Here is a 115,343-nt window from a genome sequence, read left to right as displayed (position 1 = left end):
TTGTAAAATAATAGATAAAACTCTAGGGTTAATATTTTGTGGCTTTAGCGTAACTGCTTTAGCTTTAAAATTATTAGCTTTTATAGCTCTTAATAGATTAACTTCACTTATACTACCATCCGTATCACCATACTCATGCTGAATCTGTTTAGCATCTATAGCAACCCTATTAAATGCGGCAATCTGACAGAATGAAAACACTTTTGAATTCATATATACTACTTATTTATAAGAAATCACTAAACTTAATAATATAAAAAAACTCATGATTTTTAAAACAAAAAAAGTGTTTTGCTGTAAAAAATATTTACTTTTATTATTTTTTCTTATAACAGCTTGTATGTTTGCTACCCCAAGTATATATTATTGTCCTTCACCACAAGACTTTAAAAAGATCGACAAGGATCTAACTGCTAAAACAAGTTTTCATGATTTTAAATACCTCTGGACAGCTAAAGATCAAATACCAACACAATTCCCTGAGTACCCTCTTACATTTAAAGGGGCTGATCTTGTTAACTGCCAGGGTGAACTATGTGAAATAGAATGTTACTATTTTTCCAATATTGAAGCTCATCTAATAACAGCAACTATGAAATCCACCCAAAATTTACATATTTATCAGAAACAAAATGAGTATCTAAGAGACTTTAGTTGCCAATATACTGAACATGTAGACTGCCCTTTTGTGATAAATTATTTCTAACAATGTGAATGTCTGGCAAAAGACAAGAAATATATCCCCAAACTTTTTACTATAAAACATTTAAAGAACCATTCCTGTGATTTATAATAATCATGTAACTTAAAAGTTTAGTTGTCTGGATTATTAGTGGTTTAGCTACAATCTTGAGCCGATACTAATTAGAAAAGGGAAGTCTTGGTGTTTTGACTAGAGAGCAAGCTTTGGTGCTTTGCACTGACAAAGAAGCCCAACGTTGAAACTATGACGCCCACTTGATACCAAAAGGGATCAAGAACATTGAGCTAAAACGGTAGTCTGGACAACTATTTTATTAATATTTGAGAGTGTTGCTATGAATAAAACTCAAATTCGCAAACATCTACTTGATAGTAGAAATAATCTAAAAAATAAAAACTCTTTATCAACCAAGCTAAATCAAAAGGTTATTAATCATATACAAAACATCTCTGAAAATGCTAAGATAGCAAGCTTTTTATCACTTAAAAATGAAACAGATACCTCCTTAATAAACACTTATTTTGATAATATTTATCTACCAATAGTACACCCTTTTGTAAAACATGGACTATGGTTTGCTAAAGATTCTAAAAACTATTATTTAAATAAATATAAAATCAAAGAGCCAATTTATAAACCTCAAGATATAGTAGCTCCATGGGAATTAGATGTAATTATAGTTCCCGTCGTTGGATTCACCAAAGATAGGTATAGAATGGGTATGGGGGGTGGTTTCTATGACTTCTCGCTAAGCTTTAAAAACACCAATAATGTGCCTATAACTATAGGTATAGCCTTTGATGAACAGCAAAATGATGCTATTATCATTAATACGTATGATATTCAACTTGATACAATAATTACACCAACAAGGATTCTATGAGATGGATAGTATTACTGTAACAAACAAAATTAAAGAACTGATACTCTCTAAAATAGATCCTCAAGCAAATATCAAAATAATTAATGAAACCCATAAACATGTAAAGCATAAAGGTTATACTGAAGGTAAATATCATTTTGCAATAAACATCTCTTCTGACAAGCTAAATACTATGAGAAAAATCTCATCACATAAAGAAATCTATAAGGCTATTAACAACCTTATGCCATACATTCATGCTTTATCAATTAAAATCAGGCCGGAGTAACTAGATCATGTTTGATTTTATTATACACTTTAATGAATATATTAATTATTTTGTTAACACTCTTGGAATGTGGTTTTATATCCTTCTATTTTTTATAATCTTTTGTGAAACTGGGTCTGTATTAGGAATCTTTTTTCCTGGAGACTCTCTGCTATTTACAGTTGGTATAACAGCTGCAGCAACAGGCTTAAATATCCACTTGGCTGTACTATCAATATGTCTAGGAGCTGTGATTGGTGATAGCTGCAACTACATTACAGGTAGGTTTATCGGTGAAAAAATATTTAGTAGCCACGCCAAGATTTTTAAAAAAGCATACTTAATTAAAACAAAAGACTTTCTAAACAAACATGGTAACAAAGCAATTATCTTCTCACGCTTTATTGCTTTTGTTAGAACATTAACTCCTTTTGTAGCAGGTGTCAGTCGTATGAATTACTTCAAATTTGTTACTTTTGGTGCAATTTCAGCTATTATTTGGTCTTTTTCAATAACATATACTATTTATTTTTTTAGTGATAATCCTTTTATAAAAAGATATTTAAGCCTTATTATAATGCTTATAATTGCATTTATTCTTATACAAATTTCTTTTAAATCTCTCAAAAATAAAATAAAAGTAAAAAAACCTTAACCTTTTAAGATTATTTTTCTATAATCTAACGACAAATCATTGAAAGGTCATCCTAATGGATACTATCACTACACTATTACATATTGTATTACACTTAGATCAATTTATAAGTACTTATATTAATATTTTAGGAGATTGGACTTATTTATTACTTTTTTTAGTTATTTTTTGTGAAACTGGGCTAGTTATAACACCTTTTTTACCTGGAGACTCACTTTTATTTGCTCTTGGTCTTACAGGCGCTGCAACGACTTTAAACATACATTTAGTAGCTCCTATATTAGTTCTTGCTGCTATATGTGGCGATTCTTGCAATTATTTCTTAGGAAGAGTTGTTGGTAAGCGTATTTTTAAAGATGATGCCAAAATATTAAAAACTGCTCATCTAGAAAAAGCTCAAAAGTTCTTTAATAAATATGGGCCTATAGCTATAGTTCTTGCTAGATTCACACCAATAATTAGAACTTTTATGCCATTTACAGCTGGTATGGCACGCATGAAGTACTCTAAATTTGTAATTATGGGAATTGTCGGAGCATTTATTTGGGTCTATTTAATTGTTTATATTGCATTTTTCTTTAGCAATAACGCTTTTGTCAAAAAATACTTTGGCCTATTTATAATTTTGATTATTGTTATATCTTTGATACCACCAACAATATCTTTTATAAAAGCTCTCAAAAACAAGTTGTTAAATAAGAATTCATCTTCTTTTTAAATTTAAATAATCAATTAATAGCTCTCGAGATTTTAGTTTTTTGCCTGCTAAAACATTATCTATACATATTCGTGTTACTCTTGATATAGCTTTTAAATCATTCTCATCCCACATACTAATTGGCTGATTAATTTTTAAAAGCTTGCTCCCTCTAACAGTATTTGAAAAAGCTTTTATAGATCTTTTAAAATTATGAGGAAAAATATAATAATTACAATTACATTCTATCGGCACATTTTCAGTATCACAATCGACATATATTCCTTGACCAAGACTCTCTAAAAGCTCTAACTCAAACATTCTTAATAAATATCTATAATTATTATCATTAATACTTTTCAAGATAAAGGCATATTTATCAAATAAAAGCTCCTCCTCATGTGAGTGGCTCAATAATATATATATCAACTCATTAATATACTGTAGCGACAATAAGTTAATATATGAGCTCTGATAAGAAAACTCGACAGGCTCGGTATTATATATTTTATTAAGTCCCTCTTCTTTTTTTGCAAAACTAATTTGACCTCTAAGTTTAATTAAAGGTTGATATAAATTTGCCGTCTTTTTGCTAGTTCTAACTATAGCAGATAATTTACCAAATTCTTGCGTGAATATACTAACCAACAAAGTATTCTCTTTATACTTACGCTGATGTAATATATAAAAATTATATAGCTGATCTCTCATTTATTTTCTCTATTAGCTCAACTATTTGTAAAGCATTTCTATACTTGACTTCTGGTAAATCAAAATCTGTAACTAGCTTGTCTAAAGTTATATTTCTAAGCTTATGCTTATTCTGTAATTTAATTTGTAAAAACTTAACCATAGCCATAATATACGTATCACCGAAAACTCTATAAGATATAGCATTATCAGAGATATATAACTCTACTGATGAGAAACTATCTTTAACCTGATACTTTTGTTGTTCAGCTAAGATATTACTATCTTCAATTTTCATTTCAGATAAAAGATCTTTTACCAATTTATTATACATTCGCTTCTCCTTGTGGGGATAACGCTCTTAAAAGCTCTACTTTTTGTTTGATACTAGATGCTACATATTTGACTTGTCGCTGCGTAGTTTGCAAGCCAAATGAAACTCTAATAGTCGACTCAGCTTGATCTGAGGTTAACCCTATTGCTGTTAAAACATGGGATGGCTCAACTGCTTGAGAGTTACACGCAGATCCCATCGACAAACAAATACCATCTAACATAGCCAACAAAGCCTCTCCTTTAATACCTAAAAATGTAATACTTAAAATCCCTGGATAGCTATTCTCAATATTTGTATTTATTTTTATATACTCTGTTTGAGATATAATTTTCAAGAACTGATTTTGTATCTCTTTTACATGCTTCATATTTTGCTCTTTTTTAGCAAACATTTCTTTACATGCCACCCCTAAAGCAAATATTTGATAATTTGCTAATGTTCCAGCTCTTAAGCCAAACTCCTGAGCTCCTCCATGTATTTGTTTGACCAACTTTACTTTAGGTCGTTTTGATCTTACATACAAAAAACCCACTCCTTTGGGAGCATATAATTTATGCCCTGAAACAGATAATAGATCAATATTCATGTTTTTTATATCTATATCAACTTTGCCATACCCCTGAGCAGCATCAACATGAAAAACCACTCCTTTTTCTCTAGTGATTTTTCCAATTTCTAATAAATTATTTTTAGTCCCAAGCTCATTATTAACAGCCATTATACTTACAAGTATTGTTTGCTCTATTATTGACTTTTTTAGCTGATTAAGATTAATTTCACCAAACTCATTAACATCAAGGTATGTAACTTCAAACCCTTGTGTTTTAAGAAACCTACAAACATCTAGCACAGCCTTATGTTCTACTTTTGAAGTTATTATATGATTGCCTTTATTTTTATAAGAATATGCTATGCCTTTTATAGCAAGGTTATTAGATTCAGTAGCTCCAGAAGTAAATATTATCTCACGTGATAGAGCATTTAAAGTTATTGCAATACATTGCCTTACTGACTCAATTTTAGATTTAACAAGTTCCGCTTGATCATATGTGGATGAACCAGAATTAAAAAAATCATTATCACCACTAATAGAACTTAACATAGCTTGCTTAACTTTAGCACTAAGTGGTGTTGTAGCCGCATAATCTAAATAAATAAGACTCATTTAAAACTTAATTATTCTTTCATTTAATATTCAATGTTGCTATTATATCAAATAATTGCGTACATAGTACTTTAGCAAGATCGCAACTAACATTAAGCGTATTATTGGAGATGGTAAATCCAACTAACCTCTTATGAAGGTCTAGCTTAAAAATATATAGCGATTTTAAAAAAAAGAGGTCTATAAAATGACCAAAAGCGAGTTGACTCGTTAAACAGCCAACTATGAATTACACTTATTGAAGGAATTAAGAATGAAAAAAATATTAATAAATAGCAAAAGTAGTGAAGAAACTAGAATTGCTACCCTGGACAATGGGAAACTTATAGATTTAGATATTGAAAATGTTGATAGAGAACAGAAAAAAGCTAATATTTATAAAGGATACATATCTAGAATAGAGCCTAGTTTAAATGCTATTTTTGTAAACTATGGTGAAGAAAAAAATGGATTCCTACCATTTAAAGAAGTTTCAGAATACTATTTTAAAGATGTCCCTAATGGTGACAATATAGCCCCTTTACTATCTGAAGGTCAAGAATTAATAGTCCAAATGGATAAAGAAGAACGTGGTGACAAAGGTGCTGCACTAACTACATTTATTACTTTGGCAGGATCTTATATGGTCTTACTACCAAATAATCCTAATGGTGGTGGTATTTCTCGTCGTGTTGAAGGTGAAGATAGAGAAAAATTAAAAAAATACTTAAAAGATCTAAACATTCCTAAAAACATGAGTGTTATCGCAAGAACTGCTTGTGTTGAATGTTCTTTTGAAGAGCTAAAGCATGACTTTGACACTTTAGCTGAATTATGGACTTCTATTTCTCAAACTTATCATAAAATTAATAAACCTGCTCTTTTACACAAAGAGAGTGACATTATTGTAAGAACGGTAAGAGATCACTTAAAAGAAGATGTAAGAGAAATTATCGTTGACTCTAAAGAATGCTACCATGACGTTAAAAGACAACTTGGTCTACTAAGACAAAGTTTTGATATAAATAAAGTTAAATTCTATAACGAAGAGCTACCTTTGTTTGCTCAATTTGGCATAGATCAACAAATCGAGAACGCATATAAAAGAGAGATTCGTTTACCATCTGGCGGATCTATCGTAATCGATACTACAGAAGCATTAGTTGCAATAGATGTAAACTCATCTAGAGCTAACAAAGCTGAAGATGTCGAAACCACAGCATTTAAAACAAACTTAGAAGCTGCTGAAGAGGTAGCGAGACAACTTAGAATCAGAGATTTAGGTGGACTTGTTATTGTTGACTTCATTGATATGTCTTTTTATCCAAATAGAAAACAAGTAGAAGAAAAACTGATGGATGCACTACAGCAAGATAAAGCACGTATCCAAATGTCACGTATCTCTAAACTTGGGCTTGTGGAGATCTCAAGACAACGCCTAAGCTCTTCTATAAATGAAAGTGTCATGCAAAAGTGTCCTCGTTGTGAAGGTCACGGATTTATAAAAACAACTCAGGCAACGGCTCTTACTATCTTACGTAAAATTAGAGCAGAAGCTATAAAAGATGATACTAACGAAATCAGAGTTCAAGTTCCAGTAGATATAGCAGCTTATATCCTGAATGAAAAAAGAGACAGTATAGTTGACATTGAAAGAATCTCAGATGTAAGAATAATGATTATACCTAATTTCAATATGGAATCTCCTAAGTTCCAAATGCAAAGAATCTGGGGATCTAGCTATAAATCTAACCGTTCAAGCCCTGATCTGATTGAAGATGTTTATAGCGTTGAAATTCCGAAAGCTGGAAAGAAAAAGATTGCAGCTGTAGATCTAAGTAAAACTATAGATGAAGAAGTTTCTGCTAAAGTGGAAAGCAAGGCTGAAAATATTAAACAAAAAAATCAGCAACTTAGTGAAAAAAAGGAAAATACTGCTCCAAAAACAAAAGAACAATCTAAAAACAAAGGTTTCTTTGCTAAATTAGTGACTGTTTTCTCAAGTAACTCTGAAAAAGAAGTTGAAACTACTAAAGAAATACAAAAACCTAATAATAGAAATAATAAAAATAATAGCAAAGCTAGCAGTCCTCAAAGATCGCAAAACAGTAAACCTCAAAGAGAAAATAATCAACGTAATGATCGTAATAATAACAACTCAAACGATCAAATGAATAAAAATAGAAATAATAAAAACTATGATAATTCTCAAAAAACTCAAAGAGAGAATAATCAACGTAATGACCGAAACAATAATGATAACAGATCAAATGATCGTAATAAAAATAAGAAAAATAACGATAGATTTGATAAAAAATCAAATAATAAAAATGATAATAGAAGCAATAACATTAGCATTAATAGTGCTGAGGAAGTTGTTGATATTACAAAAGTAAAATATGGTAATCAAATATCCAATAACAATGTAGATAATATCAAAAAAGTTATTTCTAAAAATCCTGATGAGTTTGTCTCTGTAATGGTTAAAGATGTTTTAGAGAATTATGATAGCTTAAAAGATGATGGTGCTAAAAAAATCAATACTGAAGAAAAAGTAAAAACTCAAAAATACTTAAAGTTTAATACTATATCAGTTGATAATGAAATAGATGCTAAAGCACAAGTGGAGAAAACTCTTGAAGAAACTCAAGAGGTAAAAACTGTAGAAGAGAAGAAGCTCTTAGATGAAAAGCAAGAAAAAGTGGCTGAAAAAGTAAAACCTGCTAAAGAAAAACCTGCTAAAGAAAAAACTGCTGATAAAAATACCAAAAAAGAAAGTGTGAAAAAAGAGAAATCTACTGAAAAAAATACTCAGATAACACAGCAGTCTGAATATATTAACTATTCTCCAGCTGTAGACTTTGAATCTCAAACGCTTATATAAGGTTAAATAATGTTGCACTATCATCATTTTAATCCGATCGCATTAAAACTTGGACCTATTGAAATTCATTGGTATGGTTTAATGTATCTATTTGGAATTTTCGCTGGCTGGGCTTTACTTAAATATAGAGCTAATAAAAAACCTTGGGCTCCTGTAAAGCCAGATCAAGTTGGAGACTTGGTTTTCTATGTTGCCTTAGGAGTTATTCTTGGTGGTAGAATTGGTTATATAATTTTTTATAATTTACCATACTATTTCCATAACCCTACGCAGATGTTTTTCGTATGGGATGGCGGAATGTCGTTCCATGGAGGCTTTATCGGAGTACTTATAGCATTTGCCTTATATGCAAGAAAAGTAGGTGCTAATTTCTTTGATTTAGGAGAATTTGTAGCTCCTGTGGTGCCTATAGGACTTGGTGCAGGTAGAATTGGTAATTTTATAAATGGTGAACTTTGGGGACGGGTAACAGACTCCCCTATTGGTATGGTTTTTCCAACAGGGGGACCTTTACCAAGGTACCCTTCTCAGTTATTTGAGTTCTTCTTTGAAGGAGTTGTGCTATTTACTGTGCTCTGGCTTGTAACTATGAAAAAAAGACCTCGTTATTTAGTTTTAGGTCTATTTATGCTTTTATACGGTTATGCTAGATTTATCTGTGAATTCTTTAGACAACCAGACCCTCAATATGGTTATATATTCTTTAACTGGATGACTATGGGGCAAATCCTATCTCTACCTATGATTATATTAGGAGCAATAATTTTAATTGTTCTATTTATCAAGTTAAGAGGAAAAAATAAATGCGAGAATACCTAAATTTTTTAAAATATATAAAAGAAAACGGCACAGCTAAAGGAGATAGAACTGGAACAGGTACTAAAAGTGTTTTTGGCTACCAAATGCGTTTTGATCTTCAAGAAGGTTTTCCTCTAGTTACTACTAAAAAAATCCATCTACCTAGCGTTGTTCATGAACTTCTATGGTTTCTAAGTGGTAGTACTAATGTAAAATATCTCAATGAGAATAAAGTACGTATCTGGAATGAATGGGCTACAGAAGATGGTGAACTAGGTCCTATTTATGGTAAGCAATGGCGTGACTTTAATGGACAAGGTATTGATCAAATAACCGAAGTTGTAGATATGCTAAAAGCGAATCCAAATTCACGTAGAATTTTAGTATCAGCATGGAACCCTTGTGTTGTACCATCTGAAAAAATACTTCCTCAAGAGAATGTTAAGATAGGTAATTCTGCACTACCTCCATGTCATGCAATGTTTCAATTCTATGTTGCTAATAATAAGTTATCTTGTATGCTTACCCAACGAAGTGCTGATGCTTTTCTTGGTGTACCATTTAATATTGCAAGTTACTCATTACTAACATACATGATTGCTCAACAATGTAGCCTAGGTGTTGGTGAATTTATTTGGTCTGGTGGAGATTGCCATATTTATAACAATCATATTGAACAAGTTAATGAGCAACTTAGTCGTAAACCTTTAGAATTACCAATGTTAAAGATACTAAGAAAACCAGACTCTATCTTTGATTACAAATATGAAGATTTTGAGTTTGAGAACTACAAACATAATCCTGCTATTAAAGCAAAGATATCAATATAAAGGACTATAAATGACTCAATTATCTCTCAATAAAAAGAAAATTCCCATCTTACTTCTTGAAGGAGTTCATTTAAATGCTTTAGAAGGATTTAAAGCAGCTGGTTATGAGAATATAGAGCTACTTAACACTGCGCTAGAGTCCCAAGAGCTAATAGATAAGCTAAAAGATTTTAAAATAGTTGGTTTACGCTCACGCACACAACTGACAAAAGAAGTTCTTGAACAATCTAAACATCTTACTGCCATAGGATGCTTTTGCATTGGTACAAATCAAGTTGATCTTAAAACTGCTCATGATTTAGGTATACCTGTTTTTAATTCACCTTTTTCAAATACTCGGAGTGTTGCCGAACTTGTATTAGCTGAGGCTATTTTACTGATTCGAAATGTCATTGATAAAAATGCCAAAGCACATCGTGGACAATGGCTAAAGTCTGCTGAAAATGCCAATGAAATTAGAGGAAAAACTCTAGGAATTATTGGCTATGGCCACATAGGTATGCAACTTAGTGTCTTAGCAGAAAGTATTGGCTTAAATGTAATATTTCACGATGTTGAAGAAAAGCTACCACTAGGAAATGCAACGCAAGTAAGTAGTCTATATCAGCTTCTAAAACAATCTGACGTGGTTTCATTGCATGTACCACAACTATCTACTACTGCTAATATGATTTCAACTAAACAATTTGAAGCTATGAAAGAGAACTCTGTCTTAATAAATGCTTCTCGTGGAAACGTTGTTGATATTGACGCTTTAGTTAAAGTTCTGAAAAATGGTAAATTAAAAGGTGCTGCTATAGATGTTTTTCCTAAAGAGCCTTCTTCAAAGGGTGAGGTATTTGAAAATCCTTTAAAGGACTTTGATAATGTCTTTTTAACTCCACACATTGGTGGTAGTACACTAGAAGCTCAAGAAAACATTGCTAATGAAGTTAGTGCTAAACTTATCAAATATTCGGATAATGGTTCAACACTAAACGCTGTAAACTTTCCTGAAATATCCCTACCAACACATACTAACACTCATAGAATATTACATATCCATGAAAATATTCCAGGCATGATGAATGAGTTAAATAAAATACTTGCTGCTAAAAATATAAACGTTGAAGGTCAATATTTAAGAACTCTAGAAAATATTGGTTATGTAGTTATGGATATCCAATCAACATCAGATGAATCTAGAGATCTTGTTGATGAATTTAAGAAGATCTATGCTACTATAAAAACTCGTTATTTAGTATAAATGTCTATAAATAAAACTCTTGTCTCAAATGAAATAAAAAAACTATCTCCTTCTCACATAATCATTGGTTATAGTGGAGGAATTGATTCAAGTGTTTTGTTAAATATCACTAAAAATCTAGATATTCCAATAATTGCTATTTATATAAATCATAATATTCATCCAAACTCTCTAAAATGGCAAATGCATTGCCAAAGAACCTGTGAAAAATATCGCACGCAATTTATTAGTCATTCACTAGAACAAGCTCCCAAAGGTGAAAGTTTTGAAGCTTGGGCAAGTAAACAGCGAATGATTTTTTTTCAAAAAATAATGAAAAACTATTCTAATCCTCTTCTGCTACTTGGCCATCATCAAGATGATCAAGCAGAAACATTTCTTATCCAAGTTATGCGAGGTTCTGGACTAGCTGGACTAGCTGGAATACCCTATTATAGGAAACTAGACATTGGTGTAGTTTTACGCCCACTTCTTAGTTACAAGAAACTTGATATTGAAGTATTTGCTCAACAAAACAATATCGATTATATCTATGACGATAGCAACCTAGATATCAAATATCGTCGCAATCTAATTCGTAATAAAGTGATTCCTATTTTGCAACAAGTAAACCCTAACATTGCTGAAACGCTCTCTCGCAGTGCTAGTATTTGCGGACAAAGTAATAATATTTTAAATAAATTAATAGCTGAGGAACTAGATCAAATATCACAAAATAATAATATCATCATCTCTAAACTTATTAGTTTAGATGAAGCCATTCAAAAAAGCATTATACATTTTTGGTTTAAGCAAAACACTCTACAAAGCCTTAAAAATAAACAAATACAAGATATTTATCTCGGAACTAATAATGCATCTACTGGTTGGAAAATTAACATTAGTCAACTCTATGATATATCTATTGAATATGATCAGCTTTTGATAAAAGATGTGCCAACACTTACTTTTTCAGCAAACCATACTGAGATACTAGAGTGGTTAAAAACTGAAACTTATAAAAATTATGAATTAAATAAACTAACTATCCGAGATAGACAAGCTGATGATAAATGTAAATATCCCGGTAGAAACAAAGCTAATAAGTTAAAAATATTATTTCAAGAGCTAAAAATATCCTCATCAAAACGTTCAAAAGCTAAAGTTATTTTATACAATGGAGAAATAATAGCTATTTATCCTTTTTTTGTTTGTAATAACAATACATATAACTCAGAGTGCTAAACTTTTTTGTCAGGGATCAATATTGTAAATACCATAACAATAAAGCATCCCATCGATACATTAAAGAAGCGATCCATTAAAAAACTAGAGCTTGAAATATTAACAAATAAAGTAGGATCAAATGCTGAAAATATGTATAAATTACTTACAAGCATAGTTGTAATAAATGCTACAGCTATAAAATAATGACTTGTAAACATAAAAAAAATCCAACATTAGCTACAATAAAGAATATTAAAAGATATATAAATATATAGTTGATATTCATATAAATTATTAAGCCTCCTACTATTACGCCTACTATAGTACCTAAGATCCTATGAATTAATTTTTTGATAGAGATATTGGCTCCTGATATCGATAATAAAATAACTGTAGTAACCATAAATGAACTCATGGTTAAATTATAATACCCCATGAAATTTTAACAACAATTTTGAGAATTTAGTTCCCATCTAAGCTGCCCGTTTTTCCAATAAGTTATCGTAATAAAATTCCATAGGTTTTTTATAATTGATAGACTCATGAAATCTTCTATTATTATAAAAATCTATATAATCATCCACATCGTTTCTTAGTTCAACAATGCCAGGATATTGATTTAAATAAAATCTCTCACATTTAGCACTTCTCCAAAATCTTTCGATGCAAATGTTATCAGTTGCTCTACCTTTACCATCCATAGATATAGTAATTTTTTTATCCAATAATGTTTGGATATGAATGTTAGATGTGTACTGGCTACCTTGATCAGTGTTAAATATTTCTGGTACTCCATATTTATACAGAGCTTCATTTAAAACTTTCATAACTAAACTACTATCCATAGTGTTGGATATCTCCCAACTTAGTACAGCCTTAGAGTACCAATCAATAATAGCTGCCATATAAACTGTGCCAGCATCAGTCTTAATATATGTAATATCTGTAGACCAAACTTGATTAGGTCTCAATATGCTTAAACCTTTTAGTTTGTAACTATAAATAGCATGCTCTTTGTTAGGTTCAGATAAGTTTAAGTTTGGTTTTTTCACCGCCAATATAGCTTTGATGCCTAACTCTTTACGATACTTTTGTACTGTGTTCTCACAGATGCTAAACCCATCTTCTATTAATTGCTTATGAGCTTTTATATAGCCGTAGCAGGGAATCTCCTCATGTATCTGTATAAGCTTTGCTTTTACTTCTTCTTTATGTTCGTTAACCACAGGCTTGTAATATAAACCAGCTCTAGAAACTTCTAATAAGAAACTTTGTTTTACAACAGATAATTTATGCTTAGGATCAATCATCGCTTTTCTATCAGATAATCCCAAGCTTACGAGCTTTCCCTCAAGAAATTCCTTCTCAATTGTTAGTTGTCCAACCTTCTTAGAATACTGATCTATCTTGGTTTGAAGCTTTGCATTGTCTTTTTTATATTGTGATACTGATTTGGATGGATCCATTGCCAACTCAGCATTTTCTAAAAAGGCTGTTTTTCAATTATTTATGTTTTTGGGCGTAATATTATATTTTACTGATAACTGTGTGATTGTTTGATCTTTCCCCAATACTTCCAAGACAACTTTAGTCTTAAATTCAACGGTATATATTTTTCTCTTATTACTCATTTACATTTATCCTAAATTGCTCATTTATAGTTTAGCTACTTTAGGAACTAAATTCTCAAAATTGTTGTTAAAATTTCATGGGGTATTATAAAACTAATGTTATCTTTGTCTTTATACTGCTAAAAATGTATAAAGCTACTAGCATTTTTTTCTTTTCCAGTTGCCAATAATAATTGATCCAACAATTAAAAGCATCGCTAATGTTTGAGTAAGATTAATTGTTTCATTCAAAAATAGCCATGATAAAATTAAGGTAAAAATTGGCATCATTGCTGTAATCATACCAGTTGTTGAAGCCTCTAAATACTGACAACCTTTTGTCCAAAATAAATAAAATAATCCAGATATTATACCCAGTAGTAAGATAATCCAACATTGAAGACTATTAAGCTTTTGTAAAGTATCATAATGAGTAAAAAACATAAATGGTGCAACAAAAACTGCATTAATGACATTAACTAAAATGGCATTTGTTAATGGCTTAATATGTAGTGGCATAGCTTTCACAAGTACGTAATACATTGCTTCTGGTATCATTGCAAGAAATATAATAAAATCACCTAGTAGGTTTAACCTTGTAATTTTAGGTTGAATTATTCCATTGACATTAATAATAATTAGCCCCAATACAGCTAAGCTAACACAAGTGATTTTTAAAGGAGTTAAACGTATACCTAACAACAAAAACATTAATACTAATACCATCGCTGGCAACGTACTAGTTATCACACCTGCCATACTAGCAGAAGTAAATTGAACACCAGCTAACATGATTAGGTTAAATAATGCTCCTCCACCAAGTGCCTGACCTATCAATACTAACCATTGCTTTTTATTTAGAGTTTTTATTGCAGTAAATTCAGATTTTTTCTTTTGCTTACTTAAACAAAGAAATACGATAATAAGGAATAATGCCCCTATTACAAACCTTGATTCAACTAAAATCAAAATAGGAGTAGTCTCAATAATATATTTAGAGCCTGTAATATTTATTCCTGTAACTAGCTGTGCTAGTAAAACAAAAGTAACAGCTATTAGTATATTACTTATAGTGTGGTTTTGCTGAGTTTCCATTAATATTATTTATTCCAAATTTATGATTAATTTAATCAGATTAAAATATCTTTTCAATTTCATGCTAAGTATAAACTATTTACTTAAAAACCATATCTAAAACCTAGCATTTTACACTTATTAATCAATAGAACTAAATTTGATGATCATCTAAATCCAAATAATATATTATTTTAACTTCTTAATAAAAAATGCCACTACAAACCACAACAATATAGTTATAGATATTACAAATATAATATGAATAAACAATCCTTGGAACAATTTTGCTTGGCTAATTAACTCAAAAGTCTTTGAGTCAGTATTTCCAAATGAAGCAAGATCAGCAACTTTAGCACCAATAAATCCAGCTATACTTCCTGTAAAAAGCATATAGGCAGCTGCTAGAAAACCAGTATATTTTTTATCTTTAATTGATGTAATCTTAGATAATCCTATTGGATCAATAAATAGTTCTGATAATCCCAAACACGCTAATGCGATTATAACAAGCAATGCTGAAGTTGTACCATCTATGCTTGCATTTTTGCTGCTATAAAAAATAAAATAAAACATAACAATTGGAAAATAAAACCAAAAGAGAACTTAATCATTCTGCCAAAATCATTATCTAGCGATTTAACCCTCTTCCACATCCATGCAACAACTAAACCTCCAAATAAAATAGACAGTGTATTCATTGAAGTAAATATACTTGCTGGTATATCTATGCCAAGTAGATGTGTATTGACATTTCTATGAATGAATACTTCCACTGACGTATAAAGCTGCTCATCAAACATCCAAAATACTATACCGAAAATGAAAAAAGGTACTAAAATAAGCAATGATTTTCTTGTAGAAGAATCAATTTTGAATAAAATTATAATAAAATACACTATTGTAATAGCAGTAACAACTGCTAGCAAGTAGCCATCCCATAATAATTCCAATGCAAAATAGCCAACACATAGAACAACTAGAATACTTAAAATTACCACAAATGATTGTAATTTTTTTGATATCGGATTTTCAGGAATAACATCTGGAATATATTTAGATCCAAATATAAAAATAATCAAACCAAAAATCATTCCAATACCAGCAATACCAAAACCATAATGCCAGCCATAATAATGAGCAGCTAAACCGCAAAGTGCTGGAGCTACAATCCCACCAAGATTTCCACCTAAATATAATAGTGTAAATGCTGAATCTTTTTTGGGATCCTCTGCAGAGTATTGTTGTCCAAGTAAACAAGATACATTACTTTTAAAAAACCCATAACCACAAACAATAAATGCCATACCATAGAAAAGCATACTATCACCACCAAAACCTAAAATAAGGTGGCCTACAGACATAAAACCTGCACCATAAATTACTGCTTTTTTATAGCCTAAAATTTTATCTGCAACGATACCTCCAACTATTGGTGACAAATAAACAGCGTAACATATGCACCTGCAACAGCATAAGATGTAGTATCTCCTAACTTAAGATAATCTATTAAATATAAAATAAGTAACGCTCTCATTCCATAAAACTAAAATATTCCCACATATATATTGCAATAATATACCAGAGTGCTTTAGGATGTTTTTGCGTTGAAATACCTACCATTTACTACTTATAACATTTATTCTACTTATCAAATATAATATAGCAATATCAAAATATAACTAGTATTTGACAAGTGAATCTATGCTAATATTTAGATTAGGTAACTCAACTTTAAGAGGTCTTTGATGAAAAGTTTATCTAAAAAACTATTTGCATATACGTTAATCACCCTAATGCTTTTTTCTCAGTCTCTAGCTTGTACAGCTATAACCTTGGTAGATAAAAAAGGAGATGTAGTTTCAGGAAGAACTATGGAATGGGCTCTTAATTGGAATTGGCAGCTTATTTATATCCCTAAAAATACACAGCATTATCTCACAGCTCCTAGCAATTTGGATCTTTCTAAACATCAATATAAATCCAAATATTCTGTCTTAGCAACAGGCTTATCAAAAGATGGGCAAACTCTTGTAATAGATGGACAGAATAGTCAAGGTCTAAGCCTTAGTGCCAACTATTTACCAGGCTTTACAAAATACCAAACAGTAAACAAAAACGATACTCAATATGCTTCTATAATTGAATCTACAACATTCATATTAAGCCAGTTTGCTAATGTTAATCAAGCTAAGCAGGCATTAAAAAATTATAAAGTTTGGTCTGATAAAAGCATAATGATTGATGGCATATCTCCAGAGGTACACTTCTTAATTACTGATAAAAGTGGTGCTGGATTGGTTGTAGAATACATAGATGGAAAAGTTAAATTCTATGATGTTAATTCAAATGTCAAAGTAATGACTAATGCTCCTACTTACGATTGGCAATTACTTAACTTAAAAAACTATTTATCACTAAATAATAAAACTCCAACTAATCTTAAAATTAGTGATGTCATAAATACTGACAAACATGAAAAAACACTTCAAGATATAAGTGGCTTCGTAGGTGGTGGCTTGCTTGGAATTCCAGGTGATTACTCTCCTCCATCAAGATTTGTTAGAGCTGCGGCAATTGGCTATTATTCAAATAATAAAGCCCCTAATAATGATGCAGATCTAGTTTCAAAAGTCACTCATATCCTACATAATGTAGATATTGCTAAAGGTGTTGTAGCAGATCAATTACAAGGTAAAAAAATGTTTGATCATACTGCTTATGTTGTAATTAAAAACCTAAACAACAATAAGCTTTATATTTCTACATATTATCATCCTAATGACCCTGTAGTAGTTGATCTAAATACTTTGGATAAAGAGAATTCTAAAGGATTTGATATAGTTTTAGAAAAACTTGCTTTTCCAAATAATGATATTACAAATGCTCTAGTGAATATAAACAAAAAATAATCAAAAGAATATCTCAAATCACTTCTTCTTATCTAACAGTTTATTATAAACTTCTTGAATACCCTTAGCTTCATTTTGAATTTTATATTTAGAATTTACTAATTCATAACCATTCTGAGATATTTTTTCTCTCAAATCATTATTACTTATAAGTATTTCAAGTTTTTCCACAATTTGCTGACTTGATTGAGTATCTACCAAGTAACCATTTCTATCATCTGCAATTATCTCAGGCCAAGCCCCTGCCTTTGTAGCAATAACTGCACACTTAGATGCCATTGCTTCTAATGCAGGTAAGCCAAAGCCTTCTTTATGACTAGCACAAACAACTATATCTAATGCTCTATACCAACCAGGGATTTCGTTAGGATTATTTATGAACCCTGTAAAAACTATTCTATCACCCAAACCCGAATCTTTTACTTTTTTTTCTAAAGTTTCTTTAAATTCTTGATCTTTAGGTGTTGCCTCACCAATTACTACCGCACTCCAGTTTGGATATTTTTCTAGGACTTGTATTATCGCATCAATAAACTCTTTTGAACCTTTTGATTTTCTAATTCGACCAAATATACCTATACTATGCTGCCCAACTAACTTCTTACCCTCTCTGATTTTCATCTTATCCTTTGCTGGATAAAAAACTTGTGTATTAACACCATGAGGAACAATATAAGAAGTCCTTTCAATATATGATGCAGATATTTCAGATGGACAAATAACAGCACTCATTCTGTTTATATAAAATCGTGTAAGTTTCTTATGATGACGTTGTGCTACAGAAGTAAAAACTAAAATTATTTTATAACGAAAAATATATTTAAGTATTATTCCAACTAACATATCAATATTTCTACGTGCATGCCAAATACGCCACTTATCACGCCAGCATCCAAATAAAAAATCTCTAAACCTTATTGTTTTTATATCTTTAGCTTCAATATTAAAACCCATTGCAGCAATATTAATTATCTCATTTTGCTCTGGTATAACAGCTAACATACTAGCATTAATACCAGAAAAACGACGACCTAGTGATAATCCTATGACATTAATATTTTTAATACTTTTATTATTCACAATCTTTATTCTTAGTATCAAACTTAATTGAATATATTATAGAACATACAAACAGTAATATCATAGTTGGTCTAGTTGAACCGAATATGTAAGCGTCAGTAAATGATGATAATATAAACATCCCAAAGATAATAAACATAATATACCTAATATGTATATTATTTTTTTCACCCAAACAACTTATTCTAGGGTAAAATTTAAATAACATTACCCAAAAGACTATTATACCTATTCCCCCTAAGATTCCATAATGTCCTAACGAGTTTAATAAATCATTATGAAAATGAAAATACGTTTTAACAAAAGGTTCTATCTCACCTTTTTTTATCATCTTATTTTCTAATTTTGAAATATCCGCATAACTTAGACCAGTAATTGGACTTTCGATAAATGATCTTATACCAACTTTATATAATTGTAACCTAATACCAGTAGATGTATCGGCTTTACTCTTATATTGCTGTTCTATATTAACTACTTGATTAAATCTACTAAGATCAATCTTATTTGAAATAACATTCCCTAAACTAAAATAAATAACCACAAAAAAAGCTGATAATATAGCCAAAAATATAAATGACTTCTTAATACCTAGCTTAAATATGATTATAAATAGAAATATAAGTAAAAAAGCAAGTATTGGACCTTTGCTAGCTACCGCTAAGAGACTTATTAAAGAGACAATGAATAGTACTATAAACAATATGCTTTGCCCATATTTTTTCAGATTTAAAAACTCAATAAATAAATAAATACTCATTGCACAATACATAGCAACTAAAAGTCCAGAATGTATCGTATTATATGGCGTTACATTCTGGAATCTATCTTGATGACTATTAAATAACAAATATATTATTAACCTCATCATCAATATTAAACCAGATAAAACAAATGCATAAAGTAAATAATCTAATTTAATTTTATATAGCTGTCTTACACAAATAGTTACAAAAGGTAATATTAATAGAACTGCCCATATTTGAAATAAAAGTAGTTTATCATCTCCATGAACAATGTTCATTATATAAAGAAATACAGGATATATTAAAAAAAGGCTAATCCTTTTAAAATCTTTTAAAATTATTTCTTTTATATATCTATGATTAAATAATATAAAAATAAAAGTATTAACAATTACCCCAACTGTAAATATCCCTAGTACATTTACCTTTGTAAAAATAAAAGTTATCCCCAACAATATTAAAAAACTATTTATAAAATTGTAAAACTTACTTACCTTAATACTTTCTAAAACCATTCTTATATACCTAAAGATTTCATTATTCTTGTAAAAACTAATACATAAGCTCTGTAAAATTTAGATTTTATAAATCTTGATTTAAGTGTAGTTCTATTATCCGGAGAAACATAATCATACCATTTTTGCAGATAAAAACAATTATAAGGATTTATGAAATACCGAATAAACTCAACTTTTCTCCACGGCTTTTTTCTACCACTATAATGCATAACAATTGGATCAAACATAAATTCTATATGTCCTATATGTCTTGTTGATGATACAAAATAATTATATTTATCCTCTAAAATTTCAAAGCCAAACCCAAAGGTTTCTAAGGTTACTGCAACAGTTCCAAGCTCTGAAAAAACTGATTTATTAGTTTTATCTGGTGATTTTGTTATTATTCGTTTATATACATCACAAAATTTATTCCAGAACTCTTTTTCATAATATTCTTTTAAGTTTATAAACACACAACCAAAGGATATTGCTGGTTTACTCATAGATTCTTCTGTCAAATTAAATTCTTGTTTATAAAAATCTCTATAATCCAAGATAACATGGTCAAATTTTTGGAACCCTTTTGTGGCTTTAAATATTGATTTCGGAGTATTTTTCTTTACATCAATATCTCCTTGAATAAGGATATCATAATCCAGTTTAATTGCTACTTCATAGCCAAGTTCATATAATTTGTCAGGAATCGCAAAATTCAAAAAAACTTCTTTAGGCCACGCCTTAAAACCAGAAAAAAGATTATCATCCTCTAAATCTAATAACCTTACACCTATTGATTCTAATTTGCTAACTTCTTCTTTTGTATAAGAATCTTTTGGTAAACATATGTATGCATCAATACCATTATTGTATTCAAACAATGATTTAAAAACATAATATGAAGCACTTATTATATTCTTATCTCCAGCTATAAAAGCCGCCACTTTTTTCATACTACTAATAAAACTCCTCGCTTCTGCAATTTAAGCAACAATTATAATAAACCAAAGTCAGAATATTTTATAATTTACTCTAACTTTTTACTACAAAAAATATATTAAAGCTATTATATCTTTCTATATATAGAAGTACAATTATTAAAAAGATTTCATAAAAATGTTATAGTGACTAAAATATGAGACATATTATTATCTAAAAAATGAAAAAACTATGGTATTACACAAAAAATTTTAGCAATAACAACTTCTTCAAAAAAATTTATGAATATCAGTTAAATTCAAAACTTAACCAGATAAAACAATATGATATAAATTATATTAATCAAAGAGTTAACTATTACAATAAACTGCACCAACCATTTATATTAGAAAATCCGTTGACATGGAAAAACTATAAACGTAGTACACCTATAAGTATTAATGGTAAAATAGATCGACAAAAACAATTATCTGCTTATTATTTCGATTTTAAAGAATCTCTTATCTATTTTAATAAAAACAATTCTTTTGAAACCATATTTACCGATTTAACAGAAGTACCACAATTACCATCATTTGTAAAAAGTCGTCCAATTCACGGAAATAATCAAAACTCTGTACTGTTAAAGCTAGATAAACTTCGACACTTTCGTTTTGTTAATGACCACTTATCGTTTAAGGATAAGAAAAATGCGATAGTATTCCGAGGGCAATGCCATGTACCTCACCGTCAGGAATTCATAGAAAAATCATATAATTTACCGAACTCAAACTTTGGAGATACTATGAAATCAAATCAAATCAAACCTTACTATAAGGATTACTTATCTATACCTGAACAACTAAAATATAGATACGTACTAAGTATTGAGGGTGTGGATGTCGCTACCAATTTAAAGTGGATTATGAATTCAAACTCTCTTTGTTTTATGGTAAAGCCAAAATTTGAAACATGGTTTATGGAAGGTACCCTTATCCCAAACCACCATTATGTTCTTCTAAAAGATGATTACTCAGACATTCAAGAAAAGATGGACTATTATGACAAAAATCCTGAAGAAGCTCTAAAAATTATTAAAAATGCAAATAATTATGTTGAGCAATTCAAGAACAAAAACAGAGAGAAAATTATTTCTCTACTTGTTTTAGAAAAATACTTTAATTTGAATAAGACAATCTCTAAGTAGTAGAAACTACTCTCTCATACTGTTTTATATAATTTTTAGCGCAAACAGAGATATCAAAATTATTCAAAGTATATTCTCGACACTTGTATGGGTCAATACTATCAATCTGATCTATGGCATCTGACATTTGATCTAAATAATTAATAATAAACCCAGAATCTCTATTTACAATTTCTGATACCGAACCCCTATTATATAATACCCCATGAAATTTTAACAACAATTTTGAGAATTTAGTTCCTAAAGTAGCTAAACTATAAATGAGCAATTTAGGATAAATAAGAATATCTACTCCTATAGGATTTCATAATCTTATATTAGCTTCTATCATGAGTGATTTTTTGAAACTGTATCCAAACATTGAAATATACATATATAGTAGCGCCGTATATGATCAATTACCAGAGTTGGAAAAATATGACCTTGCTTTTAGAGCGGGTGATCCTAGTAGATATCCTTTGAAAAGAATAGAAAATGATCTTGTTTTTGTGGATTAAATATAAATTCTCGTGAGTCTATTCCATTATATACAAAATATTTCAAGTTATGTGCAGCAGCATGGTTTCTACTTATACCCACAATATTTTCTGGAAACTTGTTGTCAAATAAGCTTCTCTTATTATTTCCATGAATAGTTAGTAACCACTTATAATCTTTTACATCTTCAATCTCACCATAATGAATATGTACAATATCTGTGTCTTTAGGTATATACTTCTTAACGTTAGAAAAATCACTACACTCAATTATCTTTACTTTAGTATTTTCATGATAACTATCTTTGGGAGCTATGAGTGAAATATCATGTCCTAAATCTGCAAGAGCTCCAGATAGCCAATAGATGACTCTTTCAGTCCCTCCATAATTATTAACGAGAACTTGTTTTCGACATATCTGAGCAATTTTCATTCAAATCCTCCTTTAAAACTATTTTAACTATTAAAAAATAAACAATCTTTTTCTACCTATATTTCAAAGAACTTTCAAAAACTTAAAAATCTCTTTAAATGATTTTCTTGGCTTATTTTTCTCTACTTCTTTATGGTGATTTCTAATTAATTGTCTTAATTTTTGAATATCTAAATCAGGAAACTCTTGTATTAACCTATCAAAAGCTTCATTTGTTTTGTTAGGATCTAAAAGATTATCTCTAATATTCTCCAATCTTTGGAATAGCAAGTTTGCCTTTTTGTCTTTATTTACAATAATATCATAAGCTTTCTGTATTTCATCAAGGTTATCAGTTTTTCTTAAAAGCTTACCTATAAATTGAGTTTGTCTTTTAAGGGCTATTTTTTGCATATTTCTTGCAGAAACAATATTATTTTTTAGGCTATCAGATATTGGTAGTTTTTCTAATTGCTCATTGTTAAGCTCGATGAGAGATCGTCCAAAATCTGTTATATCTAATGCATCTTTTTTCACTGTTGATTTACTTTTCGTAGTTCTGTAATGCGCATTTTCTTCTTCTCTTTCCAAACGTTCTTTTTCATCAAGATCAATAACTTTATTCATAGCCTTTAATTTGTTTCTATATACATATATTATAAGTTATAATTTTAAACGTTTAATTTATTTTATCCACCTAAAAAATATCGGGAGATCACCAAATATGTTTAGCTTTGAAAAAAATAACTTAAAGAGTACTGATAAAGAAATTTTTGATGCTATAGAACTTGAGGTTAAAAGACAACATGAACATGTTGAGCTTATAGCATCAGAGAACTATGCAAGCCCTGCTGTTATGGAAGCTCAGGGGTCTCAACTTACAAATAAATATGCTGAAGGCTATCATGGCAAGAGATACTACGGTGGCTGTGAATTTGTTGATATCGCTGAAAGGTTGGCTATTGAAAGAGCACAGCAACTATTTGGTGTTGATTATGCAAATGTACAGCCTCATTCTGGATCTCAAGCAAATGCTGCTGTCTATAGCGCTGTTCTAAAACCAGGAGATACTGTACTTGGTATGGATCTAGGTGCTGGTGGACATTTAACTCATGGTAGTAAAGTTAATTTCTCTGGTAAAATCTATCATCCTATCCAATATGGCTTAGATGAAGATGGTGATATAGATTACAAACAGGTAGCTAAACTAGCGGAAGAACATAAACCAAAAATGATTATTGCAGGATTCTCCGCATTTTCAGGAATTATTGATTGGAAAAAATTTAGAGAAATTGCTAACTCAATTGATGCCATTTTAATGGCAGATATTGCCCATGTTGCTGGCTTAGTTGCTACTGGGTTATATCCAAATCCATTTCCATATGTAGATGTTGCTACAACTACTACACATAAAACCTTAAGAGGTCCTAGAGGAGGTCTGATACTTTGCAACAATAATCCTGCTTTAGCAAAAAAACTCCAATCTGCTATTTTCCCAGGCATCCAGGGTGGCCCTTTGATGCATGTAATTGCTGCTAAAGCAGTAGCGTTTAAGGAAGCTCTAGAACCTAGTTTTGTAGAATACCAAAAGCAAGTATTAAAAAATGCCAAAGCTCTTGAGAAAGTATTAAAAGAACGTGACATTAATATCATATCAGGTGGTACAAACAATCACTTATTACTTTTAGATATTACAAATACTGAGTTCTCCGGTAAAGAAGCGGAAGCGGCATTAGGTAGAGCAAACATAACTGTGAATAAAAACTCTATACCTAATGATCCTCGCTCTCCTTTTGTGACTAGCGGCTTAAGAATTGGAAGTCCTGCTATTACAACTAGAGGATTTCAAGAAAAAGAATGTGAACTTATTGCTAACCTGCTAGCAGATGTTATCTTTAACTGTGGAAATGAGCAAATAGAAAAAAACACAGCTACTAAAATTTTAGATCTTTGTAATAAATTTCCTGTTTATAAATAAATTTATTAAGCCTTAGACTTTTCATCTACAAGATAATTTTTTCTAGCTATATAGTTATAGACTTTAAAAAAAATTTCATCAAATATAGAAAATCATTAATATTAAAATATATTCTTATGTAACTAATACACTGTGCTTGCTATTACATATAAGCTCAATTAGTTTATATACAAACCCTAATCTATTTTTTAGTAGAAGCTACCCTTTTGCTTAGATATTTATAATAATATCTAATTTTATCTAGTTTAGATTCTTTTTAATCTATTAAATAATATTTCCTAGTGATAGAATTTCCTTGTAAGAATATGTTCTTTGTAATTTAAATAAAACTAGTATAGGAAGGAGATATATATGAAGAAAATAATTATAGTGCTTTCATTACTAATACTATCACTAATAGCATATTCTGCAAATGGAAGCGACTCTCTATGATCTACCCCGTCAATTTGTGACAGTTTACTACTTCATTTTCCATTATATATTCAAATTGATATGGAGTCATATAATTTATTGTAGAATGTCTCCTTTTTGTATTATAGTAAGCTTCAATATATTCAAATATTGATAGTTTAGCTTCTTCTCTAGTTTTATAGCTTTCATCATGTACTAACTCTACTTTTAAAGTTCCAAAGAAACTTTCACAAGCAGCATTATCGTAACAGCATCCTTTAGAGCTCATACTTGATAGTAGCCAGTATTCTTTAATAATGTCTTGATATTGTTTGCTACAGTACTGTGACCCTTTATCAGAGTGTATAATCACACAAAGATACAGCCACCCCTCTTGTGTAGGTACATAAGTTATATTTGTAACCCACCTATGATTTACAGATAAAGCAGTGAAGTTTTGTTCTAATAAATTATCATAAACATGTTTGTTGTGGTTAGAATCTGTAGTTTTCTTATGCTTACGAGCCGCTTTAGCATGTAAACCAAGTAATTTCATACGTTTAGATACTCTAGGTTGAGTAACTTTCCAACCCATATCTTTAAGCTCTTTGTATATCCTAACACTTCCATATCTAGATTTATGTTCATTAAAATAGCATCATCTAGTTCAGCATTGCCTTTTACCTATAGGTTTATGAATCCATCTGTAATATGAAGATGTGCTCACATTCAAAGATTTACATAGTGTTGTTACTGGCATAACTTTATAATGCTCCTTAATAAAGGCGTACCTTACAGATTTTGCTTTGCAAAGTACGCTGCTGCCTTTTTTAGTATTTCACGCTCTGTTTCTGCCTGTTTGAGTTTTTTCTTCAAATCAGTATTTTCAAAAGATAGTTGCTGGTACTGCGTTTTATAATCTATCTTTATTTCTTTCTGAGGGTTTGACATGGCTTTGGATATCCAACTGCAAATGGTTTTATATTTAACCCCTAAGTTATCTGCTATTTCTCGTCTATTTGCATCTGGTTGTAAACATAATTTAACAGCTTCATCTTTAAACTCTTTTGTATATCTCATCTTGTCTCCTTTTCTTAACACCTAAGTGTCCCAAATAGGAGGGTATGATCAGTCAAAAATATTATTCTACTATGATAAGTGATATCAATAAAAAATTTGGTATTAATGGATTAACAACTAACGATATAGAATCTGAGAAAGCTAATAAATACGTAAAAATAAATCTACAAAAAATTATGACTAAAAACTCATAAATTTGTAAACTACAACCATCCAAACCAACGATCGTACCAGCTAGGTTCTTCTGTACCGTCAGGTCTTAGATTCTTTAAGAATTTATTTTTAGGGTAATTCTTCTTAAGAACTTTAATATTTTCTTTAGCCTGATCATATAACCCGAGCTTATTATAAGATCTTATCGTCAATACAAATGCATCTTGAACTACTGTGCTTTGAGGATAGTTTCTTATTACCTCAGCAGCTCTATCGATCGCTGCATTATACGCACCTCTTTTATAATAAAAATGAGCAATATCATCATAATGCTGCGCAATAATATTATTAGTAAAAACCATTCTACGCTTTGCATCTGGAACAAAACCACCAGTAGGATCTAGTAATATAGCTTTTTGAAAATTAGTATATGCATCTTCATAGCCAGTGGGATCGTGATAATTCATGTCATATGGTGCATAAGTTTGTAACAGACCTCTACCATCCTCAAATCCTACCACTCCTATCATATAGTAAACATAACCTTTATACTTACTATACGGATACATTTTGATGAACTGCTTGCCTAATGCTAAAGCCATTGTTGATTCGCCATCCATATAGTATACATAAACTAAGTCAACCATACCTTTTTCAGCTAATGGTGTAAAAGGATACTGTGCAACAAGAGACTTGTACGATCGAATAGCATCAAAATATTTTTCATCCTGCATCTGCTGATGAGCTTTAGCATAAATAAAACTTGCAGTATAGCCTGTATAAACTTGGGGCAATTCAGGATCTTTTTTAGGTCCGCATGAGCTTAATGTCAAAATAACCAGAATAACTGTTATTAAATATAAAAATCTAGTCATTAAATTAACTATCCTTAGAATTTTCTTATATAATCTTTAATAAAATTATTATTTTTTTATAAAAACATACAAAATACATAACATGCCAAATGATACACTATCTAATAAATTTCATCAAAATATTATTCTACAAACCGAAGATGCTGGTAAACGAATAGATATAGCTGTTAATGATTTACTTAATCAATTTTCCCGTTCTCAAATACAAAAATGGATAAAAGAAGGTTCTATAATAGTCAATGGACAAATTACTAAGCCTAAGTATATTGTACTTGGTGATGAACAAGTTGATATTAATATTGAACTTTTACCAACTAATGAATGGTATCCTGAAAATATTGAACTAGATATAGTTTATGAAGATGATGATATTGTAGTAATAAATAAACCTATAAATATGGTCGTACACCCAGGCGCTGGTAATATGTCTGGAACCATATCAAATGCTTTATTGTATCATTATGATAATCAAGACAAGTTACCTCGCGCTGGTATAGTTCATCGTTTAGATAAAGATACATCTGGACTAATGGTAGCTGCTAAAAGTAGTATTGCATACCATAGCTTAGTGCAGCAGTTATCAAATAGGCAAGTATCTCGGAGATATCTGGCTATAGTTGAAGGAGAAATATACTATGATGGGACAATTAATGAGCCAATAGGTCGAGATCCAAATAATCGTACAAAAATAGCCATTAACTACAAAGGTAAAGAAGCTATTACAAATTATATACCCATTGAAGTTTACGATGGATTCACTCTAGTTGAATGTAAACTTGAAACAGGAAGGACTCACCAAATAAGAGTCCACATGAAAAGCATTAAACATCCTTTAGTTGGTGACCAAACATATAACAAATCATCTGTTAAATTAAAAAAAATTGGTATCGAAAATATACAAAGACAAGCTCTACATGCTTATAAATTATCGTTTATTCACCCTACTACAGAAAAAATTGTCAAATTTAAAAGTAAACTACCTGATGATATGCTCAGTCTGAAAACCCAACTTAGAGAAACCATCGGATATTTTGAAGCAGAAGACTATGAATATGATGAATAAACACCACTTTTTAAAATACTTTAGTGTTTCTTTATGTTTAATACTACTTGCAATAGTTTAATCTTTTGAACAAAAAATGAAATATCCTACAAAAAATTTCTTTATAGCATCTAATCAACATCAAAACCTTTAAAAACCAGATTTTTCCAATATTAAAAACTTTGCAGAAAGAAAAACTACTTTTATAAACTATATGCTATCAGCAGTAGAAATGGCTAATAGAGAAATATGCTTAGAAAAAAAACAAATCAAAAACCTTAGAAAAAAAATTATAAGAAAACAAACTCTCAACAAAAAAGAACTACATGTATTAAGTGAATATTTAAAATATTATAAGATAAAAAATGACTCTAATATATCAGTTAAATTTAAACTCCTAAAACCAAAGGTATATACTATTCCAACAAGCTTTGTTCTTGCTCAAGCAATATTAGAAAGTGGCTGGGGAACATCAAGATTTGCTAAAGGCTACAACAATTACTTCGGATTACACTGTTACTCTGAAAATTGTGGAGTAAAAGCCTTTGATGCAAACGTGTATTTAGAAGTCTTTAATAGCGCAAGTGACAGTGTTCTTGGCTACTACCATAGACTCAATACAGGCTCAAAATTTAAAGATTTCAGGATTATAAGGCAAAAAGTAAACAGCCAGCAGTTACCAACCTCCGCACTCTTTGATACTCTTGAAAATTACTCAGAAATAGGCTCACAAGAATATAAACGAAGACTTATTAGTATTATTAAACTAAATAGCTTAATACAATATAATTCTATTAAATATTGTTAATAATCCTAGTATAACTATTGGTATTGGTTAGCTTTTTTAGTATATTTAAGACATTGAGGCTTAAACTATTGTTATATAGCAAATGGATTTGAAAGTAGATAAAGATACTATTTATTTTGAAGGCTTGCTAACCCTTAAGCAAGTTAAGCCAAAGATAATTGATAAAAAAATAGATAAAATAAAAAATAATATAAAACATTTAGATATCTCAAAAATTGAAAGTTTAGATACCGCGGGTGCTTACTTTGTAATCAGGTTAGCCAATACTCTAAACTTAAGCAAAGAACAAATAATAATTAATAACGAAAAAAATAAAAACTTAATTAATATTGTTATTAAAAATTTCCCTTCTCAAAAAGATGAAGAACTTGCTAAACCTAATAACGTAGTCTTCAATAGCATCTATACCCTAGGAAAAAATACAAACAACCTTTTATTAGAAATTAAAGCTAGCATAGGATTTCTTGGGGTAGTATTTTTTGGTTATCTAACTCTTATTCGTAAACCATATAAATCTTTTTTTTCTATCGTATTAGATATTACCTACGATTCAACAATTAAAGCACTAAGTATAGTCATACTTTTATCATTAATTGTAGGACTAGTACTAACTTATTTACCACTTGGTTTAATGCAACAATATGGAACACAGATATTTGTTGTTGATATGTTAGGAGTCTCATCTTTTAGAGAATTTGCTCCTCTATTTACAGCCATCATTATTGCCGGTAGAAGTGGTTCTTCTTTTACATCTGAAATAGGAATTATGAAAGTTAATGAAGAAATAGATGCACTTCAAACAATTGGGGAAGATCCAATGCAACGTTTAGTTTTGCCAAGAATCACAGCACTGGTTATAAGTCTACCTGTACTTACAACTATAGCAATGGTTGCTAATATAGCTGGTGGTATGATTATTATGGATCTAGTTGCAGGAATATCTCCTCTACAGTTTATTGAACGACTATTTACTCATGTTAGTGTTAATCATTTTTACATAGGACTACTTAAGACGCCTTTCTTTGCATTAGTAATTGCAGGAATAGGCTGCCATCAAGGTATTTCTGTAAAAAGAGATTCTCAAAGTGTTGGTAAAGCTACAACTACAAGTGTTGTTCACTCAATTTTTTTAATAATTCTTGTTGATGCAATTTTTGCAGTGGCATTAAATGGAGTTGGATAAGGGAGTATTATAATGAATGAAAGTATTATTCAAGTAAGAAACCTATGTACAAAATTTGGCAAAGAGTGGGTTCATAAAGATTTAAATCTTGATATTCCTCCAGATAGAATAAGTTGTATTATTGGTGCTAGTGGATGTGGTAAAACTACTCTAATTAGAGAAATCCTTATGCTACAACCTATCTACTCTGGTAAAATTTTCTTACTAGGCCAGGAGATATCAAAACTAATTAATAATCCAATTAAACGTAAACAAATTTCTAGCAATATGAGTATGATGTTTCAGCATTGTGCCCTTTTTTCATCTCTAACCAATTTACAGAATGTAATATTTCCCTTGAAACAACACACAAAACTTCCTACAGATATACTTACAGACATAGCTATCATAAAGCTAAAAATGGTTGGTCTTAAAGAGGAAGCTTTTAATAAGTACCCTTCAGAGATAAGTGGTGGGATGTTAAAGAGGGTTGCTTTAGCAAGGACAATTTCTTTAGATCCTAAAGTTGTTTTCCTGGATGAACCACATGCAGGATTAGATCCATCCTCAATAAGGGCAATAGATGAACTTATTTTATATTTAAAAGAAGAACTTAATATATCTGTAGTTATGATCACTCATGATCTAAATACTATTTGGCGTATTGTTGATGATATAATATATATGGATGAGAAAAGAATAATGTTACATGATACTGTTAAATTTGTCTCTCAGCAAACTCAATATGAGAGTATAAGGAACTTTTTTGATCCACATAATGAAGGTAAATATTAGGAGCTTATAATGAATGAAAATAGTATAAAGAACCTTATCGCTGGATTATTTGTAATTTTCATGGTATTTGTGATGGTCTTTATAGGTTTCTTCCTATCAGGAGGATTTAGAAACCAATCTACAACCACTTATATGACTAATTTTTCTAGCATTTCTGGCTTAAATGTTAGTTCATCAGTTTCATATAAAGGATTCGATGTTGGTAAAGTTAGTGATATTTCTATTAATAAAAAAAACCCTAAACTAGTTAGTGTATATATGAAGATAGATAGTAGTATCCCAATGTATAAACAAACAGTTGCAACTTTACAAACTGTAGGCATCACTGGTCAATCAGTAGTAGAACTCTCGTTAGACATTAACAAAAATGATGTAGGCCTAGATCTAATAGATAAACAGAAAGATAAAATAAATATTATTAAGTCCAAACCTTCACAATTTACTAATATTATGAAAAAAGTTGGTGCGATAGCAGATTCTCTAGAACAAATTTCAGCTAAACTTAACAGAATGTTATCTCCAGATAATTTAAATAAATTCAATGAGTTTACAGATAGTATAAATATACTTCTTTATAACCTTAGTAACTCATCTATTTATTTCAATAAAACTCTTATGAATTTTAATGATACAATGACTGAAAGCCAAGAAACCATTGCTCGCTTAAATGATGTTATGCGACTACTTCAGTATGATCCTTCAATTATTGTTAGAGGAGTTGAACATGATAATTAAAAAAAATATTAAAAAATATTTACTGACTAGCTTAATAGTAATTTTACCTTTAAAAATATTTGCTTTTTCCTTAGTTGGCGACCCTGTAAAAGTTCCTAATCAAAAAGAATACATAATTTACAGTAAACAACTTGAAAAAAAATCTCTTCCTAATGTAAAAAATGCAGCTGTTAATACAACTCTACTTGTATACAACATGCAAACCCAAGTGTCAAAATTAACTCAGATGTTTTATGTTGAAAATAATCAACTCCATGATTTCAAAAATAGTTCATGGGCTATTCCAGTATCTAAAATGCTAACAGTAGCTACTTTTGAATATATTTTAGATAATAATATTGTTAGTAATCTAGCATTCCAAAATATTAATATTCGTCAAGATTTTACACTATCAGGTACTACACCATATGGCCCTGTATTGGATTTGGATCATAATCAGTTTTTCTTTTATATAACCTTTTATCTAAAGAATGAGAAAACAGGTAAAGCTGCTATCAAAACGATAAAATACAATCATAGAATTGCAAGTAATGACGTAAATGCTTATAGGTATGCAGAATTAACAAATACAGCTTTAATACATATTTTTACTAAATTAAAACCTTGGTTGATCAAAAATCTTAAAGAACAAAAAACAGATAATAACAAAAGATTAAAGTCTAATTCACCTACTCTATACATGGTTACTAAACAATAAAACTTGCTACTAGGCCTATTAATCCGCCAAGTATTCCACCCCAAACAACAAGCCAGCCTAAATGTTCACGAATAATTCTTTGAACAATTTCTTTTATCATTTGAGAAGTTAACTCATCTAGGCGCATATCTATAAGTTTTTCTATCTTTTCACTAGCTTTTTTTGAAATAGTATCACTATCTATTTTTATGCCATCAACAAATTCTATAATTTTTGCATCTAGCTTTTTTATAAAAGGCTCTCTTAGGCTACCCAAAGCATCTTTACCTCCCAGGAACATTTCTATCATTGAACCATACTTACTAGCTATTAACATCTCCACAAAACTATCAAAAATCTTGTCATAATTAATCTTTGATATTATTGTGTTATTAAGATATTTCTTAATTTCATCATTTGCTAAGAATTTATCTAAATTTTCTGGAGAAAAAAACTGCTCCATAATCATTTTCTTTATAGCTTTTTTAAAACTCTCAAACTTATTTGGAATAATTCCTGAACCATATAGGAATGGAATTTTCTCAAATAACATATATATAGCAACCCAATTAGTTAATGCCCCAGATAGAGCATAAAATCCAATATTTTCTATGTGCCTATCTGTTAGATAATATCCTAGTAATGCTAAAAGCAAAGCTATTAAGTTTGTCATAAGACTTTTATTAAATATTTTCATAATTTTCCTACTTTTTAAGTATTTTTAAATTTATAATAAAGAACAAATATTTTAACAAATTTTAATTATATGAGAACTATTAGAGGTTTTTTTGTTGAAATTTTAGATAACACGAAAAAACTTTCAATATCTGGAGAATATTATAACTACTTTAAAAATGTTCTTAGACTTAAGAAAAACGATATAGTTGAGTTATTTAACAACTTAGATGGTATTCAATATAAAACAAAAATATTAAACATAAATAATAAAAATATCGACCTTGAAGTTGTTTCATCAAAAGAAATAAAAAATGAAAATCCATATAATATAAATTTGTATCAATCATTGATTAAAAACGAAAATTTTGAACTTGTAATTCAAAAAGCTACCGAACTAGGAGTAAACAATATATACCCTATCATTACAGAACACACAAATCATAAGTTTGATAAAAAAGGATTTGATAAAAAAATAGAAAGATGGAACAAGATAGCTATCTCCGCAACAGAGCAATGCGGTCGAGTATTTATTCCTAAAATATATGCTCTTGAAGTTTTACAAGATATAAGTATAAATATGAAAGCTTTAAACTTTGCACTCTGCCCATATTCTGAAACTATCAAAAATCTTGAGTCTCAGATAAAAAGTTCTTGTGAGCTTAATATCTTTATTGGACCTGAAGGTGGTTTTAGTGAAAATGAAATAAACTATTTTAAAGAAAATGATTTTTCTATGATAAATTTAGGTAAAAGAATACTTAAAGCTGAAACAGCACCTATAAATATAATGTCTATAATTAACTTTATCAAACAACCTTTTTAAAGCTGTTTATAATACCCCATGAAATTTTAACAACAATTTTGAGAATTTAGTTCCTAAAGTAGCTAAACTATAAATGAGCAATTTAGGATAAATGTAAATGAGTAATAAGAGAAAAATATATACCGTTGAATTTAAGACTAAAGTTGTCTTGGAAGTATTGGGGAAAGATCAAACAATCACACAGTTATCAGTAAAATATAATATTACGCCCAAAAACATAAATAATTGGAAAACAGCCTTTTTAGAAAATGCTGAGTTGGTAATGGATCCATCCAAATCAGTATCACAATATAAAAAAGACAATGCAAAGCTTCAAACCAAGATAGATCAGTATTCTAAGAAGGTTGGACAACTAACAATTGAGAAGGAATTTCTTGAGGGAAAGCTCGTAAGCTTGGGATTATCTGATAGAAAAGCGATGATTGATCCTAAGCATAAATTATCTGTTGTAAAACAAAGTTGCTTATTAGAAGTTTCTAGAGCTGATTTATATTACAAGCCTGTGGTTAACGAACATAAAGAAGAAGTAAAAGCAAAGCTTATACAGATACATGAGGAGATTCCCTGCTACGGCTATATAAAAGCTCATAAGCAATTAATAGAAGATGAGTTTAGCATCTGTGAGAACACAGTACAAAAGTATCGTAAAGAGTTAGGCATCAAAGCTATATTAGCGGTGAAAAAACCAAACTTAAACTTATCTGAACCTAACAAAGAGCATGCTATTTATAGTTACAAACTAAAAGGTTTAAGCATATTGAGACCTAATCAAGTTTGGTCTACAGATATTACATATATTAAGACTGATGCTGGCACAGTTTATATGGCAGATATTATTGATTGGTACTCTAAGGCTGTACTAAGTTGGGAGATATCCAACACTATGGATAGTAGTTTAGTTATGAAAGTTTTAAATGAAGCTCTGTATAAATATGGAGTACCAGAAATATTTAACACTGATCAAGGTAGCCAGTACACATCTAACATTCATATCCAAACATTATTAGATAAAAAAATTACTATATCTATGGATGGTAAAGGTAGAGCAACTGATAACATTTGCATCGAAAGATTTTGGAGAAGTGCTAAATGTGAGAGATTTTATTTAAATCAATATCCTGGCATTGTTGAACTAAGAAACGATGTGGATGATTATATAGATTTTTATAATAATAGAAGATTTCATGAGTCTATCAATTATAAAAAACCTATGGAATTTTATTACGATAACTTATTGGAAAAACGGGCGGCTTAGATGGGAACTAAATAATTGAAAATATTGTTTAATTTATTGGGGTAGTATAGTTTGATTGTCACAAAAAGTGGAGTTGCTACGGCTTTTCTAACCATTTAAACCAACTAACATGTTAAGCTTATATTTGTTTTCTTTAACTCAGTAATCTTCAGAAACAATCTTCTATCTGTAGGGGCAAAGTATAAATGAACAATGTAAAACCATGGCAAAATAAAAGTATAAAATCATCTAGTCATGCTACTGAAATTATTAATACAAACTTACCAAATATTAAAATTAATACTATTAATTTACTTGGCGAAGGATGGGATAATATTACGTGGATTATTAATGATAACTTGTGTTTTAGATTTCCTAAACATGTGGCAGCCTCAAAATTACTATTAAATGAAATAAATGTACTATCAAAATGTATTAAAATAGAAAACATTAAGGTTCTGATCTACCCCGTCAATTTGGGACAGTTTACTACTTCATTTTCCATTATATATTCAAATTGATATGGAGTCATATAATTTATTGTAGAATGTCTCCTTTTTGTATTATAGTAAGCTTCAATATATTCAAATATTGATAGTTTAGCTTCTTCTCTAGTTTTATAGCTTTCATCATGTACTAACTCTACTTTTAAAGTTCCAAAGAAACTTTCACAAGCAGCATTATCGTAACAGCATCCTTTAGAGCTCATACTTGATAGTAGCCAGTGTTCTTTAATAATGTCTTGATATTGTTTGCTACAAGTACTGTGACCCTTTATCAGAGTGTATAATCACACCACTAGGAAAATTTCTTCTAAATAATGCCATATTTAAAGCATTACAAACTAAATCCTCTTTCATCCTAGAATTCATTGCCCAACCAATAACTGATCTTGAGAATAAATCTATAATCAAACAAAGATACAGCCACCCCTCTTGTGTAGGTACATAAGTTATATCTGTAACCCACCTATGATTTACAGATAAAGCAGTGAAGTTTTGTTCTAATAAATTATCAGAAACATATTTGTTGTGGTTAGAATCTGTAGTTTTCTTATGCTTACGAGCCGCTTTAGCATGTAAACCAAGTAATTTCATACGTTTTTGAGTAACTTTCTAAACTGTCCCTGTTATTCAATACCACTTTATAAAATATTTTTATTCCTTGCTTTTATGCAGCATCTAAAATACCAGAATATACTTCATCAGGAGTCATATATCCAATACTAGAATGTAGTCTTTCATTGTTGTAAATATCAATATATTCTTTGATACCTACTTTAGCCTCTTTCATAGTTATATATGATGCCGGATAAACATTTTCATATTTCAGTGTTCTCCAAAATCTCTCAATTGCAATATTATCTATAGATCTTCCTTTAGCATCCATAGATTTATTTATTTTATTATCAGATATTATTTTAATATGCTCTTTTGCTGTATATTGAGTTCCTTGATCAGAGTTAAAGATATCAGGTTTACCATATTTAAATAACGCTTCTTTTAACACACTAGTTGTTAGATGTGTATCCATAGTATTAGAAATCTTCCAAGCTAGTATTTTCTTGCTATGCCAATCTATTATGGCTGCTAAATATGCATACCCACATTCTAGTCTAATATACGTGATATCAGCACTCCATACCTTATTAGCTTTATCTATAACAACCTGATTCGTCTCATTTTTAAATACATTAAGTAAGTATGGATATTTCTTGTGTTGCTTATTAATGACAGTTCTCTTTTTTTTAGGATACAATGCCTTAATACCCATGAATTCCATAGCACTTTTGATTAGCTTCCTTCCAACTAGAAACCCTAATCTATTTAGCAACTTTACTAGCCTTCTCGTACCATAATATGGATGTTTAGTATGTATCAAATCTATTGCATTTAATAGTCTAATATCATCATTACTACTAAATTTTGATATTGGTGTATAATAGTACACACTCTTAGATACAGATAATAGTTTAAGCTGATTATTTAAAGATAATTCTAGCTTAGTATCTACAGAGTTTACTCTATCATTTGATGATACCAAGCTTTTTAGCTTTCCCATTAAAAAATCCCTCTCTACTATTACCTCGCCTAGTTCTTTACTTGTTGCATCTTTATCTTTTCTAAGCTCATCTATTTCCTGCTTATACTCCTTAACAACAGAGCTTTTATCAAATGCTAAGCAAGCATTAGATAAAAATTTCTGCTTCTAATTATGCACGTTTTTAGGAAGTAAATCATACTTACTTGCTATCTCATTAACTGTCATATCGCCTTCTAGCAATTCTATAATTACTTTAGCTTTAAAATCAGCTGTATACGTTACTCTTTTTTTACTCATTTATCTATTTCCTAATTTATCTAGTTAAGTTTAACATCTAGGAATAAAAATCTTTCTGAAATCAGTAGCTTTTTCTGGGGACATTATACCATTTGATATATCCTGAGAGTAAGCCTCTACTTTATCTCCTAGCTTTGAATTAACAATCTCAATCATTTCTTCAGATAGATCTATACAAGTAACGGATCTTGCACCATGGGAAACAAAATATTCAGCATAAATACCTGAACCACACCCAAGATCAATTACATCCATATCTCTAATGTTAGATATCAATTTTTGCAATGATGGACGTTCAAAATATGCATTATAAATGTTATTTTGTATAGATTCGTCGTACTGCTTTGCATACTTCGTATACATATCTGATTTTATTCTTACTACTTTCCTATTGACCCTAAATGCATTACATTTTATAACCATAACTCGATATAAAATTGATTATAGCAGCTATACTATTAACATAGTTAAAACTTAATCCTACTTCTTTGAAGTAGTAACTTTATTGTTTTTCACACATTTTATCAATTTCTTTATAAACACTTTTGTTTTTACCAAATACGCTAGTCATGAACTATGCACTTTAATACTTTAGCAAAAGAAATGTAGTAACATTAAAACCTAACATCAGTCGTATTAGAGTATATTGCTATTAATGTACAGCTTTTGTGCCCATACTAAATAAATGTATTAATCAAACAGATATTTAATTAAGAACTAATGAGATTTCACATCGATTATATTTAATAATATCTAAGTGCTGAGAACTATTTCTTAGAATATATAATCCAATTTTATTTCAATAACATATTTTTTTGCTAAAATAACTCTTAATAATTAATTTTATTTTTTTATCATGAGTAAGTTTTCTAAAAAGACTTGGTTGTCTAACTATCCTAAAAACACACCTAAAGATATAGAACCAAATGCATATACTCTTTTAGATTTGTATGAAAAAGTTATACTTCAATATCCTTATCGTGATGCTGTATCTTGCCACGATGTGAATCTATCTTTTTCACAACTAGATGATCTAGCAACAAAAGTAGCTAGCTTTCTTCAAAATGATCTAGCTATTGAAAAAGGTGATAGGGTTGCAATAGTTTTACCAAATTGTTTACAGTTTACTGTCTGCTTATTTGCATGTATAAAAATAGGTGCAATATTTGTTAATGTTAATCCACTTTATAAATCTGATGAGTTAGAAGCTATTTTTAACAACTGTAACGCAAGAGCTGCTATTGTAATGGATATGTTTGCTCACCATATTCAAAAAGCAAGAATAAACGTTAACTCTTTAGAAAATATAATTGTCACAAATATTGCTGACTTATATCCATTCCCTAAAAAACAAGTTATAGGATTAGTTTCTAAACATCTAATTAAAGATAAACCTAAATATAATAAGAATTCATTTATACAATTTACAAAGGTTATAAAAGCAGATAAAGGACTATATAAGAAACCAAATATAACCAAAGATAATATATTATGTTTGCAATATTCAAGTGGTACAACAGGTAAGCCTAAAGGTGCAATCCTTACTCATGATAATGTTGCTTCAAACATTCAACAAGTTTGGGCCTGGATACAACATGATATGAATGTGTTCGAGCAAGTTCTTATTACAGCATTGCCTCTCTACCATATATTTTCATTAAGTGCTAACCTTCTATGTTTCTTTTTTGCGGGCGCTAAAAATGTCTTAATACCAAATGCTCGAGATATTAAAGACCTAATAAAGACGATGTCAAAAAATGAGTTTACTATTTTTCATGGATTAAACACTCTTTATATGGCAATGTTAGATCATCCTGACTTTGACAAAATTAATAAAACAAAATACCGTTTTTCTTTAAGTGGTGGAATGCCTATCTCACGCAAAGTATACTTACAATGGCTAGATAGAACTGGAGTAGAGTTAAAAGAAGGATATGGCATGACAGAAATGTCTCCTGCAATATCTTTGAATAAGTTTCATGAATCTGAAGAAGATTACTTTGGAACATGTGGCTACCCTATTCCAAGTACTGAGTTAAGTATTAGAAATATAAAAACTTCTGAAGAAATAGATGAATGTTTTAAAGAGGGAGAAATATGGCTTAAAGGGCCTCAACAATGTCAAGGCTTCTGGAATGATGAGAAGAGTAACAAGCTATACTTTTCTGAAGATGGTTGGCTAAAAACTGGAGATGTTGGCTATATTGATAAAAGAGGTCGCCTAACAATATCTGATAGACTTAAAAATATGATTATTGTATCTGGATTTAATGTATATCCACGAGAAATAGAAATATGTATTCTAAAGCTAAAAGATATCAAAGAGATTGCAGTAACAGGAATTGAATCTAAAACATCTGGAGAAAGAGCAATTGCTTTTGTTTCATTAGAAAAATACTCTAAACTTGCTGAAAAAGATATAATTAATCATTGTAGAGAAAAGTTAGCAAGCTATAAAGTTCCAAAAGCATGTATTTTTGTAAAAACTCTACCAAAAAATAATACTGGTAAAATTGATATCAAAAAACTTAAAAATGATTTTCTATAAGTACTTTAAGCTATGTTAAATATGAGCTATTTTAGATTTATTTATCGATCTTTACTAGAAAAATACTGCTTTGGTGTTTTACCAAATGCTCGACGAAACATTGCTATAAAATTACTTGGTGAAGCATATCCCAAAGAGTCTGAAACTTCATTAACAGATATGTCTTGTGCTAACATATCCAAGCCATGAGCTAATTGAGCTTGTTGCCTCCAACGTGAAAAACTAAGACCTGTTTCAGCTAAAAAAACTCTTCTTAAAGTACGCGATGACATAGCACCAAACGACGCCCATTCTTCTAAACTTTTATTAATTGAAGGATTATCGACTATGGCATCTGCAACTTTTATTAACCTTTGTGACTTTGGCATTGGTAAGTGTAAGGCTTCTTCTGGAGCTCTTCTAATTTCATTACAAATAATAGTTGCTATATATTCTTGTTCCTCGGTTAATATACTTTGCTTCTCCCATTCAGTTGCTCTTAAAGCAAGAGCTCGTAGTACTTGACTCATAGGAATCACACGAGAAGCTTTTGGTAGTGTTTCACATATGTTTGGCAATATGAAAATAATCCAACCACTAACTACACCACTAATACGTATTTTATGTGAAACATTTGGTGGCACCCACCCAGCTCTATTTGAAGGAAGAACCCATGAGCCATTTGGAGTACTAACATGAACAAGCCCTGTTTCAACACAAAAAACTTTTCCCCTAGAATGCTTATGCCAATTAACTTCTCTAACATTAAGTCGAGATTTGTTTTCTGGAGAGTTACTTCCTCTAACTGCTACTATAGAGGGACCATCTAACCACTCACCAAGAGGTAGAATTTCTTTCTCATAATGTTTTTGTCCGTTTTTCAATATTTTTTGTCCATACAATGTTATAGTACCTAGCATAAATTGTGCAATAATTCTAAAATAATTTAAACCTCTAAAAATTTAATTTATTCTCCCTACTTAATAAGTAGTGAGCATTATGTTTTCGTAAAAAAAATAGATAACTCCTTCAAAGCTATGCAGACAAATACAACTAATACAACAGGATTCTGGAGTCAAAAAAGAACTATTGTAGCCTTAGCAATAAGTCTGCTTGCCTTAGCTGAAATTATTGATTTGACTATTGTAGCTGTTGCAATTCCACAGATTATGGGAGCAATTGGAGCAAACGTCCAAACAATAGCCGATATAACTACTATGTACGTAGTTATGGCAGCAATTTTTATATTATTATCTGGTTTGGTGATCGAAAAATATGGTATAAAAAGAGTTGCATTGGCATCGTCCGTAATATTTGGTATATCTTCAATAATGTGTGGTCTATCCACATCTCTAACAGAAATGGTTATATTTAGGGCTTTTCAAGGGATAGGAGGGGCTTTTTTACCATCTGCTGCACAAACTTATATCTCCACAAACTTTAAAAAAGAAGAATATAATAAAATGATGACTGTATATAGTATGGTTATAGTTATGGGACCAATAATAGGTCCGGTTCTTGGTGGTGCTATATGTCAGAACATGTCTTGGGAATGGATATTTTATGTAAATGTACCATTGTGCGTAATTGCTTTTATAATTATATTCTTCATGATGGAAGCAACTAAAATTAAAAAAATTAAAAAAATTAAAATTGACTATATTAGTTTTGGTTTTTTAGCTATAGGAGTAGGATGCTTAGAATTTTTCATAGATAACGGTAATACTAACGGCTGGTTTAGTTCAATTAAAATGATTATTATCTTTGCTATTTCTTTAGTCTCAATTGGCTTTTTTATATGGCGAGGTTTAATATACTCATCCGTAGTAAAATTCAAAATTTTCAATAATGCTAATTTTATTATAGCCTGCTTTCTATGCTTTACATTTGTACTTTTATTTTCTGCAGCTATGGCATACTTACCAACAATGCTACAGCAAGTGTATGGTTATCCTGTTGATTTAGCTGGATATATTACCGTACCAAGAGGTATAGCTGCTGTTTTTGGTGCAGCTTTAACACAAGCATTCTTAGTAAAAAAATTAGGAGTAAGAAAAACTATTAGCTTAGGGATAGCCATTTTTGGTATTTCATGTATAATGCAAGCCAATTTTGCAGCTTCGGTTAATGAGTTTGCTATTATACTAACAACAGCTATTCAAGGTTTAGGAATGATGATGTTTTTTATTCCATTTATGAGCGTATTAGTTATAGGTGTTGCCGATGAAGACATGGGAGATATGTCAGGATCATTCAACTTTTTCAGAAACTTTGGCAGCTCAGTAGGAACAGCTTTTATTGCAACGTTTCTTTCTAGAAATCAACAAATCTCATTTCAAGAATTAGGACAAAACATCTCTTATCTAAACCAAAACTTCCAAACATGGGCTCATAGTTTACCAGGTTCAGAGATAACTGCTATTGCAGTTGCTCAAAAACAAGTTATACATCAAGGTAGCTTATTAAGTTATATTGGATCATTTTATGTAGTGGGAGTACTAAGCTTAATTTTGGCTGTTGTACCATTTCTGTTAAAAGAGCCTCAAAAAGATGCTTCAGCTACAATGATGCATTAAATTATTTTATAAAATAAATAGGATTTAAAATGTCAGATAATAAAGAACAACCTGAAACTTCAGAAAGTAAAAAAGGCTCAAAATTATCACCTAAAAAAATAGCTATTGGTTTAGGTATAATTCTTGCAACAGGTTTAAGTATTTATGGTTATTACACGTATAGTAAAGTATTTCCTAGTACCGATGATGCTTATGTGAATGCAAAGGTTATTAATATATCAGCAAAAGTTGGTGGATACGTTGAAAACGTATATGTAAAAAATAATCAATATGTTCATAAAGGAGATAAGCTAATTCAGATAGACCCTAAAAATTACCAACTTCAAGTTTCTGAAGCCAATTCAAAGGTCATACAAGCAAAAGGTAATCTATTTGTAGCTCAAGAACAAGTAAATGCTGCAAAATCTGACTTAACAAAGACTAAATCATCTCTAGAAACTGCTATAGAAATGGCTGATAGATATATCAAACTATATAAAAATGATGCCGGATCTTTACAGGATGCTCAAAAATATATAAATCAAAAAATACAGGCTGAAAAAGCAAAGGATCAAGCTTCATCATCTTTAAAGCAAGCTTTAATCCAAGTTGAAATAACTAAAGCTCAAGTTGGATCTGCTAAATTAAGTTATGATAACGCAATCCTAAATCTTGGATATACTACCCTTATAGCACCATCTGATGGTTATGTTTCTAATTTAAAAACTTATAAAGGACAGTTAATTGGAGCTGGTATACCATTATTTGGCTTTATTGATAATAAGAAATGGTGGATAGATGCTAACTTTAAAGAAACAGCGCTTGATAGAATCAAACCTGGTCAAAAAGTTAAGATAGAGCTTGATATGTACAACCATACTTACACAGGAGAAGTAAATAGCCTAAGTTATGCAACAGGGTCAGTATTTTCCTTACTTCCTCCAGAAAATGCTACTGGTAACTGGGTAAAAGTTACACAACGATTCCCTATAAAAATAGTTTTAAAAGATAATCATAAATATCCCCTTAGAGTTGGTGCAAGTGCAACCGTTAAAATAGATACATTATAGGTGGCAAACAAATATGATTAAAAAAAATATATTTCGTATAGCTCTAATTGCTAGTGTACTATTAACCTCTAGCTGTAGCTTTTTCAATCCAAAATATGAAAAACCTAAAATAAAAACTCCTGCTCTTTGGAATAGCCAAAGCAAAGCTGCTGGAGAAGTTAGCAAAAACTGGGACTTGACAAAAATTGCTTGGTGGCGAGGCTTTGATGATCCAACATTAAACAACCTTGTAACTACAGCATTAAGGGATAATAATAAGATTCAAGTTGCCATTGGTAATGTTTTACAAGCTCAAGCTGAAGTTAATAAAGCTGACTACGGTTGGTTACCTACAGCAAGTGTCGGTGGTGGAGGCTTTATTGCCCAAACATTTGATACTAACTCTAGTGTAAGTGTTCCAAATGTTAATCCACCAAGTTCAAATCTATTTGGCGGTTCTCTTGCTGGAGTAATTCCAAGTTATACAATTAATATTGTTAGAGAGTTTCAATTAGGTAAAATATCTAGATTTAGTGAAAAATCCCAAAGAACAGCTGTTAATGCAACTCGTTTAACTATCATTACCCAAGTTACAGGAGCATACTTTTCTCTAATAACTGCTAAGGAGCAGTTAAAACTGCAAAATCAACTTATTCATAGGATGCAAACTCTATATTACTATGCTAAACGCCAACATCAGCTAGGAGCAAGCTCTCCTTTAATCCCTGAGATAATTAAACAACAATTAGAAGCTCAAAAAGGAAAAGCTGCTACGATAAAAAATGATATTACTCATTTTAATAATACTCTCAAACTTTTAACAGGTAGAAATCCTGGACAAATTAATACAACAAGAACACTTGATCAAATAAATGCTAATATTAAGAACCCTGTTAATTTGCCATCACAAGTATTAGAAAATCGTCCAGATATCGCTATTGCAGAATATAAGTTAAAAATAGCTAATGGTAATATTGGTCTAGCAAGGTCTCAATTCTTCCCAAGCATTGATTTAACTGGTACATTTGGTAATGCAACATTAGCTTTAGGACAACTTGCTACTTTTAATGCTTGGGCATGGGCCGCTGAAGCTGTTGCAGCAGTGCCAATCTTTAATCTAAGTATTTTAGCTGATAGTGATAAGGCCAAATCTCAATTCTACCAAGCATACTACGATTATATTAATACTCTACAAAAAGCATTTGAAGATACTGATAATGATTTATCACAAAGAACTGCTGATAAGAAAAATTATAATAAACTAATGGTGTCACTAGAATCAACTAAGATGCAAGAACGAATCCTTAAGAAAAAATATCAGCTAGGTGCAATTAGTAAAGCACAATATCTTGGAATTTACCTAAATGTTCTTAACCAACAAATGCAGGCTAATCAAGCTAAATTAAAATCTTTAATTAGTATTTCAAACTTATATCAATCTTTAGGTGCTGGATATAATGTTGATAACTATGATAATCCTCATATGAACAACCCCGCTTTCTCTAAATAAAAAGTTATATTTAAATTAGTGATATAATAGTTCGATAATATAAAATTAATTATAATTTATAATGATTGATTGTGAATTTATACTTAAAAAAGCCGGTAAATTATCTAGGCTTACGGATAAAACATTTCAGTTGGATAATAATATATCAACTGGATTTTATTCAGCAAAATACTTTATAAAAGCTCAAAAGATACTGGAAGATTCTTCTGATATTGTTTTAATACAATTTTTTCAATGTCACAACCAAATTATACTTTGTGGTGTTGATGAATCTTTAGCATTAATTAAAAAATTTGCCTTAAATTACCAAAGTTTAGAAGTAAAAGCTCTTAATGATGGTGATGAAATTTCTGCTTTTGAATCAGTCCTAACTATAAAAGGAAACTATAAAAACTTTGGCTTTCTTGAAGGAATAATTGATGGTATTTTAGCCAGAAGAACAAGCTTGGCTACAAATGCATATAAGTATACAAAACTACTTAAGCAGAACCAAAAAATAATATTTATGGGAGATCGTGAAGATATCTATTTAACCCAACCTGGTGATGGATATGCTGCAAACATAGGAGGAATTACTGAAGTTGCAACTAATGCTATGGGAGCATGGACTGGTCAGCTTGGTATAGGAACAATGCCTCATGCTTTAATACAAAGTTTCAATGGTAATCTAATAAATACCTGTCAAGCATATATAGATACATTTCCTGAAGAGCCTCTTATTGCTTTAGTTGATTATAATAATGATGTTATTACAGATTCTCTAAAAGTAGCTAGGAAATTTACTAATAAGCTTTTGGCAGTTCGAGTAGATACTTCTCCAAATATGATTGATAAATACTTTTTAAGAAATCAAAGTCAAATGAAAGATTCCTGCTATAAAGGAATAAATTCTGAACTTATAAAAGCCCTACGAAAATCTCTCGATGTAGAAGGCTTTCAGCACGTAAAAATTATTGCATCAGGAAACTTCGATTATAATAAAATAAAAAAAAATAATGCTGAGAACACACCTGTTGATATATATGGTATAGGAAGTTCTTTATTAAAAATAAATATTGGCTTTACTGGTGATTGTGTTGAATTAAATAATAATCCCCAATCTAAAGTAGGTAGAAAAAAAATTAACTCTGATAGATTAAATTTAGTTAAATAAATAAAGGAATTAAAATGAGTATTGTTAGAAATTTTATAGTCGATGATTATTCAAATAAAATCGTAAACTGGTTAAAAGAAAGTTGTGCAAGTTATCCTGCTGAAGGCTTTGTAATTGGTATTAGTGGAGGAATAGATTCAGCTGTAGCTGCCTCATTAGCTACCAAAACAAACCTTCCAGTAACAGCTCTAATAATGCCTTCAAAAAATAATCAAGATCAAGATATGCATGATGCAATAGAACTTATTAATAAGTTAAACATTCCTCATCATATAGTTCCTATTCAACCAGTATATGAGACATTTTTAGAGTCTACTCAGGCTTTTACAAACTCTGATAATAATCGCCAACATGTAATAAAAGGTAATGCCCAAGCACGTTTTAGAATGATGTATCTATATACTTATGCTCAACAAAATAATCGAATTGTAATAGGTACAGATAATGCTTGTGAATGGTATATGGGATATTTCACAAAATTTGGTGATGGCGCTGCTGATATTCTTCCTCTGGTTAATCTTAAAAAGTCTCAAGTTTTTGAGCTAGGTAAATATTTAGAAGTTCCGCAAAATATTTTAAATAAAGCTCCTTCAGCTGGGTTATGGCAAGGTCAAACTGATGAAGATGAAATGGGCGCCACATATGCTGAAATTGATGATTTCTTAGATGATAAAAAAGTATCTGAAAAAGCTCTAGAAAGAATAAGCTTTTGGCACAATCGTAGCCATCACAAGAGAAATCTGGCTCTTACGCCAAACTTTAATGAATAATATAATCTAAGCATTAGCTTACCTCTACTATCAACCACGTTAAATGGAATATATCTTCCATGAAAAAACTCTTTGGTAATGAATTTACATCAATCAAAACAGAATTAATTGCAGGCTTATCAACTTTTTTAACAATGATCTACATTATCATTGTTAATACAAAAATATTAAGTCAAACTGGCATGTCTGCCAATGCGATAGTGACAAGTACTGTTGCTTATCTTCAATAGCAATGGGATTATACGCAAAAAACCCATATGCTGTTGCCCCAGCAATGGGGATGAATGTCTTTTTTGCTTATACTATCGTTGATATTTGGCATATCCCTTGGCAAACTGCTTTAGGTACAGTTTTTTGGTCGGGAGTGATTTTTGTATTGCTAGTCATATTTAATATTCGAGCAAAAATTTTAGATGCAATTCCAATGGGAGTGAAAAATGGTATTGGAGCAGGTATTGGTGTTTTTATTGCATTAGTTGGTTTTTTTAATGCAAGGTTTATTGAAAAATCACAATCTTCTCTACTAGAAATTGCTCCTATTTCTGTCCAAACAGGAATCTTTATACTTTGTTTATTTTTACTGATCATTTTAACTTGTAGAAAAATTAAAACAGCAATGCTAATTATGATTTTTGCTGGATGTTTATTATTGCTACCTTTCGGTAGAATACTAGGCACAAATACTGTTATGGAAATTCCTAAACATTTTTTTATAATACCCCATGAAATTTTAACAACAATTTTGAGAATTTAGTTCCTAAAATAGCTAAACTATAAATGAGTGATCATACCCTCCTATTTGGGACACTTAGGTGTTAAGAAAAGGAGACAAGATGAGATATACAAAAGAGTTTAAAGATGAAGCTGTTAAATTATGTTTACAACCAGATGCAAATAGACGAGAAATAGCAGATAATTTAGGGGTTAAATATAAAACCATTTGCAGTTGGATATCCAAAGCCATGTCAAACCCTCAGAAAGAAATAAAGATAGATTATAAAACGCAGTACCAGCAACTATCTTTTGAAAATACTGATTTGAAGAAAAAACTCAAACAGGCAGAAACAGAGCGTGAAATACTAAAAAAGTCAGCAGCGTACTTTGCAAAGCAAAATCTGTAAGGTACGCCTTTATTAAGGAGCATTATAATGGGACTTTTGATGTCTGGGCATTGAATAAATTATAATAATCTCCATGTAAATAATTTTGAAATAGATCATTATATGTCCTTTCCTTTTGGTAATCTTGCCTATACAAATTCATTTAGAGAAGAGTTATATGATAGCTTTGAAACTTATGCTGATACCACATTTGAATTAATAGATGCTTTATCATCATCAAATGCTAAAACTGCTGTTGTATACTACCCCAATAAATTAAACAATATTTTCAATTATTTAGTTCCCATCTAAGCCGCCCGTTTTTCCAATAAGTTATCGTAATAAAATTCCATAGGTTTTTTATAATTGATAGACTCATGAAATCTTCTATTATTATAAAAATCTATATAATCATCCACATCGTTTCTTAGTTCAACAATGCCAGGATATTGATTTAAATAAAATCTCTCACATTTAGCACTTCTCCAAAATCTTTCGATGCAAATGTTATCAGTTGCTCTACCTTTACCATCCATAGATATAGTAATTTTTTTATCTAATAATGTTTGGATATGAATGTTAGATGTGTACTGGCTACCTTGATCAGTGTTAAATATTTCTGGTACTCCATATTTATACAGAGCTTCATTTAAAACTTTCATAACTAAACTACTATCCATAGTGTTGGATATCTCCCAACTTAGTACAGCCTTAGAGTACCAATCAATAATAGCTGCCATATAAACTGTGCCAGCATCAGTCTTAATATATGTAATATCTGTAGACCAAACTTGATTAGGTCTCAATATGCTTAAACCTTTTAGTTTGTAACTATAAATAGCATGCTCTTTGTTAGGTTCAGATAAGTTTAAGTTTGGTTTTTTCACCGCTAATATAGCTTTGATGCCTAACTCTTTACGATACTTTTGTACTGTGTTCTCACAGATGCTAAACTCATCTTCTATTAATTGCTTATGAGCTTTTATATAGCCGTAGCAGGGAATCTCCTCATGTATCTGTATAAGCTTTGCTTTTACTTCTTCTTTATGTTCGTTAACCACAGGCTTGTAATATAAACCAGCTCTAGAAACTTCTAATAAGCAACTTTGTTTTACAACAGATAATTTATGCTTAGGATCAATCATCGCTTTTCTATCAGATAATCCCAAGCTTACGAGCTTTACCTCAAGAAATTCCTTCTCAATTGTTAGTTGTCCAACCTTCTTAGAATACTGATCTATCTTGGTTTGAAGCTTTGCATTGTCTTTTTTATATTGTGATACTGATTTGGATGGATCCATTACCAACTCAGCATTTTCTAAAAAGGCTGTTTTCCAATTATTTATGTTTTTGGGCGTAATATTATATTTTACTGATAACTGTGTGATTGTTTGATCTTTCCCCAATACTTCCAAGACAACTTTAGTCTTAAATTCAACGGTATATATTTTTCTCTTATTACTCATTTACATTTATCCTAAATTGCTCATTTATAGTTTAGCTACTTTAGGAACTAAATTCTCAAAATTGTTGTTACAATTTCATGGGGTATTATATTGAGCTATCTTTATCCCCATTTTTTACTCGACAATATAGCAGCATATCTCAGATACTAAAGATAGAATCACTATCATCGATATTGGGTAAAGTGGGAACAAAATTGATTAATGAAATAAAATTAAACAATTCATCCAACATACATTTTATGCTCTAGATGAAACATCAATCTTAAAGCCTAACTCAAAAAGCATGGATGGAAGAAGATTTGTTTATGGATTGACTAATGGTACGGGTAAAGTTGGCATAGGTCATTCATACTCTTATTTAGTATACTTAGGTCAGGAGATGGGGCAATGGGTGGTACCTGTTAATTTGCAGCGAGTGACTGCTTCTGATTCTGGTATTAGTGTAGGCTTAGATCAATTCCATAAATACATATCTAATCAAGAGAATTCAGGAGATATTAATGTTCTGATTGGTGACTCAAAATACAGTTCAATGGAATGTATTCATAGAGTTTACTCAGAACATAATAATACATTATTGTTAAGCAGGTTTAACTCTGTTAGAAATTTATCTTTTCAAGATCATAGTGATAATAAGCTCAAAAAATATGGTGAGTCTTTTAAATTAAATGATGAATCAACATGGACTACAGCTCCATCGGATTCTGAACAATGTGAAATAGTTACCACACGAGGAAAAGTATATACTGTAAAATTGACTCGTTGGAATAATTTAATTATTCATGGAAAAAGGAACATGCCAATGCATGAGAATTGTTTTGATATTGTTAAAGTTCAAGTTTTTAAAGACAATGGAGATCCAGTATACTACAAAAATATGTGGTTGATGTTAGCTGGCAAAGATAGAGGAAAGCTGACTAGTTTTGAAATATTTTCTAGATATTCAAGTAGATTTAATATTGAGCATTTCTTTAGGTTTTCTAAGCAACATTTACTTTTAGGTAAATATGAAACTCCAGATACTCCAACACTAGATATTTGGAATCAAGTTAGTGTACTTGCCTACATAAATTCACTTGCATGTGCAAGTTTATTGGATACGGATTTATTACATCCTTGGCAAAAACAAATGCGTAAAAACAATAGTATTTACACGCCTTATCAAGTGCAAAGGAATCTATCAACCATATTACAAGAGATTGGTTCACCAGCAAAGCATTGTGTATATAAATCTCATGGATATGGACGAGCTCCAGGTACTATTTTAAATAAAAGAGCTTCTTATCAGCCTTATAAAAAATCAGAAAATAGTGAGTATGGTAAAAAACAAAAAATACCAGACTCTAAGATAGTTTTGAAAAAGTCTAAAAATGAAATAATTAGTGTTCTAGAACTAACAAATCATCAAACTAATTTGTTAAATTCCTATATAAATTAGGCAGATTTTAGAAAATTATATAGTATTTGAGATTCCGCTGATAGGTGGAAGAGATTACTACACATCAAAAGTCCTATTATAAAGTTATGCCAGTAACAACACTATGTAAATCTTTGAATGTGAGCACATCTTCATATTACAGATGGATTCATAAACCTATAGGTAAAAGGCAATGCTGAACTAGATGATGCTATTTTAATGAACATAAATCTAGATATGGAAGTGTTAGGATATACAAAGAGCTTAAAGATATGGGTTGGAAAGTTACTCAACCTAGAGTATCTAAACGTATGAAATTACTTGGTTTACATGCTAAAGCGGCTCGTAAGCATAAGAAAACTACAGATTCTAACCACAACAAACATGTTTATGATAATTTATTAGAACAAAACTTCACTGCTTTATCTGTAAATCATAGGTGGGTTACAGATATAACTTATGTACCTACACAAGAGGGGTGGCTGTATCTTTGTGTGATTATAGATTTATTCTCAAGATCAGTTATTGGTTGGGCAATGGATTCTAGGATGAAAGCGGATTTAGTTTGTAATGCTTTAAATATGGCATTCTTTAGAAGAAATTTTCCTAGTGGTGTGATTATACACTCTGATAAAGGGTCACAGTACTGTAGCAAACAATATCAAGACATTATTAAAGAACACTGGCTACTATCAAGTATGAGCTCTAAAGGATGCTGTTACGATAATGCTGCTTGTGAAAGTTTCTTTGGAACTTTAAAAGTAGAGTTAGTACATGATGAAAGCTATAAAACTAGAGAAGAAGCTAAACTATCAATATTTGAATATATTGAAGCTTACTATAATACAAAAAGGAGACATTCTACAATAAATTATATGACTCCATATCAATTTGAATATATAATGGAAAATGAAGTAGTAAACTGTCCCAAATTGACGGGGTAGATCAGTGTTTATCTCCAGTCTGCTCATATAGTAGCCTTTTCTGTATAACATTTGATAGCTGATCTTGATTAGCATTAGAATCATTTGCGAAACAACTAACAATAATAAGCAGACCAAACAATAAATTAGCAAAAATCTTTCTCATAGAAATAAATCTCCTTATATTTATTAAATTTTGTAATCAAATAACTACACTTACTCTCCCACTAAGCTTATTCAGTACTTTAAAAGTTTCTAAAGAGAATAGAACATATCAAGATATTAATAATTTTACACCTACGATTATATGTTATAAGTTCTTACAAAAATAATAAATCTAGATGAGGAATTTTATTACAAATTAGGAAAGTAAATAATTAATTACCATAAACCTTATCAATTAACTTATTTGTTCTTGCAGAAATTTCTGCTGAAGATGGAGTATGATTTTTATTATCTAAAATTGAATTAACAACATCTTCAACCATATTGATAGAAACATTTTCTGGATGTTTCAAGGAAATAGCTTGTGTTTGAGATTCTGTCTCAATTTCTATAGGGCCATCACCAAACATTGAAAAACTTATTTTACCTTTATCTCCAACTATTTCTATATTGTCATAATTAGTATAGCTACTAAAATTCCAAATACCTGTACCTACAACACCATTTTCGAATGAAAAACTAATAGCAACACTATCTTCAGCTGGATACTTATTAATTTGATTTGTCACTTGGGGTTCTATACTAACTATCTTACCTAAAAGATAATCTAAAATATCTAAAGTATGACAACCAACGTCCATAAATAGACCTCCTCCAGAAATCTCTTTGATAACATGCCATGGTAAATTTTCTGGATCTTGATATCTTTTTTCAAAAGGATCATAAAGTACACAGTTTACAAAGCGTGGATTACCAATTACTTTCTCATCATGTATCAATGATCTTACTTTTTGGTACCTTGACAATGATCTCTTATAATACGCCACATATAATCGCACATTATTTTTTTTACAAGCAGCCATCATCTCTAAACATTCTTGATAGTTCGTTGCCATTGGCTTTTCGACATATACTGCTTTACCAGCTTTGGCTGCTTTTATTGTATATTCTTTGTGAAAGGAAGGCGGTGTAGCTATATAAACAGCATTAACATCATCATCATTGATCAAATAATCAGCATTATCATAATATTTAGGCACATTATGTCTTTTAGCATAATCTTTAGCTAACTCAATGTCTCTTCTCATAACAGCTACTAATTTAGAGCCTTTAACTTTATAAAAAGCTGGTCCACTTTTCACTTCAGTGACTTTACCACAACCGATAATTCCCCACCGTACTTCCTTCATTACGCTATTTCTCCTTTGTTTCAAATGTGCTATTTATAAATTGCTGATGCAATTGGTAAAACCTTTCTACTTCAGGATGCTGCTCTTTTTCAACAATATGATCATTTAGTAATTTCCTGACACTCGTGGATAAGCTATTTAAATATTTTGTAGAAAACTCATGATGATTTATTACACAAAAATTGAATGTTGGACTATATTTATTAGAGTGATAACCTAGATGAACAACCATCCTATCAGATTTTAAAGTGCCACCGTAACCTTTGTGTAAAGCATTGTTGTTATAAAACGCAGCTTCTCCGGGTTTGAGTATTACTTTTTCAGCATTAGGTAAATCCTTATAAGCAACATCTGCCATAACTTTTGAATCTCCAAAAACCTTTTTCTCTTCTTCGGTAAATTGACGATTGTGCGAACCTCTAATAAACCAAAGATTCTCATCATGGTTTAAAGCTATATTTATTTGCACATTGTTATGATTATATTCTTTTGTGAACCAAAAATTATCAATTTCATCCTCTGGAACATGTAGCAAGTCTCTATGCCAACCCTGAACATATTCTATTCCTTTTTCTCCATAAAAAAGTGAAGCCCCTCCAATAATAGGTTCTCCACCTTCTAGTAGTTTTGAGCAAGCATCAAGTATATCTTTATTAGCAGCAACTTCTTGCAAAGTATCTACCCTGTTTCTTGGCTGTAAAAATTGAATATTTGCCATTTTTTTTTCTTTTTTAACATATTCAGGAATAAAAGAATTATAAACTGCATTTTTAAGTTGCTCTACCTGTTGCTCAGAAAAAAGTCGTTTTATTACTACACCATCTTTTTTAAATTTAGCTACATCTATATCATCTATAAACATCTAACCTTCCTCCTATGCTTTATATAAATTATCTTCAATCTCTTCAAGAGATAAATTACCAGTTTCTGGAATATTCTTTCTAATAAGAATATGATATATCAATACAGATATTGCACTTATTAAAAATAGCCCTGCAAAACCTATATGCGCTGATAAAGGTAGAAATAAAGAGCCATATAAAAAAGACATTCCTGAATTTAAGAAAAGGGCAATAGACATGCCTACGCTTCTCATTTTATTTGGAAGAGGTTCTGATAATAAAGCCCAAATACACACACCGGGCCCAACAGCATACCCTATTATAAATAGACATAAAAGAGTAAGCATACAATAACCTTTCAATGAACTAGCTCCTAAAAAATAATAGCATATTGCCATTAAAATTAGAGCCAGAAATACTATAAAGGTTCCAAATAAAACTAATGGCCTTCTTCCTGCATAATCAATTAAGCACAAAGCAATAATAGTAACTACAAAGTTGATCAACATTATTACTGTAGAGCTAAATACTGCTGTTGTTGATGCTGTCAAACCAGATTTAACTAACAAACTTGAACTATACTGTAAAAAAGTATTAATCCCTGTTAGTTGTTGCAACATAGCAATCAAAGCCACTGAAATAAAAAGCACTACTACTTTCTTATTCTTAAAGCCAGCCAGAAAGTCTTGGAATGTGGTGCCTACCGCTATACTTTTTTTTATTTTTTCATATTCGTGCTCAACTATATTCTCATTATAGATTTTATATAAATTTGCTTTTGCTTTCTCAGCTTTACCTTTCATAAATAGCCATCTAGATGATGTAGGCAAAAATACCGCACCGCCAATTAAGAGAAAAATAGCAGGCACCATAGATGTTCCAAACATATCTCTCCAATGACCATTTGTCGGAAACCATTTGGTATACAAATACCCAACATAACCAGCACCCACTATTCCAAGAGTAAGCATTAGTTGAAATAAAGCGATACCTTTACCTCTAAGGTTTTCTGGTATAACTTCAACTATATACAAAGGAATAACTATGGTAACGATACCAACAGCTATACCTTGTACTAGCCTACCAATTAACAAACTTTCATATCCATGTGAACTCATAATGATAAATGTGCTTAATATGAAAATTACACATGATATTAGGATAGAAACTTTTCTTCCAATAATATCAGACACTTTACCTGCAAATAAAGTAGCTAACGCTCCCCCACCAAGTACAGAACCTAAAAGTAAAGATTCCTGACCATGAGACATCACTATTTCTTTATTTATGAAAATTACTGCTGCATTCATCACACCAATATCATAACCATATAAAATCCCTCCCAGAGCTCCTAAAATCATTATAATATAAACATATCCTTTTGTTTGTTTCATAACTATTTTATCCTTTATTAAAGTTATTTAAATAAAACTATACTACCCCAATAAATTAAACAATATTTTCAATTATTTAGTTCCCATCTAAGCCGCCCGTTTTTCCAATAAGTTATCGTAATAAAATTCCATAGGTTTTTTATAATTGATAGACTCATGAAATCTTCTATTATTATAAAAATCTATATAATCATCCACATCGTTTCTTAGTTCAACAATGCCAGGATATTGATTTAAATAAAATCTCTCACATTTAGCACTTCTCCAAAATCTTTCGATGCAAATGTTATCAGTTGCTCTACCTTTACCATCCATAGATATAGTAATTTTTTTATCTAATAATGTTTGGATATGAATGTTAGATGTGTACTGGCTACCTTGATCAGTGTTAAATATTTCTGGTACTCCATATTTATACAGAGCTTCATTTAAAACTTTCATAACTAAACTACTATCCATAGTGTTGGATATCTCCCAACTTAGTACAGCCTTAGAGTACCAATCAATAATAGCTGCCATATAAACTGTGCCAGCATCAGTCTTAATATATGTAATATCTGTAGACCAAACTTGATTAGGTCTCAATATGCTTAAACCTTTTAGTTTGTAACTATAAATAGCATGCTCTTTGTTAGGTTCAGATAAGTTTAAGTTTGGTTTTTTCACCGCCAATATAGCTTTGATGCCTAACTCTTTACGATACTTTTGTACTGTGTTCTCACAGATGCTAAACCCATCTTCTATTAATTGCTTATGAGCTTTTATATAGCCGTAGCAGGGAATCTCCTCATGTATCTGTATAAGCTTTGCTTTTACTTCTTCTTTATGTTCGTTAACCACAGGCTTGTAATATAAACCAGCTCTAGAAACTTCTAATAAGAAACTTTGTTTTACAACAGATAATTTATGCTTAGGATCAATCATCGCTTTTCTATCAGATAATCCCAAGCTTACGAGCTTTCCCTCAAGAAATTCCTTCTCAATTGTTAGTTGTCCAACCTTCTTAGAATACTGATCTATCTTGGTTTGAAGCTTTGCATTGTCTTTTTTATATTGTGATACTGATTTGGATGGATCCATTGCCAACTCAGCATTTTCTAAAAAGGCTGTTTTCCAATTATTTATGTTTTTGGGCGTAATATTATATTTTACTGATAACTGTGTGATTGTTTGATCTTTCCCCAATACTTCCAAGACAACTTTAGTCTTAAATTCAACGGTATATATTTTTCTCTTATTACTCATTTACATTTATCCTAAATTGCTCATTTATAGTTTAGCTACTTTAGGAACTAAATTCTCAAAATTGTTGTTACAATTTCATGGGGTATTATAAACTCAACAAATCCAGTATATCAATTATTTTTGCTAGGTAAATAACATTAGATTCACTAAGTGTAAAAGTTTATGTATATATTAACAATTAAATAATTGAGATAGTTTCTTCCTAAAGACAACCCTGTGCTCAAATAATTGTTCTTGGCTATAGAGATAATATGGCTAAAAATAGTCGATACATGTTAGATATTAGAATAATACCATGCCTTACTTCACTATTTTTGTATTTGATGAAAGAATTCAGAAGTTTATATAAATGAATTTATATAATTAATTGAAAAGAATCAATTAATAGTTTTAATTATTCAAAGAAGCTCTTAGCATAATCTTTTACATTATCAAACCAAGATTTACTTTTTGGTGAATGTTTACTTTGATAGTCTTCACCTAAGCTATCAGCAAATTTTCCTAAAAGTTCTTTTTGCTCTGCATTTAGATTTATAGGTGTTTCTACTACAACTTTACAAAGCAGATCTCCCCTTCTATGTCCTCTTAAAGATTTCATGCCCTTCTCTCTCAAACGAAAAACTTTACCAGTTTGGGTTTCAGCTATTACTTTTAAAGTTACTTCACCATCTAGTGTTGGAACATTGATTTCTCCACCTAAACAAGCTTTAGTAAAGCTTATTGGCATTTCACAGTAAAGATTCATTTCTCTTCTTTCAAAAATCCTATGATCTTTGATTAAAATTTGAACATAAAGATCTCCGCTCATCGCCCCATTTGAACCAGAATCTCCCTCACCATGAAGTCTGATTCTATCACCATTATCAACACCTTCAGGTATCTTAACTTTTAGAACCTTCTGTTTTTTAACTTTACCATTTCCATAACAGGCATCACATGGATCCGAGATATTTGATCCAGAACCATTACAAGCTGGACAAGTCTGCTCAAAAGCAAAAAAACCTTGCTGTCTTCTGATTGTACCTTGACCATTACATGCATGACATGTTGTCTTGCTTTTAGATTTTGAGCCAGTACCCTCACAAGCATCACAAGCAGCCATCTTAGGTATAGTTATTTCTTTCTCTACACCAAAAAAAGCTTCTTCTAGTGATATCTCTAAAGTATATTCTAGATCACTGCCTCTAGCAGCTCTAGATCTACCAGCTCCTCCACGAGAAGATCCTCCACCGAAAAAATTATCAAAGATATCCTCAAACCCACCAAAACCGCCTGCTCCACCAGCACCACCTTGTTGGTTAACACTGGCATGTCCAAACTGATCATATCTTGATCTTTTTTGATCATCACTTAATATTTCATAAGCTTCTGAGACTTCTTTAAATTTGATTTCAGCCTCTTTATCATCTGGATTACGATCTGGATGATATTTCATTGCAAGCTTTCTATAAGCTCTTTTAATTTCAACACCTGAGGCTGTTTTCGATATATTTAAAGTTTCATAGTAACATTTCTGTTGCATTTTAATTAACCTAAAATTTTGGAACGTATAATTATAACAAAAAGATAAGTGTGGATAAACCACACTTTATTGATTACATAAGAATTAATTATTTTTTATCGTATTCAACATCTTCAAAATCTGCATCAACAACATCGTCATCTTTCTTAGCTTCTTCAGTCTGAGCACCATCTTGAGCACCTCCAGCAGCTTGAGCTTGTTCAGCATAAGCTTTTTGAGCTATAGGAGCAAAAGCTTCTTCTAAAGCTTTTGTTTTAGCTTCAATTGCATCCTTATCATCACTTTTCACTATTGATTCTAAGTCCTTACAAGCTGCTTCTACTTTTTCTTTTTCTTCTCCTGAAACTTTATCTCCTAGTTCAGAGATAGCTTTTCTTGAACTATGGATCAAATTATCAGCGGTATTTCTAACAGTTACTAGCTCTTGGAACTTCTTATCAGACTCAGCATTCGCCTCTGCATCTTGTACCATTTTTTCTATTTCTTCTTCAGAAATACCACCACAAGATTTGATAACTATATTTTGTTCTTTACCAGTAGCTTTATCTTTTGCAGATACATTCATAATACCATTAGCATCTACATCAAAAGTTACTTCAATTTGAGGCATACCACGTGGAGCTGGTGGAATATCTGCCAAATCAAATCTACCTAAAGATTTATTTACAGAAGCCATTTCACGCTCACCTTGAAGCACATGTATAGTTACTGCAGATTGATTGTCCTCTGCTGTAGAGAATACCTGTGACTTCTTAGTAGGGATAGTTGTATTTCTTTCAATAAGTTTAGTCATAACTCCACCCATAGTTTCAATACCAACAGATAAAGGAGTTACATCTAATAAAAGAACGTCTTTAACATCACCAGCTAATACACCACCTTGAATAGCTGCACCAACTGCCACAGCTTCATCCGGGTTAACATCTTTACGGGGCTCTTTACCAAAAAATTCTTTTACTTTTTCTTGTACTAGAGGCATACGAGTTTGTCCACCTACTAGTAGTACTTCTGTAATATCAGACTTGCCTAATCCAGCATCTTCAAGTGCTTTTTTACAAGGCTCTAAAGATCTAGCTACTAAATCACCAACTAATGACTCAAACTTAGCTCTAGTTATTTTAATATTTAAATGTTTAGGTCCTGTAGCATCAGCCGTAACATATGGCAAGTTCACATCAGTTTGACTAGCAGATGATAATTCTACTTTAGCTTTTTCTGCTGCTTCTCTAACTCTTTGTAGAGCTAACTTATCATTATGAAGATCTATTCCTTGCTCTTTCTTGAACTCATCAATTAAATAATCCATCAACACTAAGTCAAAATCCTCACCACCAAGGAAAGTATCTCCATTTGTAGAAAGCACTTCGATTTGATTATCTCCATCTACATCTGCTATCTCAATGATAGAGATATCAAAAGTACCACCACCTAAGTCATACACTGCTACTGTTTGTTCACCTTTTTTAGAGTCAACACCATATGCTAATGCAGCAGCTGTAGGTTCATTGATTATTCTTTTAACATCAAGACCTGCAATTTTGCCAGCATCTTTTGTAGCTTGTCTTTGACTATCATTAAAATAAGCAGGTACTGTAATTACAGCCTCAGTTACAGCTTCTCCTAGAAATTCTTCTGCTGTTTTTTTCATTTTTCTTAAGATTTCAGCTGAAACTTGAGGAGGCGCCATTTTCTTACCTTCTTTAGTTGCAACCCAAGCATCCCCATTATCTGCTTTAGCTACAGAATAAGGAACTTTCTTTTTAATATCATTTTGTACTGCTTTATCATCATACTTACGTCCGATAAGCCTTTTAATAGCAAAAAAAGTATCATCTGGATTTGTTACAGCTTGTCTTTTAGCCGCTTGACCTACCAATATTTCTCCACCATCAGTATATGCAACAACCGAAGGAGTAGTTCTATGCCCTTCAGCATTTTCAATAACTTTAGCACTTTTGCCATCCATGATAGCAAGACAAGAGTTAGTAGTACCTAAATCTATTCCTATTATTTTTCCCATTTGACTCTCCTATTTTTATTTTCTAAGTTCAGTAATTTTCTTAAATCATCTAGATAATAGATGGATGTTGTTTACTTTTTTTTCAAGAACTTTTTTAATTTTTTACAACAATAACTTTTGCAGCTCTAACCACACGACCATTTAACAAGTATCCTTTTTGAAAAACTTCAAAAACAATATTATCTTCTAAACCTGGATTAGGTATCATTGCCATAGCCTCATGAACATTTGGATCAAATTTTTCTCCTTTTGGATCAAGCTCTTCCAAACCGTTATTTTTCAAAATATCAAAAAGCATTTTAGCTGTAAGTTCTATACCCTCTTTCATAGCTACTGCTTCTTCAAGCTTAACTTCATGCTTTAAAGCTTGATCTATGCTATCTGTTATAGGTAAAAGATCTTTAACAAATTTTTCTACTCCAAACTTACGTGCTTTAGAAACTTCTTTTTCTGCTCTTCTACGAATATTTTCCATCTCTGCTCTAGCTCTTAAAGCTTCATCTTTCATAGCATCACAAGTTTCTTCAAGCTCTTTTATAGCATCTTTTGACCTTTCTAATTGCTCTTCTATTGATAATTCTTCAACAGAATTATTAGTTGAGCTCTCTTCTGATTCTACTTCATTATTTAGGTTTTTATCTTCTACTTTACTTTTTTCATCTTTACTCATAAAACAACCTTTTACTTTTCGTTCTGTTAATACTACAATTTGTTAGATGTTCTATAGATAGTTATTATTTCTATATTTTCAAGAGATTATTGGTGTTTTTTTAATATGAGTATTAAACAAATAATGGAAACTTTAAAAAACATAGGCATTATTATACTTGTTTTATTTATATCAGGATGTACAAATGTTACTACTAAAAACTACCTTACAGAAAAGCTAACAAATATAGCCACAACTAAATCAGATAGTCTAAAGGTAGCAAGCTATCTCACAGAAAAATATTCAAATAAAGTTACATATAGGAAATCTACTTTTAAAGATCTAGAAAGTTGGAATAATGCTAATCAACTTAAATCTTTAAGTGCATTAAAATTATCCTGTAACAAAATACTCATAGAAAAGAAACCAGAGTATAAGAATTGGCTTAATGTCTGCAATAAAATAGAAAAAACGAATTTCAAAACCACTAAACAAGCCAGAGTATTTTTTGAAAATAATTTCTCTCCATATCAAATAATTTTGGGGGATAAAGACACCGGAGTATTTACTGGATATTATGAGCCTACCATGAAAGGAAGTCTGGTAAAAACTCTACAGTATAGTGTGCCAATTTATAGAACGCCTGATAAGTTAATAAAAAAATCAAATAATGATGGTAGCTACTCATTTGGAATATATAATAAAGATGGTGAACTAGTTCCATACTATTCACGGGAACAAATCTCTGAGGGTAATTTATTTACTAACAAAGACGTATTAGTTTGGGTAAAATCAAAAATTGATCGTACCTTTTTACAAATTCAAGGCTCTGGTAGGATAGAAACTAGTAGTGGAGACATACTACTTGGCTATGATAGTCAAAATGGCCATCCATATAGACCAATAGGCAAATACCTAATTGAGCATAATTACATGTCTGCAAAAGAGATGTCTATGCAATCGATAAAAAAATGGCTGAAAAACAATAAAGATAAGGTAGATGAAGTTTTAAACTATGACCCTTCATTTGTATTTTTTAGATATATTGATCGTAAAAATACCGTAGGGGCCCAAGATGTTGAACTTACTCCAGGATATTCTTTGGCTATTGATCACATATACTACCCTTATGGCATACCATTATGGCTAGAAACAGATTATTATAAAGAGAATCATAAAAATACAGTCCCTCTTGATAGGCTAATGATTGCTCAAGATACTGGTGGTGCTATTAGAGGTGCTATTAGAGGCGATGTTTTTTGGGGACATGGTAAACAAGCGGAGTTTAATGCCGGTCATATGAATAACAGAGGTAAACTATGGATATTACTACCGAATGATTAAAACTAATACAATAACTATAGGTGGTGGAATCTCTGGAATTAGTTTTCACCAGGAATTAAATAGAGCTGGAGTTGAAAATTTAGTTATTGAAAAAGATAAAGATGGTGGCTGTATTGATACTCAAACTTATAAAGATTTTTGGTTTGAGATGGGAGCTCATACCATATATAACTCTTACTCAAATACTATAGATTTTATCAAAAAAAACAAAGTGGAAAATAATATTGCTGCTCGTAATAAACTACCTTTTTTGCTAGTTAAACCAAACAACAATATTGAAAGTATCTTTAAAAACCTTAACTTTTTTAGCCTAGCATATAACTACATCAAAAATAGAAAAATATCTAAAAATGATAAAACTGTAAAAGAATATGCATCAAAACTTTTTGGGGAAAGCAATTACAATAATACGCTTAAATATTGTTTTAATGCTGTACTTTCACAAAGTAGTCAAGACTTTCCAATGGAGTATCTTTTTAAAAAATATGATAGAGATACAAGTATACCAAGAAGTTTCACTCTAAAAAATGGACTTTCAAATATAATAAAAAATTCACAGATAAGCTCCATTAAAGAGAATGTTCTCAAAATTTCTTACACTCAAAATAAGCAATGGCTAATTACAACTGACAAGACTAGCTATACAGCCCAAAGAGTTTGTTTAGCAACTCCTTGGAATACTACAAAAGAGCTACTTAAAGATATATTACCAAATATAGCTAAGCATAAATATTCGCCAACAATGTCAGAACTAATAAATATTGCTATAGTCGTTAATAAAGAGAAACTCAAGCATATTAAGAGCTTAGCTGGTCTAATTGGCAAAGATCAGTTTTTCTTTTCTGCTGTTTCTAGAGACGTTATTGACCATTCTGATTACAGAGCTATAGTATTTCATTGTCATAAAAACATCTCTCAAGAGAATCTAATTGATAGAATTAGTATACTTCTAAAAATAAGAAAACTTGACATTTTATACTCATATCAAAAAACTAATTTATTACCATGCTATCATCGTAATCACAATATCTTTTTAAAAGACTTAGAAGAAGAACTCTCGCAAATTTCTAACTTATATATTACAGGAAATTTTTTTGATAGATTAGCCATTGAAAACTGTATTAGAAGATCAAATAAAGAAGCTAACAGATTAATCCATAGTCTCTAATGAGAGATCCACTCTTTTTGAAAAAAAATCAATATTACAAACTTTTACAAGATTGCAATATTTTAGTTACACTCTCCAACTACTATCAATATATAACATATATAACATTAATAAGGTAATTAGCAAAATTTAAATTCTTGTATATAGATAAAAATAGGAGAATAGATCATGCCTACACTTAAATTTGATAAGGAATATAGAAAACTATCACTAGACAGCATTGGGCCTACAAATAATCTTTCAAGCAGAGTTCGTGAAAATATCAGAGACGTAATGTTAAAAAATATTTGGCCTATTGAGACTATGACAAAATTCAAAATGAAGCTAAATAAGCATAAAACTAATGAACAGAACTATAGAAATTTAAAAGAATATTTAAAAAAAAATTCACCTCTTGCTAGTTTTTGGTTAGAGAACAAGCCACAAAATGTTTATTTAAGCTTTTTAAACATAGATAAATTTAAAGAATCTCTTGCTAAAAACTTAACTACTAGAGCTGTTTTTGAAGAAAAGGAGCAATTTTTAGTATTTGAGGGAGGAGATATTTCTAAATATGATGACGATACTCTCAAACTACTTCAAAAACTAACTTTGCATATAGACATCCACGGAAAATTCTTGATAGCAGAAATGGCTAATTATAAATTATTAGCTCACTGTTCAATAACTAAAAAATCAACAGAAATTACTTGCGGGCACTTAGGGGCTCTTTTAAGTTATATAAAGCAAGGGGTTTTAGACATACTTTCGGTACTTGATCTTCAGTGCGTAATGGGTTCGGAAGAATATCTAGATTTTATGGCTCGAATTTTAGATACTTTTAATTTGTTAGCTTACTCATGTAAAACAAGTATAGCTAAATATCAGGTACAAAACTATGAATCTCTTATGGAAATGAATGATGAACATTTTTTTAAAGAATACACAAATTTACTTTTATCACAGCGAATTAACGAACAAGAACAAATAAAAGATATGCAAGAAGATTATAAGCAAGCTAAAAATGCGGCCTATCAAAAAAGCCCACAAGCTGGACGATTTTATGAAAGAGCGATGTCTAGAATTACTCAATCAAGAGTGACAACTCGTAAAACATTAATAGATGCTAGAATAATTAAACTTAAAGCTGAAATAAACAAAGCTAATAAAGAAGGTTTATTAACAGACACGGAATTACTTAAAAATGGTAGTATAAGTTTCCAAAATAGTAGCTGGTATCTAAATAAAATAATGATTATTCGCTATTTGCAAGAAGAAGTTCCATATAAAGTTATGGAATATGGATACAAAGCTGGGAAAACTGCTTTTATGGCAGGAAAAAAAATTACTGGATCTTATGCTGGTGGTGGAGCAGCCGTCTTAGCCTCATATTATGGTTTAGATATGATGCTAGGCGCTGCATTTGGTGTCGGTATAACTCCAATAGTTCTGGCAGGTGCTGGAATAGCTATTGCAGCAGGATATGTAGCAACAACTGCCATTAATAAAAGAGCAGATTATTTAAGATATAAGGGATTAAATGAATCTTTACCACTACAACAACAATCTCTACTAGTTAATCAACGTCGTTATTTCTTTATAAAAGGTTCTCTTGATTATCTAATTTTGTGTGGATATAAAACAAATGGAATGGAACAACTTGCAAGACTTGAAAAATCACTTGAAGAAAAAATAAAGAGGTTAGAAGCAACTAATAAAGAATTAAAAACAATGGATAGTGATACTTTAAATATTATTCAAAAAAGTGTTACTGAAAATTATAAATATACTCAAGATAAAGTTTATGGAGGTTATAAATACACTCAAGATAAAGTTTATGGAGGTTATAAATATGCTCAAGAAACAGTTTCTCAAGGCTACAACTACCTTATAAAAAGTATCTGGGGATAATAATAGCTAATATAAAATTTAAGCACCTATTGATTTAAAACAAAAAACCTTACATCACTTTATTTTTCTAAACTTACTTTATTTAAGTACATTCATTGCATATTATGTTTTCTGCTAAATACACAATTGAAAATTATATTAAAATATCTAATATATAGTTTGAGTAAGTTATTATATCCATATAAATAAGGAAAATAATCATGAAAAGAATAATACTCCTATTAGCTTTATTAATTTCATCAGAATATCTTTTTGCTTCAAACAATATTTACCAAGAAGGAACAATTACAGCTTTAACAAATGGTATATATTCTAGCGACACTTCTCTCAAAACATTAGAAAGTAAAGGACGATATGGGCTTGGTACTATAGAAGGTGCCAAAGGTGAGATGATAATATTTAAAGGTAAAGCTTACCTTAGTGATATTAGTGGTAAAGCAGTTCCCCTTAAAGGGAGTGTAACTGTACCATTTGCAGATGTATTTAATTTCTCAAAACCACAAATAAACTCTTCTTACAATAGCCTAACTATTCCTAGTATATTTTCTATGATTAGCAATAAGCTTTATGGTGATAATTACTTTTATATAATTAAGATTAGTGGTAAATACTCAAAAATTCACGCTAGAACAATCCCACCAGCTCAAAAAGGATATACATTAAGCAAATGGATAGCTAAAAATCAAAAATTCCATGATCTTAAGAATGTTGAAGGAACACTTATAGGCATATATAGTCCTAAATACTTATCTAGTATTACAGTTCCAGGTTTCCATTTTCATTTTATCACAAAGGATCATTCTCGTGTTTACCATGTCTATAGTTTTAGATCAGCGCAGGTTAATGTACAAATAGAGAAAATGAATAACCTCCAAATTATACTTCCAAATACTAAAGAATATCAAAATGGCTCTATAGAGAGCTTTAGTCATGATACAATCAGTAAAATGGAGGAAGGTAAATAAAACTATTTAGCAAGTTTTTTAGTAAAAGATTTGCTTATCTGCAATAGAAAATGTATCATGTAGTCTGCTTAAATTTTTAAAGTGCGGCAAGCTTTATATGTTTGTAAGATTAAGAATTTTTTGCAAAAACTGAGTAATTGACAACAATAAATAAAGGAAAAAAGATGAAAACGTTTACTGCAAAACCATCAAATATCAAAAGAGAATGGCTTTTGATTGATGCTACAGATAAAACTTTAGGTCGTCTAGCTACAGAAGTAGCAATGATCCTAAGAGGTAAAAACAAGCCAGAATATACTCCTCACATGGATACTGGCGACTATATTATTATCGTAAATGCTGAGAAAGTAGCTGTTACTGGTAACAAAAGAAAAGGTAAAATTTACCACCACCACACAGGCTATATTGGCGGTATCAAATCAATATCTTTTGAGAAATTAATAGCAACTCATCCAGAAAGAGCTATTGAAAAAGCTGTAAAAGGTATGCTTCCTAGAACTCCTCTAGGTCGTACAATGTTTAAAAAATTAAAAGTTTATGCAGGTGAAACTCACCCGCATACAGCTCAACAACCTCAAGCTCACAATATTTAATAAAGGATGGTAAAAATGTCAGAATATAATTATGGTACAGGTCGTCGTAAAAGTTCTGTAGCTCGTGTATTTATGAAAAAAGGCACTGGTCAATTCATTGTTAATGGTCTTCCATTAGAACAATACCTATGTCGTGAAACAGATTGCATGGTTGTTAAACAACCTCTAGAGTTAACTAGCAATACAGATAGCTTTGATTTTAAAATAACTGTAAAAGGTGGTGGAACTACTGGTCAAGCTGGTGCTATTCGTCTTGGCGTTACTAGAGCTCTTATCGAGTATGATGAAGATCTTAAACCATCTCTTCGTGAGGCAGGTTTTGTAACTCGTGATCCACGTAAAGTTGAGCGTAAGAAGCCTGGCCTTAGAAAAGCTCGTAGAAAAAGACAATTCTCTAAGCGTTAATATATATTTTTATATTGCTCTTTATTATTCTTTTTATTTTATCACTAGGAGGATAAAACCTTGGTTTTATACACAAAAAAGGATGATATCTATAGCGACATAGTCCGCATGATACTATCTATCAAAGGTGCTAATGCCAAAATTATAGATGTTTCAGATCAAGAAAACTCAAAACATTTAGAAGAATTAAATATCATTACGCCTAATGGCAATATTCCTACATTGACTACAGAAGACTTTGCTGTATATAGACTTAATGTAGTTATTGAAGCCATTGAAGACTTATACCCCTTCCCTCCTATGTTTCCTGTTTTTCCAAAACAGCGAGCAAATGCGAGAATTCTATTAGAACATGTTAATAAAACATTATTACAGAATATTGTTAAGCTTCAAGACCCTTATCTAGGTGAAAAAGAAGCTGAGCAAATAAAGAAAATGATGCAAAAAGATTTAATTAGCACATATCAAACAATTGTTAATGAAAGAGAAATTAATGCAGAGAGTAACCCAGATTCTCAAAATATCAATGTTTTAACTCTCATAATAACTTTTGTTTTTTATTACGTCATTAAAATGAAAGTCTCTATTCCAACAAAAGATAAAAATATTATCAAGGGAATAAAAGACTTACTTAGTGAGCCTAACTTTATCAAAACCATCAAAAAAGAAGGAGCTTAATATGGCCATGCTTAGAGCTTATATAGTTAAGGCAACATACGAGTGGTTGGTTGATCATGATTTTACTCCATATGTACTTATTGATACTGATTATGAAGATGTAGTAGTACCAACAAATCATATAGATGAAGATAAAAAAATATTGTTAGATTTATCTCCACAAGCAATACAAAACCTAAATATAAATGATAACCACATAATATTCGAAGCTACTTTCGATGGAGATCCTATGTCTGTAAATATTCCTATGGAAGCTGTTTTAGAAGTATTTTCTAAAGAAACAGAACAAGGAATATACGCTCGTGAATTTGGTTATGGAATAAACATAAACGAAGGCGAGGATGATAAAACAGCTAACCCTAAAAAGCTTAGTGAAACAGATACAGACAACATTCTTACTTTTGACTAATCTTCGATAGTATAATCATTTATTCTATTTAACACTAAATTACCATCTTTAATTATTAGCTTTATATTTTTTTCTGGGCTTGTTAATACACCAATATTTTCTAAAGGATTTTCTTCGAACACAAGAATATCAGCAAAAGCTTCTTCCTTAATAATTCCTAGCTTATCAGTCATGTTAAGTAGCTCTGCATTCTTATAACAAGCTGAATAAAGTGTTTGAAATGGTGTTTCAACTTCTGACCTAATATTAAACTCAGTATTTTGATATTTCATTAATCCACCTAACAAATCAGTCCCAAAACCAATATTAACACCATATTTATGAGCTATCCTTATTGCATTAATGCCACTTTCTCTAACATCATTAAGTTTTTCAAGCACATGATCTGGAGTATTATACTCTTTGCCATGATGATAAAATGCATCATAAATTGCAAGTGTAGGAACAATGAATGCATCATTTTCTTTAATAACTTTAGCTGCTTCTTCATCAAGAAGTATAATGTCCCCAGAAAAAGCTACTGATTTTAGAAAGATTTTTATTCCTAGATGTTAAACTTAACTAGATAAATTAGGAAATAGATAAATGAGTAAAAAAAGAGTAACGTATACAGCTGATTTTAAAGCTAAAGTAATTATAGAATTGCTAGAAGGCGATATGACAGTTAATGAGATAGCAAGTAAGTATGATTTACTTCCTAAAAACGTGCATAATTGGAAGCAGCAATTTTTATCTAATGCTTGCTTAGCATTTGATAAAAGCTCTGTTGTTAAGGAGTATAAGCAGGAAATAGATGAGCTTAGAAAAGATAAAGATGCAACAAGTAAAGAACTAGTCGAGGTAATAGTAGAGAGGGATTTTTTAATGGGAAAGCTAAAAAGCTTGGTATCATCAAATGATAGAGTAAACTCTGTAGATACTAAGCTAGAATTATCTTTAAATAATCAGCTTAAACTATTATCTGTATCTAAGAGTGTGTACTATTATACACCAATATCAAAATTTAGTAGTAATGATGATATTAAACTATTAAATGCAATAGATTTGATACATACTAAACATCCATATTATGGTACGAGAAGTCTAGTAAAGTTGCTAAATAGATTAGGATTTCTAGTTGGAAGGAAGCTAATCAAAAGTGCTATGGAATTCATGGGTATTAAGGCATTGTATCCTAAAAAAAAGACAACTGTCATTAATAAGCAACACAAGAAATATCCATACTTACTTAATGTATTTAAAAATGAGACGAATCAGGTTGTTATAGATAAAGCTAATAAGGTATGGAGTGCTGATATCACGTATATTAGACTAGAATGTGGGTATGCATATTTAGCAGCCATAATAGATTGGCATAGCAAGAAAACACTAGCTTGGAAGATTTCTAATACTATGGATACACATCTAACAACTAGTGTGTTAAAAGAAGCGTTATTTAAATATGGTAAACCTGATATCTTTAACTCTAATCAAGGAACTCAATATACAGCAAAAGAGCATATTAAAATATTATCTGATAATAAAATAAATATATCTATGGATGCTAAAGGAAGATCTATAGATAATATTGCAATTGAGAGATTTTGGAGAACACTGAAATATGAAAATGTTTATCCGGCATCATATATAACTATGAAAGAGGCTAAAGTAGGTATCAAAGAATATATTGATATTTACAACAATGAAAGACTACATTCTAGTATTGGATATATGACTCATGATGAAGTATATTCTGGTATTTTAGATGCTGCATAAAAGCAAGGAATAAAAATATTTTATAAAGTGGTATTGAATAACAGGGACAGTTTATAATTATGCTCATTGTATAAGGCTATAGGTATTAAACTAAGGTTTTTAGATAAACCATACTAAGTAACTTTTATGTCTTTATTTTCTAATATAAAAATATAGAGATTCTAAACTAATAATAAAATCTGTCTTTATTATCTTAGCACTCCACTTCTATAACTAAAAAGTGGCTCCACATATATTTTCTTAAGCTAGAACTCTTTGTTTTTTAACAAATTAGCAACAGGCTTATAACTTTTTCTATGAATATCTAAAACACCATATTGTTTTATATTTTCTAAATGCTCTTTAGTTGGATAATCCTTATGTTTAGCAAAAGCATACTCAGGATACAGTCTATCATGCTCAAAACAGATTCTATCTCTATGTACTTTTGCTAGTATTGAAGCTGCTGATATTTCTAAAATTTTAGAATCACCATTCACTATAGCTTCTGAGCTATAACCCCATTTAGGAAGATTATTACCATCAACTAATACTTTATCAAAATGTTCTACTAAATTATCAGCAACTTGCTTCATTGCTTTTAATGTAGCTTGTAGGATATTTATATCATCTATATCCTGGGCTGATATTTCTACTATTGAATAAGCTTTTGCTTTTAAAACAATTTCTTCATATAAAGCTTCTCGCTTCTTACTACTTAGTTTTTTTGAATCATTAAGATTTTGAATAATATTATCACTATCTAATATAACTCCCGCAGCAACCACTGGGCCTGATAAAGGTCCCCTTCCAGCTTCATCTATACCTAATATAATCATTTAAAATTATTTATTCCTTAATATTTAGAGAGCTTAAAAATCCTCTTAAGATGTTTACTTCTTGGCTCTCAAGCTCACTTCTTTGGAAAAGCCTTTTAAGCTTATCCATAACGTGTCCAGGTTTATCCTTATCTAGAAACCCTGTATTTAACATACTATTTTCAAGATGTTGATAAAGACCTTGTAACTCTTTTATTGAAGCTTTTTTATGTAAATGATTATATTCAGGGACACTCTTGGCATCTATACTTTCAATCATTTGTTTATGTATCTCATAAGCAACTAACTGAACTGCCTGAGCTAAATTTAATGATGTATAACCTTCATTTGAAGGAATATATGCATGAACATTACTCATCAAGAGCTCTTCATTTAAAAGGCCTGTTCTTTCTCGACCAAAGAGTATTGCTATTTTTTCATCAGATTTCTGAATTTTATTTAAAATATTTGTAGCTACTTTTGAAATTGGCTCTATAGGTAGAGAGACTTTTCTTACCCTTGCACTTGTGCCAACTACATAGTAGATACCTTCCAATGCTTGATCCAACGAATTAACTATTATTGCACCTTTTACAACTTCTGTAGCATGGCAAGACAAAGCAATAGCTTCATCATCTATACCTTTTTTTGGATTTACAAGCCACAAATTGGTTAATCCCATATTAAGCATTGCTCTAGCTGTAGAACCAACGTTACCGCTATGAGACGGCTCAACAAGTACTATTCTTATATTTTTTAACAATCTATCCATTATATGTACTAGTAATTAACTTATATAAATCATCAACAGTTTTTACCTGTTCAAAATATCTTTGTGTTCTATCTGTTTTTAAAAATAGAGTTAACTGTTTTAGTAACTCAATATGGATTTCAGAAATATTATCAGGAAAGAATACACCTATTGCCATTTTAATATCCTCATCAATAGAATCATCATGATAACTATTTTTAAGTGTTACTATAATTATTTTAGTAGTATTAAGATTTTTAACTCTACAGTGAGGAATATAAATATTCTTACCAATATAAGTACTCCCTATTCTTTCTCTCTTATAAATATTACTTAGTACAAAATCCTCATCAACCTCCGGATAAGATACAGCTAATCTATTAGCAATAAACTCCATTAAACGTTTTTTAGACTCAATATTAAGGTTTAATATAATGTTTTTCTTATCAATAAGAGCTTTTAAATTCATAAACTAGATTAAATAAAGTTTGAAAAAAGAAAGGACTACTCACTATGACCAGTGCTATGATTACATCTCATTTTATTCTTATGCTTTTTAAGCTGACGTGCTAGTTTATCTTCTAGCATATCAATAGCAGCATAAAGATCTTTACCTTCAGCTTTTGCCACAAATTCACTACCAGGGACAATTACTATAGCTTCGGCAACTTGCTGTTCCTTTTCTACAGCTAAAATAACTTTCGTAGATGTTATATGATCGAAATAATGCTCTACTTTTCCTATTTTTTCACCAACATAACTTTTAATTGGATCAGTAACTTCCACGTGCCTACCAGTAATTTGAATATCCATATATAAAACCTCCAGTTTTGAATGCCAGACCCTTAAATTTAATTATACAAACATATTAGAGTCCTATTTATAATAACCACCAAAGTGATATACTTACATTATACAAGCTAAATATTATAAAGAAAAGCTATGAACAACAATGTGAAACAAATTTTAACATCACTAAGCCTAATTGCAGTTGCTGTGATCTCTTTTATAATTTTTGCACCAATCTTTGTATTCTTAATAATTTTCCTAATAATATCGTCATTTATTCTACGCAGGAAAATAATGAAAGAAAATGCTGATTTCTTTAAAAAGAGAGGTCGAAAGAAAGGTAGAATTATTGACCAAGATGAAAATTTTTCTAAAAACTCTAACTCTAACCAAAAGCTTAAATAAAAAATGTATACAAAAGATACTATTGTTGCAATAGCAACTCCACAAGGCAATGGTGGTATTGGCATCATTAGGATATCTGGTTCAAAAGCATTAGAAATATCACAAGTGTTTACTCATAAAAAATTAAAGCCGCGCTACGCAACGTTTTGTACTATATATGATGGCCAAGAAACCATTGATAATAGTATTGCAATATATTTTAAGGCTCCCTTTTCATACACGGGTGAAGACGTTGTAGAAATTCAAGCTCATGGAAATCCTTTTGTGCTTAATTTAATTATAAAAGCAACTTTAAACTGTGGTGCACGAATGGCTAAGGCTGGAGAATTCACAGAAAGAGCATTTCTAAACAACAAGCTTGACTTAGCTCAAGCTGAAGCTGTAGCTGATATTATAAATGCATCGTCAGAAATAGCAGCCAAATCTGCAGCCAAATCTTTACAAGGAGACTTTTCTAAAGAAATTAGTAATCTTTTAGAAAAATTGATCTATTTAAGAATGTATGTTGAGGCTTCTATAGATTTTCCTGAGGAAGAAATAGACTTTTTAGAAGATATAAAGATACACACAAGTTTAGAGCAAATATATAAAACTATTTTAAACATTAGAAAAAGTTGTAAGCAAGGTGTAATATTGTCAGAAGGAATTACTCTAATATTAGTTGGTAAGCCTAACGCTGGTAAATCAAGTCTCTTAAATGCCTTAGCAGGTAAAGAATCAGCAATTGTAACGTCAATTGCTGGTACAACTAGAGATATCGTTAAAGAGCATATCCAAATTAATGGTGTACCAATGCATATAATTGATACTGCAGGTCTACGTAGTAGTAACGATATTATTGAAAGTAAGGGTATTAAAAGAGCTATTGCTAAAATTCAAGAAGCTGATCAAGTACTTTTTGTGACTGATGACTATACTAGTAGTAATGCTAAGTTTAGTGATATTAAAGAAATAATACCTGAATTTTATGAGCAAATACCTAAAAACATTGATATTACATATGTTCATAATAAAATAGATCTACTTCAAGATACTCCCCAAAATCAAGATGATCACGTATATATATCAGCTGAAAATAATATTGGTATCGATAGACTAAAAGATCATATACTAAAAAAAGTAGGTTATACAAATCAAAATGAAAGTATCTACACTGCTCGTGAAAGGCATGTAAATGCAATAAATAAAGCTTTTAAACATATATCTCTAGCAAAAGAGCAACTAAACCTCGGTAATGGCGAGCTACTTGCAGAAGAGCTTTTAATAGTTCAAGAATATTTAAACACTATCACTGGAGAATTTAGCTCTGATGACCTATTAGGAGAAATTTTCTCAAGTTTTTGCATCGGAAAATAACTCTTATCTATAGCTAAGTTTACCAGCCGTAGCAACCCTATCTTCTATGTTTTTTCTTCTAGCACATACAAAACTAGCATACGGTTTAGATAAAAAACTTACTTCCATAATATTTCTATCACGGTGATATGTATATTCTCTTGTTGTACCATAACAAAATAGTGTTGTAAGTATTAATATAATAAGTAACAGTTGTTTCATAATAAGAACCCTTGCCATCTTTTAATCTTTATTTGGCAACATTCTCTCATTAAATAAAAGCTATATTAAACACATTATTTTTATATAATTTATAAGTTATACTTATAGAAAAATTAATGAAAACCATAGTATAAAGACTCAATTTGTCAAATATATAAATATTTTGCAAAGGTTTTGTTAAAATATATTAGTTTTAATAAAAGATTCAAATAATATGCTATCTTTAATTGGTAACACCCCTATTATTAAACTTAATAATTTAGATACTAAACATACTGTTTTTGCAAAATGTGAATGGTTAAACCCCACTGGAAGTATAAAAGATAGAGTTGCAAAATATATATTAGAAAAACTTATTAAACGTCAAGAAATACGACCAAAACAAGCAATTATTGAAGCAAGTTCAGGTAATATGGGAACTTCATTAGCAGCTATAGGAAAATTATATGATCATCCAGTGCATATAACTTGCCCTGAAAAAACAGGCTCAATGAAAAAATCTATGATAGAAAGTTTTGGAGCAAGTCTTTCCGTATGTAAAAATACATCAGACCATAAAGACCCCGAATTTTATGTAAATAAAGCGAAAATAATAGCTAATGAAACAAATGCTATTTTAATAAATCAATATGACAATAAACTAAATACACAGTGTCATTATGAAACTACAGGCCAAGAGATAGTAAACCACTTTTTGGAGCAGAACATAAATATTGATTATTTCATAACGGTTGGAGGATCTGGAGGAACAATTACAGGCTGTGCAAAAAAAATAAAAGAAACATACCCAGCAGCTAAGGTTATTATGCCTGATCCTAAAGGCTCTGTTTATTATGATATTTTTTATAATGGTAAACCAAATCCTCAAAATATTTATAGCTACAAAGTTGAAGGTCCTGGTAATCCAGTTTTTTGTAAATCTATGAATTTAAAGTATATTGATGAAATTATTCAGTTTACAGATGAGCAAGCAATAAAAGGTTGTTTAGAATTAGCTAATGAGCAAGCAATATATGCCGGTCACAGTAGCGGTGCCAACTATTTTATTGCAAAAAAATTATTAAATTTGATACCACAAGACAATTCATATAATATTCTTATAATGATTTTAGATAGTGGTATGAAATATACTTTTTATTAATAAAAAATGCTCTAAAATATATAAAACAATTTCATTAACTTATGTTATCATTAAACATAGTAATTTATTATAGGAGAATAAGCTATGCCAGGTATATTAATAAGCATTATTTTGTTACTAATTTCTGTAGTAACAGCTTGGTTTAATCGTCGTGGAGGACTAGCAATTTTTGTCATATTTTTAATTGTTGCAAGTTTAGTATTTTTACATCATGCGACTGAGCAGTTATCAATATATTTATAGGAGCTTATCATGACAAGATCAACTGTAGAAGATTACATGAAAATTTTAAGTGTCATAGAAGTTATAATTATAACTGTGATTATTATTATAGAATTCTATTTCCAGTTTAGTGTATACAATATGCCAAGACCTATTTCTCTTATATTATTACAAAGACTAGGGCTACTTGCTATGGGATTTGGTTTTTTGCTTAACACTCATTTCCATATTCGCCCAAGTCATTATGCTTTATCATTATTAACATCTGTCTTTACATTACTTGTTTCTTTGAAAATAATAAGCATCCATATGCTAGACCCTATTGGCATTGGACCAAAGATTTTTGGAATGCATATTTATAGTTGGATATTTGTAGTGTCAATTATTTATATCATATACACTGCTATAATAATGTCATTTTCTGGCCAATATGATCTGCATCAAAGGACATCTCGTGAAGTATCAGAATCTAGTAACAAGATAATACGCATTATTACTCATATAGTTTTTGTAATATTCGTTATATCAACGATTATAAGTATAGGCATAGCTTATTATCAGTGTGGTTTTAGTTATTGTACAGCCCAATATACTAATCAAGTAACACAATCAGCACCAATACTATAATAAACATTCGTTATTATTTTCTTTAATACAATTTCTTTTTAATAATTCATTATATATATTAAATAGGCTTATTAATTGCTATGATTAAAGTGTGTAATACTTCATAGGAAAGAGCAATGCCAAGTATATTGATAAGTTCTATCTTATTTCTAATCTCCATAATAACTGCTTTTTTCAACCGTCGTTATGCAGGTGATTATTTTTAGTATATTCCTTATTGTTGTAAGTTTAGTATTTTTACATCATGCGACTAGCGAGTTATTAATATACCTATAAGGAGAACATTATATGAAAAATATGATACCAAAAGACTTAATTAAAACTATAAGCGCTATTGAAGCTGGAGGTATTACTGTAATTATAATTATGGCTTTTTTCTTTCAATTTGCGATGAATGAACTACCATGCCCATTATGCCTTTTACAAAGGCTAGGTTTGTTGGCTATAGGGTTTGGTTTTTTACTTAATATGCGTTTTCATGTACGTCCAAGCCACTATGCTTTATCACTATTAGCAGCTGTTTTTACTGCCTTTGTATCGCTCAGACAAATTGCTTTACATGTTACAGATCCCGTTGGTTTTGGTTCAAAGATTTTGGGCATGCATATGTACAGCTGGGTTTTTATAATATCTATGCTGGCAATTATTTATATATCTATAGTTATGTCTTATCCAAAACAATATGAGATTCGTCAAGAGCCCCAAGAAATATCTGAAGCAAAAAATAAGAAAATTCGTTTTTTTACACATCTAATTTTTCTAATTTTTATATTGATAATTTTTGCAAATGTCACATCTACATTTTTTGAGTGTGGCCTATCACAGTGTCCAGATAATCCAACAAACTATTTATTCTAAAATATTTTAAGCTTGGTATCACTTTATAAAATTAACAAAAAATTGGAACTTCTTTGAAAAGAGATAGCACTTAATATTATTTGGTGAGGTTTGTGACGTTAAGCTTCATATCAAGTGACCAAAAGTAAAATAATTCTGTCAAAAATTAGAATGGAATTTTATAATTAAGATTAAAAGATAATATTGATGGCGTCTGAGTAAATTCAGGAATATATAACTAAGATTATTATTATTTTAATAATTTTCAAAAATATAAAAAGGTTTAATTATGTTAACAATTGTAAATTTAGATATCTTTCCTTATAAAAAAGAAGATTTTAATTTTTTAAAAAAATTTGGCAATATCAAATTATATGAAAATACCTCTAAAGATGAAATATCAACACGAATAGCTGATGCTAATATTGTATTAACAAATAAGACATCTCTATCAGAAGAACATTTCAAATCTGCTTCAAAATTAAAATATATAGGTGTGCTGGCGACAGGATTTAATGTCATTGATATTAATGCTGCAAAAAAATACAATATAACTGTAACTAATATACCTGCATATAGTTCAGATGCCGTTGCTCAACATACATTCGCACTAATATTACATATTATAAATAATATTTCTTTAAATATTAACTTTGTTAAAGCTGATTCTTGGGCAATTAATAATAAATGGTGCCTAATCAATAATAATTGGAATCAATTATCCAATATGACAATTGGAATAATAGGGTTTGGTAGTATTGGAGAAAAAGTTTCATCTATTGCAAAAGGATTTGGAATGAAAGTAATCATATATACTAGATCTAAGTGTAATGATCAATTAACAGACTTTGTAACTTTAACTGAATTACTTAAAAAAAGTGACATTATAAGCTTACACTGCCCATTAACTTCAGATACAAAAAATATTATAGGATATAAAGAGCTATCCTTAATGAAGAAAGACTCTATTTTAATAAATGTTAGTAGAGGAAATCTAATAGATGAAGAAGCTCTGTTCAAAAAATTAAATGCCAATAAAATTAAGGCTGCAGGTCTTGATGTATTAGCTCAAGAACCTCCTCGTATTAAAAATAAGCTTAATACTTTAGAAAATTGCTTTATAACTTCTCATATCGCCTGGAGTAGCGTAGAAGCTATGAATAAAGTATTAGAAGTGACGGAAAGTAACATCAATTTTTTTCTAGATGATAAGCCCAAAAATATCGTTACCTAAATTAGCTAGATATAATGCTTTCTTATAACTATTATTAAGTATCTAGGAAAATTCTAAATAAATTATTTAAGATACAAAAATAAACTACCCCGTAGAAAGAATTATACCTAGCTAATTTAGATTACAATATTTATTGAGTTTCTATATTTTTTCTTTAGAAAATCTACTTACTAATTATAATGCTTTAAAAATTGCTTCTATACTTGATGAATAGCGATTTCGATATTGATGAATAGCGATTTCGATATTGATGAATAGCGATTTCGATATTGCGTAAAAAATGCTGAAAAATCCAAATTTCAGATAATCAAAAAATGACAAAACTCATATGCTCACAAAAATACACTTATCATAGTTATTTGATACTAAAATAAAGTTATTCTTAACCAATTCCATATTCCAGACGAATTAATCCCTGTAGTGCTAAATAATTCGTTTTCTTTTTGCCAGATGTTCATGGTGATTCATAAAATCTTTTGAGCTCAATCCAATTACAGTACCTGTGAGTAGTAGTTGCGAACCACACAATATGCATTCTAAAGGATCAACAGTAAAAGATTTTTTGTACAGCTCAGCCCATTTGGTTTTAGTGGTAGCTTTAGGATCTTGCTTAAATATCTGATATATCTTCGGCAACAATTTACCTCTAACACAGTTTGCGAGAAAGCCGAAGTATCTGATGAGTCTAAATCCTTTGGGAGGTATATGCTGAGTAAATCTATCTAAGAAATCATTCATATCTAGAGTTTCATTTTTGAATTTAGATATTTTGTGATCTAAATATCTAAATGTAACTTCTTTACCATCATAATGCTTTAAGCGAGACATTGATATAGGTGGTCTTCGGATATATCTACCAAGATATGCTATTGTGTTTTTTGGATTATTTGTAGGCTCTGCAAAATGTATAACCCACTGTTTATTAAACTGTTCGTCAATTTCAGTTTGTGTAAGATGCTCTCTGAGTAAGTTTAAAACTCTATATCGCCACATAGGCATAATCACCTTTTTTACAAACCTAATTTTCTTCCAAACATTTTTATCATTAATACCGCCCATAGTTACTGACATGTGTAGATGAGTATTCCAATTAAGAGCTCTACCAAAAGTATGGATAGCCATAAACATCCCAATACGAATACCTTTTTGTTTCTTGGCAATTTCATTGAAAATATCGCCAGCTATCTTTGGAAGTTTGTTAAGAAGTTTCCAATCTTTGAATAATGGCCATAAAGTATCAGGCATTGTTAGAGTTATATGTTGCCAGTCACAATTAGGCAAAGTTTCTAATTGCTCATTAATCCAATCGTTGGTTGGTTTAACTCCACATGTTTGACAATATCTACATGAGCAACTATGAGTGACATTCTTGGAGTGTAAGCATTTGGGGTTAGAGCAGCTGTAGTGATGAAAACCTCTGGCACGGATGCCACAGCTAAGCATCTTAACTATTGTCTCAACTACCTCAGTTCTGATGATATCTTTATATGTTTGATAATAATCCCACCAAGCATTTTTATACTGCAGTAGCTCTTGGATTTTAGTTGGTGTTCTAATTGGTCAAATATAAATCAAACGAAGTTGATTTATATTGTATCAAAAAACCCTAGTTTGGTTAAGATTTAAGTTACCAACGCAGTTGGTTACCTTGTTTTGCATCACCAAAAAGCATGCTTGTATTTTCTTTATAAAATAAAGGGTTCTCTACTCCTGCGTATCCAGATGACATCCCTCGTTTAAATACTATTACACGCTTTGCATTCCATACTTCTAATACTGGCATACCGCTAATTGGGGTGCCAGGTTCTTTTATAATGTCCCCAGAAAAAGCTACTGATTTTAGAAAGATTTTTATTCCTAGATGTTAAACTTAACTAGATAAATTAGGAAATAGATAAATGAGTAAAAAAATAGCAACTATTCCTGCAATCTTTTCTTTCTTATTTATAAACATTTTTGATAGTACTGGAACTATAGTAGGGTTAGCTAGTGCAGCTAACACTATAATACCCCATGAAATTTTAACAACAATTTTGAGAATTTAGTTCCTAAAGTAGCTAAACTATAAATGAGTGATCATACCCTCCTATTTGGGACACTTAGGTATTAAGAAAAGGAGACAAGATGAGATATACAAAAGAGTTTAAAGATGAAGCTGTTAAATTATGTTTACAACCAGATGCAAATAGACGAGAAATAGCAGATAATTTAGGGGTTAAATATAAAACCATTTGCAGTTGGATATCCAAAGCCATGTCAAACCCTCAGAAAGAAATAAAGATAGATTATAAAACGCAGTACCAGTAACTATCTTTTGAAAATACTGATTTGAAGAAAAAACTCAAACAGGCAGAAACAGAGCGTGAAATACCAAAAAAGTCAGCAGCGTACTTTGCAAAGCAAAATCTGTAAGGTACGCCTTTATTAAGGAGCATTATAAAGTTATGCCAGTAACAACACTATGTAAATCTTTGAATGTGAGCACATCTTCATATTACAGATGGATTCATAAACCTATAGGTAAAAGGCAATATAATGATGCTATTTTAATGAACATAAATCTAGATATGGAAGTGTTAGGATATACAAAGAGCTTAAAGATATGGGTTGGAAAGTTACTCAACCTAGAGTATCTAAACGTATGAAATTACTTGGTTTACATGCTAAAGCGGCTCGTAAGCATAAGAAAACTACAGATTCTAACCACAACAAACATGTTTATGATAATTTATTAGAACAAAACTTCACTGCTTTATCTGTAAATCATAGGTGGGTTACAGATATAACTTATGTACCTACACAAGAGGGGTGGCTGTATCTTTGTGTGATTATAGATTTATTCTCAAGATCAGTTATTGGTTGGGCAATGGATTCTAGGATGAAAGCGGATTTAGTTTGTAATGCTTTAAATATGGCATTATTTAGAAGAAATTTTCCTAGTGGTGTGATTATACACTCTGATAAAGGGTCACAGTACTGTAGCAAACAATATCAAGACATTATTAAAGAACACTGGCTACTATCAAGTATGAGCTCTAAAGGATGCTGTTACGATAATGCTGCTTGATGAATAGCGATTTCGATATTGATGAATAGCGATTTCGATATTGCGTAAAAAATGCTGAAAAATCCAAATTTCAGATAATCAAAAAATGACAAAACTCATATGCTCACAAAAATACACTTATCATAGTTATTTGATACTAAAATAAAGTTATTCTTAACCAATTCCATATTCCAGACGAATTAATCCCTGTAGTGCTAAATAATTCGTTTTCTTTTTGCCAGATGTTCATGGTGATTCATAAAATCTTTTGAGCTCAATCCAATTACAGTACCTGTGAGTAGTAGTTGCGAACCACACAATATGCATTCTAAAGGATCAACAGTAAAAGATTTTTTGTACAGCTCAGCCCATTTGGTTTTAGTGGTAGCTTTAGGATCTTGCTTAAATATCTGATATATCTTCGGCAACAATTTACCTCTAACACAGTTTGCGAGAAAGCCGAAGTATCTGATGAGTCTAAATCCTTTGGGAGGTATATGCTGAGTAAATCTATCTAAGAAATCATTCATATCTAGAGTTTCATTTTTGAATTTAGATATTTTGTGATCTAAATATCTAAATGTAACTTCTTTACCATCATAATGCTTTAAGCGAGACATTGATATAGGTGGTCTTCGGATATATCTACCAAGATATGCTATTGTGTTTTTTGGATTATTTGTAGGCTCTGCAAAATGTATAACCCACTGTTTATTAAACTGTTCGTCAATTTCAGTTTGTGTAAGATGCTCTCTGAGTAAGTTTAAAACTCTATATCGCCACATAGGCATAATCACCTTTTTTACAAACCTAATTTTCTTCCAAACATTTTTATCATTAATACCGCCCATAGTTACTGACATGTGTAGATGAGTATTCCAATTAAGAGCTCTACCAAAAGTATGGATAGCCATAAACATCCCAATACGAATACCTTTTTGTTTCTTGGCAATTTCATTGAAAATATCGCCAGCTATCTTTGGAAGTTTGTTAAGAAGTTTCCAATCTTTGAATAATGGCCATAAAGTATCAGGCATTGTTAGAGTTATATGTTGCCAGTCACAATTAGGCAAAGTTTCTAATTGCTCATTAATCCAATCGTTGGTTGGTTTAACTCCACATGTTTGACAATATCTACATGAGCAACTATGAGTGACATTCTTGGAGTGTAAGCATTTGGGGTTAGAGCAGCTGTAGTGATGAAAACCTCTGGCACGGATGCCACAGCTAAGCATCTTAACTATTGTCTCAACTACCTCAGTTCTGATGATATCTTTATATGTTTGATAATAATCCCACCAAGCATTTTTATACTGCAGTAGCTCTTGGATTTTAGTTGGTGTTCTAATTGGTCAAATATAAATCAAACGAAGTTGATTTATATTGTATCAAAAAACCCTAGTTTGGTTAAGATTTAAGTTACCAACGCAGTTGGTTACCTTGTGAAAGTTTCTTTGGAACTTTAAAAGTAGAGTTAGTACATGATGAAAGCTATAAAACTAGAGAAGAAGCTAAACTATCAATATTTGAATATATTGAAGCTTACTATAATACAAAAAGGAGACATTCTACAATAAATTATATGACTCCATATCAATTTGAATATATAATGGAAAATGAAGTAGTAAACTGTCCCAAATTGACGGGGTAGATCATAATTTAAACATATTAAACTACGGAAAATATGACTATAGTTAAACTTCTTGTATGTAAAATTATTAATCGTCAGAAACAAAAAAAGCCCTGCTGATTAGGCAAGGCTTTCATATTGTGCTCTTGTTGTTGAGACTTTGATATTCGAAAAAGATGGCGACTACCTACTTTCACCTGAGCAAATGCCAGACTATCATCGGCGTGTTATAGTTTCACTTCTGAGTTCGGAATGGGATCAGGTGGTTCCTACAAGCTATCATCGCCAAAACTTTATGTTTTGGATTAAAAATATTTAACAATTCAGCATAGAAATAGACTTAAGTCTCTCGGATCATTAGTACTGGTAAGCTTCATACATTACTGTACTTCCACATCCAGCCTATCAACGTCGTAGTCTCCAACGTTCCTTACTAGCTTATAGCTAGAGAGATCTAATCTTGAAGGAGGCTTCCCGCTTAGATGCTTTCAGCGGTTATCCCTTCCGAACGTAGCTACCCGGCAATGCTTCTGGCGAAACAACCGGAACACCAGTGGTTCGTTCACTCCGGTCCTCTCGTACTAGGAGCAACTCTTCTCAAATCTCTAACGCCCACGGCAGATAGGGACCGAACTGTCTCACGACGTTCTGAACCCAGCTCGCGTACCACTTTAAATGGCGAACAGCCATACCCTTGGGACCTGCTTCAGCCCCAGGATGTGATGAGCCGACATCGAGGTGCCAAACTCCTCCGTCGATATGAACTCTTGGGAGGAATCAGCCTGTTATCCCCGGAGTACCTTTTATCCGTTGAGCGATGGCCTTTCCATACAGAACCACCGGATCACTAAGACCTACTTTCGTACCTGCTCGAGCCGTCACTCTCGCAGTCAAGCGCACTTTTGCCTTTATACTCTAGGTATGATTTCCGACCATACCGAGTGCACCTTCGTACTCCTCCGTTACTCTTTAGGAGGAGACCGCCCCAGTCAAACTACCCACCATACACTGTCCTCGAATTTCTCCTGAGTTAGAACTCTAAATATTCAAGGGTGGTATTTCAAGGTCGACTCCACACAATCTAGCGATCATGCTTCATAGTCTCCCACCTATCCTACACATAAATATTCAAAGTCCAGTGCAAAGCTGTAGTAAAGGTTCACGGGGTCTTTCCGTCTAACCGCGGGTACACTGCATCTTCACAGCGATTTCAATTTCACTGAGTCTCTGGTGGAGACAGTGTGGCCGTCGTTACGCCATTCGTGCAGGTCGGAACTTACCCGACAAGGAATTTCGCTACCTTAGGACCGTTATAGTTACGGCCGCCGTTTACTGGGGCTTCGATCCAGAGCTTCGCTTGCGCTAACCCCTTCAATTAACCTTCCAGCACCGGGCAGGCGTCACACCCTATACTTCATCTTACGATTTAGCAGAGTGCTGTGTTTTTGATAAACAGTCGCAGCCACCTGGTATCTGCAACCCCCAACAGCTCAAAGAGCAAGTCTTATCACCATCAAGGGCACACCTTCTTCCAAAGTTACGGTGTCATTTTGCCTAGTTCCTTCACCAGAGTTATCTCATAGCCTTAGTATTCTCTACCTACCCACCAGTGTCGGTTTACAGTACGGTCACTTATACAATATACTTAGAAGCTTTTCCTGGAAGCTTGGTATCAATAGCTTCGTCAAACAAGTTTGACTTCGTCTCGTATCTCAGATCAACAAAATGCCGGATTTGCCTAGCATCTCTACCTACATACTTTTACCTGGACAACCATTCGCCAGGCCTACCTAACCTTCTCCGTCCCTCCTTCGTTCATATAAGCGGCACAGGAATATTAACCTGTTTCCCATCGACTTCACTCTTCAGCTACGCCTTAGGGGCCGGCTTACCCTACGTTGATTAACATTGCGTAGGAATCCTTGGGTTTTCGGCCAATAAGAATCTCACTTATTTTACGTTACTCATGTCAGCATTCGCACTTCTGATACCTCCAGCAAACTTCTCAATTCACCTTCATCGGCTTACAGAACGCTCCCCTACCAATATATACTATATATTCCGCAACTTCGGTGCATAGCTTAGCCCCGTTAAATCTTACGTGCAGGCCGACTCGACCAGTGAGCTATTACGCTTTCTTTAAAGGATGGCTGCTTCTAAGCCAACCTCCTGGCTGTCTGGGCCTTCCCACTTCGTTTCCCACTTAGCTATGACTTGGGGACCTTAGTTGGCGGTCTGGGCTGTTTCCCTCTCCACTACGGACCTTAGCACCCGCAGTGTGTCTCCCGTGATTGAACTTGATCGTATTCTGAGTTTGCATCGAGTCAGTAAGGTCGTAAAACCCCCATCGTCGAAACAGTGCTTTACCCCAATCAGTTATACACGAGGCACTACCTAAATAGTTTTCGGGGAGAACCAGCTATCTCCGTGCTTGATTAGCCTTTCACTCCGATCCACAGCTCATCCCATAATTTTGCAACATTATTGGGTTCGGTCCTCCAGTTAGTATTACCTAACCTTCAACCTGGCCATGGATAGATCGCGCCGGTTTCGGGTCTACTCCTAGCGACTAGTCGCCCTATTAAGACTCGCTTTCGCTACGGATCCCTTATTCAGTTATCCTTGCCACTAAAAGTAACTCGCTGACCCATTATACAAAAGGTACGCAGTCACACAACTAAATCGTGCTCCTACTGCTTGTATGCAAGCGGTTTCAGATTCTATTTCACTCCCTTTATAAGGGTTCTTTTCACCTTTCCCTCACGGTACTAGTTCACTATCGGTCATTCAGGAGTATTTAGCCTTGGAGGATGGTCCCCCCATGTTCAAACAAGGTTTCTCGTGCCCCGTCCTACTTGTTCGTATGCTTAGTTCCACTATGATTATTTCGTATACGGGACTATCACCCTCTATCGTCAAGCTTCCCAACTTGTTCTACTATAATTATAGCTAAATCATACCAGGCTCTTCCCACTTCGCTCGCCGCTACTATGGGAATCTCAATTGATTTCTCTTCCTAAGGGTACTTAGATGTTTCAGTTCCCCTCGTTCGCTCTACACTCCATATCGAGTGAGTACCTAACTGATGTTAGGTGGGTTCCCCCATTCGGAAATCTCCGGATCATAGTTTATTTACCAACTAACCGAAGCTTATCGCAGATTAACACGTCCTTCATCGCCTCTGAATGCCAAGGCATCCACCGCTTGCACTTATTCTCTTAAGTCTATTTCTATACTAAATTGTTAAATATCTCTATATCATGCAAATAAAACAATGGTGGAGCCAAGCGGGATCGAACCGCTGACCCCCTGCGTGCAAAGCAGGTGCTCTCCCAGCTGAGCTATGGCCCCAAAAACTGGTGGGTCTGAGTAGACTCGAACTACCGACCTCACCCTTATCAGGGGTGCGCTCTAACCAACTGAGCTACAGACCCGTATTTTATTTACACTAAAATATATTATCTACAAACACTAAGCTAAATTATCTGAAAACCAATAGTCAAAGCTTATTATTTTTTTCGTATTTCCGTTAAGGAGGTGATCCAGCCGCAGGTTCCCCTACGGCTACCTTGTTACGACTTCACCCCAGTCATGAATCACTCCGTGGTAAACGCCCATTCGTTAAGCTATCTACTTCTGGAGCAACCCACTCCCATGGTGTGACGGGCGGTGTGTACAAGACCCGGGAACGTATTCACCGCAGTATTCTGACCTGCGATTACTAGCGATTCCGACTTCATGCAGTCGAGTTGCAGACTGCAATCCGGACTAAGAGTACCTTTCTGAGTTTCGCTCCATATCGCTACTTCGCTGCCCTCTGTAATACCCATTGTAGCACGTGTGTAGCCCTGGTCGTAAGGGCCATGATGACTTGACGTCGTCCCCACCTTCCTCCGCCTTGTCAGCGGCAGTCTCAATAGAGTACCCAACTTAATGATGGTAACTATCAATAGGGGTTGCGCTCGTTGCGGGACTTAACCCAACATTTCACAACACGAGCTGACGACAGCCGTGCAGCACCTGTCACTGCGTTCCCGAAGGCACCAATCTATCTCTAGAAAGTTCGCAGGATGTCAAGACCAGGTAAGGTTCTTCGCGTTGCATCGAATTAAACCACATGCTCCACCGCTTGTGCGGGTCCCCGTCAATTCCTTTGAGTTTTAGCCTTGCGGCCGTAGTCCCCAGGCGGAGTACTTAACGCGTTAGCTACGCCACTAGATCCTTTACACCGAATCCAACAGCTAGTACTCATCGTTTACAGCGTGGACTACCAGGGTATCTAATCCTGTTTGATCCCCACGCTTTCGTCCCTCAGTGTCAGTATTGGTCCAGAATGTTGCCTTCGCCATTGGTGTTCCTTCTGATCTCTACGCATTTCACCGCTACACCAGAAATTCCCCATTCCTCTACCATACTCTAGTTTGCCAGTATCAAATGCAGTTCCAAGGTTGAGCCCTGGGCTTTCACATCTGACTTAACAAACCACCTACAGACCCTTTACGCCCAGTAATTCCGATTAACGCTCGGACCCCCCGTATTACCGCGGCTGCTGGCACGGAGTTAGCCGGTCCTTATTCTTTGGGTAACGTCCTTCTCATGAGCTATTAACTCATAAGCTTTCCTCCCCAACTAAAGTGCTTTACAACCCTAGAGCCTTCTTCACACACATGGCATTGCTGGATCAGAGTTTCCTCCATTGTCCAATATTCCCCACTGCTGCCTCCCGTAGGAGTTTGGGCCGTGTCTCAGTCCCAATGTGGCTGATCATCCTCTCAAATCAGCTATAGATCGTAGCCTTGGTAGGCCTTTACCCCACCAACAAGCTAATCTAACGCAGGCTCATCCATCTGCGGCAGCACAAAGGCCACCTTTAATCCTCAGATAGTATGCGGTATTAACAGTCGTTTCCAACTGGTATCCCCCACAAATGGGCAGATTCCTACGCGTTACTCACCCGTCCGCCACTCGTCAGCAAGAAGCAAGCTTCTCCTGTTACCGTTCGACTTGCATGTGTTAAGCATGCCACCAGCGTTCAATCTGAGCCAGGATCAAACTCTTCAGTTTAATTCTCAAATTCTGACTCTAACTACTGATTACTCAAATTCTTTAACAAAGTGTTTGTATATAATATATCTATTAAATATCTTAAAAGACCTTAGCCTCTTACCAGCAACATCACTCGTCAGCCGGTGAAGACATATAATACGCATCATCCATCCAAAACGCAAGCGCTTTCTGCAAAAAAATCGAAGTTTTTTATGACTCATTTGAAACTGAAAATTTAAAGTGGTTCTAACATAATAAAAAAATACCAAAAATTACATGTGAAATGAATTACTCATGGAAGGATATCCATTTTTTAGATGGATATCCTGGGATTTCCTTAGTTAACATTGGCACCATATAACCTGATGAAATTTCTGAAAGTTTTTTCATTATACTTCTAGCATTATTAACACTATAGTGCCTAGTTCCAGAAACAGGATCTAACAAATGTATATAATATGGTATTACCCTAGCTTCCACTAGCTTTGTACTTAATACATATAGTGTATTAGCGTCATCATTTATATTTTTAAGCATTGTACTCTGATTAAGAATAACAATACCAGATTTATGTATCTTTCTTAAAACCTCAATAATATTATTGTCTATTTCATTTGGATGATTTGCATGTATAACTAGTATTACATTAAATTTATATTTTGAAAAAACATTCAACAGATCTATGGTTATTCTTTCTGGTAACACTATTGGAATTCTTGAATGGATTCTAACTCTCTTAATATGAGATATATCCTTAAGATTTTTCAAAAAAAAATCTAAAACTTTATCATTATTTAATAAAGGATCTCCACCACTTAAGATAATTTCTTCAATACTTGTATCATTTTTTATGTAATCAAAAGCTCTAAACCAATCTTTTTTCCCCGGAATATTATCTTTATAGTCGAATTCCTTACGAAAACAATACCTACAGTGAATAGCACAACTTGTCTGAGCAATTAATAAAGCTCTACCATGATACTTATGCAATAATCCTGGAATCTTATTGTACTTTCTCTCTTGCAATGGGTCGCTACAATAATTGCTATCTATAACCTCTTCATCTATGATTGGTAACACTTGCTTTAATAATGGATCATTAATATTTCTTTTTTCCATTCTATTAACAAATGATCTAGTAACGACCATTTTAAACTTACTTGTTGCTTTTAACGAAACTCTAAACTTATTATTGTTTATCTGTAAGAACTCCAACAGCTCTAAAGGAGAATAAAACGACTCTTTTAAAGCTTTTTTCCAACTACTTGTAGACATGATTAAATTTATTTTTTCTTTTTTTGAGGTGGAAGATCTGTTGCAGTACCTTCAAATACTTCTGTAGCCATCATTAAACTCTCAGAAAGTGTTGGGTGTGGGTGAACTGTAAGAGCGATATCTTCAGCATCACAACCCATCTCAATAGCAAGCGCTGCCTCAGAGATAAGTTCACCAGCATTAGTACCAACAATAGAAGTACCGATAACTCTATGCTTTTCATCAAACAAAATTTTAGTCATACCTTCTGATCTACCGATACTTAAGGATCTACCACTAGCAGCCCATGGAAATACACCCTTTTCATATTTTATACCTTTAGCTTTTGCCGAGGTTTCAGTTTCACCTACCCATGAAACTTCTGGATCAGTATAAGCAACAGAAGGAATTACTAAGGGATTAAAACTATGATTCAAGCCAGAGATAACTTCAGCAGCAGTTCTACCTTCTGGTACAGCTTTGTGAGCAAGCATAGGCTGACCAACAACATCACCAATTGCAAAAATATGTGAAATATTTGTACGAAGTTGCTTATCTACAGCGATAAAGCCTCTTTCATCAACTTTAACGCCAGCTTTTTCTGCATCAATTAACTTACCGTTTGGTTTACGACCAATTGCCATAAGAACTCTATCATAGCGTTCTTCTTTAGCTGAGCACTCACCTTCCATAGTTACATAGATACCATCTTTCTTAGCTTCCATAGCTGTAACACCAGTTTTTAGGCGAATTTCGTATTTTTTGTTCATTTTTTCATAAGCTTTAACTATGTCTTTATCAACACCACTCATAAGCTGATCTGCGAACTCGACAACTGTGATCTTAGTACCAAGCTCAGAATAAACTTGGGCCATTTCAAGACCAATGATACCACCACCAACTACAAGCATAGTCTCTGGAATCTCTTTCATTTCAAGAGCACCTGTAGAATCGATAATTCTTTCATCTTCTGGAACAAATGGCAGATTAATAACACTAGAACCAGCTGCAATAATACAATTATCAAAAGTGATTTTTGTAACTTTTCCATCAGCAGCCTCTACTGCAAGCTCTTTATCAGATGTAAATTTACCGTAACCTTGTACGATTTTTACTTTTCTCATCTGAGCCATGCCTTTTAAACCGCCTGTTAGCTTACTAACAACATCATTCTTATACTTAAGAACTTTGTCTTTATTGATTTTCAGATCACCCATTTCGATGATACCATCAGCAGCTAAATGTCTAGCCTCATTAATAACTTTAGCAATATGAAGAAGTGCTTTTGATGGAATACAACCCACATTTAAACATACACCACCAATACTCTCATATTTTTCTACTAAAACAACTTCTAGTCCTAAGTCAGCTGCTCTAAATGCTGCACTATATCCACCAGGACCACTACCTAAAACTACAACTTGTGTTTTAATATCACTCATTTTAAAACTCCGCTTACATTATGATTTCACGTAAATCAGAAAGAATCTGACTATATCTTGTTAAGAACTTAGCAGCTAATGCACCATCAATAACTCTATGATCTGCTGACATAGATAAAGGCAACATAGTTCTAGGTTCAAACTCTTTACCATTCCAAATTGGCTTAACTGCTGTTTTAGATACACCCATGATAGCTACTTCTGGCATATTAATAATCGGCGTAAATGCTGTAGTCCCAAGCACACCGATACTTGAGATAGTAAATGTTGCTCCGGACATATCTTTAGAGCCTAATTTACCATCACGAGCCTTGCCAGCTAATGCCATAATATCTTTTGATATTTCAATAATACCCTTTTTATCAGCATCTTTGATAACTGGAACCATTAATCCTGCAGGGGTATCTGCAGCAAAACCAATATTATAATACTTTTTAAGAATCAAGTTCTCACCGTCATTTGAAAGAGAACTATTCATTTTCGGAAATTCTTGTAAAGCTACTGCCGCAGCTTTTACTAAGAATGAAAGTGGCGTAATTTTCACACCTATTTTCTCAGCAACTGCTTTCTTAGATTTTCTAAACTCTTCAAGATCAGAAACATCTGCATCATCATAGAAAGTTACATGAGGAATTTTCACCCAGTTTCTATGTAGATTTTTCGCACTAATTTTATTAATACGAGTTAAAGGTTGAGTTTCAATCTCACCAAATTTAGAGAAATCAATAACAGGATCATCTAAAAGATCTAAACCACTACCACTTGCGGCAACTTTACCGGTCTGAACTTGTGTCACAGCATGCTTGATGTAGTTATAGCAATCTTCTTTTGTTACGCGACCTTTACGACCTGTAGCTTTCACCTTACTTAGATCAACATTTAAAATTCTAGCTAATTTTCTAACAGCTGGAGAAGCATGTGCATTTGAATTATCTACTTCATATTCATTAACGCTGTTTTGAGCTGGTGCTGCTTGAGAAGCTTGCTTAGGAGTTTCTTGCTTAGCTGGCTGACTAGACGCTGTTGCTGGAGCAGATCCTTGAGTTTTAACTTTAAGGATTAAGCTACCTTGTGAAACTTTATCTCCAACTTTTGTAATAATCTCTGTAACTTCACCTACTACTGGGGATGGAACATCCATACTAGCCTTATCAGTCTCAAGAGTTATTAAAGAATCTTCTTCTTCAACTTTATCGCCAACTGCCACAGAGACTTCAATAACATCAACACTGTCATAATCACCAATATCTGGAACTTGCACCTCTACAATTTCTTCAGAAATTTGGGCTGGAACTGATTGTTGAGTTTGCTGTTGCACTGGAGCTGACTGGCTTGCACCACTTTCAACCTTAAGTATCAAGTCACCTTCATCAACCTTTTCACCAACCTTCACAGCTATCTCAACAACTTTACCACTTGCAGATGATGGGACTTCCATACTCGCTTTATCAGTCTCTAACGTGATTAAAGAATCTTCTTCAGCTATTTCATCACCTACATTTACAGATACTTCAATAATTTCAGCTGCATCGTAGTCACCAATATCTGGAACCTTCACATCAACAATCTCAGTTGCACTAGACGGAGTTTGTGCAGCTTCTACTTGTTGTGCAGGCTTTTCTTGTGCTGCTGTATTAGCCGAACCTTCAAGTTCAACTTCCATAATTACAGAACCTTCTGAAACTTTATCACCAACTTTTACAGTTAGCTTAACAATTTTACCAGCTACTGGAGATGGAACCTCCATACTGGCTTTATCAGTTTCTAGTGTAATTAAAGAATCTTCCTCAGCAACAATATCGCCCTCAGCAACATTCAATTCAATTACATCTACACTATCATAGTTCCCAATATCAGGAACCTTAACTATCTCTATAGACATTTATATCTCCTTACCGATTAGCTATATAATGGAGCCACACGCTCTGGGTCTATATTATACTTTTTAACCGCTTTTTCAACTTCATTAGCTGTAACTTTACCATCCAAATATAAAGCATATAATGAAGCCACAACCACATGATATCTATCTACTTCAAAGAAACTTCTTAAAGCTTCACGAGTATCAGATCTACCAAAACCATCTGTACCTAAATTTACAAATGTTTGCGGTATAAATTCTCTAAGTTGATCCGTATATAGCTTAATATAATCTGTAGATGCAACAACTGGTCCCTGCTCATTCTTGAAACATTTTTCAATATAGCTTTTTTTTCTTTGCTCAGCTGGCTGAAGCATATTTGTTCTAACCACATCTTTAGCTTCTCTATAAAGCTCATTTGCAGAAGTCATACTCCAAACATTAGAAGTTATGCCGTACTCTTCTTTTAACATTTTAGAAGCTTCTTCAACTTCTCTTAAGATAGTACCTGAACCCATTAATTGAACATGCTTCTCTACTGGCTTATTATCTTCTAACTTATATAAGCCTTTAAGAATACCTTTTTCAGAACCTTCAGGCATTGCTCTATGAGAATAGTTTTCATTCATTACAGTAATATAGTAGAAAATATGTTCTCCATTAACATACATCCTCTTCAAACCATCTTCCATAATCACAGCTAATTCATAAGCATATGTTGGATCATACGATATACAACCAGGAATAAGCCCTGCTTGTATATGACTATGTCCATCTTCATGTTGTAGACCTTCACCATTTAGGGTAGTACGTCCAGATGTACCACCAAGTAAGAATCCCTTTGCCATAGAGTCAGCAGCAGCCCAAGCAAGGTCACCGAATCTTTGAAAACCAAACATTGAATAGTAAATCATAAATGGAATCATAGGTACTTTATGCACACTATAAGAAGTAGCAGCAGCTAACCATGAACTTAGACCACCTTGTTCATTAATACCTTCTTGAAGAATCTGTCCATCTTTTGCCTCTTTGTAAAACATCACTTGCTGTTTATCTTCTGGTACATATTGTTGACCTTTAGGGTTATATATACCTAATTGTCTAAATAAGCCTTCCATACCAAATGTGCGTGATTCATCAACTGTAATTGGTACTACGTGTTTACCAATTTTCTTATCTTTTGCAAGATGCGACAATATTCTAACAAAAGCAGTTGTTGTAGAGAACTCTCTATCTCCACTATCATCCAATAAGTTTTTAGCGAATTCTTTGTAAGTAGGAACCTCTAGAGCTTGATTATTTTCTAATCTCTTAGGGATATAACCACCTAGATCTTTTCTCTTAGAGTGAAGATACTTCATCTCTGGAGAGTTCTCATCTAACTTAATAAGCTTATAGTTCTCAATATCATCTTTTGTTGCTGGAACATTAAATCTATTTTTAATATGCTCAAGTGCATCTGTATCAAGCTTTTTAACATTATGGGCAATATTTTTTGATTCACCCCACTCACCTAAACCATAACCTTTAACAGTCATCGGCAATATAAGTATTGGGCGGCCATTTTTAGTCTCTGTCGCTTTTTTATAAGCAGCATAGATCTTCAATGGGTCATGGCCACCACGACGAAGAGAAGCGATATCAGCATCAGACATATCTTTAGCTAAAGCCTCTAAGTCTTCATCACCACTAAATACAACATTACGACATTCTGCACCACCATGAGCCTTAATTGTATGAAATTGACCATCATTAAGCTCACTTAATCTTTGTGCTAATTTTTTACCACCTTTTGGATCTTGCAATAGCTTATCCCAGTCACTACTCCAGAGGACTTTGATAACATCCCAGCCAGCACCCATAAATGAATTTGCAAGCTCTTCGACAATATTACCATTACCATTCACAAGACCATCTAATCTTTGTAAATTACAGTTAATAACAAAAATAAGGTTATCCAGACCTTCTCTACCAGCTCTAGTGATAGCACCCATTGATTCTGGCTCATCCATCTCACCATCACCACAAAATGCCCAAACTTTACGATCTACAGTCTCTGCTAAACTTCTAGCTTCTAAATACTTCATAAATCTAGCTTGATAAATAGCTTGAAGAGGTCCTAATCCCATAGAAACTGTTGGAAACTGCCAATATGTAGGCTGTAAGTGTGGGTGAGGATAAGAAGATACTGCATTTTCACCATCAAAAGCCTGTCTTCTAAAGTTTTCTAACTGCTTCTCTGTCATTCTACCTTCTAAGAAAGAACGTGCGTAAACAATTGGTGAAAGATGCCCTTGGTAAAATATAAGATCACCAGCATGGTTATCATTTGGAGCCTTCCAAAAGTGGTTAAAACCAACCTCATAAAGAGTCATAGCTCCAGCACCAGTACCAATATGGCCGCCTATTGAACCATCTTTTTTATTAGCTGCTGCAACCATAACTGCAGAGTTCCATCTATTTACAGCTTCGATTTTATCTTCTAGCTCCATATCTCCCGGATAACTAGGCTGGTCACTAACATCAATAGAGTTAATATACTTTTTAACCTTAGCTGATGAATAGGCATTTTGAACACCCAATTCAGAACCTTTATTTAGAAGCTGTTCAAATAAAAACTTAGCTCTATCAACACCTTCTCTTTTAACGACATCTTCAAAAGCCTCAAGCCACTCTTGAGTTTCCAAAGTATCAATATCTTTAGTGAAATTCGACATCCTCTATCCTCCGAATTAATCGAATATTAACGAAATTAAAAACTTATTTGTTTGATTATAAGTCAATAGATAAGCAACATCAACTATAATAAAAGCACCTCGAATACAATTCATTTTTTATTATAAACTATTTTATCTCAAATAAGACCTTATCACACTTTTCAAAAAGAAGTTTTTATTTGATACATTCTTGGCAATAGATAATATATACATTTAGATCATTTCATGATTACATGATGTGGCAATAACTTAGACTTTCTGCCAAAAAAATAGTGAGAAAAAGTTAACATAACTCAACATCCTTTAATATCAAAAATCTATTTATAGCAAATAATCAACATTATCATCATTATCAAAAACATCCATAACAAAATCAAAGCCTAAGGAGAATCCTATAACTTTAAACACTTCTGCAAGCTTATCGTTTAATAAAAGATCTTTTATATCATTGTTATATTTTAAACGCTGCTTTAAAGATAAACTTTTTGAAAAATCTGAGAAAACCTCTGATATTCCAGATCTTTTCAAGAAATTCGCTTGAGTCATATAACCATCAAATTGAAATCCTTCTTCAGTTGCAGCTTCAGCAACAGTTGTAAAATCAACATGTGCGGTGATATCTTGGTTGCCAATATTAATAAAAGGATCAAAATTAACTTTATGTTGATAATAGCAAGCTAGTGTACCCATACTCCTTTCTTTAGAGTAATACTCTGCTCGGTGATATCCATAATCACATAAAAAAACCATGCCCTGAGATAAACTATCTTTCAATGCCTTAATCCATGGACGTATCCATGTATTAATCTCACTAGTATAGCCAGTTTCAAAGATAACACCATCGTCTAAAACTCGACTAACCTCTAGTGAAAATCGATTTTCATTCTCTGGCATATTCTCAAGTTCAAATTCATAATTGTTACCCATTACAACTCCTTGCTGAAAAAGTTGACCTTCATTTGATTTAAAAATATCCACTGGCATAGCATCTAAAACTTCGTTAGCAAAAACTACTGCCTTCATTTTTTGCTTAGGTAATTCATTTAACCAAATAAATTTATCATATAATTTAGGTATATTTTTTTTAACATGGTTTCGCTGTCTTGATTTTAAATCATTACTTAATTCAATTATTATGTATTTATTTGGCAACAACTCCAACTTCTCTAATTCATCCATACAGTCAGTAGCAAACTTACCATTTCCAGCACCAAACTCTATAATACTAGTATCATCACCAAGTTCTGATAATACTAAAGCAAACTGTCTTGCAAATGTTCTTGCAAATAGTGAACTTTGAGTTGTTGCTGTGATAAAATCGCCTTGAGATGAAATTTTATCTTTTGATCCTGAGTAATATCCTAGCTCTGGATAATAAAGAGCTAACTGCATATACTCTCTAAACGAAATTTGATCAACCATCCTAATTTTATCTGAAATATTTTTTTTTAATGTCAAAATATTCTTATTAATTAACTAAAAAATTAGCTGTATTTTAAAGTTAAAATATTTTTTAATCAAAAAAATGTGACTTTTTCTAAAAAAAACATTAAAATTTCTCCTCAAATAATTTGTTTACTTAAGTTATTAATCAATGAGTGTAATAAAAACCTTCCCTATAGGTATAACAGGCGGTATAGCTAGCGGTAAATCAACAGCTACAAAAATCTTAAAAGAAAAAATGGATTTGAATGTAGTTTGTGCAGATACCATAAGTAGAGAGATCACTAAGAAAGCATCTGTCATAAAAAATGTGTCTGAAAAATTCGGTAGTGATATAGTAATGAACAAACAGATAAATAGAGCGATGCTTCGAGCTATTATCACTGAATCTAGGGATGCTAAAAAATGGTTGGAAGATTATCTACACCCAGTTATCAATAGAGAGATAAAAAAGCAAGTTCGAGAATCTGAAACAGTTATGACTATTGTAGATATCCCTCTTCTTGGCCCATATAACATTCGTCATTATGATTACCTAAAAAAAGTAATAGTTATCAAAGCAGATTTTGAAACTAGAATTAGGAGACTTATGGAACGTGACGGCAAAGATAGACAACAAGCTGTTGCATTTATAAATCTTCAAATATCTGATTCTGAAAGAGAAAAAATTGCTGATTTTATAATTGATAATACGGATTTAAATGATAATGAGTTAGACAACAAGCTAATTGAAATAATTAATAACATAACTAACTTGACTAATTAAAAATAAGCATCTATAATACTTTTCACTTTTGCACCCATAGCTCAACTGGATAGAGTACTCGGCTACGAACCGAGCGGTTAGGGGTTCGAATCCCTTTGGGTGTGCCATAGTTAAATAATACAGATCTCATCTAAGCCCTTAAATGAAATGGTATCTTAAAAAGATACAAGATTATCTACTTCATGAGGTCTTGTGGAAGTGCTACAAATCAAACTTGTTTCACAGCTAAAATGGTAGGTTAAAAAGGCTTTTTCAATAGGCTATTAAGTATCTAGTTTTGAATAGATATGGCAGCTATATCAAATTTATTTGATAAAAATCAATTTTTATGAATAATCTGAGCTAATTGAAAATATTGTTAGATTTATTAGAAATGTTCTATTAAATCCGTAGGTTACTTCTCCGAAAGCTTACTTTACTGCCACCTGAAGAATTTTATAGTTTTCCTGATAGAAGATAAACTGTCCCTGTTATTCAATACCACTTTATAAAATATTTTTATTCCTTGCTTTTATGCAGCATCTAAAATACCAGAATATACTTCATCAGGAGTCATATATCCAATACTAGAATGTAGTCTTTCATTGTTGTAAATATCAATATATTCTTTGATACCTACTTTAGCCTCTTTCATAGTTATATAATCATCATTACTACTAAATTTTGATATTGGTGTATAATAGTACACACTCTTAGATACAGATAATAGTTTAAGCTGATTATTTAAAGATAATTCTAGCTTAGTATCTACAGAGTTTACTCTATCATTTGATGATACCAAGCTTTTTAGCTTTCCCATTAAAAAATCCCTCTCTACTATTACCTCGACTAGTTCTTTACTTGTTGCATCTTTATCTTTTCTAAGCTCATCTATTTCCTGCTTATACTCCTTAACAACAGAGCTTTTATCAAATGCTAAGCAAGCATTAGATAAAAATTGCTGCTTCCAATTATGCACGTTTTTAGGAAGTAAATCATACTTACTTGCTATCTCATTAACTGTCATATCGCCTTCTAGCAATTCTATAATTACTTTAGCTTTAAAATCAGCTGTATACGTTACTCTTTTTTTACTCATTTATCTATTTCCTAATTTATCTAGTTAAGTTTAACATCTAGGAATAAAAATCTTTCTAAAATCAGTAGCTTTTTCTGGGGACATTATAGATGATCAAGTTTCCTATCGCAAAACTGGATTAAGTTTTCTCTATAATTGGAAATTAGATCCTAATATTAAAGTTGGTGATGTTGCAAAACTTACTTTTAGAGGGTCTAATATTAGTAGCAACTTATATACGCATACCACTATGCAAAATATGGTAACAGATCCTGGGTAATTGTACAAAATTAAAAATTTTAAAACAGCTATACTACAATTTACTCTATTTATCTAAATATTATTTAAATTGACAATTATAGAAGCGCTAAAAGCAATTGAAGACCCAAGGCAACAGGGAAAGATAAATTATTCACTAATAAAATACTTATTTATATCAATATGTGCTATTTTTAATAGTGCTGGGACGTGGGAAAATATCACGATGTCTAATACCCCATAAAATTTAAACAATAATTTTTAGAATTTAATTTCATGCGGAAATAGCTCAATGGTAGAGCACAACCTTGCCAAGGTTGGGGTCACGAGCTCGAGCCTTGTTTCCCACCCCACTTTTTTTAATAAAATCTCTTATTAAAAGCTTATGAATATGCTAAAATTTCTTTTGGTAAAAGCTTATTAATATTTTCTTTTTTATAATACGGAATCTAACATGTCACAAAAAATTATTTTAACAGGAGTTACTCCTTCAGGAACTCCTCACTTAGGCAATTATGTCGGTGCAATTAAACCAGCTATAGAAATGGTTCAAAATGCAGATTTTAAGTGTCTATACTTTATTGCTGATCAACATTCTTTAATCAAGTTATGGGATAAAAAATTACGTCAACAATATATATATGAAATAGCATCTTCTTGGCTTGCTCTTGGGCTTAATTATAATAAAGCCCACTTTTACCGTCAATCAGCTATCCCTGAGATTATGGAGCTTACATGGATAATTAGCACAACAGCTGCTAAAGGTTTACTCAACCGTGCTCATGCATATAAAGCCGTCGTTGATCAAAATATTCAAGAAGAGAATGTTGATCCTGATAAAGGTATAACTATGGGATTATTTAACTACCCTGTTCTTATGGCTGCAGATATCCTTATGTTTGATGCTGACTTAGTTCCTGTCGGTAAAGATCAAATACAACATATCGAGATCGCTAGAGATATAGCAAATCGTTTTAATCATATTTACAAAAAAACTGTTCTTAAAACGCCTCAAGCTCTTACAAGTGAAGATAGCCAAACAATATTAGGCTTGGATGGTCGTAAGATGTCAAAAAGCTATGATAATACTATACCTATTTTCTCAACTGAAAAAAAACTGAGAAAACAAATAATGAAAATTATCACAAACTCTCAGTTACCGGAAGAAAAAAAAGACCCAGACGATTGTACAGTTTTTTCAATATATAAAAGTATAGCTACAGAATCAGAAACAGCATTTTTAAGAGATAAATACATAGCTGGGGGCCTTGGCTGGGGTGATGCAAAACAAATCTTATTTGAAAAGGTAAATGAATATTTAGCTGATGCTCGCGAAAGATATGAATACTATATAAATAACCCTAAAATTGTTGATGATATACTCTCTCAAGGAGCAGAAAGAATTCGTCCTTATGCAATTAATAAGCTTAAAGAAATCAAAGATATTATAGGGATATAGTCACAATGCAAAAGTTAGATAATATAATTATTGCTAACTATAGCATACACTCCCTAGGACTTATATGCTGGGCAAAACAAAACTTAAGAAATAACTTTTGTATACTATCTGTTGATACTGGTTTTGCTTCGAATGATTGGAATGACTATTTAAAAAACGTTTTTAATTGGTTTGATCAAGAAGATCTGAAATATTTTCACTTAAAATCAGAAAATACTTTTCAAGAACTAGTCTTAGCACGTAAACAATTCCCATCACAACAGTTTAGCTGGTGTGCAGGTTTCTTAAAAGGCATAACATTACTAAATAAGATCGATGAACTTGATCCTGATGGTGAGACAAATATTCTCCTAAGCCATCGTAGAGATCTATCAAAAGTATCACAACTTTTAAAAAACCTTGATGAAGAGGAAAAATATGATTATAGAGCTTTAGCATATCCATTATTAAATAAACAGTATGACGATATATTAAAACTAACGCAGGACTTACCATTTAAACCTGCTAGTCATAGTTTAGAGTGTCAGCCGTGTATTCATACAACACAAAATGAATTTAAAACAATATCTCAACAAGATATTAAAAAAGTAACTGAATTAGAAAATAAGACAAATAGTTTTATGTTTAACAATCATTGTTTCAATAATTTGAAAGATGATTTTTTTATAAAAAATAATATTTTAGAAGAGCTATCAAAAGCATGTAGCTGGGAATATAGCTGCGGTCTATAGAGGACATTATTATGAATGAATATTTTTTATTTAGTTTATTGACAGTTGTCGCAGCTTTAATGAGCTACATCAATACTAAGTTTTTAAAATTACCTAAAGCCATTGGCTTAACAATTCTTTCTATAACCTTCTCAGCACTATGCGCATCATTTTTGAGTGACACAAACTTTCTTATAGTTGCATTATCAAGTTTTGATTTTAAAACAACTGTTTTAGATGGAATGTTATCGTTTTTATTATTTGCTAATGCGCTACACTTTAACATGATTGATCTTAAAAAAGAACTTAAAGCAGTCTTTGGCTTAGCTAGTATAGGGCTACTCTTATCAGCTATCACAACTGCTGTTTTAATATACGGATTTTGCTTACTAGTTAACTTTGACATTAGTTTTGGATACTGTTTAGTTTTTGGCGCTTTAATATCGCCAACTGATCCAATAGCAGTAATTAGTACATTAGCTGGTAATAAATCAATACCAAAACATATAAAAACTCGTGTAGTTGGAGAATCTTTATTTAATGATGCTACAGGAATTGTTCTTTTTGTCGTACTTTCAAATATTTTCTTCTTTGGCAGCGGTGGAGAGTTTGGCCATGCATTAAGTAGTCATAGCAGTATTAACACTTATATTTGGTTAATTACTAAACAGATTGCAACTGAAGCAGGTGGTGGTATTATTTTGGGTTATATCTTTGCACAGATTGCCCTTATTTTCCTGAAAACCAATCGAGACTCTGAAACATCCATCTTTGTTACACTTGCTGTAGCTAGTATGGGATATGTAATTGCACATAGCCTAAATGTCTCAGGACCTATTGCGATGGTTGTTGCAGGTTTATTTATTGGTAATAATTTATCTGACTGTAAAAAGAACTATCCTGAACAAGTTGATAAAGTTGATAATTTTTGGATGGTTATTGATAATATGCTTAACTCATTTTTATTTATACTTATCGGTTTAGAACTAACCAGTATACCATTTAATATAGGTGCCTTTTGGGTTGGTGTTGCTGGAATATTTATAGTAACTTTTGCTAGATTGATTAGCATATCTATACCAATTACAGCCATTGATAAAAAACTAACTAAAAGTTCAGCAAAAGACAATCTTTTAGTTGCATGGTCAGGTGTAAGAGGAGGAATTTCTCTTGCATTAGCATTATCTTTACCAGATGAAGGTCATGTTATAGTAAGTATGACATATACTGTTGTTATACTTTCAATATTAGCCCAAGGATCAACATTAAAAATAGTGCTAAATATGATTTATCCCCATAACCTTACTAAAAAACCAGCTAATACTGCGAATAAGTAAGTTTAAAAATCATTATAATCATACTTATGATTATAATAAGCTTCCCTCAAGATATTTCTCTTTTTCCTTTTATAAAATTTATATCTAAAATATCTTATTCACACCTGTTAACATAACAGCGATTTTGCCTTTATTCTTTAGAAGGTAAAACAAGCTAAGTCCACTTTATAATATTAATAATTGGTTCTTAATCTAGAGTTATTTGCACCATTATACGCATAGTTCTAAAAGCTTTCTGTTGAAGATATTAAACTTTCATTATACTACCCCAATAAATTAAACAATATTTTCAATTATTTAGTTCCCATCTAAGCCGCCCGTTTTTCCAATAAGTTATCGTAATAAAATTCCATAGGTTTTTTATAATTGATAGACTCATGAAATCTTCTATTATTATAAAAATCTATATAATCATCCACATCGTTTCTTAGTTCAACAATGCCAGGATATTGATTTAAATAAAATCTCTCACATTTAGCACTTCTCCAAAATCTTTCGATGCAAATGTTATCAGTTGCTCTACCTTTACCATCCATAGATATAGTAATTTTTTTATCTAATAATGTTTGGATATGAATGTTAGATGTGTACTGGCTACCTTGATCAGTGTTAAATATTTCTGGTACTCCATATTTATACAGAGCTTCATTTAAAACTTTCATAACTAAACTACTATCCATAGTGTTGGATATCTCCCAACTTAGTACAGCCTTAGAGTACCAATCAATAATAGCTGCCATATAAACTGTGCCAGCATCAGTCTTAATATATGTAATATCTGTAGACCAAACTTGATTAGGTCTCAATATGCTTAAACCTTTTAGTTTGTAACTATAAATAGCATGCTCTTTGTTAGGTTCAGATAAGTTTAAGTTTGGTTTTTTCACCGCCAATATAGCTTTGATGCCTAACTCTTTACGATACTTTTGTACTGTGTTCTCACAGATGCTAAACCCATCTTCTATTAATTGCTTATGAGCTTTTATATAGCCGTAGCAGGGAATCTCCTCATGTATCTGTATAAGCTTTGCTTTTACTTCTTCTTTATGTTCGTTAACCACAGGCTTGTAATATAAACCAGCTCTAGAAACTTCTAATAAGCAACTTTGTTTTACAACAGATAATTTATGCTTAGGATCAATCATCGCTTTTCTATCAGATAATCCCAAGCTTACGAGCTTTCCCTCAAGAAATTCCTTCTCAATTGTTAGTTGTCCAACCTTCTTAGAATACTGATCTATCTTGGTTTGAAGCTTTGCATTGTCTTTTTTATATTGTGATACTGATTTGGATGGATCCATTACCAACTCAGCATTTTCTAAAAAGGCTGTTTTCCAATTATTTATGTTTTTGGGCGTAATATTATATTTTACTGATAACTGTGTGATTGTTTGATCTTTCCCCAATACTTCCAAGACAACTTTAGTCTTAAATTCAACGGTATATATTTTTCTCTTATTACTCATTTACATTTATCCTAAATTGCTCATTTATAGTTTAGCTACTTTAGGAACTAAATTCTCAAAATTGTTGTTAAAATTTCATGGGGTATTATACATAATGATGATTACGCCCATAAAAATCATAGTAATTATCTGTATATTGCTCTGGAAAAAATGATTGAAAAGTATCTTGTCCCCTTGGTATATAATAATCTGGGTGTTGCTGTTTATAATATTTTCTATATAAGTTTTTTGAAATATTATTCATATTTACAATCTATATTGGATCACTTTGCATATTAAGTTTCCTAGAGTTTTTTGATTTAATATTAGAGAAACCAGGAACACCATTTTCTTCTGTTTGATAAACAGTGGAGTATGCATTTAAACTTATTAAAATACTTATAGATAATACTAATACTTTCATCTTAGCTTTTTATAGAATTACTGTTGTTCTTTAATATTGCCAAAGCTTGACCATAATCACAATCATTTAATATCATAACTATAGCTAGCTTAACTGATTTATTAGCTTTTATGTAAAAAACTTGAGCTGTATCATAATCAACACCTGTAGCCTCACATATAATTAATTTTGAGCGTTCAACTAACTTTTCATTTGTAGGTTTAACATCTACCATCAAATTTTGATAAACTTTACCAATAGAGACCATCGATAAAGTTGATATCATATTTAAAATAAGTTTTTGTGTAGTTCCAGCTTTTAATCGTGTTGAACCAGTTAAAACCTCTGGGCCTGGTACAGCCTCTATATTAAACTTAGCATACTTTGATATCTTCGCTCGTTTTGTACAACTAACAGCTACTGTTTCAGCTCCAATAGAATTAGCATATTCTAATGCTCCTATTACATACGGAGTCCTACCACTGGCAGCTATTCCAATAACAATATCTTTTGTTGTTAAATTTATTTGCTTTAAGTTTTTTTCACCAAAACTAGGATCATCTTCAGCACCCTCTTGTGCCTGAATAAAAGCTTTCTCTCCTCCAGCAATAAGTCCTACAATAGTGTTATAATCAACACTAAATGTTGGCGGACATTCTACAGCATCTAATATTCCTAAACGACCGCTAGTTCCGGCACCCACATATATTATCCTTCCACCATTTTTCAAGGTTTGTGAGGTTTTTGTAATTACTTTGACTATATTGTCATGTTGCTCCTTTAACGCTTCTATAACACTATACTCTTCATCTATCATTAAAGCAGCAGACTCTGAAATAGACATTGAGTCAAGTTTAAAACTTCTTTTATTTCTTCTTTCAGTATTTACATTATTCAATATACTCATAATATCACCTTTTTAACTATTCCTAGTGGATAAAGATACTTGCTATCTAAATATATAGGTTCACCAGCAATATCCTCATCCTCTTTACTTTCATCTTCTTCAGAATTATTAGAATTATTAGTTTGGATTTGAAATTGATCATTTACATCATTCCCGTCTTCAGACTCATCCTCATCTCCAAGATTATCTCTAATTTCTTGTACTTTTGAGATTAAAGCACCTGGCTGAGCATATATCCTATTTACAGTATTTTTAACAGCATCAAAATTAGCTAAAATTTGAGGAGCCTCAAAATCGCTAAAAGCTACTTCTTGAAGTATATCTAAATCGTAGTTTAGTTGTATCATTTTGCTATTTGTAAAAACAAATAAATAACCAAATTTTGGTATAATTAACTGAATTATATCACCAGATTGCTCATCATCTTGTGAGTTTGCATCGATAACCATATCATTATTAGTGCCATCAAAATCAAACTCTTTTTCCAACCCATTAGAACCATAATCTAAAGTCTCAAAACCCCCATAACCTTTTATATACTCATATCTTTGAATCTTATTTCGTTCAAATGTAATAATATACATTGAATCTTGAGTTTTTGAAGCTATAACAGGATTTCCAAAAGTCTCTCCATCTATGTAAGTATCCAAACTTTTAGCGACCCTATGATCCCCGTTATAATTAAAGTCACTTACCCCCATAAAAGTCTTACTTTTATTATTTGGATGAAAAATAAGTACCATATTTGCACTTAAATTATTAGATGTATCAGGAACCAAAAGCTTAATATTTTTATCACTTAACTCAGCCTTGAAATCCAACTTATCTGCTAACTTAAGACTATAACTATCATTTGTTCGCGAGTATTTTGAATAATAAACCTCCAATACTTCTCTATTTCCTTTTTTCTGGCTTGCTTTTCTTACCAGCATAAGTTGAGGAGGTTCATCATTTTCTTCAAAATACCACACAACGTCAAAGATATTATCTTTGATAAACTGTGCGCCAGAAGAACCAGAGTTACTATCTCCTTGAATAACCGCCTTCCATTGACCTATATCGTTACCCTGCTCTTCATTTTCAGCTGCAAGTCCTTTAAACATCGTCATTTAAAATATCACTCAATAAAAAATGTGTAGTAAATAACTTATCAGTATCATATAAAAGCAAGTATAAGCTCCATTCACCTTTTTCTAAATTCCAGCCTATTTTTACTTTATAATTAGTTCCCATATAATCTGGTATAGCAACACCTATTTTGGCTTTCTCAGTAAAAATATTTATTTGATTATTTTGTTTTTGTATAAAGCCAATAAAACCTTTCGGAGCATCTTCTATAGTACCATCATCTGCTAGACGATAAGATCTTGATCGGTAATCAGTCATAGCAGCTGCATTTATCATAGGTACATTTATTGCTACATATTCTCCATCAAAATTTTGATACAAATTAGCACTTAACGCGTTATAAATGATTCTCTCTTTTGGATTTATAGCTGACCCTAAATTAAGTGCCTTATATATAGCATTATAACTATTATATTCCTGTGATTGGAAAAGCTCGGCATTATTACCTTTAGGTAATAATGATGATACATCATCATTAACAACTATTTCAAATTTACTATTACCTATCTCAAATTCATTTGATTTGGTAAAATTCATATCATTTTTAGCATTTATCAGGTAAGTTTCACCAAAAACTTTCTCGTTGCTATTTTTAATGATACTTTTGGTAGTAAGCATACCCATTTTAAAAGTGTATAAAAGACCTGTCAATAGCACCATAACAACAAATGAAAATATCAATGCCATTAACCTGAATCTCTAAACTTTAAGCTCTTACGCAGTTTTTGCATCTATGCATCTCCTACCAAAAATATTTTACTTGTTGGATGACCAGAAACTTTAAAAGAAATTTTTAATGCTGAGATTGTATCACTTCTTACATCAACGGATGCTTTCTTTATTTGCTGCCAATTTAACTCAGCATTACCTTTATGAACATCAGAATTTAACACATATTCAATTTTCAAATCACTAACATTATTTATTAGTTCATATATTGATGAGTCATTTGAATTTTGCTTTATATACTCATATAATGAGTAAAGTTTTTTACCATCTTTATCTTTTTTTCCATTAGTAGCAACGAAGAAAATCTCTAAAACATATTTACCTACATAATCACCTACTTTAAACTTATTTTCTATACGCGTTGTTGTTGATACAAAATCTCCCGTTATAGCCCTTGCCTTAACTAAATCACATTCAAAAGCATTACACAATACTAAATAATCATCCATTGAGATATCTTTTTCTGGTAATGTATTTTTCTGAAAATTATTAACCTTAAAAATATTATTTGAGGAATTTGTCTTTAGGCTGGAGTTTAAGCTACTTCTTTGAATTACAAAATAATCTGTATCAGATTCAACACAGTGAATAGCCTTATCAAGATTCATGCTTTTAAAATCTTGTTGATCATCTTTTCGCTGCTGTCAAGCATCAAAACCCAAAGTTAAACCTTCAGGTAGGCTCGAAACTCCTTCAATAGGAGCTTTTCCTATAGTAATAATTAACATTTTTTCAAAGATATCTCCAAGGTTATCCCCCGAGTTATCCACAAAATGCTGATGCAAATCCCCATACTTTGTGATAAAACCTGCATGACCTATAGCATTATAGAAAATTTGCTTAACCATTAATTGATCAGAGTTTATTCTATGTCTTTCATTAAGCTTTGAGTATTGCTGCTTCATATTGAAATAGATACCTAAAGCCATGGTCATTACCATAGCAGCTATAACCATTGATACCATTAACTCTGGCAAGGTAAAACCAGATATCTTATTGCTCTTTTGGATTTTCACTTTGTTTTATCTCTCGCTGGATAATTTTGACTCTATCAGCGACACCCATGGTACCATCAAAAGCTGCTATATTAATTAACTTATAAATCACTTTGACATTATTAGACGCTTTTTTTTGTGCTTTTTTATCAGTCTTTTCAGCTATTTTTTTGATATCAGCGATACTAAATGAATTAAATCTATCCACAGGTTTTTTTTCTTGATTAATAGGTTTTTCTTGCCTTTCTTCTTCTAGAACCACAGTTTTCTTAAATTCTATACCATATTTAGTTTTAGAATCATCAAAAACTCCAGTAAGACGATAAACATTTACCCTTTCATCAAGAATTGTAGCAATCTCATCTTTTTTATTTTCAAGAGTTATATTAACTAAGACACTATTTAAAAGAAGAAAACCTGACGATAATACAAACAACAAAATCATTGCAGCAAGCATCGATTCTACTATACCAAACCCTGCTTGCGATTTTACCATTTGTAAATTCATAAATTACTTTATGCTTATTAAGTTAAGCCTCTTTAAATCGGCCAAAAGACATTAATTTATCATATCTTTTTGAGTTTCTTTGCTCAACAGACATTGCTGATAACTCTTTTAACTCAGCAGCTAAAGCTTTTCTTATATTTGTAGCTGTAGAATCATAATCTCTATGAGCTCCACCTAATGGTTCAGCAATAATATCATCGACTATTTCAAGTTCTTTTAAACGATCAGAAGTTATATTCATCATTTGCGTAACCTCAGAAGCTTTTTCTGCAGTTTTATGTAAAATAGAAGCACACCCCTCTGGAGAAATTGTCGCAAAGTAACTATATTGAAGCATAAACAACTTGTCACCAACACCTATACCTAAAGCACCTCCAGAACATCCTTCACCAATAACTGTACAAATCACAGGAACTCTTAATGCACTCATTTCAAACAAGTTTCTAGCAATAGCTTCACTTTGGCCACGTTCTTCTGCTTTGATACCTGGATAAGCACCTGGAGTATCAATAAAAGTTAGAATAGGCATATTAAACTTCTCTGCTAGCTTCATCAAACGCAAAGCTTTACGATATCCTTCTGGATGCATCATACCAAAGTTATGTTTAATTTTACTTTTAGTATCACGACCTTTTTCTTGACCTATAACCATTACAGGAACATTATTTAGCTTTACAAGACCGCCAATAACAGCTAAATCATCACCAAAAGCTCGATCTCCATGAAGCTCCTGAAAATCAGTAAAAACCAATGGTAAAAGATCTTTAAAGTAAGGTCTATCTGGATGGCGCGATAACTGTACCACTTGCCAATCTGTGAGTTTAGAATAAGTTGACTCCATCAACTCAAGTCTTTTCTTATTTAATTTTTTAAGCTCACCTTCCGTCTTTTCATCTTCAAAAACATTAGTCAAAGATGTAATCTTGTCTTCAACTTCTTTAATTTTTGACTCAAAATCTAAATAATTCATTTCTATTTTCTCCTTTCAAATCCAAACCAATCCATAAAAATAGCTACATAATATTCTAAAGTATTTTAATAAAATAAAAAAGATAACAGTGAATGATTTTCAAAGTTTGTTATATTAAACGTATATAATATAATTCATTAAAATAAAAAAGATTCTAAATTAACTTTATGCAAGACATTTCCCATCATACACCTATGATTCAACAGTACTTGAAAATCAAGGCTCAATACCAGGATATACTACTATTTTATCGCATGGGAGACTTTTATGAACTATTTTTTGATGATGCTAAAAAAGCAGCTGACCTTCTAGATATAACTCTTACAGCCCGAGGTAAATCTAATGGTGACCCGATACCAATGGCTGGCGTACCATATCATGCAGCTGAAAGCTACATTGCAAAAATTGTCAAAAAGGGACTATCTATAGCAATATGCGAACAAATAGGTGACCCCAATACCTCAAAGGGACCAGTTGAAAGGCAAGTTGTGCGTATAATAACACCTGCAACAGTTTCTGAAGAAGCTTTCTTAGATACAAATACAGATAGTATTTTACTAAGTATTTTTGTAAAAAAGGATAAATACCATCTAGCTTATACTAGCTATACTCAAGGCAAAATATATTTGTTGAATAAAATAAATAACCTAACAGAATTAAAAAATGAAGTTTTAAAACTTTCTCCTCAAGAAATTATCACCAACTCCCTGGAGCTTAAACAACAAAACATCTTCCAAAAACCTATTAAAGTTCTAGAAGAATGGTTCTTTAGTAGCTTTGAAGCAAGAAAGCATATAACAGATTCTCTTGATATAAACTTAACAGCTAATGTTTTAAAACAATATAAAACTGAACAAACAATATCTATCGGCTCAATACTAGGATATCTTGCTACTACACTAAAAGATGCTCCAAGGCATATTACAGATATTAGCTTTAATGAGGATGAGCAAATACTTAATATTGACATAAATAGTAGAATAAATCTTGAATTGGATAACACTTCAAAAAGTGGCTTATTAAATATTATAGATAAATGCAAAACAAGTCTTGGTAGTCGATTGCTTAAAAGATATTTCAAAAATCCTACTAAAAACTTAGATAAGATATATTTACGCCATAATATTATAAATAGTTTCAAAGAAAATCATCATTTTTTAAAGCTTCAAGAGGTTCTTAGCTATATCAATGATGTTGAAAGAATAATTTCCCGTGTCGCTTTAGGAACTGTCAAACCTAAAGATTTAGTTTCACTACAAAATTCATTAAAGCAATTTCCAAAACTCAAAAAATTATTGACTGAAAAAAAAACTAATGAGATACAAAATTTAAACAATGGTGTGCACCAACTTGATGAGTTAGTAGAACTTTTAGATAAAGCTGTTATAGAAAATCCTCCCGTAACTATCCGTGATGGCGGTGTTATTAAAGAAGGCTTTGATAAAGAGCTTGATGAGCTTAAAAATATTAAAAATAATTCTTATGATTTCTTATTAAAATTTGAGCAATTACAGAAGCAAAAGACGGGGATAAACACACTTAAGGTTGGCTATAATCGTGTACATGGCTACTATATAGAATTATCCAAGCAATATGCTGATCAAGTTCCTACTGAATACACTAGAAGACAAACTCTAAAAGCTAGTGAACGCTACATTACAGAAGAATTAAAAGAATTTGAAGATAATATTCTTTCATCAAAAGAAAAAGCCTTAGCTAGAGAAAAGTTAATCTATGATTCTCTTCTAAAGAGAGTGCTAGAATACTACAATCAAATTCAGCAAACAGCTGAAAACATTGCTCAAATAGATGTTTTAGCTAACTTTGCAGAGAGAGCTATCAAACTAAACCTCAGACAACCAAACTTTAATAATCATGGCAAACTAGATCTTAAAGAAGTTCGCCACCTTGCTATAGAGCAGAATATTGATGAACCCTTTATCCCAAACAATACTTCATTGACAAAAGATACTCATACGCTTGAAATAATTACTGGTCCTAATATGGGTGGTAAATCTACATATATGCGTCAGGTTGCTCAACTAATATTTCTAGCACATCTTGGTTCATTTGTACCTGCAAACCAAGCAAATATCTGCGATATTGATACTATATACACAAGAATAGGAGCATCTGATGATATTTCAAGTGGCAGATCTACTTTTATGGTCGAGATGACTGAGACAGCTTATATCCTTAACAATGCTTCAAGCAATTCTTTAGTAATAATGGATGAGATAGGTAGAGGAACTAGTACTTTTGATGGCTTATCATTAGCTGAAGCTTGTGCTGAAAAATTTGCTAAAATAGGATCTTTCACACTTTTTGCAACTCATTATTTTGAGCTTACAGAACTTGTAGATAAATATCTAAATATCAAAAATATTCATTTTGAAGCCAAAGAATATAAAGATAATATCTATTTTATGCATAAAGCTGTAGAAGGCGCTGCAAAAAAATCCTATGGTATTCAAGTTGCCAAATTAGCAGGTATCCCTTCAGATGTACTAAAATCTGCTAAACAAAATTTACATAAACTTGAAAACAAGCAGCCTATTATAAAGGATATTAGCCAAACTCAGCCTTCTTTAGATTTTGATGATTTAGAGCAGCAAAACTTATTCAAAGAAAAACTTGATAGTATTGATATTAACAACATAACCCCAGTTGAAGCATTGAATATACTTTTTGAGCTAAAAAAATCTTAATTTATTACATAAGCTTCTTCAATTTGATATAATCCCTAACGTATGCACTTATAATTATTTTTAGGAAAAACTATGCAAAACAATGAAAACCAACCTTCATTTTTAATTCAAAAAGTCTACACAAAAGATACTTCTCTTGAAACTATTAATTCACCAGAATGTTTTAAAGATCAGTGGAACCCAAGCTCTGATTTTAACATTGATATAAATACAAAAAAACTTGATGAAGATAGTTTTGAGCTTGATCTAACTATTACAGTAACAACAACAAACAATGATACAAACGTATATATTGTTGAAGTTACCCAAGCAGGAATTTTTACAATAACAAGTATGTCTGAAGAACAAATTGAATCTGTACTTAACACATATTGTGCAAATACTTTATTTCCTTATGCTAAAAGAGTTCTCGATTCTTCTATTATGAAAGGTGGATTTTTACCTCTAAATTTAGCACCAATTAATTTCGATGCCATTTATATGCAGAAAAAAACTCAACAGTCTGAACAATCAACTCACTAAATAAAAACTAAGAATACTAAAAATGAATAATTCTCAGAACAGTTTTATTAAGATTTTAGGATCTATAATGATTATTATCGGCACTATGATTGGTGGCGGTATTTTAGCTTTACCTATAATCACAGCAAAGCTTGGTTTTGTAATTGGTTCCATACTTATAATCGTAGTATGGAGTATAATGACCTATACAGCTATTGTTATAGCAGATATATCTTGCTCTATGCCCTATGGAAGCAGTTTTAAGACAATAGCTGAAAAATATTTAGGAAAGACTGGTGGAGTTGTTGCTAGTATAGCCTTTCTTATATTAATGTATTTTATAAGTACCGCTTATATCTCTGCTGCTGCATCATCCCTATCAACAACATTTCCAAATATCAATGAGAACATATCTTCTTTGCTTTTTGTAATTATCTTTGGAAGCATTGTGGTGCTTGGAACAAGATTTGTTGATTATGCTAATAGATTTTTCATAATTCTAAAAATACTTGTTCTAGTGATATTGTGTGTTGTCTTTAATAAATATATAGAATCAAAAGACTTACTTGTAGCTCCTGTTGATCTTGGAGTATCACTTGTTATTGCTATACCTATTTTTACAACTTCATTCACCTCTCATATTATAGTACCTGCGTTATCTGACTATCTTAGCAAAAACTCTAAAGATCTAAAAAAGGTAATTATAATTGGAAGCATTATCCCTCTTATATTATATATAATATGGGTTTCAACTATCTTAGGCGTGTTACCTTTACATGGATCTGTAAGCTTTATGGGTTCGATTTTTAATCATATCCCTGTTGATAAAGCTAATATTGGAGATATCTTAACAGCCCTAGGAGATAAAGTCAGAACGCCCGTTACATCAGCAGTTTTACATATATTTACATATGTTGCAATTATGACATCTTTTTTAAGTGTTAACTTGTCATTATTCCACTTTAATCTTGATACGTACAAGCTATACAAAGCAAGAAAGATTATTGGTTACTCAATCGCTACACTTTTAACATTTGCTGTACCTTTAATCATAAATCAACTTGATCCTGATATATTTATATATGCTATGACGTGTGTTGGTTTATCAATCGCTGTACTCTTGATGATAATGCCTGCCCTTATGGCTCTTAAAATCAATAATCTTGGTGAAACTTTTAACTATAAGATATCAAAATATAAAAGTTTATGGTTAATTTCTTTTACTTCTGGTGTAATAGTTATACTGTGCGTTGTAATTTAAACCAATTGCCCAACATGGATAATCTAGATCACATAAATAACTTTCTAAATGACCTTCTATACCTTAGAAACTACTCTAAAGAAACTATTAGTAACTATAAAAGAGATCTAATACAGCTAAATAATTTTCTAGATAAAAAATCTATAACAAATTTAAGCTACAATGATATTTCAATATGGGCAAAGAAACTTCACTCCCAAGGCAACTCAACAAAAACTATACAGCGTAAACTTAGCTCTATTAGAAGCTTTTTTAACTTTCTATTGAATAATGAAATAATAACAAAAAACCCAAGTTTAGGTTTAAAAGCACCAAAAGGAGAAAAAAAGCTCCCTAAAGCAATAAATATAGATGAATTAGCCTACTTACTTGATATAAAACCATACAACAATATTGAAACTAGAGATATTGCTAGCTTTGACCTTTTATATAGTTGCGGCATTCGTCTTAGCGAGTTATCTTCGATACAAGTTAAAGATATAAATATAGAAAAGAAAAGTGTCCGGGTTATTGGCAAGGGTAATAAAGAAAGAGTAGTATATTTTGGTTCTAAAACATTAATAAATCTAAAAAGATGGTTTGACATTAGAGACTCTTTCAGCCCCAAGTCTGATTATCTTTTTATTTCACATAATGGAACTCATCTTACTAACAGATCTATTCAAAAAAGGCTAGAA

Annotated in this window: 114 protein-coding genes, 4 tRNA genes, 3 rRNA genes, 1 other RNA gene and 8 pseudogenes (2 of these 130 cut by a window edge); 66 read left to right on the top strand and 64 right to left on the bottom strand. The window is 31.5% G+C overall.

Features of this window, described 5'->3' with window-relative positions; all coding sequences use genetic code 11:
• Positions 1-213: pseudogene (locus tag CDV26_RS03460) on the bottom strand (ABC transporter transmembrane domain-containing protein); it reaches 765 nt to the left of the window's first position.
• 73 nt (positions 214-286) lie between these two features.
• On the opposite strand from CDV26_RS03460, the gene CDV26_RS03455 reads away from it, so the two are divergent.
• The 6 genes from CDV26_RS03455 (at position 287) to CDV26_RS03430 (ending at position 3,206) form a co-directional block, all read left to right on the top strand.
• Positions 287-706 (top strand): hypothetical protein, encoded by a 420-nt coding sequence (locus tag CDV26_RS03455; protein ID WP_245806496.1) that lies wholly within the window; start codon positions 287-289, stop codon positions 704-706.
• Between the two features lie 109 nt (positions 707-815).
• A non-coding RNA gene (gene ssrS / locus CDV26_RS03450) (6S RNA) lies at positions 816-1,011 on the top strand.
• 26 nt (positions 1,012-1,037) lie between these two features.
• On the top strand, positions 1,038-1,586 hold the full coding sequence (locus tag CDV26_RS03445; protein ID WP_088773437.1) for a 5-formyltetrahydrofolate cyclo-ligase: 549 nt from the start codon (positions 1,038-1,040) through the stop codon (positions 1,584-1,586).
• Position 1,587: 1 nt separating this feature from the next.
• Positions 1,588-1,854 (top strand): BolA family protein, encoded by a 267-nt coding sequence (locus tag CDV26_RS03440; RefSeq protein WP_088772108.1) that lies wholly within the window; start codon positions 1,588-1,590, stop codon positions 1,852-1,854.
• 7 nt (positions 1,855-1,861) lie between these two features.
• Entirely contained in the window at positions 1,862-2,488 is a 627-nt protein-coding gene (locus CDV26_RS03435; protein WP_088772107.1) for a VTT domain-containing protein, read from the top strand.
• 55 nt (positions 2,489-2,543) lie between these two features.
• Positions 2,544-3,206, top strand: coding sequence for a VTT domain-containing protein (locus CDV26_RS03430; protein ID WP_088772106.1), 663 nt, complete (start codon positions 2,544-2,546; stop codon positions 3,204-3,206).
• On the opposite strand, the gene recO is transcribed toward CDV26_RS03430, so the two are convergent.
• From recO to CDV26_RS03415, 3 genes are read right to left on the bottom strand one after another with little or no spacing between them, the layout of a single operon-like run.
• Positions 3,192-3,896 carry a DNA repair protein RecO gene (gene recO, locus CDV26_RS03425; protein ID WP_088772105.1) on the bottom strand — a complete coding sequence of 235 codons (705 nt, stop codon included), beginning with the start codon at positions 3,894-3,896 and terminating at the stop codon, positions 3,192-3,194. The genes CDV26_RS03430 and recO overlap by 15 nt on opposite strands.
• Positions 3,877-4,209, bottom strand: a complete 333-nt coding sequence (locus CDV26_RS03420) for a hypothetical protein (RefSeq protein ID WP_088772104.1) — start codon at positions 4,207-4,209, stop codon at positions 3,877-3,879. Before CDV26_RS03420 ends, recO begins: the two co-directional genes overlap by 20 nt.
• Positions 4,202-5,377: a cysteine desulfurase family protein gene (locus tag CDV26_RS03415; protein ID WP_088772103.1), complete on the bottom strand. Its 1,176-nt coding sequence runs from the start codon at positions 5,375-5,377 to the stop codon at positions 4,202-4,204. Before CDV26_RS03415 ends, CDV26_RS03420 begins: the two co-directional genes overlap by 8 nt.
• A gap of 253 nt (positions 5,378-5,630) precedes the next feature.
• On the opposite strand from CDV26_RS03415, the pseudogene CDV26_RS03410 reads away from it, so the two are divergent.
• From CDV26_RS03410 to tilS, 5 genes and pseudogenes are all read left to right on the top strand, one after another.
• A pseudogene (locus tag CDV26_RS03410) lies at positions 5,631-7,955 on the top strand (Rne/Rng family ribonuclease); the annotation flags it as partial.
• A 294-nt stretch (positions 7,956-8,249) separates the two neighbouring features.
• Positions 8,250-9,059: a prolipoprotein diacylglyceryl transferase gene (lgt, locus tag CDV26_RS03405; protein ID WP_088772101.1), complete on the top strand. Its 810-nt coding sequence runs from the start codon at positions 8,250-8,252 to the stop codon at positions 9,057-9,059.
• On the top strand, positions 9,044-9,868 hold the full coding sequence (locus CDV26_RS03400; protein ID WP_088772100.1) for a thymidylate synthase: 825 nt from the start codon (positions 9,044-9,046) through the stop codon (positions 9,866-9,868). The genes lgt and CDV26_RS03400 overlap by 16 nt, the downstream gene beginning before the upstream one ends.
• A 10-nt stretch (positions 9,869-9,878) precedes the next feature.
• On the top strand, positions 9,879-11,114 hold the full coding sequence (gene serA, locus CDV26_RS03395; RefSeq protein ID WP_088772099.1) for a phosphoglycerate dehydrogenase: 1,236 nt from the start codon (positions 9,879-9,881) through the stop codon (positions 11,112-11,114).
• Positions 11,115-12,338, top strand: coding sequence for a tRNA lysidine(34) synthetase TilS (tilS, locus tag CDV26_RS03390; RefSeq protein WP_088772098.1), 1,224 nt, complete (start codon positions 11,115-11,117; stop codon positions 12,336-12,338).
• Here the strand turns inward: tilS and CDV26_RS03385 are convergent.
• The 7 genes from CDV26_RS03385 to CDV26_RS03365 all read right to left on the bottom strand — a co-directional run bounded on the left by CDV26_RS03385 (position 12,335) and on the right by CDV26_RS03365 (position 16,446).
• Positions 12,335-12,538 (bottom strand): hypothetical protein, encoded by a 204-nt coding sequence (locus CDV26_RS03385; RefSeq protein ID WP_088772097.1) that lies wholly within the window; start codon positions 12,536-12,538, stop codon positions 12,335-12,337. The genes tilS and CDV26_RS03385 overlap by 4 nt on opposite strands.
• Positions 12,514-12,723 carry a hypothetical protein gene (locus CDV26_RS13935; RefSeq protein WP_420809894.1) on the bottom strand — a complete coding sequence of 70 codons (210 nt, stop codon included), beginning with the start codon at positions 12,721-12,723 and terminating at the stop codon, positions 12,514-12,516. Before CDV26_RS13935 ends, CDV26_RS03385 begins: the two co-directional genes overlap by 25 nt.
• Before the next feature lie 70 nt (positions 12,724-12,793).
• A complete protein-coding gene (locus CDV26_RS03375; RefSeq protein WP_088771586.1) occupies positions 12,794-13,786 on the bottom strand; it encodes an IS3 family transposase in 993 nt (330 codons plus the stop codon).
• Between the two features lie 33 nt (positions 13,787-13,819).
• On the bottom strand, positions 13,820-13,951 hold the full coding sequence (locus CDV26_RS13505) for a transposase (RefSeq protein WP_169709695.1): 132 nt from the start codon (positions 13,949-13,951) through the stop codon (positions 13,820-13,822).
• 138 nt (positions 13,952-14,089) lie between these two features.
• Positions 14,090-15,025: a DMT family transporter gene (locus tag CDV26_RS03370; RefSeq protein ID WP_088772095.1), complete on the bottom strand. Its 936-nt coding sequence runs from the start codon at positions 15,023-15,025 to the stop codon at positions 14,090-14,092.
• A 168-nt stretch (positions 15,026-15,193) separates the two neighbouring features.
• Positions 15,194-15,580, bottom strand: coding sequence for an MFS transporter (locus CDV26_RS14115; protein ID WP_245806495.1), 387 nt, complete (start codon positions 15,578-15,580; stop codon positions 15,194-15,196).
• Positions 15,538-16,446: a peptide MFS transporter gene (locus CDV26_RS03365; RefSeq protein ID WP_245806494.1), complete on the bottom strand. Its 909-nt coding sequence runs from the start codon at positions 16,444-16,446 to the stop codon at positions 15,538-15,540. The genes CDV26_RS14115 and CDV26_RS03365 overlap by 43 nt, the downstream gene beginning before the upstream one ends.
• 306 nt (positions 16,447-16,752) lie before the next feature.
• Between CDV26_RS03365 and CDV26_RS03360 the strand changes: the two genes are divergently transcribed.
• The gene (locus CDV26_RS03360) at positions 16,753-17,916 is read left to right on the top strand and encodes a choloylglycine hydrolase family protein (protein WP_088772094.1); all 1,164 of its coding nucleotides are present in this window, start codon (positions 16,753-16,755) and stop codon (positions 17,914-17,916) included.
• A gap of 18 nt (positions 17,917-17,934) precedes the next feature.
• On the opposite strand, the gene CDV26_RS03355 is transcribed toward CDV26_RS03360, so the two are convergent.
• From CDV26_RS03355 to CDV26_RS03345, 3 genes are all read right to left on the bottom strand, one after another.
• Positions 17,935-18,996, bottom strand: coding sequence for a glycosyltransferase family 4 protein (locus tag CDV26_RS03355; RefSeq protein WP_088772093.1), 1,062 nt, complete (start codon positions 18,994-18,996; stop codon positions 17,935-17,937).
• Positions 18,989-20,020: an O-antigen ligase family protein gene (locus CDV26_RS03350; protein WP_157671422.1), complete on the bottom strand. Its 1,032-nt coding sequence runs from the start codon at positions 20,018-20,020 to the stop codon at positions 18,989-18,991. Before CDV26_RS03350 ends, CDV26_RS03355 begins: the two co-directional genes overlap by 8 nt.
• Positions 20,021-20,259: 239 nt before the next feature.
• Positions 20,260-21,192, bottom strand: a complete 933-nt coding sequence (locus CDV26_RS03345; protein WP_088772091.1) for a glycosyltransferase — start codon at positions 21,190-21,192, stop codon at positions 20,260-20,262.
• Between the two features lie 206 nt (positions 21,193-21,398).
• On the opposite strand from CDV26_RS03345, the gene CDV26_RS03340 reads away from it, so the two are divergent.
• Positions 21,399-22,364 (top strand): glycosyl transferase family 90, encoded by a 966-nt coding sequence (locus CDV26_RS03340; RefSeq protein WP_088772090.1) that lies wholly within the window; start codon positions 21,399-21,401, stop codon positions 22,362-22,364.
• On the opposite strand, the gene CDV26_RS03335 is transcribed toward CDV26_RS03340, so the two are convergent.
• The 3 genes from CDV26_RS03335 to yjgA all read right to left on the bottom strand — a co-directional run bounded on the left by CDV26_RS03335 (position 22,357) and on the right by yjgA (position 23,879).
• Positions 22,357-22,632 carry a hypothetical protein gene (locus tag CDV26_RS03335; RefSeq protein WP_088772089.1) on the bottom strand — a complete coding sequence of 92 codons (276 nt, stop codon included), beginning with the start codon at positions 22,630-22,632 and terminating at the stop codon, positions 22,357-22,359. The two genes, CDV26_RS03340 and CDV26_RS03335, sit on opposite strands and share 8 nt — an antisense overlap.
• 176 nt (positions 22,633-22,808) lie before the next feature.
• Positions 22,809-23,273 (bottom strand): glycosyltransferase family protein, encoded by a 465-nt coding sequence (locus CDV26_RS12405; protein ID WP_245806493.1) that lies wholly within the window; start codon positions 23,271-23,273, stop codon positions 22,809-22,811.
• 63 nt (positions 23,274-23,336) lie between these two features.
• On the bottom strand, positions 23,337-23,879 hold the full coding sequence (yjgA, locus tag CDV26_RS03325) for a ribosome biogenesis factor YjgA (RefSeq protein ID WP_088772088.1): 543 nt from the start codon (positions 23,877-23,879) through the stop codon (positions 23,337-23,339).
• A 97-nt stretch (positions 23,880-23,976) separates the two neighbouring features.
• Here yjgA and glyA point away from each other — a divergent pair, with 97 nt between their 5' ends.
• Positions 23,977-25,230 (top strand): serine hydroxymethyltransferase, encoded by a 1,254-nt coding sequence (gene glyA / locus CDV26_RS03320; RefSeq protein ID WP_088772087.1) that lies wholly within the window; start codon positions 23,977-23,979, stop codon positions 25,228-25,230.
• 433 nt (positions 25,231-25,663) lie between these two features.
• On the opposite strand, the gene CDV26_RS03315 is transcribed toward glyA, so the two are convergent.
• Positions 25,664-26,215 carry an IS3 family transposase gene (locus CDV26_RS03315; RefSeq protein ID WP_088773436.1) on the bottom strand — a complete coding sequence of 184 codons (552 nt, stop codon included), beginning with the start codon at positions 26,213-26,215 and terminating at the stop codon, positions 25,664-25,666.
• A gap of 197 nt (positions 26,216-26,412) precedes the next feature.
• Positions 26,413-26,721 carry a transposase gene (locus CDV26_RS03310; RefSeq protein WP_157671285.1) on the bottom strand — a complete coding sequence of 103 codons (309 nt, stop codon included), beginning with the start codon at positions 26,719-26,721 and terminating at the stop codon, positions 26,413-26,415.
• A 23-nt stretch (positions 26,722-26,744) separates the two neighbouring features.
• Between CDV26_RS03310 and CDV26_RS11935 the strand changes: the two genes are divergently transcribed.
• Complete coding sequence (locus CDV26_RS11935; RefSeq protein WP_157671418.1) at positions 26,745-26,894, top strand: hypothetical protein; 150 nt, start codon at positions 26,745-26,747, stop codon at positions 26,892-26,894.
• Between the two features lie 9 nt (positions 26,895-26,903).
• Here the strand turns inward: CDV26_RS11935 and CDV26_RS03305 are convergent, their stop codons facing one another.
• Positions 26,904-27,728: an outer membrane protein assembly factor BamD gene (locus CDV26_RS03305; protein ID WP_088772086.1), complete on the bottom strand. Its 825-nt coding sequence runs from the start codon at positions 27,726-27,728 to the stop codon at positions 26,904-26,906.
• An 82-nt stretch (positions 27,729-27,810) separates the two neighbouring features.
• Between CDV26_RS03305 and CDV26_RS03300 the strand changes: the two genes are divergently transcribed.
• From CDV26_RS03300 to CDV26_RS03275, 6 genes and pseudogenes are all read left to right on the top strand, one after another.
• Entirely contained in the window at positions 27,811-28,791 is a 981-nt protein-coding gene (locus CDV26_RS03300) for an RluA family pseudouridine synthase (RefSeq protein WP_088772085.1), read from the top strand.
• Positions 28,781-29,578: pseudogene (locus CDV26_RS03295) on the top strand (glucosaminidase domain-containing protein). Before CDV26_RS03300 ends, CDV26_RS03295 begins: the two are co-directional and overlap by 11 nt.
• A gap of 82 nt (positions 29,579-29,660) precedes the next feature.
• Positions 29,661-30,761, top strand: a complete 1,101-nt coding sequence (locus tag CDV26_RS03290) for an MlaE family ABC transporter permease (protein WP_088772084.1) — start codon at positions 29,661-29,663, stop codon at positions 30,759-30,761.
• A gap of 12 nt (positions 30,762-30,773) precedes the next feature.
• On the top strand, positions 30,774-31,535 hold the full coding sequence (locus CDV26_RS03285) for an ABC transporter ATP-binding protein (protein WP_088772083.1): 762 nt from the start codon (positions 30,774-30,776) through the stop codon (positions 31,533-31,535).
• 9 nt (positions 31,536-31,544) lie between these two features.
• The gene (locus tag CDV26_RS03280) at positions 31,545-32,270 is read left to right on the top strand and encodes an MlaD family protein (RefSeq protein ID WP_088772082.1); all 726 of its coding nucleotides are present in this window, start codon (positions 31,545-31,547) and stop codon (positions 32,268-32,270) included.
• A gap of 7 nt (positions 32,271-32,277) precedes the next feature.
• On the top strand, positions 32,278-32,967 hold the full coding sequence (locus tag CDV26_RS03275) for a hypothetical protein (protein ID WP_088773435.1): 690 nt from the start codon (positions 32,278-32,280) through the stop codon (positions 32,965-32,967).
• Here CDV26_RS03275 and CDV26_RS03270 read toward each other — a convergent pair.
• Complete coding sequence (locus CDV26_RS03270) at positions 32,957-33,643, bottom strand: DUF445 family protein (RefSeq protein WP_088772081.1); 687 nt, start codon at positions 33,641-33,643, stop codon at positions 32,957-32,959. The two genes, CDV26_RS03275 and CDV26_RS03270, sit on opposite strands and share 11 nt — an antisense overlap.
• A gap of 69 nt (positions 33,644-33,712) precedes the next feature.
• Between CDV26_RS03270 and CDV26_RS03265 the strand changes: the two genes are divergently transcribed.
• Both CDV26_RS03265 and CDV26_RS03260 read left to right on the top strand, forming a co-directional pair.
• Positions 33,713-34,447 (top strand): 16S rRNA (uracil(1498)-N(3))-methyltransferase, encoded by a 735-nt coding sequence (locus CDV26_RS03265; protein ID WP_088772080.1) that lies wholly within the window; start codon positions 33,713-33,715, stop codon positions 34,445-34,447.
• Between the two features lie 97 nt (positions 34,448-34,544).
• Positions 34,545-35,702 carry an IS3 family transposase gene (locus CDV26_RS03260; RefSeq protein ID WP_088772079.1) on the top strand — a complete coding sequence of 386 codons (1,158 nt, stop codon included), beginning with the start codon at positions 34,545-34,547 and terminating at the stop codon, positions 35,700-35,702.
• A 442-nt stretch (positions 35,703-36,144) separates the two neighbouring features.
• On the opposite strand, the pseudogene CDV26_RS13930 reads toward CDV26_RS03260, so the two are convergent.
• From CDV26_RS13930 to CDV26_RS03240, 5 genes and pseudogenes are all read right to left on the bottom strand, one after another.
• A pseudogene (locus CDV26_RS13930) lies at positions 36,145-36,396 on the bottom strand (IS3 family transposase); the annotation flags it as partial.
• Positions 36,397-36,436: 40 nt separating this feature from the next.
• A complete protein-coding gene (locus CDV26_RS13925; protein WP_088772078.1) occupies positions 36,437-36,778 on the bottom strand; it encodes a DDE-type integrase/transposase/recombinase in 342 nt (113 codons plus the stop codon).
• A gap of 73 nt (positions 36,779-36,851) precedes the next feature.
• A complete protein-coding gene (locus CDV26_RS03245) occupies positions 36,852-37,763 on the bottom strand; it encodes an IS3 family transposase (RefSeq protein ID WP_245806544.1) in 912 nt (303 codons plus the stop codon).
• A 126-nt stretch (positions 37,764-37,889) separates the two neighbouring features.
• Positions 37,890-38,021 carry a transposase gene (locus CDV26_RS12400; RefSeq protein WP_169709706.1) on the bottom strand — a complete coding sequence of 44 codons (132 nt, stop codon included), beginning with the start codon at positions 38,019-38,021 and terminating at the stop codon, positions 37,890-37,892.
• Between the two features lie 30 nt (positions 38,022-38,051).
• Positions 38,052-38,384 (bottom strand): methyltransferase domain-containing protein, encoded by a 333-nt coding sequence (locus CDV26_RS03240; RefSeq protein WP_157671416.1) that lies wholly within the window; start codon positions 38,382-38,384, stop codon positions 38,052-38,054.
• Positions 38,385-38,877: 493 nt separating this feature from the next.
• Here CDV26_RS03240 and CDV26_RS03235 point away from each other — a divergent pair, with 493 nt between their 5' ends.
• The gene (locus tag CDV26_RS03235; RefSeq protein WP_088772075.1) at positions 38,878-40,569 is read left to right on the top strand and encodes a long-chain-fatty-acid--CoA ligase; all 1,692 of its coding nucleotides are present in this window, start codon (positions 38,878-38,880) and stop codon (positions 40,567-40,569) included.
• Positions 40,570-40,610: 41 nt separating this feature from the next.
• Here the strand turns inward: CDV26_RS03235 and CDV26_RS03230 are convergent, their stop codons facing one another.
• On the bottom strand, positions 40,611-41,432 hold the full coding sequence (locus CDV26_RS03230) for an AraC family transcriptional regulator (protein ID WP_420809890.1): 822 nt from the start codon (positions 41,430-41,432) through the stop codon (positions 40,611-40,613).
• A gap of 153 nt (positions 41,433-41,585) precedes the next feature.
• Between CDV26_RS03230 and CDV26_RS03225 the strand changes: the two genes are divergently transcribed.
• The 8 genes from CDV26_RS03225 (at position 41,586) to CDV26_RS03190 (ending at position 48,997) form a co-directional block, all read left to right on the top strand.
• Positions 41,586-43,124, top strand: coding sequence for an MDR family MFS transporter (locus CDV26_RS03225; protein WP_088772073.1), 1,539 nt, complete (start codon positions 41,586-41,588; stop codon positions 43,122-43,124).
• Positions 43,125-43,153: 29 nt separating this feature from the next.
• Complete coding sequence (locus CDV26_RS03220; RefSeq protein ID WP_088772072.1) at positions 43,154-44,173, top strand: HlyD family secretion protein; 1,020 nt, start codon at positions 43,154-43,156, stop codon at positions 44,171-44,173.
• Between the two features lie 13 nt (positions 44,174-44,186).
• Positions 44,187-45,662: a TolC family protein gene (locus CDV26_RS03215; protein WP_088772071.1), complete on the top strand. Its 1,476-nt coding sequence runs from the start codon at positions 44,187-44,189 to the stop codon at positions 45,660-45,662.
• A 61-nt stretch (positions 45,663-45,723) separates the two neighbouring features.
• Positions 45,724-46,815: a nicotinate phosphoribosyltransferase gene (locus tag CDV26_RS03210; RefSeq protein ID WP_088772070.1), complete on the top strand. Its 1,092-nt coding sequence runs from the start codon at positions 45,724-45,726 to the stop codon at positions 46,813-46,815.
• A gap of 14 nt (positions 46,816-46,829) precedes the next feature.
• A complete protein-coding gene (gene nadE / locus CDV26_RS03205) occupies positions 46,830-47,585 on the top strand; it encodes an NAD(+) synthase (RefSeq protein ID WP_088772069.1) in 756 nt (251 codons plus the stop codon).
• Positions 47,586-47,817: 232 nt separating this feature from the next.
• Complete coding sequence (locus CDV26_RS03200) at positions 47,818-48,339, top strand: solute carrier family 23 protein (protein ID WP_088772068.1); 522 nt, start codon at positions 47,818-47,820, stop codon at positions 48,337-48,339.
• Between the two features lie 58 nt (positions 48,340-48,397).
• Complete coding sequence (locus CDV26_RS03195) at positions 48,398-48,706, top strand: transposase (protein WP_157671249.1); 309 nt, start codon at positions 48,398-48,400, stop codon at positions 48,704-48,706.
• A gap of 102 nt (positions 48,707-48,808) precedes the next feature.
• A complete protein-coding gene (locus CDV26_RS03190) occupies positions 48,809-48,997 on the top strand; it encodes a hypothetical protein (RefSeq protein WP_088772067.1) in 189 nt (62 codons plus the stop codon).
• Here CDV26_RS03190 and CDV26_RS03185 read toward each other — a convergent pair.
• A complete protein-coding gene (locus tag CDV26_RS03185; protein WP_088772066.1) occupies positions 48,994-50,151 on the bottom strand; it encodes an IS3 family transposase in 1,158 nt (385 codons plus the stop codon). The two genes, CDV26_RS03190 and CDV26_RS03185, sit on opposite strands and share 4 nt — an antisense overlap.
• Before the next feature lie 283 nt (positions 50,152-50,434).
• Between CDV26_RS03185 and CDV26_RS03180 the strand changes: the two genes are divergently transcribed.
• Positions 50,435-51,589, top strand: coding sequence for a hypothetical protein (locus CDV26_RS03180; RefSeq protein ID WP_088772065.1), 1,155 nt, complete (start codon positions 50,435-50,437; stop codon positions 51,587-51,589).
• A gap of 251 nt (positions 51,590-51,840) precedes the next feature.
• Positions 51,841-52,512, top strand: a complete 672-nt coding sequence (locus CDV26_RS03175) for an IS3 family transposase (protein ID WP_088772064.1) — start codon at positions 51,841-51,843, stop codon at positions 52,510-52,512.
• Between the two features lies 1 nt (position 52,513).
• On the opposite strand, the gene CDV26_RS11925 is transcribed toward CDV26_RS03175, so the two are convergent.
• From CDV26_RS11925 to grpE, 8 genes are all read right to left on the bottom strand, one after another.
• A complete protein-coding gene (locus tag CDV26_RS11925) occupies positions 52,514-52,657 on the bottom strand; it encodes a hypothetical protein (RefSeq protein ID WP_157671412.1) in 144 nt (47 codons plus the stop codon).
• 211 nt (positions 52,658-52,868) lie between these two features.
• Positions 52,869-53,846, bottom strand: a complete 978-nt coding sequence (locus CDV26_RS03170) for a Gfo/Idh/MocA family protein (protein WP_088772063.1) — start codon at positions 53,844-53,846, stop codon at positions 52,869-52,871.
• 4 nt (positions 53,847-53,850) lie between these two features.
• Positions 53,851-54,708 (bottom strand): phytanoyl-CoA dioxygenase family protein, encoded by an 858-nt coding sequence (locus CDV26_RS03165; RefSeq protein ID WP_088772062.1) that lies wholly within the window; start codon positions 54,706-54,708, stop codon positions 53,851-53,853.
• A gap of 12 nt (positions 54,709-54,720) precedes the next feature.
• Entirely contained in the window at positions 54,721-56,082 is a 1,362-nt protein-coding gene (locus tag CDV26_RS03160) for a sugar porter family MFS transporter (protein ID WP_088772061.1), read from the bottom strand.
• An 87-nt stretch (positions 56,083-56,169) separates the two neighbouring features.
• Positions 56,170-57,327, bottom strand: coding sequence for an IS3 family transposase (locus tag CDV26_RS03155; protein WP_088772060.1), 1,158 nt, complete (start codon positions 57,325-57,327; stop codon positions 56,170-56,172).
• 394 nt (positions 57,328-57,721) lie between these two features.
• The gene (gene dnaJ / locus CDV26_RS03150; RefSeq protein WP_088772059.1) at positions 57,722-58,849 is read right to left on the bottom strand and encodes a molecular chaperone DnaJ; all 1,128 of its coding nucleotides are present in this window, start codon (positions 58,847-58,849) and stop codon (positions 57,722-57,724) included.
• Between the two features lie 88 nt (positions 58,850-58,937).
• Complete coding sequence (gene dnaK / locus CDV26_RS03145) at positions 58,938-60,869, bottom strand: molecular chaperone DnaK (RefSeq protein WP_088772058.1); 1,932 nt, start codon at positions 60,867-60,869, stop codon at positions 58,938-58,940.
• A 94-nt stretch (positions 60,870-60,963) separates the two neighbouring features.
• Positions 60,964-61,539 (bottom strand): nucleotide exchange factor GrpE, encoded by a 576-nt coding sequence (grpE, locus tag CDV26_RS03140; RefSeq protein WP_088772057.1) that lies wholly within the window; start codon positions 61,537-61,539, stop codon positions 60,964-60,966.
• A gap of 105 nt (positions 61,540-61,644) precedes the next feature.
• On the opposite strand from grpE, the gene mltA reads away from it, so the two are divergent.
• The 8 genes from mltA (at position 61,645) to mglB (ending at position 68,970) form a co-directional block, all read left to right on the top strand.
• Positions 61,645-62,862, top strand: coding sequence for a murein transglycosylase A (gene mltA / locus CDV26_RS03135; RefSeq protein WP_088772056.1), 1,218 nt, complete (start codon positions 61,645-61,647; stop codon positions 62,860-62,862).
• Entirely contained in the window at positions 62,855-64,030 is a 1,176-nt protein-coding gene (locus tag CDV26_RS03130; protein WP_088772055.1) for an NAD(P)-binding protein, read from the top strand. The genes mltA and CDV26_RS03130 overlap by 8 nt, the downstream gene beginning before the upstream one ends.
• A 168-nt stretch (positions 64,031-64,198) precedes the next feature.
• Entirely contained in the window at positions 64,199-65,920 is a 1,722-nt protein-coding gene (locus tag CDV26_RS03125; RefSeq protein ID WP_088772054.1) for a hypothetical protein, read from the top strand.
• A gap of 200 nt (positions 65,921-66,120) precedes the next feature.
• On the top strand, positions 66,121-66,885 hold the full coding sequence (locus CDV26_RS03120) for an acetolactate decarboxylase (protein ID WP_088772053.1): 765 nt from the start codon (positions 66,121-66,123) through the stop codon (positions 66,883-66,885).
• 164 nt (positions 66,886-67,049) lie between these two features.
• A complete protein-coding gene (rplM, locus tag CDV26_RS03115) occupies positions 67,050-67,478 on the top strand; it encodes a 50S ribosomal protein L13 (protein ID WP_088772052.1) in 429 nt (142 codons plus the stop codon).
• A gap of 15 nt (positions 67,479-67,493) precedes the next feature.
• A complete protein-coding gene (rpsI, locus tag CDV26_RS03110; protein WP_088772051.1) occupies positions 67,494-67,883 on the top strand; it encodes a 30S ribosomal protein S9 in 390 nt (129 codons plus the stop codon).
• A 60-nt stretch (positions 67,884-67,943) separates the two neighbouring features.
• Positions 67,944-68,561, top strand: a complete 618-nt coding sequence (gene mglA, locus CDV26_RS03105; protein WP_088772050.1) for a transcriptional regulator MglA — start codon at positions 67,944-67,946, stop codon at positions 68,559-68,561.
• 1 nt (position 68,562) lies between these two features.
• Positions 68,563-68,970, top strand: coding sequence for a transcriptional regulator MglB (gene mglB / locus CDV26_RS03100; protein ID WP_088772049.1), 408 nt, complete (start codon positions 68,563-68,565; stop codon positions 68,968-68,970).
• On the opposite strand, the gene CDV26_RS03095 is transcribed toward mglB, so the two are convergent.
• A complete protein-coding gene (locus CDV26_RS03095; protein WP_245806491.1) occupies positions 68,967-69,350 on the bottom strand; it encodes an amidohydrolase family protein in 384 nt (127 codons plus the stop codon). The genes mglB and CDV26_RS03095 overlap by 4 nt on opposite strands.
• Positions 69,351-69,555: 205 nt before the next feature.
• On the opposite strand from CDV26_RS03095, the gene CDV26_RS03090 reads away from it, so the two are divergent.
• Positions 69,556-70,725, top strand: coding sequence for an IS3 family transposase (locus tag CDV26_RS03090; RefSeq protein WP_088772047.1), 1,170 nt, complete (start codon positions 69,556-69,558; stop codon positions 70,723-70,725).
• 245 nt (positions 70,726-70,970) lie between these two features.
• Here the strand turns inward: CDV26_RS03090 and CDV26_RS03085 are convergent, their stop codons facing one another.
• From CDV26_RS03085 to hpf, 4 genes are read right to left on the bottom strand one after another with little or no spacing between them, the layout of a single operon-like run.
• Complete coding sequence (locus CDV26_RS03085) at positions 70,971-71,543, bottom strand: ribonuclease HII (protein ID WP_088772046.1); 573 nt, start codon at positions 71,541-71,543, stop codon at positions 70,971-70,973.
• 10 nt (positions 71,544-71,553) lie between these two features.
• Positions 71,554-72,294, bottom strand: a complete 741-nt coding sequence (locus tag CDV26_RS03080) for an RNA methyltransferase (RefSeq protein WP_088772045.1) — start codon at positions 72,292-72,294, stop codon at positions 71,554-71,556.
• Positions 72,287-72,742, bottom strand: coding sequence for a PTS sugar transporter subunit IIA (locus tag CDV26_RS03075; protein WP_088772044.1), 456 nt, complete (start codon positions 72,740-72,742; stop codon positions 72,287-72,289). The genes CDV26_RS03080 and CDV26_RS03075 overlap by 8 nt, the downstream gene beginning before the upstream one ends.
• Before the next feature lie 35 nt (positions 72,743-72,777).
• A complete protein-coding gene (gene hpf, locus CDV26_RS03070) occupies positions 72,778-73,086 on the bottom strand; it encodes a ribosome hibernation-promoting factor, HPF/YfiA family (protein ID WP_088772043.1) in 309 nt (102 codons plus the stop codon).
• A 129-nt stretch (positions 73,087-73,215) separates the two neighbouring features.
• On the opposite strand from hpf, the gene CDV26_RS12395 reads away from it, so the two are divergent.
• Complete coding sequence (locus tag CDV26_RS12395) at positions 73,216-73,467, top strand: DUF2852 domain-containing protein (protein WP_088772042.1); 252 nt, start codon at positions 73,216-73,218, stop codon at positions 73,465-73,467.
• Positions 73,468-73,470: 3 nt separating this feature from the next.
• Positions 73,471-74,823 carry a tRNA uridine-5-carboxymethylaminomethyl(34) synthesis GTPase MnmE gene (gene mnmE / locus CDV26_RS03060; protein WP_088772041.1) on the top strand — a complete coding sequence of 451 codons (1,353 nt, stop codon included), beginning with the start codon at positions 73,471-73,473 and terminating at the stop codon, positions 74,821-74,823.
• Between the two features lie 3 nt (positions 74,824-74,826).
• On the opposite strand, the gene CDV26_RS03055 is transcribed toward mnmE, so the two are convergent.
• Positions 74,827-75,024, bottom strand: coding sequence for a hypothetical protein (locus CDV26_RS03055; protein WP_088772040.1), 198 nt, complete (start codon positions 75,022-75,024; stop codon positions 74,827-74,829).
• A 214-nt stretch (positions 75,025-75,238) separates the two neighbouring features.
• On the opposite strand from CDV26_RS03055, the gene CDV26_RS03050 reads away from it, so the two are divergent.
• The 5 genes from CDV26_RS03050 (at position 75,239) to CDV26_RS03035 (ending at position 79,085) form a co-directional block, all read left to right on the top strand.
• Positions 75,239-76,165 (top strand): cysteine synthase family protein, encoded by a 927-nt coding sequence (locus tag CDV26_RS03050; protein ID WP_088772039.1) that lies wholly within the window; start codon positions 75,239-75,241, stop codon positions 76,163-76,165.
• 84 nt (positions 76,166-76,249) lie between these two features.
• On the top strand, positions 76,250-76,408 hold the full coding sequence (locus CDV26_RS12390) for a DUF5993 family protein (RefSeq protein ID WP_169709705.1): 159 nt from the start codon (positions 76,250-76,252) through the stop codon (positions 76,406-76,408).
• A gap of 9 nt (positions 76,409-76,417) precedes the next feature.
• Positions 76,418-77,014, top strand: a complete 597-nt coding sequence (locus tag CDV26_RS03045) for a disulfide bond formation protein B (protein WP_088772038.1) — start codon at positions 76,418-76,420, stop codon at positions 77,012-77,014.
• A gap of 288 nt (positions 77,015-77,302) precedes the next feature.
• On the top strand, positions 77,303-77,872 hold the full coding sequence (locus CDV26_RS03040) for a disulfide bond formation protein B (protein WP_088772037.1): 570 nt from the start codon (positions 77,303-77,305) through the stop codon (positions 77,870-77,872).
• 268 nt (positions 77,873-78,140) lie between these two features.
• Positions 78,141-79,085 (top strand): NAD(P)-dependent oxidoreductase, encoded by a 945-nt coding sequence (locus CDV26_RS03035; RefSeq protein ID WP_088772036.1) that lies wholly within the window; start codon positions 78,141-78,143, stop codon positions 79,083-79,085.
• Between the two features lie 423 nt (positions 79,086-79,508).
• On the opposite strand, the gene CDV26_RS03030 is transcribed toward CDV26_RS03035, so the two are convergent.
• On the bottom strand, positions 79,509-80,642 hold the full coding sequence (locus CDV26_RS03030; RefSeq protein ID WP_157671630.1) for an IS91 family transposase: 1,134 nt from the start codon (positions 80,640-80,642) through the stop codon (positions 79,509-79,511).
• A 70-nt stretch (positions 80,643-80,712) separates the two neighbouring features.
• Positions 80,713-80,868: an NAD(P)(+) transhydrogenase (Re/Si-specific) subunit beta gene (locus CDV26_RS03025; RefSeq protein WP_211276381.1), complete on the bottom strand. Its 156-nt coding sequence runs from the start codon at positions 80,866-80,868 to the stop codon at positions 80,713-80,715.
• Between the two features lie 115 nt (positions 80,869-80,983).
• On the opposite strand from CDV26_RS03025, the gene CDV26_RS11920 reads away from it, so the two are divergent.
• The 4 genes and pseudogenes from CDV26_RS11920 to CDV26_RS03015 all read left to right on the top strand — a co-directional run.
• On the top strand, positions 80,984-81,130 hold the full coding sequence (locus CDV26_RS11920) for a hypothetical protein (RefSeq protein WP_157671408.1): 147 nt from the start codon (positions 80,984-80,986) through the stop codon (positions 81,128-81,130).
• 79 nt (positions 81,131-81,209) lie between these two features.
• A complete protein-coding gene (locus CDV26_RS03020; RefSeq protein WP_088772035.1) occupies positions 81,210-81,392 on the top strand; it encodes a transposase in 183 nt (60 codons plus the stop codon).
• 137 nt (positions 81,393-81,529) lie between these two features.
• Positions 81,530-81,730, top strand: coding sequence for a hypothetical protein (locus tag CDV26_RS11915; protein ID WP_157671407.1), 201 nt, complete (start codon positions 81,530-81,532; stop codon positions 81,728-81,730).
• A pseudogene (locus CDV26_RS03015) lies at positions 81,649-82,146 on the top strand (IS3 family transposase); the annotation flags it as partial. The gene CDV26_RS11915 and the pseudogene CDV26_RS03015, both read left to right, overlap by 82 nt.
• A gap of 200 nt (positions 82,147-82,346) precedes the next feature.
• Here the strand turns inward: CDV26_RS03015 and CDV26_RS03010 are convergent.
• Positions 82,347-83,480 (bottom strand): IS91 family transposase, encoded by a 1,134-nt coding sequence (locus CDV26_RS03010; protein WP_157671630.1) that lies wholly within the window; start codon positions 83,478-83,480, stop codon positions 82,347-82,349.
• Between the two features lie 89 nt (positions 83,481-83,569).
• Here CDV26_RS03010 and CDV26_RS03005 point away from each other — a divergent pair.
• A pseudogene (locus tag CDV26_RS03005) lies at positions 83,570-83,782 on the top strand (IS3 family transposase); the annotation flags it as partial.
• A gap of 153 nt (positions 83,783-83,935) precedes the next feature.
• Here the strand turns inward: CDV26_RS03005 and rrf are convergent.
• From rrf to CDV26_RS02955, 10 genes are all read right to left on the bottom strand, one after another.
• Positions 83,936-84,051 (bottom strand): 5S ribosomal RNA (gene rrf, locus CDV26_RS03000).
• 46 nt (positions 84,052-84,097) lie between these two features.
• Positions 84,098-86,985, bottom strand: a 23S ribosomal RNA gene (locus CDV26_RS02995).
• A gap of 51 nt (positions 86,986-87,036) precedes the next feature.
• A tRNA-Ala gene (locus tag CDV26_RS02990) sits at positions 87,037-87,112 on the bottom strand.
• Between the two features lie 6 nt (positions 87,113-87,118).
• Positions 87,119-87,195, bottom strand: a tRNA-Ile gene (locus tag CDV26_RS02985).
• Positions 87,196-87,291: 96 nt separating this feature from the next.
• Positions 87,292-88,825 (bottom strand): 16S ribosomal RNA (locus tag CDV26_RS02980).
• Together the 16S, 23S and 5S rRNA genes with 2 tRNA genes alongside form the textbook arrangement of a ribosomal RNA operon.
• A gap of 270 nt (positions 88,826-89,095) precedes the next feature.
• Entirely contained in the window at positions 89,096-90,082 is a 987-nt protein-coding gene (gene epmB, locus CDV26_RS02975; protein WP_088772033.1) for an EF-P beta-lysylation protein EpmB, read from the bottom strand.
• An 8-nt stretch (positions 90,083-90,090) separates the two neighbouring features.
• The gene (gene lpdA, locus CDV26_RS02970) at positions 90,091-91,503 is read right to left on the bottom strand and encodes a dihydrolipoyl dehydrogenase (RefSeq protein ID WP_088772032.1); all 1,413 of its coding nucleotides are present in this window, start codon (positions 91,501-91,503) and stop codon (positions 90,091-90,093) included.
• A gap of 13 nt (positions 91,504-91,516) precedes the next feature.
• Entirely contained in the window at positions 91,517-93,385 is a 1,869-nt protein-coding gene (aceF, locus tag CDV26_RS02965) for a pyruvate dehydrogenase complex dihydrolipoyllysine-residue acetyltransferase (protein ID WP_088772031.1), read from the bottom strand.
• A gap of 17 nt (positions 93,386-93,402) precedes the next feature.
• Positions 93,403-96,081 carry a pyruvate dehydrogenase (acetyl-transferring), homodimeric type gene (gene aceE, locus CDV26_RS02960; RefSeq protein ID WP_088772030.1) on the bottom strand — a complete coding sequence of 893 codons (2,679 nt, stop codon included), beginning with the start codon at positions 96,079-96,081 and terminating at the stop codon, positions 93,403-93,405.
• Positions 96,082-96,402: 321 nt separating this feature from the next.
• Positions 96,403-97,539 carry a class I SAM-dependent methyltransferase gene (locus CDV26_RS02955; protein ID WP_169709704.1) on the bottom strand — a complete coding sequence of 379 codons (1,137 nt, stop codon included), beginning with the start codon at positions 97,537-97,539 and terminating at the stop codon, positions 96,403-96,405.
• 136 nt (positions 97,540-97,675) lie between these two features.
• Here CDV26_RS02955 and coaE point away from each other — a divergent pair, with 136 nt between their 5' ends.
• A complete protein-coding gene (gene coaE, locus CDV26_RS02950; protein ID WP_088772029.1) occupies positions 97,676-98,290 on the top strand; it encodes a dephospho-CoA kinase in 615 nt (204 codons plus the stop codon).
• Positions 98,291-98,320: 30 nt separating this feature from the next.
• Positions 98,321-98,397: transfer RNA gene (locus CDV26_RS02945), tRNA-Arg, on the top strand.
• 404 nt (positions 98,398-98,801) lie between these two features.
• Here CDV26_RS02945 and CDV26_RS02940 read toward each other — a convergent pair.
• Positions 98,802-99,368 (bottom strand): transposase, encoded by a 567-nt coding sequence (locus CDV26_RS02940; protein ID WP_088772028.1) that lies wholly within the window; start codon positions 99,366-99,368, stop codon positions 98,802-98,804.
• A gap of 328 nt (positions 99,369-99,696) precedes the next feature.
• On the opposite strand from CDV26_RS02940, the gene CDV26_RS13920 reads away from it, so the two are divergent.
• From CDV26_RS13920 to CDV26_RS02915, 5 genes are all read left to right on the top strand, one after another.
• Positions 99,697-99,849, top strand: a complete 153-nt coding sequence (locus CDV26_RS13920; RefSeq protein ID WP_157671405.1) for a transposase family protein — start codon at positions 99,697-99,699, stop codon at positions 99,847-99,849.
• A 34-nt stretch (positions 99,850-99,883) separates the two neighbouring features.
• Positions 99,884-99,958, top strand: a tRNA-Gly gene (locus tag CDV26_RS02930).
• Positions 99,959-100,059: 101 nt separating this feature from the next.
• Entirely contained in the window at positions 100,060-101,064 is a 1,005-nt protein-coding gene (gene trpS, locus CDV26_RS02925; RefSeq protein WP_088772026.1) for a tryptophan--tRNA ligase, read from the top strand.
• A gap of 5 nt (positions 101,065-101,069) precedes the next feature.
• Complete coding sequence (locus CDV26_RS02920; RefSeq protein WP_088772025.1) at positions 101,070-101,795, top strand: hypothetical protein; 726 nt, start codon at positions 101,070-101,072, stop codon at positions 101,793-101,795.
• Positions 101,796-101,806: 11 nt separating this feature from the next.
• On the top strand, positions 101,807-103,111 hold the full coding sequence (locus CDV26_RS02915; RefSeq protein WP_088772024.1) for a cation:proton antiporter: 1,305 nt from the start codon (positions 101,807-101,809) through the stop codon (positions 103,109-103,111).
• A gap of 308 nt (positions 103,112-103,419) precedes the next feature.
• Here the strand turns inward: CDV26_RS02915 and CDV26_RS02910 are convergent, their stop codons facing one another.
• The 8 genes and pseudogenes from CDV26_RS02910 to CDV26_RS02885 form a co-directional block, all read right to left on the bottom strand.
• Positions 103,420-104,577 (bottom strand): IS3 family transposase, encoded by a 1,158-nt coding sequence (locus tag CDV26_RS02910; RefSeq protein ID WP_088771596.1) that lies wholly within the window; start codon positions 104,575-104,577, stop codon positions 103,420-103,422.
• 85 nt (positions 104,578-104,662) lie between these two features.
• Complete coding sequence (locus CDV26_RS11910) at positions 104,663-104,821, bottom strand: hypothetical protein (protein WP_157671403.1); 159 nt, start codon at positions 104,819-104,821, stop codon at positions 104,663-104,665.
• Between the two features lie 9 nt (positions 104,822-104,830).
• A complete protein-coding gene (locus CDV26_RS11905; protein WP_157671401.1) occupies positions 104,831-104,980 on the bottom strand; it encodes a hypothetical protein in 150 nt (49 codons plus the stop codon).
• Position 104,981: 1 nt separating this feature from the next.
• Positions 104,982-105,866: an N-acetylmuramic acid 6-phosphate etherase gene (gene murQ, locus CDV26_RS02905; protein WP_088772023.1), complete on the bottom strand. Its 885-nt coding sequence runs from the start codon at positions 105,864-105,866 to the stop codon at positions 104,982-104,984.
• Positions 105,863-107,681: pseudogene (locus tag CDV26_RS02900) on the bottom strand (hypothetical protein). Before CDV26_RS02900 ends, murQ begins: the two are co-directional and overlap by 4 nt.
• 44 nt (positions 107,682-107,725) lie before the next feature.
• A pseudogene (locus CDV26_RS13790) lies at positions 107,726-108,739 on the bottom strand (PilW family protein).
• The gene (locus CDV26_RS02890; protein ID WP_088772022.1) at positions 108,717-109,226 is read right to left on the bottom strand and encodes a pilus assembly protein; all 510 of its coding nucleotides are present in this window, start codon (positions 109,224-109,226) and stop codon (positions 108,717-108,719) included. Before CDV26_RS02890 ends, CDV26_RS13790 begins: the two are co-directional and overlap by 23 nt.
• A 22-nt stretch (positions 109,227-109,248) precedes the next feature.
• Positions 109,249-110,196 (bottom strand): acetyl-CoA carboxylase carboxyltransferase subunit alpha, encoded by a 948-nt coding sequence (locus CDV26_RS02885; protein WP_088772021.1) that lies wholly within the window; start codon positions 110,194-110,196, stop codon positions 109,249-109,251.
• A gap of 167 nt (positions 110,197-110,363) precedes the next feature.
• On the opposite strand from CDV26_RS02885, the gene mutS reads away from it, so the two are divergent.
• From mutS to xerA, 4 genes are all read left to right on the top strand, one after another.
• Positions 110,364-112,904, top strand: a complete 2,541-nt coding sequence (gene mutS / locus CDV26_RS02880) for a DNA mismatch repair protein MutS (RefSeq protein ID WP_088772020.1) — start codon at positions 110,364-110,366, stop codon at positions 112,902-112,904.
• A 72-nt stretch (positions 112,905-112,976) separates the two neighbouring features.
• Entirely contained in the window at positions 112,977-113,426 is a 450-nt protein-coding gene (gene secB / locus CDV26_RS02875) for a protein-export chaperone SecB (RefSeq protein ID WP_088772019.1), read from the top strand.
• A gap of 22 nt (positions 113,427-113,448) precedes the next feature.
• On the top strand, positions 113,449-114,666 hold the full coding sequence (locus CDV26_RS02870) for an amino acid permease (RefSeq protein WP_088772018.1): 1,218 nt from the start codon (positions 113,449-113,451) through the stop codon (positions 114,664-114,666).
• 14 nt (positions 114,667-114,680) lie between these two features.
• Positions 114,681-115,343, top strand: partial view of a site-specific tyrosine recombinase/integron integrase gene (gene xerA / locus CDV26_RS02865; protein WP_088772017.1) — the 5' portion only. The gene runs 216 nt beyond the window's last position; the window shows 663 of its 879 coding nt (coding positions 1-663); it begins with the start codon at positions 114,681-114,683; the stop codon falls past the right edge of the window.

Source organism: Francisella halioticida, from assembly GCF_002211785.1.
GTDB classification, from domain to species: domain Bacteria; phylum Pseudomonadota; class Gammaproteobacteria; order Francisellales; family Francisellaceae; genus Francisella; species Francisella halioticida.
Note: the sequence above shows the minus strand (reverse complement) of the source record. Positions and strands in the feature narration are given on the sequence as shown.

Coding starts and splice junctions, on each gene's coding strand:
- CDV26_RS03360 (WP_088772094.1), top strand. CDS start 16,753: ATGAAAAGTTTATCTAAAAAACTATTTGCATATACGTTAATCACCCTA.
- CDV26_RS03050 (WP_088772039.1), top strand. CDS start 75,239: ATGCTATCTTTAATTGGTAACACCCCTATTATTAAACTTAATAATTTA.
- CDV26_RS12400 (WP_169709706.1), bottom strand. CDS start 38,021: ATGAGTAAAAAAAGAGTAACGTATACAGCTGATTTTAAAGCTAAAGTA.
- CDV26_RS03080 (WP_088772045.1), bottom strand. CDS start 72,294: ATGGATAGATTGTTAAAAAATATAAGAATAGTACTTGTTGAGCCGTCT.
- yjgA (WP_088772088.1), bottom strand. CDS start 23,879: ATGAATAAAGTTATTGATCTTGATGAAAAAGAACGTTTGGAAAGAGAA.
- CDV26_RS03025 (WP_211276381.1), bottom strand. CDS start 80,868: ATGCCAGTATTAGAAGTATGGAATGCAAAGCGTGTAATAGTATTTAAA.
- CDV26_RS03270 (WP_088772081.1), bottom strand. CDS start 33,643: ATGAAAATATTTAATAAAAGTCTTATGACAAACTTAATAGCTTTGCTT.
- dnaK (WP_088772058.1), bottom strand. CDS start 60,869: ATGGGAAAAATAATAGGAATAGATTTAGGTACTACTAACTCTTGTCTT.
- rplM (WP_088772052.1), top strand. CDS start 67,050: ATGAAAACGTTTACTGCAAAACCATCAAATATCAAAAGAGAATGGCTT.
- CDV26_RS03350 (WP_157671422.1), bottom strand. CDS start 20,020: ATGAACATTGTTCATGGAGATGATAAACTACTTTTATTTCAAATATGG.
- CDV26_RS03155 (WP_088772060.1), bottom strand. CDS start 57,327: ATGAGTAATAAGAGAAAAATATATACCGTTGAATTTAAGACTAAAGTT.
- CDV26_RS11910 (WP_157671403.1), bottom strand. CDS start 104,821: ATGAATAATATTTCAAAAAACTTATATAGAAAATATTATAAACAGCAA.
- CDV26_RS03130 (WP_088772055.1), top strand. CDS start 62,855: ATGATTAAAACTAATACAATAACTATAGGTGGTGGAATCTCTGGAATT.
- CDV26_RS03400 (WP_088772100.1), top strand. CDS start 9,044: ATGCGAGAATACCTAAATTTTTTAAAATATATAAAAGAAAACGGCACA.
- epmB (WP_088772033.1), bottom strand. CDS start 90,082: ATGTCTACAAGTAGTTGGAAAAAAGCTTTAAAAGAGTCGTTTTATTCT.
- CDV26_RS03055 (WP_088772040.1), bottom strand. CDS start 75,024: ATGAAACAACTGTTACTTATTATATTAATACTTACAACACTATTTTGT.
- CDV26_RS03420 (WP_088772104.1), bottom strand. CDS start 4,209: ATGTATAATAAATTGGTAAAAGATCTTTTATCTGAAATGAAAATTGAA.
- mglB (WP_088772049.1), top strand. CDS start 68,563: ATGGCCATGCTTAGAGCTTATATAGTTAAGGCAACATACGAGTGGTTG.
- CDV26_RS03435 (WP_088772107.1), top strand. CDS start 1,862: ATGTTTGATTTTATTATACACTTTAATGAATATATTAATTATTTTGTT.
- CDV26_RS03225 (WP_088772073.1), top strand. CDS start 41,586: ATGCAGACAAATACAACTAATACAACAGGATTCTGGAGTCAAAAAAGA.
- CDV26_RS03200 (WP_088772068.1), top strand. CDS start 47,818: ATGGGATTATACGCAAAAAACCCATATGCTGTTGCCCCAGCAATGGGG.
- CDV26_RS13935 (WP_420809894.1), bottom strand. CDS start 12,723: ATGGTTACTACAGTTATTTTATTATCGATATCAGGAGCCAATATCTCT.
- CDV26_RS11905 (WP_157671401.1), bottom strand. CDS start 104,980: ATGAAAGTATTAGTATTATCTATAAGTATTTTAATAAGTTTAAATGCA.
- CDV26_RS03185 (WP_088772066.1), bottom strand. CDS start 50,151: ATGAGTAATAAGAGAAAAATATATACCGTTGAATTTAAGACTAAAGTT.
- CDV26_RS03280 (WP_088772082.1), top strand. CDS start 31,545: ATGAATGAAAATAGTATAAAGAACCTTATCGCTGGATTATTTGTAATT.
- lgt (WP_088772101.1), top strand. CDS start 8,250: ATGTTGCACTATCATCATTTTAATCCGATCGCATTAAAACTTGGACCT.
- CDV26_RS02885 (WP_088772021.1), bottom strand. CDS start 110,196: ATGAATTATTTAGATTTTGAGTCAAAAATTAAAGAAGTTGAAGACAAG.
- dnaJ (WP_088772059.1), bottom strand. CDS start 58,849: ATGCAACAGAAATGTTACTATGAAACTTTAAATATATCGAAAACAGCC.
- CDV26_RS03385 (WP_088772097.1), bottom strand. CDS start 12,538: ATGTTTACAAGTCATTATTTTATAGCTGTAGCATTTATTACAACTATG.
- CDV26_RS03160 (WP_088772061.1), bottom strand. CDS start 56,082: ATGAAACAAACAAAAGGATATGTTTATATTATAATGATTTTAGGAGCT.
- CDV26_RS03445 (WP_088773437.1), top strand. CDS start 1,038: ATGAATAAAACTCAAATTCGCAAACATCTACTTGATAGTAGAAATAAT.
- CDV26_RS11920 (WP_157671408.1), top strand. CDS start 80,984: ATGAGTAAAAAAATAGCAACTATTCCTGCAATCTTTTCTTTCTTATTT.
- CDV26_RS03045 (WP_088772038.1), top strand. CDS start 76,418: ATGACAAGATCAACTGTAGAAGATTACATGAAAATTTTAAGTGTCATA.
- CDV26_RS03340 (WP_088772090.1), top strand. CDS start 21,399: ATGAAAAAACTATGGTATTACACAAAAAATTTTAGCAATAACAACTTC.
- CDV26_RS03085 (WP_088772046.1), bottom strand. CDS start 71,543: ATGATTATATTAGGTATAGATGAAGCTGGAAGGGGACCTTTATCAGGC.
- rpsI (WP_088772051.1), top strand. CDS start 67,494: ATGTCAGAATATAATTATGGTACAGGTCGTCGTAAAAGTTCTGTAGCT.
- CDV26_RS02890 (WP_088772022.1), bottom strand. CDS start 109,226: ATGAATTTACAAATGGTAAAATCGCAAGCAGGGTTTGGTATAGTAGAA.
- serA (WP_088772099.1), top strand. CDS start 9,879: ATGACTCAATTATCTCTCAATAAAAAGAAAATTCCCATCTTACTTCTT.
- CDV26_RS13505 (WP_169709695.1), bottom strand. CDS start 13,951: ATGAGTAATAAGAGAAAAATATATACCGTTGAATTTAAGACTAAAGTT.
- CDV26_RS12395 (WP_088772042.1), top strand. CDS start 73,216: ATGAACAACAATGTGAAACAAATTTTAACATCACTAAGCCTAATTGCA.
- trpS (WP_088772026.1), top strand. CDS start 100,060: ATGTCACAAAAAATTATTTTAACAGGAGTTACTCCTTCAGGAACTCCT.
- CDV26_RS03120 (WP_088772053.1), top strand. CDS start 66,121: ATGAAAAGAATAATACTCCTATTAGCTTTATTAATTTCATCAGAATAT.
- aceE (WP_088772030.1), bottom strand. CDS start 96,081: ATGTCGAATTTCACTAAAGATATTGATACTTTGGAAACTCAAGAGTGG.
- CDV26_RS03300 (WP_088772085.1), top strand. CDS start 27,811: ATGCCAAATGATACACTATCTAATAAATTTCATCAAAATATTATTCTA.
- CDV26_RS03415 (WP_088772103.1), bottom strand. CDS start 5,377: ATGAGTCTTATTTATTTAGATTATGCGGCTACAACACCACTTAGTGCT.
- tilS (WP_088772098.1), top strand. CDS start 11,115: ATGTCTATAAATAAAACTCTTGTCTCAAATGAAATAAAAAAACTATCT.
- CDV26_RS11915 (WP_157671407.1), top strand. CDS start 81,530: ATGCCAGTAACAACACTATGTAAATCTTTGAATGTGAGCACATCTTCA.
- CDV26_RS03440 (WP_088772108.1), top strand. CDS start 1,588: ATGGATAGTATTACTGTAACAAACAAAATTAAAGAACTGATACTCTCT.
- CDV26_RS12405 (WP_245806493.1), bottom strand. CDS start 23,273: ATGAAAATTGCTCAGATATGTCGAAAACAAGTTCTCGTTAATAATTAT.
- recO (WP_088772105.1), bottom strand. CDS start 3,896: ATGAGAGATCAGCTATATAATTTTTATATATTACATCAGCGTAAGTAT.
- CDV26_RS03075 (WP_088772044.1), bottom strand. CDS start 72,742: ATGAATTTAAAAGCTCTTATTGATAAGAAAAACATTATATTAAACCTT.
- CDV26_RS11935 (WP_157671418.1), top strand. CDS start 26,745: ATGATCAGTCAAAAATATTATTCTACTATGATAAGTGATATCAATAAA.
- CDV26_RS02915 (WP_088772024.1), top strand. CDS start 101,807: ATGAATGAATATTTTTTATTTAGTTTATTGACAGTTGTCGCAGCTTTA.
- CDV26_RS03290 (WP_088772084.1), top strand. CDS start 29,661: ATGGATTTGAAAGTAGATAAAGATACTATTTATTTTGAAGGCTTGCTA.
- CDV26_RS03180 (WP_088772065.1), top strand. CDS start 50,435: ATGGATGGAAGAAGATTTGTTTATGGATTGACTAATGGTACGGGTAAA.
- CDV26_RS03125 (WP_088772054.1), top strand. CDS start 64,199: ATGCCTACACTTAAATTTGATAAGGAATATAGAAAACTATCACTAGAC.
- CDV26_RS02870 (WP_088772018.1), top strand. CDS start 113,449: ATGAATAATTCTCAGAACAGTTTTATTAAGATTTTAGGATCTATAATG.
- CDV26_RS03170 (WP_088772063.1), bottom strand. CDS start 53,846: ATGAAGGAAGTACGGTGGGGAATTATCGGTTGTGGTAAAGTCACTGAA.
- mltA (WP_088772056.1), top strand. CDS start 61,645: ATGAGTATTAAACAAATAATGGAAACTTTAAAAAACATAGGCATTATT.
- CDV26_RS03430 (WP_088772106.1), top strand. CDS start 2,544: ATGGATACTATCACTACACTATTACATATTGTATTACACTTAGATCAA.
- CDV26_RS03315 (WP_088773436.1), bottom strand. CDS start 26,215: ATGGGTTGGAAAGTTACTCAACCTAGAGTATCTAAACGTATGAAATTA.
- CDV26_RS03020 (WP_088772035.1), top strand. CDS start 81,210: ATGAGATATACAAAAGAGTTTAAAGATGAAGCTGTTAAATTATGTTTA.
- mnmE (WP_088772041.1), top strand. CDS start 73,471: ATGTATACAAAAGATACTATTGTTGCAATAGCAACTCCACAAGGCAAT.
- CDV26_RS03375 (WP_088771586.1), bottom strand. CDS start 13,786: ATGGATCCATCCAAATCAGTATCACAATATAAAAAAGACAATGCAAAG.
- glyA (WP_088772087.1), top strand. CDS start 23,977: ATGTTTAGCTTTGAAAAAAATAACTTAAAGAGTACTGATAAAGAAATT.
- CDV26_RS02920 (WP_088772025.1), top strand. CDS start 101,070: ATGCAAAAGTTAGATAATATAATTATTGCTAACTATAGCATACACTCC.
- hpf (WP_088772043.1), bottom strand. CDS start 73,086: ATGGATATTCAAATTACTGGTAGGCACGTGGAAGTTACTGATCCAATT.
- CDV26_RS03035 (WP_088772036.1), top strand. CDS start 78,141: ATGTTAACAATTGTAAATTTAGATATCTTTCCTTATAAAAAAGAAGAT.
- CDV26_RS03370 (WP_088772095.1), bottom strand. CDS start 15,025: ATGGAAACTCAGCAAAACCACACTATAAGTAATATACTAATAGCTGTT.
- CDV26_RS03040 (WP_088772037.1), top strand. CDS start 77,303: ATGAAAAATATGATACCAAAAGACTTAATTAAAACTATAAGCGCTATT.
- secB (WP_088772019.1), top strand. CDS start 112,977: ATGCAAAACAATGAAAACCAACCTTCATTTTTAATTCAAAAAGTCTAC.
- CDV26_RS03240 (WP_157671416.1), bottom strand. CDS start 38,384: ATGTATACGAAGTATGCAAAGCAGTACGACGAATCTATACAAAATAAC.
- CDV26_RS03165 (WP_088772062.1), bottom strand. CDS start 54,708: ATGTTTATAGATGATATAGATGTAGCTAAATTTAAAAAAGATGGTGTA.
- coaE (WP_088772029.1), top strand. CDS start 97,676: ATGAGTGTAATAAAAACCTTCCCTATAGGTATAACAGGCGGTATAGCT.
- CDV26_RS03210 (WP_088772070.1), top strand. CDS start 45,724: ATGATTGATTGTGAATTTATACTTAAAAAAGCCGGTAAATTATCTAGG.
- CDV26_RS03345 (WP_088772091.1), bottom strand. CDS start 21,192: ATGAAAAAAGTGGCGGCTTTTATAGCTGGAGATAAGAATATAATAAGT.
- CDV26_RS13925 (WP_088772078.1), bottom strand. CDS start 36,778: ATGAAATTACTTGGTTTACATGCTAAAGCGGCTCGTAAGCATAAGAAA.
- CDV26_RS11925 (WP_157671412.1), bottom strand. CDS start 52,657: ATGAGAAAGATTTTTGCTAATTTATTGTTTGGTCTGCTTATTATTGTT.
- CDV26_RS03175 (WP_088772064.1), top strand. CDS start 51,841: ATGGGTTGGAAAGTTACTCAACCTAGAGTATCTAAACGTATGAAATTA.
- CDV26_RS03090 (WP_088772047.1), top strand. CDS start 69,556: ATGAGTAAAAAAAGAGTAACGTATACAGCTGATTTTAAAGCTAAAGTA.
- CDV26_RS03220 (WP_088772072.1), top strand. CDS start 43,154: ATGTCAGATAATAAAGAACAACCTGAAACTTCAGAAAGTAAAAAAGGC.
- mutS (WP_088772020.1), top strand. CDS start 110,364: ATGCAAGACATTTCCCATCATACACCTATGATTCAACAGTACTTGAAA.
- CDV26_RS02910 (WP_088771596.1), bottom strand. CDS start 104,577: ATGAGTAATAAGAGAAAAATATATACCGTTGAATTTAAGACTAAAGTT.
- lpdA (WP_088772032.1), bottom strand. CDS start 91,503: ATGAGTGATATTAAAACACAAGTTGTAGTTTTAGGTAGTGGTCCTGGT.
- nadE (WP_088772069.1), top strand. CDS start 46,830: ATGAGTATTGTTAGAAATTTTATAGTCGATGATTATTCAAATAAAATC.
- CDV26_RS03235 (WP_088772075.1), top strand. CDS start 38,878: ATGAGTAAGTTTTCTAAAAAGACTTGGTTGTCTAACTATCCTAAAAAC.
- murQ (WP_088772023.1), bottom strand. CDS start 105,866: ATGAGTATATTGAATAATGTAAATACTGAAAGAAGAAATAAAAGAAGT.
- CDV26_RS03265 (WP_088772080.1), top strand. CDS start 33,713: ATGAGAACTATTAGAGGTTTTTTTGTTGAAATTTTAGATAACACGAAA.
- CDV26_RS03190 (WP_088772067.1), top strand. CDS start 48,809: ATGTCCTTTCCTTTTGGTAATCTTGCCTATACAAATTCATTTAGAGAA.
- CDV26_RS03215 (WP_088772071.1), top strand. CDS start 44,187: ATGATTAAAAAAAATATATTTCGTATAGCTCTAATTGCTAGTGTACTA.
- CDV26_RS14115 (WP_245806495.1), bottom strand. CDS start 15,580: ATGTTTTATTTTATTTTTTATAGCAGCAAAAATGCAAGCATAGATGGT.
- CDV26_RS03305 (WP_088772086.1), bottom strand. CDS start 27,728: ATGACTAGATTTTTATATTTAATAACAGTTATTCTGGTTATTTTGACA.
- aceF (WP_088772031.1), bottom strand. CDS start 93,385: ATGTCTATAGAGATAGTTAAGGTTCCTGATATTGGGAACTATGATAGT.
- grpE (WP_088772057.1), bottom strand. CDS start 61,539: ATGAGTAAAGATGAAAAAAGTAAAGTAGAAGATAAAAACCTAAATAAT.
- CDV26_RS12390 (WP_169709705.1), top strand. CDS start 76,250: ATGCCAGGTATATTAATAAGCATTATTTTGTTACTAATTTCTGTAGTA.
- CDV26_RS02940 (WP_088772028.1), bottom strand. CDS start 99,368: ATGAGTAAAAAAAGAGTAACGTATACAGCTGATTTTAAAGCTAAAGTA.
- CDV26_RS03260 (WP_088772079.1), top strand. CDS start 34,545: ATGAGTAATAAGAGAAAAATATATACCGTTGAATTTAAGACTAAAGTT.
- CDV26_RS03285 (WP_088772083.1), top strand. CDS start 30,774: ATGAATGAAAGTATTATTCAAGTAAGAAACCTATGTACAAAATTTGGC.